The sequence below is a fragment of the Runella zeae DSM 19591 genome (assembly GCF_000423565.1).
GTDB classification, from domain to species: Bacteria; Bacteroidota; Bacteroidia; order Cytophagales; family Spirosomataceae; genus Runella; species Runella zeae.
Genome location: NZ_KE384040.1, coordinates 73,668 through 189,010, shown reverse-complemented (window position 1 = coordinate 189,010; position 115,343 = coordinate 73,668). Strand labels below are relative to the sequence as shown.

Genomic DNA, 115,343 nt, shown 5'->3' with positions numbered 1-115,343 from the left:
ACCATCAACTACAAAGTAAACACTCGAATGGCCCTTAGGGCAGGGGCGATTTGGACGCATCACTCTTATGATTTGTTTAAAGAAGCATGGGAAAGCGACACCCAAAAATTAGAACGCTTCATCCAATCAAAAGGACAAACCGCTACTATTCAGGCTTTTGCGCAGGCAAATTATAGATTATCAGAAAAACTAACGGCCAATCTAGGCGTTCATACCCTAGCCCTTTTGCTCAATCAAAGCCGCTCGATAGAGCCACGAGCTTCGCTCAAATGGGACTTAGCGGCTGGTCAATCTATCGCATTTGGGTATGGCATACACAGCAAAATGCACCCGATTGGACTGTATTTTTATTCAAATGGCGATGCCGAAACGGGCGTCAATTACCCTAATCGTAACATTGATTTTACCAAAGCGCAGCACTTTGTTCTTTCTTACGACCGCCTCCTCAATGAGTACACGCGTATCAAAATCGAGACCTACTATCAATCGCTGTATGGAGTACCGGTCAGTGCCGATGCCCGCAATTCGTTTTCGTTGCTCAATTCGATGGATGCCTTCGAAACTAAACCCTTGGTCAACAAAGGAAAAGGACGTAACTACGGGTTGGAGTTTACGTTGGAGCGTTTCCTGCAAAACAACTTTTATTATCTCTTCAGTGGCTCAATCTTCCGCTCGCAGTACAGCGGCTCGGATGAAATATGGCGCAGTACTCGTTTTGACGTAGGTTCGGCGGCCAATTTCCTCATTGGCAAAGAGTGGCTCGTAGGTCGCCAGAAAAACAATGTGCTGGGTATCAACGGCAAACTGACTTATATCGGTGGTTTTAGGGATACGCCTATTGATTTAGCAGCTTCGCGCCAAAAAGGCCAAACCGTGTACCTCGAAAACCAAATGTACGAAGAGACTTTAAACGCCTATTTCCGCTCAGACATACGGATAAGTTGGAAACGCAACAAAAACGGTTTTACGGGCACATTATCGCTTGATATTCAGAATGTAACCAACCGCGAAAACATCTTTGGGCGATACTACGACGACAATATCAAAGATATTCGCATTGCTTATCAATTGCCCCTCATTCCAGTACTCAATTACCGCATCGAATTCTAATTTTTTTGCTTCCTCCGCCTTCCAAAGAAGTCATCCCGACCTTCTGATTTGTATTTGAGTAGGGACAAACGCTCAAATGTAAACAGAAGGTCTTTTTATGCTTATCATAGTAGTTGTGGTAGTTGTCTTTTTTACAAATGGCCTTCGATTTTCTCTTCCGTCAAGTTTATGTTTGACTTCTCCGAAGTCATTTGTTTTTGGTAGGGACTTATGAGCTACAAACCTTGCACCTCTCCGAGGCAGAATATGAGAATGCTATTGTGGAGGAATAGTTTCACAGAAGCTTAACTTTTCTAGTATTATGTTTTCAGCTTCACAGCAAGGACTTAAGAGAAGTCAAACCTAAATCTTTTTGAGTATAAATCTTAAGCTTCTATCTGGCGCATCCTATAGGCGAGCTATTACACTCTCCAATCTTTGGGATGACTTATGCTTTTTGTTTTATTTCTTTTTTCTCAAAAATCAGATGGCATTTGCTGGCGCGTACGGGTTATATTATTGACCAAACCATATTCCGACACCAGTCGAAACTGGATAATAGTTTTGCTTTGAGAGGGAATCAATATCAACAAGAAAAGAATACTCCGTAAATATTCTTCTCCTAAACAAGAACTTACTATCTTTGATAGTGGTCAAACTGAAAATTAAATACCCCATACATATTATTAGGATAAGCTAAAAATAGAAGGCTAAAATCTTAATTAAACAATATAAGTCATTACGTAATTACCAAAAACAATATGATTGACATCACCAATGACAAAGCTGAGATTATAAGCTTTCTAAGCACAACAATAAAGAAAATACGAAATAACTTCGGCAACCCGAAATCTATTAGTTTTTATTGTAAACCTTCAGAAGGTGCATTTACAATAAGTTTTAACATAAAGTCTGAAATCAAGGAAAAATATACTAATTCAATTGAATTTGAATACAAGGATATTGAATTTCTGTTCATGAAACATTGGAAAAAGGAATGTGAACAAGAAAAATCACAATGGAAATATTTTGAGGAAGATGGAATTTTTGAGGCGTCGGGACCACAAAAGCTCTACAACATTAACAGGTATTTATCTCATGTTTTTTGGACGATTATTAGGGAGTCAACCAGAGAAATAAACCTACCAACTACCTTGCTTTCCTTTGAATTTGAGGAACTAAATCACATTATTTTACATTCAAATCTTGAAAAGTTTGGAAGAATTATCACAAAGCTCTTTAGGGATGAAATTTTCAAACATTACCTAGAAGAGCGCACGCAGTACACAAATCCTGATTTCATCCAATCTATACAGCAAAATTCACCCTATATGTATGAAACATATATAGCACACAAGTCTTATTTTTACTCCAGCTTGACGAATGATCAAATTGAAAATTTAGATAAAATTATTCTCGGGATTATTGATTCTATTGCCTTCAATGTAATGAGAGGTTTGGACGAAAATGATGATGTAGAATCAGGGATTTCCTTAATCGTTGACAATAGGGATGTCAGACAACTACCATTGATAGGGAATGGGAATCTTTCAGGTGAATACCTCGATTGGGTAGAGAGATTTAGCAAATATGGTGGGTTTAAGTCATAAAAATTACTAAATTTTTATAAAGAGAGGTAAATAAATGAGAGCGTTGCTTTTGTAACGTTGAGGTTATACTTCATTGTAAAAACAAATCAGGAACCCACATAAAATGGTTCGAAAAGTATAAGAAATAACGTAATTGTTTAGGCAACCTGTAAAAAAAACAAACAATTGACAATCAATTAGTTATCATTTATATTGTTAACCAATTGTGTAAAAAATGTCGCATTTTTTTGAATTTTCGAGGTTCCCTTAAGTCACAAATTATACTATTCTAACTGGAAAACGGCCTTTAAATTGTACTTTTTAAGTAAAAAGAGTACCTAAACAGTTACAAATTAATTATACATTTGCATTGCTATAGAAAGAGAATAATAATATATCAACCTTTGATCTACATAACTTCTACTTATCCCTCAAATGACAATAAAAGAAGCGATTTTAAAAAGTTTAGACGACCTAAATAAGCTGGCAAATTCAATTGAAATTTGTACGCATATTCTTGAAAATAGCTATTATGAATTTACTGGAAAAACGCCCGCCGCTACGATTTCGGCCCAATTGGGCGACTTTATCCGCAATGAAGACACCAGAGTAAAACGTATTAAGCAGCCTAACGGTACTTATTATTATTACTTGACAAAAAACGAACAAAATATTGGGATTGATATTTTGAGTGGTGATACCGAAGTAACCCCAACAAAGCCAACCAAAGCCAACAAGTTACAGACCTACGAAGAACGAGATTTACATAAACTTCTGAGTAGTTATCTCAAAAATACGGATACTTATTCAAAGACTATCTTTCACGAACAATCAAACGGAAAAGACAGTAATCAGATTTGGACGCATCCCGATATGGTCGGGATTAAGTTCTTGAATTTGCAGACGAAAGCAAGTCAAAATCTTTTAAAATCTATCAATCGAGTCGATACTTTTAAGCTCAGTTCTTATGAACTTAAAAAAGAAATCAATAGCGATAGCGAACTGAAGAAGGCATTTTTTCAGGCAGTTTCAAATTCGAGTTGGGCAAATTACGGCTATTTAGTAGCATTTGAGTTTCGCGACAGCTTAAACGAAGAAATGGCGCGGCTTAATCAGTCTTTTGGAATTGGGATTATTAAATTAAACGCCAACCCTTATCAAAGTAAAGTGCTTTATCCGTCTGTTTTTCGGGAGTTGGACTTTAAGACAATCGACAAACTTTGTAAGATAAACAAAGACTTTGAAAGGTTTATCGAACAAACCGAGAAGCTAATGACTGCTAGTGAAAAATACGTGGCAGGAGCAGAAAAAGAATTGGAAGAATTTTGTGACAGCTACTTTAAGAATGACTCAGAAGTTGACAATTATTGCCGCGAAAAACATATTCCCACCAACGAAGAATAACCTCCCCACTGTCTACCACCCTTTACTATTAACTCCTTTGCGGTGAATAGCCCTCCTAAACACCGCAAATTTGCGGCGAATAAGTCGTATATTTACCGCAAACTAGTTTTAGGCAATGGCAAAGTACATCTATGAACATAAAAATTGGACGAATTTTTCTTGGAATGATAAAGCCATAAATGTCATATTTGGTGAGGTTCGCCTGATGCAAGGCAAAATCATTGGGCAAATGAATGCTTTGGGATTTTCTGCCAAAGAAGAAGCTACCCTTACCGCATTAACTTTAGACGTAGTAAAATCTTCTGAAATCGAAGGCGAATTGCTTAACTACGACCAAGTACGTTCATCCATAGCTAGGCGTTTAGGTATCAATACCGCAGGACTTGTACCAAGCAATCGCCATATAGAAGGGGTAGTAGAAATGATGCTTGATGCTACCCAACGACATACTTTGCCCTTAACCGAAAAACGTTTGTTGGGCTGGCATGCTGCACTTTTCCCTACCGGCTACAGTGGGCCTTATAAGATTGAAGTAGGGCAATATAGAACAGGTGAGATGCAAGTAGTTTCGGGGGCAATGGGCAAAGAAAAAATACATTATGAAGCCTTAAAGCCTGAACTTGTAAAGATAGAAATGGATAAGTTCTTAGAGTGGTACAATACCAAAGATAATCTTGATCTGGTACTAAAAGCAGCTATCGCTCACTTTTGGTTTATTATTATCCATCCTTTTGATGACGGAAATGGCCGAATTGGAAGAGCTATAACAGATATGTTGCTTGCCCGCGCAGAAGGTAGCGGCGAGCGTTTTTACAGTATGTCGAGTCAAATTTTAATAGAACGAAAACAATATTACGAAGTATTGCAAAATGTGCAACATAGCACAGGAGATATTACCAAATGGCTCGAATGGTTTTTAAATTGCTTGAAAAATGCGATGCTCGCTACCGAAACCACCACTCAAGCAATACTACATAAAGCTGAATTTTGGAAACGACACAAACATACGTCTATCAATGAAAGGCAGCGACTAATGTTAAACAAACTTTTTGATGGTTTTGAAGGGAAACTACAAACTTCAAAATGGGCTAAAATTACTAAAACCTCAACCGATACCGCTTTAAGAGATATAAAAGATTTGATAGAAAAAGGTATTTTGCAGCAAACAAATGAAGGCGGTCGAAGTATAAATTATGAATTAGCCGACCAATAAACTCACACCTCTGTCTATCATGAAAACAATGCTTTTTGCACTCTTGATACTGTTGTTTACTCCCTGCCATGCCCAACAACAAATTTATTGAAAATGCAGTATTACCTTTATAGAGTTATCTAGTGCTTTCATGAGCAACGCGTAAACCCACCCACCTACCACTCTATTTTCACCCAATTTTCTCCAGATTTGTTTGCACTGGTATTTTTTTATTTATCTTTGTCGCTAAGATACTTTTGTACTAAGATATATTATGAAAATTAATAAGATCATAGAAGTAAGGAAAATCAGCCAACAATACGCTTACACCTCTCTGCAACTGCACGAAACCATTGCACGGAATGCTGGTTTTGTTGGAACAGACCATAAATACCTAGGTTTTTTTCTGCAAAAAGGTAGTCTAACCGCAGGCGAACTCGCCAAACTGACGGGGCTTACTACGGGAGCCGTGACAGGGCTTATTGATAGATTTGAAAAAAAAGAACTTGTAAAACGAGAATTTGACAAGAATGATAGACGAAAGGTGATGATTGTACCAGACGCTCAAAAAATCACTGCCTTACTCGAACCATTGTATAAAGAATTCCAACAACAAACTGAAAATCTGATTGCGAGCTTTTCCGAACAAGAAATCGAAGTCATTGCCTCTTACTTGAGTAAAAGCATGGAACTGATGAAAGAGACAAAAAACAAGTTTAATCCATAACCCCGAAAGACCATGATAAACAAGCAAGAACTTACCCATGATGATAAACTTCCAGTATATTATCATGGTACAAAAGCCGATCTAAAGCAAGGCGATTTGATTGAAGTGGGGTTTCATTCCAATTATGGAAAAAGAAACAAAGCAAAGTATATTTATCTCACCGCCACTTTGGAAGCCGCTATTTGGGGTGCCGAACTGGCCGTAGGTGAAGGACGGGAGAGGATTTATATCGTAGAACCTACTGGCTCTATTGAAGATGACCCTAATCTGACCGATAAAAAATTTCCGGGAAACCCTACTAAATCTTATCGCTCATTGAGTCCTTTTAAAGTAATAGGCGAAATAACAGAATGGCAAGGCCACACCACTGAGCAACTCAACGCCATGAAGCAAAGCCTCCAAAGGCTTAAAGAACAGGGCATCGAAGCCATTGAAGATTAGGAAATCGGTACATTTTTCGGTCGTCTTTGTCAACAATTGCTTAACACAACCAATCAATTTTTTTCATGCTACCCACCGAAAAAATAATACATTTTCTGCAACAAAAAGTAGAAGTAACTACCGAGGAAGCAGCGGTTTTTGGGGAAGCTTTTCAGGCTAAGATACTCCGCAAAAAACAACTGGTAATTCAACCAACGTTTACGGCAAAGTATCGCTATTATGTAGTAAAGGGAGCACTTCGTTCGTTTATTATAGATCAAAAGGGCGAAGAAAATACCATTGCGCTTGCTATCGAAGACTGGTGGATTACAGATTACAACAGCTATATCTATCAGCAGCCTGCCACGTTGTTTGTGGAGGCTATCTCCAACAGTACCGTGCTACAACTGAGCTACGAAAACGAACAAAAACTTAAAGCTGCCAATCCAAAATTTGAGACCTTCTTTAGAATCATTGCCGAGCGGGGCCTTGCCTCCCAACAACGCCGATTGATTGCTAATCTCACCCAATCGGCCGAAGAACGCTACGAAAACTTTGCAAAACTATACCCTCAATTTGTCAACGAAATACCACAGTATATTATCGCTTCCTATCTCGGCATGTCTACCGAATTTCTCTCTAAAATTCGTAATCATAAACTCAACCGCAAAAGTTGAACTACTTCAACTTTATTTCTTAAGCTAGTTCATTTTTTAGCCGCTATGTAAGACCGACTTTTGCTTTATCAAAAAGGTGTTATAGAAATACACCTTGTATTAAACTTCTAATTATAAGCAATATGGAACGCGTCATCTGGATTATATTAGCTTTTGTAGCGGGGGCATTTTTACCTATGCAAGCGGGCATGAACAACAAATTAGCAAAAACAGGCGGGAGTCCTGTTCATGCTTCTATGATTTCATTTGCCATTGGAGTTTTGGCATTAGTGGCTTACATATTCTTAACCTCTCAAAATATATCCTGGAAAGGCATCAAAGAGGCTCCTACCTACGCATGGGCGGGTGGTGTTTTGGGGGCTTTTTATGTGACTGTGATTGTATTAGCTTTTCCCAAAATTGGCCCTGGTCTGACTTTCGGATTAGTAGTGACAGGGCAATTGTTGATATCAATGCTTATGGAGCATTTTCAAATCATGGGTGCACAACCACAATCTATCAGTGTAGGAAGAATCATAGGTCTAGTGCTGATTGTGGGAGGAGTAATCATGATGAAGAAGTTTTGAAGCTGATAATTTTCGATTTGTTGATTCAGGGCATCAAGTCGCATTGGGACTCACTTGGGATTGCTTCCCTCCTTTCACTATGGGTAAGTTGGCCGACTAATTTGTATCTTTAGGCGTCACTTTCTACTGCCTCAGCTTTTTTACGACTATGAACAAAGACCTGATTTTGCGAGAAAAACTAGCGCTTCAAAGAACAATCCTGTCCAATCAGACTACTTTTTTAGCCTTCTTACGGACTTCTATGTATTTCTTAGTTGCGGGCCTGACTATCAACAATCTGCTAGAAGTATCTTATGGGCTTGTGATAGAATACGTCTTTATTTTCATCTCTTTTATCCTTTTTGTAGTGGGGGTATTCAATTACCGAACCCAACACAAAAAAATCTTAGACAGCGAAAAGCACATTGGGGATTATAAAGATGAATATAGCAAACACTAGCCTAAAACATTCTTGTGAGTATATCTTCGATTATATAAAGGCTCTCTGTTGTAAAGTTCAAAGAAATGCTTTTTGAACTCAAAAAGCCTATTGAAATCCTACCACGTAAAAGGGCATTTTTAATCTTTAGAATTTTTTTGGGCAAAAAATTGCGTAGTCAAATAACTACATATAAATTTGTAGTCAAATGACTACACAATGAATCTACGACGTGATGTTTTTCAAGCCATAGCCGACCCTACCCGAAGGGCTATCCTTCTGCTAGTGGCTACCCAATCCATGACAGCAGGTGCTATCGCAGCCAATTTTGATACTGCTCGCCCGACCGTGTCGAAACACTTACAAATCCTGACCGAATGCGAACTCCTCCAACAACAACAAAACGGTCGCGAAATTTACTATCACATCAATGCCAAGAAAATGAAAGAAGTCGCTGACTTTATTGAGCCGTTTCGCCAAATGTGGGATGAGCGTTTCAACAAACTCGAAGCCATTATGCAAGCCTACAAAACAAAAGAATAGAGGGCAAACTCTTTTTCAATTAGCTTATTTTCACCATGATACACAAAACAAAAATACAGGCCGAAGACGGCAAACAGGAGCTGACAATCACGCGGGAATTTGAACTTCCTGTCGAGCTGCTTTTCAAAGCATATGTGGAGCCAGAAATCGTAGCACAGTGGATGGGGACGAAGGTCTTAAAACTCGAAAGCAAAGTGCACGGCAGCTACCAATTCGAAACGAGTAATCCGCAAGGAAATGTAGTATTTCGTTCCAATGGCGTCATTCATGAGTTTGTGATGAATCAAAAAATCACCCGCACCTTTGAAATGGAAAATACGCCTTTTGCTCCTCAGCTTGAGTTTTTGGAGTTTGAAGCTCTCTCCCCTACTACCAGCAAACTCACCATGCATATAATCTACAAGTCGGTGGCGCTTCGCGATCAGATGTTACAACTGCCTTTTGCCCAAGGACTTAATATGGCTCACAACCGATTACAATCTATCCTCAATCCCGTCAAATAAAACCTTATGACAAAGCGAAATAAAATCATCTATTGGGTAGCTACCTTGTGGCTTGCCTTGGGAATGCTATCTAGCGGCATCGTCCAACTCATTCATCTAGACGAAGAAGCCAAGCTTTTTGAGCATTTGGGTTATCCGCTTTACTTCCTGACAATCCTTGGAATTTGGAAAATTTTGGGAGTGACGGCGGTACTTATTCCCCAATTCCCTCTTCTGAAAGAATGGACTTATGCGGGCTTTTTCTTTGCCATGTCGGGAGCGGTGATTTCGCATATTGCCGTAGGCGACGCCCTTCTCGAAAGTTTTGGACCTCTATTATTGATAATTCTGACGGTCGTATCGTGGTATTTTAGACCCGCTGACAGAAAAATAATTTCCTTAAATCAATAAAAACATTTTCCCATGAACAACAAAAACTTACCCCAAGAACGGCGCGAAGAGCTATTTGGTATCTTGAAAACTCGTTTTGAGAAAAACATGAATCGTCATCAAGGCATCGAATGGGACAAAATACGAGTCAAACTAGAAGCGAATCCAGAAAAACTCTGGTCGCTCAACGAAATGGAAGAAACTGAAGGCGAGCCCGATGTAGTAGGCTATGATGCTCATACCGACGAATACATTTTTTTTGATTGCTCAGCCGAAAGTCCCAAAGGTCGTCGCAGCCTCTGCTACGACCGTGAAGCACTGGAAGCAAGAAAAGAATACAAACCTGCCGATAGTGCTATCGACATGGCCACGGATATGGGCATTGAGCTTTTGACAGAAGACCAATATCGAGTATTGCAAAGCTTAGGTAAATTTGATACCAAAACCTCAAGTTGGCTGCTCACTCCACCCGATATGAGAAAACTCGGCGGAGCTATTTTTGGAGATTTTCGATTTGGACGGGTTTTTGTTTATCACAATGGCGTCCAATCTTACTATAGCGCTAGAGGATTTAGAGGAGCATTGCGGGTATGAGAAACTAAGAAAAAATGTGAAACTTATTGGTAAAGTGGTAGTGTTATAGGGAAGGTAGAGCCTAGGCTCTACTTTGTAACAACAGCCATTTAAAACCAATTTTCATGAAATACTTCCTGTTTTTAGTCACTTTGTTGGCATCTTTCTATGGTCAAGCTCAAAGCGAGCCTACTTTGTTTGAACCAGAACGCATCTCAAACGGTGGTGTTTTTGGACTCACGATTTCGCCTGATTCACAAATAGCCCTTTGGGTGAGTTCCAATGGCAAACGTGACACACTAAAAATCATGGAATCGCACAAAATCAAAGGACAATGGTCATCCCCAACGGTAGCATCCTTTTCGACCGCCCAAGGCCAATGGAAAGACATTGACCCAATGTTTAGTCCTGATGGCAAAACAGTACTCTTTCAATCTACCCGCACCACAGGTCGTGCTGCCCAAAGAACAGATTTTGATATTTGGGCGGTGACAAGACTTAAAAAAGGTTGGAGCGAACCATATCATCTTGGCAACGTTATCAACAGCGAAGAATCTGAGTCGTATGCTTCAATGGCCAAAAACAAGAATATCTACTTCATGAAAGAAAACGAAGATAAAATAGGCAAATCAGACATCTACGTATCAGAATATAAAAACGGTGCCTATCAAACTCCCAAAAATGTAGGTTTGCCCATAAATACCGCCGCCAGAGAATCCAATCCGTTTGTGAGTCCAGATGAAGATTACCTTATTTATTTTTCATCCGACTCTACAGGTTATGGAGAAGTAGATTTGTTTATTAGTATAAAAAAAGAAGGTAAGTGGACAACTCCCCAAAACTTGGGTCAACCTATCAATTCTAGCATGGCAGAATTTTGTCCTTTTGTTCATCAAAAAGAAAAAAAACTGTACTTCTCTAGGCAACAGAAACAACCCAATAAACTTAAAGAAGATATATATTCGGTAGATTTTGATATTCGGAAATACTTACCTTAACTATTGGTACCTTTAGCTTGGATAAATCAATTTGGCAATTAGCCATTGCAAATCAATAAGTCAAAGCAACCAATACACTAAATCACTGATTATCAACACAAACAACAATATAGTGATTTGCACCAGAGGCATCGTAGCGGTACAAAATCCGCTATGATGCCTTTTTTATTGATGACTTTCGATTTAATGCGGCCTCCTAAAATCTAAATTAACGTGACGAAGGATATTAAGACTTTCAATACAGATGAGTTTATAGGGTCTTTTATGAAGCCGGACCCTAAACTTAAAGAAATAATCAAACAAGATTATGGGCGTTTTTTCATGGTTAACGTACAAGATCTCATCAAAATATCTAAACTTCCCGTGCCTCCCACTCGTGGTCATACTCATATCTTGATTTATCTGACAAGTGGCGTAGCTACCATGCGAATTGGGGCTTATCCCGTCCAAATACATAAAAATGAATGCTTGATAGTAGCAGCGGGACAGGTGTTTAGTTATGACCAATACGAGGTAAACGAAGGTTTTTTGTGTAGTTTCGACGACAGTTTTCTAACGGGCAAAATAGGAAGCAGCGACCTTATTAAAGAGTTTGAATTTTTGACGATTTGGGGTAATCCTATTATCCGGCCTACTCCCCCCGTTGCCAATTATCTACGTCAAACCTTTGAAAGAATCCATGACGAATATGCACAAAATGGATTGAAAAACCCCAACATAATTCAATCTTATTTAATCGCTGCTCTTTGCGATCTAAATACGACTTATCAACCGCTCTCCAACAGTGAAAATAAAAAGGCAGTAGCTTTGGTTAATCATTTCAAAGAATTACTTTACCAATACATTCATACCAAACATCAGGTGACGGACTATGCCTCTATGCTCAATGTAAGTCCTAATCACCTCAATAAAATTATAAAACAAATTACCCAAAAATCTCCTTCTCGGTGGATTGATGAGACTTTGGTGACAGAAGCCAAAGTGTTGCTTTTCCAAACCAGCCATTCTATTAGCGATATTGCGGCTCAACTAGGAATGTATGATGCTTCTTATTTTAGTCGATTATTTAAAAAATACGAAAAATTGACACCTATGCAATATCGAAAAATGATTGAAAAATCCTGATTTTAGGTGTATCTGTCCTACTCTTCACAACCATTTCAGACGACCTTTGCCTAAATTTTAAAAGCAAAGAAATGTACCTTATTTTACTTACTTTACATTCGGTATTCAGATGGTTGGTCTTGCTTGCGCTGCTTGCTTCTATCTATCGAGCGTGGAGTGGCTACTCACACGCTCTCCCTTTTTCCAAAACCGATAATTCGCTGCGGCATTGGACTGCCACTATCGCTCATTTACAATTGACCATAGGACTTATTCTTTATAGCCAAAGTCCTATTATCCAATCATTTTGGAGCAATTCGACAAAAGGGATTCAGTATTGGGAGCTCACTTTTTTTAGCCTGATTCATTCCTTACTCATGATTGGGGCGGTGATATGCGTCACCATTGGGTCGGCCTTGGCAAAGAGAAAACCGACCGACAAAGAAAAGTATCAAACCATACTTATGTGGTTTAGCATTACGCTTTTCATCATTTTTATCGCCATACCTTGGCCCTTTTCTCCCCTTGCCCACCGACCCTATTTTAGATCTTTCTAATCATGTTGACTTATTTCAAAACTCCTATTGGTCGATTACGACTTTTGGCTTTCTTAGAAGGCGTTTCTCTCCTCATATTGGTATTTGTCGCTGTTCCTCTCAAGTATTTTGCTCATTTCCCAGTGATGGTCAAAATCCTTGGCCCTATACACGGTGCTTTGTTTTTGCTTTTTGTTTTCAATACATTCCAAGTGGGCATTGAGCAACAATGGAAATTCAAAGAAATTACTTGGAAGATATTGGTTGGTTGCTTTATTCCTTTTGGCACATTTTATATTGATGCTAAAATCCTTCGTCCACTTTACAGAAAGCAATGAACAGGTTGGTAGAGTCTAACTGACTTCTAACCTTCAACACAAAATCAGGCAGCTTCAAGGAGGCAGTCTGTCTTGATACATTCATCTGTCACCTAATTTATCTAATCCTTAAATTTCAAACCAAAGACTTACCAAGTTTATACTCTTCCGCATCCAAAACTTGGCAAGTCAAACCACCTACAAATCAAAGACTTGCCAAGTTTATAATAGTCATAGCAAGTCTAAAGGGGAATGGTTGTTGGCTTTCCTTTTTGCACCGTGATTGTTTTGGTGTTTTTGCCGTATTTTACGCTGACCGTACCGCCTAGTTTCGATGATACTTGCGCGTGGGTCAACTGCCCGTTTTTCCATTTTATATCCACCACATAACCGCCTCTGGCACAAAGTCCTTTAACCTCGCCGTCTTTCCAAGCCGAGGGTAAGGCGGGCAAAAGTTCGATGTTTCCGTCGTGGCTTTGAACGAGCATTTCGGCCAAACCTGCCGTTGCGCCAAAATTTCCGTCTATTTGAAAAGGTGGGTGAAGATTAAAGAAATTGGGCGCTGATTTTTGTTTCAAAATAATATTGAAGTTTTTCAATCCTTCATCACCGTTTCTTAGCCTTGCCCAAAAATTGGTTACCCAAGCCGCACTCCAACCCGTTTGGCTCGCTCCGCCTCCGTTGGCTAAGCGATATTCCAGCGATTTTTTGGCCGCTTCTACCAATTGTGGCGTTTGAGTGTAATTAAACGCATTGCCAGGATAAAGCGCGTACAAATGTGACATGTGACGGTGTCCTAGCTCCACTTCTTTGTACTCTTTAGCCCACTCCATCACGCGCCCGTCAGAACCAATTTTTACGGGCTGTAGCTTTTTGCGGGCGGCTTTCAACTCTTCTATAAAAGCATCTTTGTCGTTAAGAATCTCAGCGGCACTGATGACGTTTCCAAAAAGCTCGTCAATAATTTCTTGGTCGTGCGCGGGGCCCATACTGATAGAGCCTCGGCTACCATCGGGGGCAACAAAAGCGTTTTCGGGCGAAGACGCAGGCCCCGACACCAGCAGCCCCGACTCACGGTCAACGACCAACCAAGCTTTGTAAAAACGAGCGGCGTTTTTCAACGTGCTATACACCGACTGCAAATAGTTTTTATCCCTCGTAAACGCATAATGCTCCCACAAATGCTGGCAAATCCAGCCACTCGCCCCCGACGTCAATCCCCACGAAGGGTGCTCGCCAGGCGAGGTAAAACCCCAGACGTTCACAATCGGATTTACACTCCAGCCTGGTAACCCAAACTGGACAGAAGCCGATTTGGTGGCGGGTTTTTCGATGTCCTTGATGAACTGCGTCATCGACAAATGCAACTCGCTAAGATTGGTAACTTCCGCAGGCCAATAATTCATCTGAATGTTGATATTGGTGTGGTAATCGCCATTCCAAGGTGTCTGGATTTTGTTGGCCCAAATCCCTTGAAGGTTGGCAGGGAGGGTATTTTCGCGGGTTGATGAAATCAACAAATAGCGACCAAATTGGAAATACAGTTGCGACAAATGATTGTCATTTTCGGTGGTTTTAAGACCCAAAAGTCGCTCATCTGTTGGAACATTATCGGCCGTTTCGCTCAACGTCAACGCTACCCGATTGAAGTACTTTTGGTAGTCGGCAAGATGCTCTTTTTTGGTTTGAACGTAAGGCTGCGCAAACGCCTTTTTCAAATTGGCCGCCGTAATCCCTTGGTAATCTCGCCCTTTGTAAATGGGATAATTGGGCAGGTAATCGGTTGAAGCCGTGAGGTATAAAATCACTTCGTTGGCATTTTTAACCACCAATTTGTTATCCAAAAACGACTGCGTTCCTCCGTTTAACTTGGCTTTGAGCCGCGTCATATACTGCATTCCGTCTGCGCCTTGGCCGTTGTGCAACGCGCCAAACATCCGTAATTCGCCGTCGGCTGCTTCGGTTGTAAACCGCTCAGGACGATTGAGGGAAGCAGTAAAACTAATAGCGCCCGCTTTGTTGGCCGTCAGGCGAACCACCAGCGCATTCAAAGGCCCACTAACAAAATACTCGCGTTTGTAAGTCACGCCGTCTTGGGTATAGCTGACATTGGCAACGGCCTCGTTTAAGTTCAAATCTCGGTAATACGACTGATAATCACCCTGTTTCCCAAAATCCAACCACAAATCGCCCAAGGTTTGAAAGCAGCCAAAAGGCACATTCGCTCCGTTTCCCTGCCCCGAACCCTTGCCATTACAAATTTGGGTTTTGTTGGTCAACGCCGTTGCTTCTTTAAATTTTCCTTCAAAAAGTAAGTTGCGGATTTCATCCAAATACTTGGGTGCTTCAGGATTATCGTTGTCAAATGGGCTACCGCTCCAGAGCGTTTTTTCGTTGAGCTGAACGCGCTCTTTGTTGACATCTCCAAACACCATTGCGCCGATGTTTCCGTTCCCAATCGGCAAAGCTTTGAGCCATTCTTGGTCATCTTTCCAGCCTTCTTTGCTGTCGGGTGTGGTGGCAGAAGCGGGTTGCTTGTACCAAAGCTTCAAAGGTTGTTTTTGGCCATAAACTGTCCCAACGACTGCGAGACATAAACCGATTTTAATAAGTACTTTTAACATAAAAAGCGATATTTAGGGTTTTATTCTAACCGATGTCTTGTACTGAGGCATTACTTCTATGGCGTTGAAAGAAGGCCCTGTTTTCTTGATATTATTGGCTAACTCCACCGAAATGCCTGTTATATTATTATTCCAATCTGCTAAACGCACACTCAGCGGCCCGTATGGAAGGTAATTTTTTAAGCCCAACAACCACGGAGTTCCATTGAAAAGGTGGTCAGTTTTAAGCTTTTCGCCTTGCCACATTTCGGCTTGCCCGCCTCGATAATCTACCTTCACAAACACATCATTGATATAAGCAGGAAAGGCTTCCGCACTACCGATTTCGATGTTATTTGTTGCCAATTTTTTTATGCTTAATGCTGGTTGCTTTTGGGGAACACCTACGGTATAATTGTCCCACACTGTCGATTCAGTCTTCTTCTTAAGTGTTTCGAGCGCTAATGTATTCGCAGGATAAATCTTAAAAACGAAGGTGGGTAGCTTCAACTGCAACAACGCTATTTCATTATTTTTCACTACCATATCAGCTTCTGAAAGCACCAATGCTTGCTTTCCATTTAGGTTTACACGCCACGCATTTTCAGCTTCGGTACGCGTCAAAAACACCAACGTAACCCGCTTTCCTTCCCCATTTTTAAGTTCAATGACACTTGCTTTGGGAGAAGACACAACATCCAAATCACCTTCTTTACGAAATGACCACCCAGCCGACTTCATCTCTTTTATGGTAGTTCTATCTAGTGCAACTTGCGGCTCAACGCCTTTGAGTTTTTGAAAAAATACCATCAAATTCCCCTCGTTTTCGACCTTGGCGAAAGGTTGCGCAAGGGCATATTTTACCAAAATACCGTTAAGATTGAGGTTAAAGGGCAAAATCGGGGATGTTTGTCCTTTCAGCGTAAACTTCGGAAAGTTAATGGTCTCATGAGAGAGTTTTACCTGCAAAGCCACTTGTTTATCGGGCATCGGAACCCGCACTTGGGCATTACAGAAGAATACAAATCCCTGATTGTTTTTGACCCTTCCAATGTACCTCACTTGCTCCGTATTCAATTCATCGTGCAGGGGATTTGGGGCCTCTACGACCTTCATTTGCACCAATTCTTTGCCGAAATCATTGGCAAAATGGTGCAAAATCTTTAAGTATTTATAGGAAGGCCGCAAATAGCCAAATTCGCTGATAGGCGCTTGGAAATCGTAATTTTCGGGGCAACCTGGTTCTTTCAATCCTGGCGATTGAGTACCACCATGAAACATATAATACCCCATCATGTTCATCCCTCGACCGATTTGGTTTTGGAGGTGTGCTTCCACGATGTAGGGTTCTACCACAAAACGGTTGGCGTACGTCACCTGACTCCCGCAGCCTTGTTCGCACATGCCTTTTGGAAAACGCTTGGTATCGTAATACACTTTACCGAGGGCGTCGGTCATAATCCATTGGTCGTTGCCATAGAGAAAATCTTTCGTGGCTTTTCCCCCGCCTTTTTCCCAGCCACGGTAGGGATAGCCACCTTGGAGCGGAATCACCTCTACTTTGGTGTCATCAAAAACCGTATTGGCCGTCACTGACCAATAAACAGGCTCAATTTTGCTGGAAAGCGCCATTTTCTTCAAGGTGGAGATGTGCTCCGCCTGTCCAGAAGCATATTCATTTTCAAGCTGTACTCCAATGATAGGGCCGCCATTTTTGAAGTAAAGACCGCTTGTTTGTTCCCCAATTTGTTGAAAAAACCGAGAAGCCTCCGCTAAATAAGTTGGGTCATTAGAGCGCTTACCTTTCATTGAATTTATCCAATCGGGGTGCCCGCCGTGCAGTTGTTCCCCGTGAGACCACGGGCCAATTCGCAGCCAAACGTAAAGACCATGTTTACTACACAGTTCCACAAACCGCCGCAGGTTACGCCCTTTTTCCCAATCCCATTTACCCTTTTGGGTTTCATGTTCATTCCAGAAAATATAAGTCGCCACAATGCCCAAACCGCCACTTTTCATTTTCAAAAGTGCCGACTCCCAATCTTGGGGATTGACCCGATTGTAGTGAATTTCACCCATCAGTGGATACCACGGCTCGCCATTTTTGACAAAGTACTGATTGTTAACCGCCAACGTATTTCCTGAAGGATTTATGCCTTGCATTGGCAACGCCGTTGGGGTTGTTTTTTCAACCTTTGTCATATCCAATACGGCTAACTCTTGGGCTTGAACTGACGACAAGCCTGCCCAAAAAGTTAACCACAAACCCATTTTTTTTAAAATATTCATCATCGAAATGTGCTTCATTTTTTATTCAACAATCAATAAAAAGCCCTTCGTCGGGGTGATTTCCAAAAAGTCATCTTTGGAGAATGACTGTCCCTGTTGAAAATTTTTAATGGTAGGAATCCTAAATTTTACCTTTGCGGGATCCATTCCAATGGCTTTCCAGTCTATATTCAGCTTTACTTTTACGGTTTCGGGTGCCCATGATGCCACCGAAATAAGAGTTTTACCTTGGTGTACATAAGCCGTAGCCAGCACTTTTTCATGATCCGTTTTTATAGGGCAATTTTCCTCCCAATAGCCGCTCATTTGGGCATGGGCAATGTCGAACTCATCCCAAATTTTCCAAATATCGCGCGGGTCGCAACTGACACCTTCCGTAAACCACGGATAGCGAACCGTCATGCCATAGACCATGCCTCGCCACGGATTACCGCCGCTGTGTAGCATATCGCCCATGTGTCCAAACGGAATACCTGAAACTTCGACCATCCAGTTTTCGGGCGACATTTTATCGTAATTAAAACTCTCGCCAAACCACAATTTATTGAGATACGGAAAGTACTCGGTGTATTGATTGGCAGGGCCTTTTGAAAAACCCGTGTTGGAGTGCAAATCAAGCAAACAACCTGGTTTTACGGCGTTCATCACCTTCCGCATTCGTTTTAGCATGGTACGGTCAAAGGCTACATCGTCGAGGTAAAGCCCGTCAATATCAACGTTTTTGACCAACCATTGAAGGCCATTGATGTAATAATTGTACCATCTCGATTTGCCTCCCGTCCGAATCGCCGCGTCGCATTCTTCGTAACCGTTGATTTTGTTAAACCATTGAACATCATAATGCTCTACCAAATGCTCTCGCAACCACGGGAATCCTCCTCCTTTACCATCGGCAAAAATTTCATCGCCCAAACTCCGCAACGCCCACAGTTCAGGAAGTTGGTTGGTCAATTCTCGAATCGTGTAATAAATCTTGACTTTTAAGCCCTTGCTGTGCCAATAGTCCACAAAGTTTTTCATGCTATCGACCGCAATAAAGGGATAATTAATGTACGGATTAATCGGGTTGGCGTGGTGAACGTTGGTAATCTTGATGCCCGAAGCCAAATCTTTCAACGAAGGCGCAGGCTTATTCCCATCGTGATAATAACGATTGGTAAATTGGTCATAGGTATCTTGTTTTTTGACGGGGGTTAGCAAGAGACGAAACCCAAAGTCAAGGCTTTCTCCTGCTTTCATCGTCCGTTCTCCCGAATAAGTGGTCGCAATGGTTTGATTTCCAGTGCTTGACAAACGAAAACCTCCTTTGTTGCTATTGTACCATGACGACGGAGGCGCTGGATGATACAGATTCAATAGAGGCCCCGTATAGTCAGCCCCCAACATCTCACACTGTAACCCCGCCTTCACAGAACCAATCCAATACGAGTCCTGTGGGCCTTTCCATTTCCATTGGTAATCAGCGGGGCAAAAGCCACCAGGCAGTCCCATGCCCATAAAATAAATCGCATTGGCTTTCTCGACAGGAATCTCTAACCGAACGTCTTTTATGTTGAGGGACATCTGTGTTTTTAAGCGAATATTGTACAGCAATGTTCCATCAAACTCAATGCTTCCGTTGCACAGAAGATTGAATCCGCGAACTTTTCCTTCGGCCACCCACGAGACCACACCCTTATTGTTTTTGGTAAATCGAAGGGAGGAAGGAGTAATTTTTTCCACTCCCGCCTCCGTTTCGACCACAAACACTAAGGGGTTACGTAGCAAGTGTTGTTGATTGACCCTCATCGACTCAGGAAAGCCCGACTCATTGAGCGACACTTCGCCCATGAGGTATGAAATCTTTTTTCCGACTCTTTTCAATGCCGTGTAAGGGGCAACGGGTTGGTCATCAATGCCTAAAGTTGAGTTTAACCAACGCAGTCGAGAATGCCGCCAAGGCTCGCTATCCCCTCGGTCGGGCAGCTGTTGGTTGATTACGTCTATGATGACTTTTATCGTTTGCAGTGCTTCATTTTCGGCCGAGATTGTCACGTCAAATGAATGTTTTCCCAGTTTTTCGGTAGGTGAGATATCCACCCCAAACCAAAGCGGCTGGATTTTTCCTTGGGCTATGTCCACCTTTTTAGAGAACGGATGCCCGTCGGCATCGATGCCTCCCGTGTTGAAACAGGTTACTTTATTGCTCCCTGAAAACGTCACTTTGAGGTTTTTTAGCTCCTTTTTAGCCGCAAAAACGGCAATCTGAAACGCGTAGTATTCGTTGCGGAATGCCTTGCCATTAAACACATTGGAAGATTTTTGCGCCACCCAACGATAGGCTATATTTTCGGTCATTCGAACGGGAAACTTCCTATCTTCGGGAAAAAGTAGGAAATTTTTATTCTCATGCTCAATCAGCGCCGTTCGTTCCGCTTGGGTCGCGCCCACTTCCATCGGATAAAAACTGTCAAAAGCTGTCCGTGATTCTATTTTCAACACGGGGGCTTGCGGAAGCGATTTTGCCTCAAAATCATTGGTCAAAAGTCGATGTTTTTCGACCCACGCTTGGTTGGGTTTGTTTTCAGGGGTTAAATACTTTCCATCCCACCAACCCACGTTCTTTTTTCCCGCAAAAGGCATGTAATACACGTAAAAAACACCTGTGTGGGTCGGTTCAAACACAAACTCACCGCTTTCTTTTTCTATTCTAATCCGATGAATGTTCATGACTTCTTTTCCATTTTCATCGGTGATTAAAAGGCGTTTTTCTTGGGGGTTCGCATCTCTTCGACGCCATTGGATTTTTGTATAAACGGCCTCCGTAGGCTGGGCTACGCTAATGACCACGCGGTGATTTCCATAGTCTTCCTGCCAAGGCGTGGTGGCTACAGCATACGGGTGAATTTGGGCTTGTAATGTTCCAAAAGCGAAACACAAAAAAGTAAAAAAGGGTATGATTGATTTCATGAAGGCGTGGGGTTTATGTATCGGTTTAGTCAACCCTGCCAAGGTTTTGAACCTTGGCAGGGTTATCGTCAGACCTTCTAAATTTTAAAAACTTGGAAGGTCTATTAAGGCTATTACCAACCCATTTTAACGGACGATTTATCCATGTGCGAGCTAGTCAATACAGGTTTCCAGTCGGCGGGAAAAGAATTGTCGGTGAGGGTGACATCTTTGCATGCTTCAATTTTGAATGTAGTTTTATCGGCCGTAAAATCTACCGTTTTTGACGAAATGATTTTGTTGTGGCGAAACACCAATCCATCCACACTTTTAGCTGTCAGCAACGGTGCAACTGAGGTTTTGAAGGTATTATTTTCGATTCGTATGTTTCGATGCACATAAAAACCATTGACTAAATCATGGTTTTCGGGTGCAATTGCAATCACATAACTACCTGGTGTTGAATTATATCCACATTCTTCAAACACATTATTACGAATCACTACATCTTGCACGGGACCTGACTCAAACCAACTCGCGGCATCGTCGGCAATGAGAATGGCGTGCATTCCTGTTTTGTAAAATTGATTATTTTCAATTACTACTTTACGGCGCGTGGTCATCAAAATCCCGCGCGTATTTGTCCGTTCAAAGCGACAATTACGTATCGTCACTTCGGGCGTCCAAGTGAGGTTTTCGATGCACTGCCCCACCGCCACGTTGGCAGCAAAAGGCTTGTCGGTTTCTATTTCCATCTCCCGTTTATTTTTCAAGACGGCGTTTTTAAGTTTGGCATAAGCGATGGGTTGCAGCGTTTTTGGGTTCACAAACGCAATGCTATCTCCTTTAAAAAATGCCTCAAAACCGTACGTTTGGTGGTGCATAAACCGCACCGTGAGTTTGTTAGAACCCGTTTTGGCTACAATCTGCAAATGCGTTCCGTGAACATTGATAGGGTCATCGTGCGCACCTGAAGTGAAACAACTGTCAACCAAGATTTTACCCTTACATCCCGAAAAATGAAAACAGTCGGCAAAGGCACTGACAATCCGCCCCGATTCGAGACGAGGCGCCACGCTGACTTTTCGGATGGTGATATTTTCGGAGAACTGCGATACTACGCCCAATCCGTGCATGTAGTGCAAATTGATGTTGTACAACAACACATTATGACTAAGCGTGATAAATCCACCGCAATTGTCGCGGTAGGTGTCACGAATCGAGAGCCTCTCTCCTGCTTTTAATTTCATTTTGGAAAAATCTCCCGTAAATACAACCTCGCACCGTTGTTTTTCTTCCGCTTTGCTCTCCAAAAACGCCCTAAACGAGCTGTATTTCATGGTTTGGTCGGTTTCATTGAAAACAATGGTGTGGTGATTATTGCTTTTCCAACCTTCTCCGTAAAAACCAAATTTTCCATTTTTGATAAAATAACGCGTGTCAGGATGCAGCTTGGTTTCCACTTTGGTGGGCGATACCGACGTCAGTACCAACTCACTCATGGTAGGCCGTTCGTAGTCAAAAGAGAGGTTGCGAATCGTGATGTTTGAAGACTTAAAAAGGGCAAAAGCTACCATTTTTCCATGCAAGTAAATCTGCGTTCCGTTGCCTTCAATCGTTAGGTTTTTGAACTCTCTCAGCAAAAAAGCGACGTTTTTAACCTTCGACAAAGTGTCATTTTCTGTACTGTTTGAAATATAGATTTCCTGTTTGTAAGCACCATCGGGCCACAAATCCAAACGCCCACCTGGCAATACAAGCGTGGCGTTGGATACTTTTCGGCACTGTTCAATGGCTTTAACGAGTGCAGGGCTAGCGTTTTCGTAGCTGTCGGGTTTGGCTCCAAAGTTGCTTAAAAGTACTCGTTGTTGGGCAATGGTCATCTGGCAGAAGCACAGCAATAAAAATAAGCCGAGACACTTCAATTTAAGGTTATTCATGGGTTTCAGGTAGGATTTTCGTTGTTCCGATGTAGTTATGAAACATCTTCAAATCTTCAGATGCTTTGGTGACAATGGGCTTTTTACAGCCCCAAAAAACATTGTTTTGAATCGTAACACCCGAGGCGCCCGCCACCGAAATGCCGCATTCAGCATTTTCACCTTCTATTAGGTTTCCTTCAATCAGGATGTTTTTATGAATCCCTGCTACGGAAATATCGGGAGCTTTGACATTGATAGCAATGGCCGACGCACCGTCGTTGGTTCCGTCACCGCGCCCGCAACGTAGGATTCTATTGTTGCGCACAATGACATTTTCCGATCCCGCCCCTTCGCGCCAATCTCCCTCGGCACCAATATGAATGGCAGTTCCTGTGCTTTCTTTGAAAGTACAATTTTCAATCAATACATTGCGAGTTTTGACCAACACCGCCCGCGCCAAATGACTACCTACGTACGAATTGACAAACTCCAAACGTGGCAATCGAGTCACATCGATGAGGTAATAATTTTCTAAATCGTCGGGCAAAGGTTTGTGGAGCATAATGGTTGTGTTCCAGTCCTTGGGCTTGGGTTCTGATTGGATAACGGTGTATTTTCCTACCACGGCTAATGTCTTCCGCGAAACGAGTTCGAGCACGTCGCCTTTGTCGGGATAGTCGAGTACCATGGCGTGCGTACCCCACGCTTTCTCTATTTCGATGACGTACTTTTGCGGAGCTAACTTCTTTTTAATCAACTGATAATAGCCGTGTACGTTGGTTGCATCGTCGCCTTGACCTTCAAATGTACAGCCATCAAATCGTATCCTACCTTTGCAAGAAGTAAAGTGCGTAGCGTCGGTATTGGTGGATTGGTACAAGCCCGGACGCGGGACAATGCGCAGGCCATTCATCAAAATATTTTCGGACCGGTGCCCCACAATACCCATACCAGGCTGAGAATGAATCGTGACTTGAGTTAAAATAGTGTTGGTTGATTCGTTGATAAGAATCGCAGGGCGAAAGTGAAACATGTGATTTATCAACGCCACGTGCCCAAGGAGTTTTTGGGGATACGAAGCCCAAATCCGAATCGTTTTGGCGTCAATCAGTTCATTCTTTTTTGGGAAATAAATGCTTTTACCCAAAAGTCGGTTTTTACTCAAATCCCAAAACATCAACCGCAGCATCAGCAGGTTGTTTCTAATCGGAAATTCCTTGGAAAATTGCACATCAAAATAGCCATCCCCTTCATTCACCACCACTCCTTCGCTATGAGGCATGGTTTCGTAATCGATGGTCAACCCTTTAATGGTGAGGTTTTTACAATTTTCTATAGACACAGGTTCCATCCACCCTCTTACGCTCAATTGCGCCCCTGCGGCTTCCACTTCGAGAGAGTTAATTCCCTCAAAATGAATACCTCGGCTGTACGGGTAATACGGCGTAAATACCACATCTTGCGGATTGCGGCCCATTTTGCCATCCAGCACATCATACATGAGCTGAATGGCTTTGGGTTCGCTAATAAGGTACTTCCCTGCGGGAAATACCAGTTTTTTTACCCGATTTGCTTTACAATAATCCACGGCCTTCTGAATAGCTTCGCGGTCATTGAGGGTATCGTCGGGTACGGCGCCAAATCTCGTCACCGACACTTGGCTAAAAATAGTAAAGGTGTGGATAAATAAAACTACAAATAGTATTACGCTTTGTCGGAAAGCCATAAGAAATTAGGTTTAGAGAAACTCAAAAATAACCTTCCAACCTAAACAAGACCTTTTATTTTTACAATAAATAAGTGAAAACTTAATTCGTAAAATTGCCAATCTTCACTACCCAAACGCGGCTATCGCCGTTGGCTGCCGTGATTTTGTACTTACGTGGTTGGGAAAAATCACCTGGCAAACCTGGCTGCGGGGCACCTTCCAAAGGCTCCATGGTAGCAGCAGGCGAAATATTGGTCATCAGTACCAACCGACTTTTGGAGACTTTGGCTTTTTCTTCGGCCGTAAATGCCCCCGACGCCGCAGGTACAGTTACGTTGAAAATCAGCGAATCAAGCGAAGCACCAGCCGTACTTTCTTTCCGCTTAAATTGCTTTTGAGTGAGCGTAAGCGTCACATTCCGCACCATAGGGCTTCCCCCCGACATTACTTTGGAATCTTCAAAGCGATACTCCATAAAAACCTCCGTGATAAGGGCATCCTTAAATTTGGGCAAATTATCTTCCAGTCCATATTTGAGGCAGGAAGACAAGCTCAATGCCATGCCTAGCATAAGCAAATACTTTATTTTATGTATTGTTTGCATTGTCTTTCTCATTTGTTTGTAAAGGTTTACCAGTTAGGATTCTGAGTCATCGCCCCATGACGTACTATTTGCGAATTCTGAATCGGCAACAAGTAACGGCGGGTTTCGTCAAACATACGCTGATCGTTGAGTTGGAAATTAATCACTTCGATGCGGTAGCCTTTGCGCGTTGCGTTGATTTCCATAAACGTCGGTTTCTCCAACAATTCCGCGATTTTAGCCCCAGGAGCAGCCCCTCCGTTGGCATTGCCGCCGTATTTTCCCCAGCGCAGCAAGCTCCAGTAATAGTCTTTTTCTTTGAAAAGCTCCACCCTACGCTCCCGTTTGTAGTCTTTCCAAGCAGCCTCGGCTGTGGTAGCCGTAGAAGGCGGCAAACCACCGTGGCCTTGACGAGTGATGTTGAGCGTGGTTACGGCTTCTGCAATTTTGTTTTGCATCAACAACGCCTCCGCTTTGTTCAAATACACGCGCCCCATGCGGAAAATCACCCAGTGATAATCCACCGGCGTATTGTAAAAAGGCCGTGGAGACACGTTGTAAATTCCTTTGCGGAAATAAGCATTGGTGATTTGGGTACAACAGCCCGAGTTCAGGCTTCCTTTAATCATACGGTTCAGGTTTCCGTTGCGGTTGGTTGTCACCAATTCGCCATACCAAGCCGTTGAATCATAGACGATTGAAGCCGCCAAGCGCTTGTCACGGTTGTTATAAATGATTGCATTGATGCTTCCCGAACCCGTCACTACGGCACTGTCAAGGAAGGGGGATTGTTTTTTGGTTACATTTTTCAAAAACTGCGACGATTGATCCCATTTCACCGCTTTGGAAGGGTCGGCGGCATCAATGACCAAGTATTCGTCAATGATATTTTGGGTGGGTGAATATTTCCCCCAATCCTCAAACACTTTATCCAATTTGAACAATGGCGTAGCGTTCCGCAATTTGAGGTCGTCGTTGTTCACATTGGGGATGGCCTCTTGCATATCTGCAATGTTTGATACCACAGTATTGGACTTATCGCGGTAGGTAGCGAGCAAGATTTCGGGTGAAAATCTAGCTTTTTCGTTAAACATTCCTTCGTAATCAGCTTCTAATGGCTTGCCCGTTGCAATCACGGCATTGGCTGCCTCTATCGCTTTTTGGTAGTAAGTGTTATCGCCTGTATAAGCGGCTGCTTGCAAGGCGGCTTCAGATTTGAGCGCATAAGCCGATGCCTTGGTCGCAATCCCCGCAGGCGAAGAAGCAGGCAAGCCCGCAATCGCGTCATCTATATCCTTCATGATTAGGTTATAGGTTTCGGCGATATTGGTCGTTTGAGGCAAAGCATAGTTTGTTTCGTTTTCGGTCAATACTTTATCCACCCATATTACCCTTCCAAAACGGCGCGCAAGCCAGTAATACGTCATAGCTCTCAAAAACTTCCCGTGCGCTACCAATTCTACTTTATCACCTTCTGCTAAAGCGGCCGACGCATTGGCTTTTTCGATGATGAGATTACAGCTACGGATTTTGCTAAATTGGTTAAAACCGTAGTCGTCATCTCTCGTAATTGACTCTCTTGTAAAGGCGTTTCCATCACTTTGGATAATGTTACTCGTTCTAACTTCGTCCTCAACGGTATTAGTATATAAACCTAACACTGATGAATATACGCCGTTGACAAAAAGCATGGCATTGCTCTTTGAACTCCACACGGCTGTCTCATCAAATTTGTCAAAAGGCCGTGTGTCGTCCAATTGCTTACAGGAGTAAATACAAACACTAAGAACCGTTAGTGCCAAAACTATTTTTGTGATATATCGTTTCATTGCTTTCAGTTGCTTTGAGTTAAAAACCTAGATTCACGGATAAGGCATACACGCGCTGCGACGGATAATCGTAGTTGTTGTTGCTCCCCGTTTCGGGGTCAAGGCCGTATTGTTTGATCTTCGAAAACGTGAGTAAGTTGGTAGCACTCAACGTCACCCTCAGGTCTGAAATGAATTTTAGGTCTTTGGAAAGATAATTTTTAAAGTTGTAACCTACCTGCAAGGCTTTCAAGCGCAAGTAGCCTGCGTTTATCACCCAAAAATCGGACGTAACGGCATTATGGCCCCCGTTGACGGCTGCACCCGAAATCAAGCGCGGGAATTGCGAATTTCCTGCTCCCGGCTCCCAGTGATTTTTGGTTTGAAACTCATAGCGGATGTTGGTTGAATAATTACTCTGGATGACATCTCCCAAATAAATGCTACGTTTGCCGCTCCCTTGCCAAAGCATGTTCATAAACCAGCCTCCGTAGGTTAAATCAGCCGTAAAACCGAACGTCACTCGTGGGAATGCCGACTTTCCTACCCTTCTAAAATCATCACCGTCGATTTTCCCGTCGCCATTAACGTCACGATAAATAATATCGCCAGGGGCAACGGTAGAAGCCATTCGGCGCGGGCTGTTCATAATATCAGTTGAGTTTTGGTACAAGCCCGCCGACAAATAAGCCGTTTGTAAGAACCCAATTTGGTGATACGAAGTCGTATTGGGGTTTTTAAGGGTGGTGCTATCCTCATTGGGGTTTACTTCCCAGAGTTGGTCAAATTTCACAAAATTTGAGCCAAGGGTGTATTTCAATTTACCGATTTTGTCGCTGTATTTGACCGAAAAGTCAAAACCCGCTCTTCTAAATGCCCCGTTTGATTTGCGAGTAGGTAAGGCCGTTCCGAGAGGGTCGGTGTAGCCTACGCCTGATGGAGAAGCCAAATAGCCCGTAGTACGCAGGTAAAAATAATCTAGACTTCCGCTGAGTTTATTTCCCAAGGTTCCAAAATCAAAACCTGTATTGAACGATTGTTGGTCATACCAACTGATGTCGGGGCTTGGAATGCTCGGGGCATTGAGGCTTGGTTGCAACACCCCACCTACTACGTAGCCGCCGCCGGTAGAATAGCCCGGCACATATGCAAAGCTGCTCACGCCCGAATTTTGTCCAACGGAACCATACGATATTCTGGCTTTCAAGAAGTTAATGATGTTTTTTTCAACCAAACTTCCCATAAAGTTTTCGTGAGAAATCAACCACCCCAACGCTGCACCGGGGAAAAATCCTTTTCTTTTTCCCGCCGGAAACAAGTCGCTCCCATCATAGCGAAAGCTTCCTTCAAACAAATATTTTTCTTTGAAATCATAACGAACGCGCCCCAGCCAGCCATTTCTGACGTTTTCAAAAGCCGAACCATTGTTGGTAGCTGTCGCTTGAGGGCCCGCAAAAATTTGGTCAATCCCAAACACATACGAGTTTCGGCCTGTGCTAAAGTTTTCGCTATAGCCATAAGCTTCTTCATAGCCCAGCATGGCAGAGACATTGTGACCGCCAAATTTTCTTTCATAATTTCCAAACCCTTGCAACACATAATTATAGCCCGTAGTAGTCGAAACTCCAAGATTGGGTTGATTTGTACTAGCAGGGGTAGAACTTCCTATGGCATACTGAGGAGCTGTAATATTCCAAGACTTCCCAAAAGCCTGTACCTGACTCAAGTTTCCATTGGCCCGAAATGACAAACCTTCTACGCCTGGCACTTTCCAATCAAAGTTCAGCAAGGCATTAAGATTGCGGTCTTGGTTACGGACATAGCCACTACGAGGGTCGATTTCTACGATTGGGTGGTCGCCTTTGTTGGCGTATTTGGTTTGTTCCAAATCAGCATAAGCTTTGTCGAAAGGAGGGGCATTTTGGATGTGACTCCATACTGCAAAGTAGCCACTTCCATATCCGCTTGCATTGTCGCGGCGAGTTTCGTCAACGCCATAAATGGTCATGCTGGTTTTCAAGCCAATTTTGGCAAAATCCCCCGTTAAGCTCAGTCGATAATTGTATCTTTTCAACCAGTTGGTATTAAATTTATACAAAGTTCCTTGGTTAAAATAACCCAATGAGGCATAATATTTAATTTGCTCATTACCACCGTTTAGCGATAAATTGTGATGCTGTTGCGGCGCAAATTCTTTTAGCACCAGCTTTTGCCAATCGTTGTTTGGAAAGTTGAGTGGGTCGGTTTGGTCGCGGTATTTTTGAACATCACTTTCTGAATATCGACCCTGATTGCCTTCTTTGATATCCACCTGATTTACGAGCGACACCAATTCGTACGAACTGATTTTGCGCGGCAAATAAGTTGGCTGCGACAAGTCATGTCCAAAGTTGTAATTGATAGAAAGCTTTTTGTTACTTCCTCTTTTGGTTGTTACCAAAACCAATCCATTTCCTGCTGCTACCCCATAAATCGCCGTGGCGGGGCCGTCTTTAAGGAAAGAGATGTTTTCAATATCATTAACGGCAAGGGTTTGAAATTGAAATTCGGTAGAAATAATATCATCAATGACGTACACCGGTGTGCCGCCTCCTCTTAGCGAAATAGAGGGTTTTTTGCCCGGCCCGCCGCCGCTGTTGGTAACAATAATCCCCGGAATCCGTCCACCTAGCGTTTCTCCTACTGAAGCTGCTCCGAGATTGGTTATTTTTTCGGCTTCTAAAGTTGAAACAGACGTGATGTTTTTTTCTTTTTTAATAGTACCATAGCCCACCACAATCACCTCTTCCAAGGCTTTGATATCGGCAACGAGCGAAACATTGATGGTGGTTCGGTTATCGACCAAAACCTCTTGAGGCTGATAACCAATAAATGACAAAACCAAAACAGCTTTGCCGTCAGGTACATTGATTTCGTAGGCGCCGTTGCCATTGGTAGTAGTACCACGAGTGGTGCCTTTGATAGTAATGCTTACGCCAGGTAGTTTTTCACCTTTTTCGTCGGTCACTACTCCTTTCACCCCCCAATCCACATTGCCTACTACTTGAAGTTTTGAGGGTTCTTCAATTTCGTACAACAAACCCGTTTTGGGGGTATTTTCTTTTCTTAACACAATCTTCTTACTCACTACTACATACTTAATACTGAGCGGCTTGAGCATCTTGTTAAGTACATTGGAGAGAAGTTCATTTTTTTCGCTCACAGTTACTTTCTGGCTAAGATTCAGGGTACGTGAGTTGTAGGAAAACTTGACATGGGCGGTTTTTTCAATTTCAGACAATGCATTTTCTAAGCTCACATTGTTGAGAACAAGCGTCACTTTTGAGTCAAGCATTTCTTGCCCTTTTGCGGGCGTGGCCATTGCTATTCCCACAAAAACAACAGCAAGTATCATTTGAAACACCGATATTTTCACGATCTGAAAAAGTAGCCGTTGGTGAATAAAACTTTTTTCCATACTTTTGATTGTTAGGTTTAATACTAATAGGACTGGTATTGGCATGACGTTTCCTTTCCTTTGCAGAGGATTCAGGAAAGCTCTAAGCGTTGGAATGTTGCAGCATTTCGACGCTTTTCTTTTTTATTTCTTTTTTTAATACATAGGCAGGGTTTAGGGGGGTTAGTTGCAGCCAGTTGAAATTATTGTAATCTGATTTCCATTCATTTCGTAGCGAGTATCACTTCCCAAACTTTCACATATTATTTTAAGCTTTTCGGGAAGCGGTTCATCGCTGAGCGAAGTAGTCATATAGCAATCTTTTAGCTTTTCTTGCGGGTATTCTATCTTCACCAAATAGGCTTGCTCAATGGTCGTAAATATCTGCTGGACAGGTATATCACGAAACTCAAAGCTCAGTTGTTCAATAGTATTGGTAGAAGCAATAAGCGGTTTGTCTTGGGTAATATCCAAGATTTTTTCAAATGAGAGGTTGTTTCTTACAAACCTTGCAGCTTGATTAGGCAAAAGCATGATTCCTTCTTGGGTATCTGATTGTATTTCTTCATTGGGCATCACTTTTACTTTTCCTGTACGCACTACTACCTCCACATTGGGCTGCGTAGGATAGGCTATCACTCTAAAACTCGTTCCGTATACCTTAGTCACCACTTCATTGGCATAGACATAAAAAGGCTTGCTAGGATTTTTGCTGATTTCAAAAAAGCCTTCTCCTGATAGATACACCTTTCGCTCGTTGCCGCTGAATTCTTTGGGGTAGCTTAGTTTACTTTTGGGCTGTAAGAGTACCGAGCTAGCATCTGCCAAAGTGATAAGTTGAGGTTTGTTAGAATTGTTGGTTTGCTCAATCAACCCTTCAGTGTCTTTCTCTACCAAATCTTTATAAGTAATAACCGTATGAGTGGGGTTTCTTTGCAAAAGAAAATAAGCCGTAGTAGCCGCTCCTATTATCAAAATAGCCGCCGCTGCCCGAAACCAATGGGTCCGCCAAATCGACTTGCGTTCTTGAAAACTACCAATGGTCTGCCAAGTGTCTTGCAGGCTTATTTGAACTTCTTGCTCTGAAAGCTCAGTATCTTCTATTTTCATAGATACAATCCACAACCTCGCCTCTTGTACTAATTTGGCTCTTTCTGGACTCTCTAATGTCCATTCTTCCCAATGGGTGTGGTTTTCCTTAAATCGGACCCATCGCTGGAAAGATTCGTCGGAAAGGAAGTCTTCTACTTTGGTGTATAAATCGCGTGGTTGCATCTGAAAATCAATTTCAAACGCAGAGAGGACAGATAGTTTGTGGAGTACTCACTTATTTTTAAATTTTTTCAAAAAAAATTTACGAAGTGACAAAACTAAACATAAGAAGCAGTGAAATCGTCCCTTTCCATTCTTTGCGAAGGTGCAAAATAGCGCGCTGAAGGAGGTTTTTGACCGATTGATGATTGATGTCCAATATCTCGGCGATTTGCTCAAGCGAAAGTCCTTGGTGATAACGAAGATAGAGGGTTTCTTTTTGACGAGGCGGAAGGGCATTGAGGAGTTGGTTGAGTTGCTGTACTTCCAGCTCCATAGTTTCATCAGTAATGAGCTGATGCTCTATCGAAAACCTAACCGAAAACTCTAAATCTTCCAGAGAGGTGGTTTGGCGAAAAATGCGGTCGCGCTCATAAAGGCGGGCAATACGCTTACGAACACTGGAAAACAAATAGGCTTTTACCACCACATCTTCACTCAGCGAATGACGGTAAAGCCAAATATCCACAAATACATCTTGGACACAATCTTTCACCTTTTCGTGCGAGGGCATCAAGGTTTTTCCATAATTTACCAAGGGACTCAAATACTTTTCGAAAAGCATAGAAAAAGCATTTTGGTCATCAGCTATCAGCTGAGCCCAAAGAATCGAATCACTTATCTTTTCGGTATTTTTGCTTGTGTGGTACACCAACTTAGTTTATTATGGTATTTTGTGACTCAAATATAGTACATTTTCAAGCCACAAAATGACCTGTGTAAGTTTTTATTTATTAATTATATTATTATTCAACCTATACATATTATTAAATTTTAATTTATTCTCTAAAAGAATGCCCTCCCATAATGCCATAACTATTCCCTAGCGGTGAGATTTCCTTTGGCTAATACAACTATTTCTTTATCAGCTTAAAATCTAAAAGCGAACTTTGAGTTGTGAGTGCCTCTGCGTAATTTTAGACTTCTTTCTTAAACAAATATGGCCTTTTTGAAGAACCTCTTTCTCAATACCAAACATATTACTTTATATGGTTTACTCTTAGCTATTTTGGTATTTTTTCTGAAGTGGCTAGAGTGGAAGTTTCTGATTGTCAATCACTCATTGGACATCTACGCAGGGCTCATTGCAGTGTTTTTTACCCTATTAGGGATATGGATAGCTACGCAGCTTGTCAAAGCTAAGGTACAAACTGTAGTTATCGAAAAAAAAGTATATCTAACCCCTGAGATTATCAACGAGGACGAACTCGCAAAACTCAATCTAAGCAATCGCGAATATGAGGTATTACAACTCTTATCTCAAGGAAATAGCAATGCTGAAATTGCCGACCAATTGTGCCTTTCCTTGAGTACCGTCAAAACCCATGTTTCCAACCTCTTTGTAAAAATGGACGTCAAAAGCCGTACGCAAGCCATAGAAAAAGCCAAAAGACTCAATATAGTTGCTTGACCAAACTCCCACTTTAGTACGAAATAACCTTATTTTGATGATTTTGGTACTAAAGTATGAATACTCCTAAGTACGCTAGGTCTAGTTTTGTGACTTAACCAAAACAACAAACCAATGAAAAGAAACGTATGGATTTTTGGCCTAGTGATGGGAAGCATCTTATGTATCAACATGGTCTACATGGTACATCTATGTTATACCAACCCCGATTTTAAAAGCAACGACCTAGTTGGCTATGCCGGAATGGTCGTTATTTTTTCGCTGATTTTTTTTGGCGTAAAAAACCATCGTGACAAACAACTCGACGGATTTATTTCTTTTGGACAAGCCTTCAAAATGGGAATCCTGATTGCCACCATAGCCTCAATCATGTATGTAGTGGTTTGGCTGTTTTATTATTATTTATTTGTGCCGGACTATCTCGAAAAATACATTCTCCTCGTTTTGAAAGAAACACCCGCCGCCGACTTACCAGCCAAAACCAAAGAAATGGAGAATTTCAAAGAAATGTACAAAAACCCACTTTTTGTCGTTCTCATTACGTTTTCGGAAGTGTTTCCAGTAGGCTTGGTAGTATCGCTTATCAGTGCATTTTTTCTGAAAAGAAACAACAAAACAGCAGTAAGTCAAGAGTAATCATCCTCTTCGGAGGCATCTCCTAGCACCATATTTCCCACAGCATGTTCAAACACTTTTTTGTTTTTTTCAATTTGGTATTTTGTCTTTTTTTGAATGGTCAAGAAGTCACATCTCCTAAACCAAAGTTTAATTTTGACTTTGAGCTGCTAAAAAAAGAGGCTCCTGTCGGCTGGACCGAATACGGCAGTTCTAATTATACCCTCAGCTTAGATACTCTTTGCGTCAAAAATGGAAGATATGCTGCTTGTATCGAATACAAAACTGGAGAAACAGATTATAAAGCGTGGGGGTTTATCATCCCCCACAGCTACCTTGGCCGCACAATCACCCTTAGTGGCTATATTAAAACAGAAAATATTGCTGAAGGATTTGCAGGCTTATGGCTAAGAATCGACCCTGAAGTAGGCTATATAGATATGAGCCCGCAAAAAATCATGGGAACGAGTGATTGGACAAAATATGAGATAAAACTTAGCCTTAATCCTTCAAAAACAACCCAAATTCTAGTAGGTGGGATGTTGGTAGGGAAAGGAAAAATGTGGTTTGATGATTTAAGAATAAACATCGACGGCAAAGAAATAGAAAATCTGTCTCCATTTTTTCAAAAAGAATACCCTGCTCATAAAGACAGAACTTTTGATGAAGAATCACAGTTGAAACATCTCCCAACTGACAAAACAACCATCGAAAACCTCAAAGTACTGGGACTAATCTGGGGGTTTTTAAAATATTACCATCCCAGCGTAGCCCAAGGAAAATACAACTGGGACTATGAGCTTTTTAGAATTTTGCCTAGGCTACTGAATACCACTACTTCCACGCAAAGAGACAGTGTTTTGGTCAAATGGATTGATACTTTAGGGAACATTAGTACCAAAAAAGCCAAAAGCCCCAAGGCTTCTTTACTTAAAATATCCCCTGATTTAGATTGGATTAAAGAATACAACTTATCAACAGCATTGTCTTCTTCACTTTCCAAAATACAACATGCACATAGGTCTAATCGTCATTATTATGTAGAGCTACACTCCAATACAAGCCACCCCAATTTTAAAAATGAAAGTCCTTACGAAAACATGAGCTATCCCGACGTAGGATTTAGGCTTTTGTCGCTGTATAGATATTGGAATATCATTCAGTACTATTTCCCTTACAAAAACCTCATCCAAGAAGATTGGAAAAACGTACTTGAAGAGTTTATTCCCAAATTTATCAATGCCAACAACAACGCCGAATACACACTTACTACTTTAGAACTTATTGGTAGGGTTGGGGATACTCACGCCACTATTTTGGGAAACAACCGCGCTCTTAACCATTTCTTTGGAAATAATTACGCTCCTTTAGAAGTAACTTTCGTCGAAAACAAGCCCATTATTACGGGATTTTATCCAACAAAACCCCAAACAGAACACCAAGTGGTTATCGGAGATGTAATCACTCACGTCAACGATAAACCTATTGAGGATATCATTTTACAAAAATCAAAGTACACTCCTGCTTCCAATACCCCTACCCAATTGAGAGATATTGCCCAAAACTTATTAAGAAGCAATGACTCAATCATTCATTTTAGAATCCTACGAAACAAAATCCCAATAGATGTAAAAACAAAATTATTTGCTTTGAAAAACATACAGATATCTAGTAAGTATTATCCCAAAGATACCTGTTTTAAATATGTAGATAAAGGAATCGCTTACCTCAACAATAGTACCCTCAAAAAGGGATATTTACCAAGATTGATACAAGAAATCAAAAACTCAAAAGGGCTCATCATTGACAACCGAAATTATCCAACCGACTTTGTGTTAGACGATTTGTGCAATTTTTTAATGCCCACCAAACGCCCCTTTGTCAAGTTTACTAGTGGTAATATCCTTACTCCTGGGCTTTTTACTTTTAGCAAACCCGTCTCAGTCGGAAAGAAAAATAAAGATTTTTATAAAGGCAAAGTGGTGATTTTGATTAATGAATTATCGCAAAGTTCGTCCGAATTTCATGCGATGGCTTATCGAGTAGCCCCAATGCTCTCGTCCTTGGTTCCACCACTGCTGCTGCCGATGGCAATGTATCAAAGTTTTTTTTACCAGGTGGAATAAGCACATGGATAAGCGGAATTGGGGTATATTATCCTGACGGAAAAGAAACGCAAAGAATCGGTATCTTACCAGATATAATCCTTAGGCCTACCATCGAAGGAATCAAAGAAGGGCGAGATGAAATCATTGAAAAAGCCATTGAAATCATCCATAAAAAATAAAGTCATCTTCCTAAATTTACATCGAAGGAGACTGAAATCTGTCTCCTTCGGTATATTTTTCTATCAAACAGTGGCAATAAAAGGGGCTTTTCGGACAAAGTGGGTATCTGTAAGCTGTAAGATAAGAAAGTCGGCTAAATCGGTTGCGCTGATTTTATCTCCCTCACAATCCTCCAAACTCACCTTGACTTGTCCACGTTGGTCGGTTTGCTCAATCATTGGCAGCCTTACCAACGTCCAATCCACTTCACTATGCACCAGAAGCTCATATTCAAGCTGCTTGTTGGTGGTCGAAATCGGATAATTTTGCTTCATCCATTCGGTAGCAAAAGCTGTTTTAGGGCTTTTCTGGTCAAAAGGGGTATCTACATTCAGACCTGTAGTGAGGATGTAGCGGCCAATATCGTGCTTTTTCATCGCCTCTAGTACATGAGCAGTAGATTCACTAAAGATAGTAGGCTCACTAGGTGGAGCCCCTAATCCCAAAGTACTAATCACCGCTTGACAACCTTGTAACAGCGAATCAATAGAGGAAGCATCGGTCACATTGCCGTTTATAACCTCAACTAGCGAACTATCACTTTGAAAATGCGCTGGATTTCGAAGAAGAATTTTGATTTGAAAACCTCGATAAAGTAGCTCTTGTACAAGGTATTTACCAGATTTGCCTGTACCGCCGATGACGGCAACTTTTATATTTTGTTCCATTGTAGTCTTTATAAAATTTGAGAATCAATATGATTTTTCCCTTGTGCCAAGTGTCCAAGGTAGCTCGTAAAAAGCAAGCAACTTTTTACTGAAGTAGATTCGATATTTTATAAAGAGAGTTTAATAAGGCAAATTTACAGCATTAATCAATATCCTAAACTCTTCATGAAATCATTTATCACTTTGGGATTGTTTTTGATGAGCTTTTCGCTCTACGCCCAAGATTTTCCGGTCATCAAACATTACGACCAACAGCACCTTTACCGCGTAGCGTTACCGCTGGGTGGTATCGGTACGGGTACTGTTTCCATTTCGGGCAAAGGGGAACTCAAAGATTGGGAAATCATGAATCGCCCTGCCAAAGGCTTCAGTGGTGGACAAATGGGCAATGGCGTTCCTTTTTTCTCCATTTTTATCAAAGAATCCAATGGCAAAACCCACACCAAAGGTCTCATGGGGCCGCTCGACCCCGTGGATTACCAAGACAAAGAAGGCCGCCCCGTCGACAATCACGGTATTCCTCGTTTCAGAAATGTTTCTTTTGATGCGTCCTATCCCTTCGGCAGGGTCAATCTCTCTGACCCCTCGCTCCCCGTAGAAGTAACGCTAACGGCTTACAATCCACTCATCCCAACCGATGCTGATGCAAGTGGGATGCCTTTGGCGGTACTCAATTATGCTGTTCACAATACGAGCAACCAACCTATCACGGTAGCAGTATGTGGTTTGATGCGAAATTTTATCGGCAATGATGGCTCCAAAACCCGCATGGATTGGAAGGGTGATCTGATTCCGATTGGGTCACGCTACAATCAAAACACGTTCCGCAAAACAGGGCAGGTCCAAGGAATCTTTATGTACTCAGATAGTGTCAAAAAAACAACCGAACAATGGGGTACAATGGCGCTAGTGACAACGGCGAGAGAGGGAGTGAGCTACCGCCGCAGTTCGCGTTTAAATGACTGGGAAAATGCACTTTTAGACTTTTGGGATGATTTCAGTGCCGACGGCGAGCTCACCGACAAAACCACGCTTGTCGACAACGACCCTCAGGCTTCTTTGGCAGTAAAAATCCAAATTCCAGCCCATCAAACCCGCGTTATTCCATTTTATATCACTTGGCATTTTCCCAATCGTTTTGCTTGGTCGGCCGAAAACGTGGGCAATTACTACGCTACCCAATACGCCGATGCTTGGGAAGTAGCCGAAAAAGCCGCCATGCAATTGCCCATTTTGGAACAAAAAACGCTTGAATTTGTGCGTGCTTTTGCCAAAAGTAATTTACCCGAAGTAGTCAAAGAATCAGCCTTATTCAACCTCAGCACCCTACGCTCGCAAACGGTATTTCGGGTCAAAGACGGCACTATGATGGGCTGGGAAGGCTGCATGGACAATTATGGTTCTTGCCAAGGCTCCTGCACACACGTATGGAACTATGAACAAGCGACGGGATTTTTGTTTGGAAAATTGGCCCAAACCATGCGCAAAACGGAGTTTGGCCTTGCCACCGACGAAACGGGTTTTATGAGTTTTAGAGTAGGATTGCCTTTGGCCACCAAAGCTCAGTCTTACAAAGCCGCCGCCGCCGATGGTCAGATGGGAACTATCATGCGGATGTATCGCGACTGGCAATTGTCGGGAGATTTGCAGCTTCTTAAAGAGTTGTATCCTTCCGTCAAGCGTTCTTTAGAATTTGCTTGGCTTAAAGGTGGCTGGGACGGTGACAAAGACGGCGTCATGGAAGGTGTACAACACAACACCATGGACGTAGAATACTATGGCCCCAATCCTCAGATGCAAATATGGTACTTGGGCGCACTACGGGCAATGGAAGAAATGGCCAAAGCAATGGGCGAGCCTATCTTTGCGGCAGAATGTCGTCGGTTGTTTGAACAAGGACGCCGCTTTGCCGATGAAAAACTTTTCAATGGCGAGTATTACGAACAAATCATACAAACTGCCTCCCGTAAAGAAGATATTTTGATGGCTACCGTAGCAAGTGGCCGTGCTTATACCAACGACCCGCCTTATCAGCTGGGCAAAGGATGTTTGGTAGATCAGTTGATTGGGCAATACATGGCGCATGTATATGGGCTCGGCTATCTGGTAAACCCGCAAAACGTCCAGAAAACCTTGCAGAGTATCATGAAGTATAATTATCGCCCTACGATGCTCAACCATTTCAACAATATGCGCTCCTATGCACTGGGCGACGAGGCGGCGTTGCTGATGGCAAGTTATCCACGCGGAGGTCGGCCTACTATTCCCTTTCCTTATTTTTCAGAAGTAATGACAGGATTTGAATACACCGCCGCTATCGGGATGCTTTACGAAGGACAAACCGAAACGGGCTTGACTTGTATCAAAAATATCCGAGACCGCTACGACGGCCAAAAACGCAGCCCCTTTGATGAAGCCGAATGCGGCCACCACTACGCCCGCGCCATGACAAGCTGGGGGGCGGTATTGGCACTCACAGGTTTTCAGTATTCGGGGGTAAAAAAATCGATGGCTTTTACGCCCAAAGTAGGTTCTTATTTTTGGTCAAATGGCTACGCTTATGGAGAAGTCCAATTTACAAAAGCAGGAAATGGATGGCAAACAAAACTGACTGTACTCAACGGCAGTCTTCCTTTGGAAAATCTGTCATTGGGCAAAAATGCCAAAAACTTTGCCGCAGGTCATACCCTAAAAGAAAAGCAATCTATCACTATCTCTTTACCTTGACCTTAACGGCGGCGGTATACAGAACGCCGCCGTCTCAAAACCTATATCGCAGTTGTAGACTCACGTTGTAGCCGATGATAGGATAATCAGGAAAAATAAAAGAGCCTAATTTGACCCCTGCGATAAAGTGCTTTGTAAGGTTGGTATAAGCTTCTACCGCTAGGGGAAAACCTACATCAGTATTGGACACTTCGTATAAATAACTTACACTTCGGTCGTTTAGAATCTCTTCTACCCTGCCCATAGTCACCAGCCCTACACCAGCACCTGCTTGCACTGTCAGCCAATTTTTAGAAAAAAACTTATACTTCAACAGAAAATTACTTTGCAATTCTGACCCTTGATTGATAGGTATTCCCCCCAAAGTTCTTCTAGAGCCTTCTAAGCGATAGGTGTATTTGGCTCGAATGATACCCGCCGAAAGCGCCCACTTATTGTTAGGGAGATGATATTCAAATTCCCCATTGAAATAATAAGCTGGCTCTACTGGCTTCAACGAAGGAGTAGCATAGAAACCCATTCCTAAGATAATATCAAATTGTTGGGCGTGGGTTTTAGCTATTCCTAATACACAAATCATTGAAAGAAATAATGAGCAATTTTTCATAGTAGTCTGATTTTTGGTAAACATTACACAATCGTTCGTTCTATTTATTCCCGCAAATATTAGAAAAATATCATTGGCCTATTTTTTATAGGCAAAAAGATACGATTTTTTTCAAGTCTGTCTCTTTTCAAAAATTATCTTCCAAAGGGTATTTCTCTAGCGGCTTTCACTTTAATAAACAAACCCCCGATACTGAAATATCCTCCAAACCCCTAAACTTTTCATGGATTCATTTTACATCAATCGTCGCCGTTTTTTGCAAGGAACTGCCGCTTCTCTCGCCCTTACCGCTTTTGGGGCGCAAGGTATGGATATCATTCACCCTGCCAAAACCCTCCGCGTGGGGCTTATTGGTACGGGTTGGTATGGTAAAAGTGACTTATTTCGCCTTATTCAGGTAGCCCCTGTAGAGGTGGTTGCACTTTGTGATGTTGACAAAAATCAGCTTTCGGCAGCGGCTACGCTCGTTAGCAAACGCCAAAAATCAGGTAAAGTCCCTCGCCAGTATGGTGATTATCAAAAAATGCTCGCCGAAAATGAAATGGATATTGTACTCATCGGCACGCCCGACCATTGGCACGCTCTTCAGACCATCGACGCCGTGAAGGCTGGCGCCCACGTATATGTCCAAAAACCCATCAGCGTAGATGTAATGGAAGGTGAAGCAATGGTCGCCGCTGCTCGTAAATACAAGCGTGTAGTACAAGTAGGAACCCAACGCAAAAGCACCCCTCACTTAATCGAAGCCAAAAAGAATATCGTTGATGCAGGTCTTTTGGGTAAAATCTCGCACGTAGAAATGTGCTGTTATTATCATATGCGCAACAACGGCAACCCACCTGTACAAGCTGTGCCTGATTTTTTGGACTACGAAATGTGGACGGGTCCCGCTCCGCTCCGTCCTTATGATGGTCTTCCTCATATCCGTTGGTGGCGTACCTTCATGGAATACGGCAATGGCATCATGGGTGATATGTGTATTCACATGTTTGATACGGTTCGTTGGATGCTCCAACTAGGCTGGCCCAAACGTATTAGTTCTACGGGTGGTATTTATGTACAAAAAGAAGGAAAATCCAATATTGCCGATACTCAATCGGCCATTTTTGAGTATGATGGTCTAAACTGCGTATGGCAACACCGCTCTTGGGGTACGCCCAACAACCCCGACTATCCGTGGTCGTTTACATTGTATGGAGATAAAGGGACCCTTTGGGGCAGTACCATGGCCTATGATTTTATTCCACAGGGAAAAGGCGAACGTATTCACAAAGATGTAGTTTTTGAAAAAGAAAAATACCCCGAAGACTTAACCGAAGAACGCATTGAGCTCAACGCTGCTCCTGCTACACGACTTCATATGTTGGATTTCTTAGCAGCTATCGAAAACAATAGCCGCCCGGTAGCTGATATTGAAGAAGGCCACATCTCAACGGCAAGTTGTATTTTGGCCAATATTTCTATGCAGATTGGCCGACCTCTTGTGTATGACCCCAAAACCCGTAGTATCGTTGGCGATCGCGAAGCCAATGGTCTTCTCCAACGACCTTATCGCCAAGGGTGGACGCACCCAAACCCCGATAAGGTTTAAAACTTTCAGGTCATTTGCTAGACTTTCCAAGTTTTTGAAGCTTGGAAAGTCTTTTCATTTCTTATGCTTTCCCTAGTCGATAGAAAAGCACTTTGGGCGAAGATTTTAGGTTTGCACAAACATTCATAATACGTTGTCGTGTAATATCAGCCAAAGTAACATAACCCGCCTGATAAGCATCGCTATCTATTGGGCAAGGGGCGGCGATTTGCACTAATAAAAAAATTCGACGTCGGCCGTCTTCTTCGTTGAGCTGCAATACAGCCTGAGCCGTTGAACCAGAGCCAGCAAAAAAGTCTAAAATTACATCGCCCTCTCCACAACCCGCCGCGAGAATAAGGTTTTTGAGGACTTCAATATTTTTGGGGAAGTCAAAAAGCCCCTGTACCTCCTTTTCATCTTTCGAAATCAACAAATCTGTCCAGTTGGTAGTGCGTAAAATACCATCTGAAGGAGGAATCCAATTTTCGACGCCCTTATTTTTGCCTTTTCCGTTGGGATTGCGGCGAATAAAGAGCAGCTTACGACCCGTCTGCTCCCAATACGCTTCCAACGACATCTTGTGGGCATATTCGGTGAGGTATTTTTGATAATTGGCCACGGCTTCCAAGCCTTTTTCTTGACTCCATTTCCATTGGCCTGTTTCGGGCGTAAAACCTAGAATATCGTATCTCATCGTAGGCCTATCAGCATCATTCCAAAACCCCTTCCAGTAACCCGTCGTTTGACGTATTTCGTTGGAAGCTCGATAAACAGGCTGAAACGTAAAAGCATCCGATTTGGCATAACAAAGTATATGTTCAAAACCCACATTAAACGAACGCAAGCCTTTGGCCATAAACTGCCGATTCAGGTTTTTGTCGTGGCGACGCGCGATGAAAGTATTACGAAAGTTTTTTTCACCGAATATCTCATCCATCAAAAGTTTCAAATTCGCGTACTCGTTTTCGTCAATACTCACAAAGATTACGCCATCTTCCCGCAAAAGATTTTTGGCCAATACCAGTCGAGGATACATCATCGACAGCCACGCCGAATGTCCGTGTCCTGTTTTGGAAAAATTGTCGGCATACACAAAATCATTGCTTCCCGTGTTGTAAGGTGGGTCAATGTATATCATTTTGACCTTACCTGAGTGGGTAGATTGCAGCACCCGTAAAGCTTCTAAATTTTCACCTTCTATGAATGCGGAGCTTGACATTAGCTCCTCATTATCAACCACAAGCGTTTTTTTGTTATACAAACAAGTCGAAGCCAGCTGTTTAATTTGAGCACGGGCGGCAGCTTTGCCTGCCCAATTAAGTTCGTAGTGTTCGGGCGATTGGTCGTCCATACTTTCATTTTTGCTTTAGCTGCAAAAATAGTAGAAAGCTCCAATTATCGCAGCACCATCACTTTGCCACGTTGTTCATTAAAATCGGCTTCCTTACCCAATCGAAGTAAATAAGTATACTCACCAGACGCTACTTTAGTACCATTGAAAGTACCATCCCAAGGATTTTTGTAACCCTCTTTTTCATAGAATATCACTTCACCCCATCGGTTATAAACTGTTACCTCGGCATTAGGATATTTATCTATGTTTTTGATTTCCCAAACATCATTAATTTGATCATTGTTAGGGCTAAAGGCGTCAGGAGGATACACAACCTGAAACACAAGAACGCGTATCGAATCTACCGAGCTACAATCATTCTGGTCTTTGACCGTCAATTTATATACAAGAGTTTGTTCAGGAGTAGCTACAGGTCGCTGCACTTTAGCATCATTTAAATTAGTAGGGGGTAGCCATTCGTAGCTAACGTTTCCAGTGGCAGTCACGAGGGCGGGCAGTACTACCGCCGAGCCTATTCCCACGGAGATATTATCAGTAAGATTGATTTCGGGTAAACTATATATCTGAACAATCGTTGTTTTTTTATGAATACATTCTCCTTCTGTTTTTACTTCATATACCACAGTATGCCTTCCAGCTCCAGCGACTTCCACATCAAACTCTTGATTTTCAATACCTTTTCCTGAAAACACTCCTCCTAATGGCACAGCTTTAAGAGGAATTTTCAGGACAGTATTCAAACAAAATGGCGCAATAGAGTCTATCACCATATCTACAACAACAGGAGGAAATACCCTAAAAGTATCGGAAATAGCATCACACCCATCTTTGAAAAATCGAACTTGATATACCCCAGCTTCCTTTACATAATGATTGTTTTTGTTGTTTACCATCACTTGTCCCGCTCGCAGCCATTCGTTTGAAAATCCTGTCTGAGTTTGCGTGATTAAATTGATTGAATCACTCATGCACAGTATTTTTTTGGAGGCACTTAAGGTAGGTTTATTGGGAGTAGGGAGAAAAATTACTACGGCAGTATCTTTGGTCGTACATACAAAATCAGGAGAGGTCACTGACACCACATACCGCCCCTCCTGAGTCACCGAGAGGGTGTTTTGAGATGAAGCTGTGAGTAATTGTCCATTGCCAGCCCAATTGTATTGATAAGTAGGATTATTTGTAGCTTGAAGTACACCCCGCCCTCCTTTACACAATTTTAGGGAGTCGGTTACTACCGCAAGAGGGCCGTTTGCTTTTACTACATTTACTATCTGCGAGACCGTATCTATGGAACATTGATTGGAAAAACTAGCCGAAACTTGATAGCTACCAGCCTCAGAGACTGTGATTCGGTTGTTTTTTTGATTTAAAAGATTGTTACCATTACGAATCCACTGATAAGAGATATTGGGCTGTGAATTAAAAGTAAGCTCTACGGTTTCTCCTTCACAAATTTCTACAGTAGCCGCCGGGGTAGATAGGTTGGAACCCTTAAATACAGTAGGAACAGGCGGAGGCGTATTCATACAATCAATCACTTTCAATTGAAAATCTCTTCTGACTGCGCCAATTTTTACGCCATTACGATATTCCTCGACCAATATAGCAAAAGCATAACGCCCTAATTGTGTTGCCTTTACAGTAAGCAATCCTGTAGTAACATTGATAGCCAAAGGGGGATTTCCTTCAATGACATTGTTGAGGCTCACATTACTCGCCCATAAAACTGGCGGAAAAGGAGCCCTCGAAGTTGCCGCCGAACCGTTCGTGGAAGCATCTGTGGTAAATCCCTGTAAAGGAGTAACGAGCGAATACCGAAGTTCATCCCCATCGGCATCAGTAGCTTTCATACTCATAGCAAAAGGTTTGTTGACACAGATATAATCGCCATTTGGGAATCCAAAGACAGGTGAAGAATTTTTAAAAAATTGCCCATTTTGGCTAATCGCCGGAAATTCTAGCATAAAAACCATACCTACAAATTTTCCTTGATTGGCTAAATTATCAACCCCGTCGGTCCGGCAACATCTTTCCCATACCCCATAATAGCCCTCCAAATCATTATACAAATTGGGATTGAGCGCAATATCCAAACTGTATTGCAGGGCTTGAGTTTGGAGTCCTCCACTCCCTGCACAGGCTACATTTTGATAAACAATCGGAGTATTAGTGGCTTGAGGCAATACAAAAGTCCCCATTAATAAATTGTCTTTCCGTCTCCGCAAAAAGATAGTTACAGATTGGTCATTGTTACCACTTTGAAGAGTACTTGCATCCGCATATACATTCAACACCAATCGGTAACTGCCTTGTGTGGGCAGGGCTACCATACTGAAATCCCCGCCAAAAATATGGGAAGCTTCGCTATGAAAACTTAACAATATCAAGAGGATAATCAATAAACGACACCTCCCAAAGGCTGTCCTCCCAAAGTAAAAGATGTGGGTTATCATAACGAAGCAAAAAGATTAAGTTTATCATAACAGAGTAAAAAAACTGAACTTATCAAATTGTCGAAAACACAACCAAAACTACAATACAACTACCTCAACACCAACACCTTACCCCTAAAAATCCCAAATTCTTTTGCGTGTGGATTAATCACATACGTATATTGACCTGAAGCTACTGCCCCCCCCCCATAAGTGCCATCCCAAGGCATTTGATACCCTTTAGTTTGATGAAAAATAGCTTCACCCCAACGATTGTAAATGGTTACTTCTGCCTCAGGGAAAATTTGGATGTTTTTGATTTCCCAAGTATCATTGACTCCGTCTTTGTTGGGCGTAAATACATCAGGAATAAAAATTAAATCAACTACCTCCAATACTACGTTTATCGACGCCCGCGCGATACAACCATTAGCAGCAGTTACAGTTAGGGTATAGCTTGTATTTTCTGAAATATTGACCCTAGGGCTAGCAATAGTAGCACTGCTCAAGCCCTGTGGAGGGCTCCATTGATAAGTAAACGGACTCGCGCCCTCAATGGTAGGTGTAAGCTCTGTATCGTCATTTTCACCCACCACCATTTGAGAGGGTAAAGTCACTTCGGGCGTAGGCCTTACCTCCAATGCTTGGGTTTGTACTCCCCGGCATCCATTTGAAGATATTACCGTATAAGTAACGGCATGACTCCCCACACCTACCTGCGATACTCTGACCCTGTTTCCGTCTACTCCTTGCCCCCCAAATTGCCCGCCAGCAGGAGAAGCAGTAAGATTTACGACCAATGTATCATTATAACATACGGGAGCAATAGTTCCAAAAGTAACCACTGGCGGCAATTCGGCTGTAAGTGCAATATCATTTGAAGTAGCCGAACAATTCCCCGCAAATATCCTTACCTGATATATCCCTGCTTGATTTGTGTAGAAATTGGGTCGAGTTTCAGCAATTATTTGCCCATCACGTCGCCATTCTATGTTATAGCCACTTGGGGCATTAAGCCTAAGTTGCGAAGAATCTCCTACACAAAAAATATTTTTTGAAGCCGTAATCGTCGGAGAAGAAGGGGGAGTATTAAAAACTACCGCTATACTATCTTTGACACCACACACCAACGTAGCATTTCGAGCTTCTACGCGATACATTCCAGGTTGTGTTGTTCGCAACTCACTCCCAGTGACTCCTGTTAGTAATGCCCCATTGCGGTACCATCGATACTCATTTTGGGTAGGAGAACTCGTTTGTAACAAGGCAGTATCTCCATTACAGATTCGAGTAGTATCTGATGATCCAAGACTAATCTGCGGAGCTTGTCCCTCATTTACTTTAAAAATCTCTGATGTTAAAGTAAAATTACATACACCTTGCGTAGCGATTTGAACACGATAGTTTCCAGCCTTAGTTACTTGTATAGATGAAGTATTGGTGCTACCGATATTCGCTCCTTCTAACTGCCATTGGTAGGTAGTATTAGGAATCATTGCTGTGGCTAAGCTTACCGTCTCACCCCTACAAATTTGCAAGCCACTTTCGCCATTGCTGGAGGTTACAAGGGGTACATTAGGGCTTTGGATAGATTGTATGCGCAATGTATCTGATTGGCTACAATTTCCCAAACTAGCTCTTACTTGATATAGCCCTCCGACTTTAGCGTAAAATGAGAAAGAAGTAAAGGGTAAGATTTGTCCATCTCTCCGCCACTCCAACGTATAGCCGGCGATTGAATTGACCGACAACAACACCGAATCTTCTCCACAAATAACTGATTTCGATGCTCTTAGATTTAAAGCTGTGGGGGATACTCTCAAAGCTATGACTACGCTATCTTTCAATAAACAATTAGACAAAGCATCTCCAACTTCGGCTCTATATACACCTGGGGCGCTTGCATTGAGACGATTGGTTTGTTCGCCACTGATAAGCGTATTATTCAAATACCATCGATGAGTAGTAGTGGTTAAATTCGTTTCTAACCTAGTGACATCACCACTGCATATCTCTACAGTCCCAGAGGGTGCTATAGTAAGGGGGCTAGTGGTGACAGTGTTTACTTTAAAAATAGGAGAAGATGCCTCTGGACTACAAGCAGTTTTTACCTTTACTTGATACTCCCCTGCTTGACTAACACTCAAAGTACGACTAGTAGCATTGGGGACAATAGCTCCGTTTTTATACCATTGATAGGTCGCATTCGCAATCAAAGGAGCTGTCAATGTTTTACTTTCATTGTTACAAAGAGTAGTTTCTCCTGTAATACCATCAACAGTGATAGCAGGAGGTGTAGGATTATTTATGTCACAGTCTCTTACTACCAGCTGATAATCTCTTCTGATCTCCCCTATTTTCTCACCATTTCGGTATTCTTCTACTAGCACCGCAAACACAAAGCTCCCCACTTTATCACTTTGCCCCGTCATCTGCCCCGTCGCAGCATTTATGCGAAGTCCTTGAGGGCTATTGAGAGGATTGGCCGCACTGTAGCCTGCAGCCCACCTCACTTCAGGGTAAGTGCTTCGAGATTCCCCCGAACCCACATTGTTGTTAGAGCCTTCTGTAGTATATCCTCTCAAGGGAGCTACAATGGAGTATCGTCTCTCGTCACCATCTGTATCGGTAGCGGAGGCGTCGATTTGAATAGGTTGATTGACACAGGCAAATTGGGCCGCATCGGCACGCGGAAAAGTAGGAGAAGAATTAATAAAAGGTTGGTTATTGCGTATAATAGCAGGAAAATCTACTCTGCCAACCATACCTACATTTTCTCCTGCATCTTGGATATTAATGAGATTTTCCACTCTACAGCATCTTTCCCAAATAATGTAATACCCCATTGGATCATTATACTTAGCAGGATCGAGTCTTACATCAAGGCTATTTACATAACTCCTAACTGTAAACAAATTGCCTACAATTCCATTGCAAGGCGTGGATGCATCTAAAGCTAAAACACCCGATGTTTGCGCTTGTGGCCTTGTTAGATTAAAAGATTCAACTTTCTGATGATCTCTCTTTTTAAATACATGCACTGCTATAGTTGATTCAGGACGAGTTCCACCTGAATAGCTATTGCCTCCCATGACATAAAAAGTCATACTTGCAAAAGTCCTTAACGAAATCCTGTACATATTGGGCGTTGACAAAGCTGTTATTGTCAGTTCGCCACTATTAAGATGATCTGCCCATGCCACTTTATTGCCAAAAGCCACCCATAGCATCAACACCATCAAAAAGCCTCGAAAATTCATAGTTAGCTACAAATGGTAAGGAAAAGATGTATTTTTGGTTAGAATAACACAATGGCAGCTTCTGAAATACCTGTCTCCACAAACCCAATAAGCTGCTTTGCCAAATTAGGAGAATTATAGAAGGCCAGAAATTTTCTTTCCTTAATCAATACCACACGCCTCATGTCTTTAAAGTTTCTGTACGTTGAATAAAAAAATGACTAACCAAAGTTAGTCATTTCTGAGGCGTTTCGAAACAGTTTGTTCCTAAGATTATCAATAATTTTATCAAACGGGCATTTTCAGAAATCCATCCGTGGTAAGGGGCTTACTGTTTGCTCACAAAAATCTTCATTTTCAAATTTGAAATGAGCCGCCATTGCAATCATGGCAGCATTGTCAGTACAATATTCAAAACGTGGAATGTATACCTTCCAGCCTTCTTTGTCACCCAACTCATGCAGCGCCTTCCGCAAACCCGAATTGGCCGATACTCCTCCGGCAATCGCAATTTCTGAAATCCCGGTTTGTTTGGCAGCTTTGCGTAGTTTTTGTAGCAACATTTTAATCAAAGTGTACTGCACACTAGCACAAATATCATTCAGATTTTCTATCACAAAATCAGGATTATGTTTGACTTTTTCCTGTAAAAAATACAGAATTGATGTTTTGATTCCACTAAATGAATAGTTTAAAGCGGGCATTTCGGACACAGGAAATGGGAACGCCAAAGGGTCTCCAAGCTGTGCGTACTTATCCACCAAGGGCCCTCCAGGATAAGGCAAACCCAGAAGTTTGGCGGTTTTGTCAAAAGCCTCCCCCACTGCATCATCTTGGGTTTCGCCAATAATTTCCATATCTAATGCACTGCGTATCAGCACAATTTGAGTATGTCCGCCGCTTACTGTCAAACACAAAAATGGAAAACTCGGGCGAGGTTCCTCAATAAAATGAGCCAACACATGTGCCTGCATATGATGAACTTCGATAAGCGGAATATCCAGCCCCAACGCCAACGCTTTAGCAAAAGAAGCTCCTACCAAAAGCGCCCCCAATAATCCAGGCCCTCTTGTAAAAGCAATGGCATTCAGGTCTTTTTTACTTATTTTTGCATCTTCGAGGGCTTTTTCAACTACCGGCAAGATGTGCTGTTGATGAGCCCGCGAAGCAAGCTCAGGGACTACTCCGCCATATTTTTGGTGAATCACTTGGGTTGCCACAATGTTTGAGCGTATTTGTCCGTTAGAGATAACGGCCGCCGATGTTTCATCACAAGACGATTCAATCGCCAAAATATTTGTCATTTATTGTTATTTTTCGTTTATTGTTAAAAACTTATATATCAAGCAGATAGTTGGCTGATGTTGCACGTTTTACCTACTCTAAAAAAACATAGCTCCATTCTGAACTAAAACCTTCATCGAGGTTTTAAAAGCCAGCAAAAGCGGCCATGAAACGTATCCTTTGGCATATCGCTAATTTTGTCTTTATTTTCTTCGTCACTATCATGATATTGGCGGAGATGATAAGTCTAAGTATGCAATTTCCGGCCATCCAAACCTTGATATTAAACTACATTACGAAGCAATTATCTACCGAATTACAACACCCCACCTCTATAGGACGAGTAAGTATCAAATGGTTTGATGCCGTTTCGCTCGAAAAAGTCAAGATTTTTGACCGCCAAGGACGTCCTATGATTCAAGTTGAGCGCGTTGACGTCAATCATGATTTTTGGGGCTTGATTTTGGGCAAAGATAAAAAGACTTTTGGTACCTATCTCGACGAAGCTACCCTTTATCGCCCAGCGGTATGGTTGGTCAAAAATCCCAAAACGGGTGACTTAAACCTTGACGAATTTATTGCCCGCATTGAAGAGCTCACCGCCAACCCCAATTCCCCTGGCGTCAAAGACCAAAACGTACCTTTTGTTATCAAACAAGTTCACTTGATTGAAGGTTCTTTTCGGTGGGACGACCCGCGCGAAAGAATAATGAAAGGGCAGGCTTTTGATTACAATCATTTTACGCTCCAAAAAATCAATGCAGAAGCTCGCAATTTCTTGGTTTTGGGAGATACCATTGCAACCAATATCCAAAACTTAACAACCCACGACAAGCGTACTCATCTCACTGTCAAAAAATTAGATACTAAACTTTTATATTGCCGTACTAAATTAGAACTAGCGCAACTCAATGCCCATATCGGAAATTCCATTATTAGAAACTACATATCTTTCAATTACGACGCGCCCTCTGCCTTTGGTGATTTTAACGAAAAAGTATTAATGAAAGCGCATCTTGACAGTACACGCGTACGGTCAGAAGATTTGGGTTGGTTTGCAGATTACTTATTTACTTTGGACGAAACTTGGAAAGCCCACGGCGATTTTTTAGGAACGGTCAATGATTTCAAATGGTCAAATGCCGATTTACAATTTGGTAAAAATAGCCGCCTAAAAGGCGACATTGGTTTCAAAGGTGTGACTGAGTTTTATAGTTCTTTAATGAATTTTGACCTCAAAAACTCACGCGTCGACGCTTTTGACCTCTATCAATATTACCCCGAAAAATCTTTTAATGATTTAGTACAGAAATTTGGTATAGTCGATTTTACTGGCACTTATTTGGGCACCGTCGAGCGTTTCAAACTCAAAGGAGATTTTCAAAGTGCGTTAGGGCAAATCAAGGTCAAAGACCTCCAAATGAACCTTGCCCCTTCAATTCCTACTTATACGGCTGATATTTCTGCCCAAAATTTTGAACTAGGAAAAGCCCTTGACGACGAAGAGTTTGCTCAACTTGACATAGAAGGCAAAATCCAAGGAAAAGGATTTACCGTCAAAAATGCCTCACTCAATTTTGACGGACGCTTGCCCAAATTTCACTATAATGACTACGACTATCGCAATGTATACTTGCGAGGCAATATGCAAAATAAGTTTTTTGAAGGGATCATCGTGGTCAATGACTCTAACTTATTAGCAAACGTAGACGGGGTTTTTGACTTTTCTAAAGAAAAATACCTGTATCATGCACGTGGCAAAGTAGAAAGAATCAATCTACAGCCGCTCAATTTTACCAAAGATTCGTTATTGATTCATACTGAGCTAGACGTCAATCTAGAAGGTAATACAATGGACGAGTTAACGGGGCATGCTACGTTTTTGAATAGTTATGCTACGCTCAAAAAACGTAGCTTAGTAGTAGATACGCTGGTGATAAATTCTCATTTAGACGACAAACTTCGCCGCTTGTCTATTTCGTCCGAATTCTTCAATTTTCAATCCGAAGGCGTATTTCAACCTACCAAAGCCGTCAAAGATTTACCCCAACTTTTCAAAGAATATAAAATGTATTTTTTGGGCGACGAGACGGCGCGAGCGCAATACTATGCCCAAAAGAAACTCAAAACCATACTCTCACCACAGCGTTATAGCGTAGATTATTGGTTACGGTTCAAGAAAATGGATCGTTTTTTGGCTTTCCTCTATCCTGATGGCGCGATTTCGAATGGCTCAGTGGTAGAAGGGGTATTTACCATCGACAATACCTCCATTTTCTCCATGACGGGACGATTGGATACCCTCAAAATTGGAAACAATACTTTCTATCAATCAGAAATTGATCTTAACACCTCCAAATTCACCAATAGCCCGGAGGTCTTAGCGTCGGCAATTATTAACTCTGAGAAGCAACAACTTGTAGGCATTGCTCCTACCGAAAAAATGGGCATTGAAGCCGCTTGGGACAACGACCACATCAATTTTAGGAGCAATTTGCGTCAGCAAAAAATGCCAAACCGTGCCACGCTCAACGGAGAATTACGCTTTGTGGGAGATTATTTGTATTTACAATTCAAAAAATCAAAGCTTCGGCTGCTTGAAGAAGATTGGAACTTAGATGCCAACAATCTTATCTCTGTGTATGGCTCAGAGGTTACGTTTAGCAACATCAATCTTAAAACCAAAGACAAAGACCAGCTTCTGTCTCTCAACGGTGATATTTCAAAAGACACCCTTAAAGCACTTGCTTTTGAAACTAAAAACTTTGAATTAGCTACCCTTAATCCAGTCTTGAACACCAACTTGGGAGGGGTAGCCAATGGCGCCATCATGATAAGTGATGTATATCGTACGCCAATTGTAGACTCCAAAACGGAAGTCAAAAACCTTACTTACAACAATTTCCTAATGGGTAATTTAGTAGGTAGAGGCGAATGGGATCCTATCGACAAGCATTTGCATGTAGATGTACATTTGGACAAAGAAGAAAAAAGACTAATCTCGGTAAATGGCACTTATACCCCAGGCTTAACCAACAATGAGCTGAATCTTAGCGCAAATTTTAACGAAACCGATTTGAACTTACTCGAACCCTTTTCGAGGGGATTGGTCTCTAATATTACAGGTAAAGCAGGGGGAATGGTGGCTATCAAAGGCCCTTACAATGCTCCCGTATTGGATGGAGTGATTGATGTCAAAAAAGGGCGCTTAACGTTTGATTACCTCAAGGCGGTTTTGTCCTTTGAAGATAAAGTATACTTTGGTGAAACAGATATTCGAGTCAAAAACCTCCGCCTTACTGACCCTGAAGGCAACACTGCCACTTTGCGCGGCGGCGTATATCACAATAGTTTTACCAAATTTACCTTAGGTTTTGACGCAGATATGCGTAATTTCAAAATCTTGAATACGACCATTCGCGACAATGAGCTCTTCTATGGCAATGCGTACGCTACTGGCAAGGTAGAGGTGTTTGGCCCAATCAACAATTTCAAAATTGATGCTGACCTGACCAGCAATCGAGGTACCAAAATATACATTCCGCTGGATGGTGCAGCTGAAGTAGCTTCCGAAGATTTTGTACAATTTGTATCTTCTACCCCCGATACTACAGCCCAAGCAATAGCCAAAACAAACAAGATTGTCAGCAATGAAGAAGACATCATCAAGATGGATTTGCGCCTCAATATGACACCAGATGCTTATTGCGAAATTCAGTTTGACCGTCAAACTGGCGATGCCATTAAAGCATTTGGAAGTGGACTTATCAACCTCAAAATAGATACCCGTGGCGAATTCAACATGGCAGGTTCTTACGAAATCCAAAACGGAGATTATCTATTTACGTTAAAAAATGTTATCAACAAAAAATTCCAAATCCAAAAAGGAAGCCGAATTTCTTGGACAGGCGACCCTTATGGAGCCACTCTCGACGTAAAAGCAAGCTATATAAGCAATGCCTCCCTTGCACCTTTGTTTCAGACTAGTACTACAAGTACCACTTCCAACCTCAACAATCGCAGTGAGCTCATTTCAAGACGCTACCCAGTAGAGGTTACTATCGCACTGAGCGAGCGAATGCTTTCGCCCCAAATCGCCTACGATTTGAAGTTTAAGGAATACCCAGCAAGTGTGCAATTTGAAATCAATGCCGTAGAAACTCGCCTCAAACGCGACGAGCAATACTTAGCTCAACAAGTCAGCGGAATGCTTTTATTTGGTCAGTTGATATCTAATCAAAACGATTTTTTGACTCAATCTGGCGCTTTAGGACTCAATAGCGCCAGTGAGCTTATCACAAGTCAGCTTAGTAAATGGTTATCGTCCGTAAATGAAAACTTAGAAGTAGGGCTTTCAGGCTTTAATTTTACTGACCCCAATGCCATCAACAATCTTCAGTTGCGCTTTTCGTATCGTTTTTTCAATGACCGATTCCGTATCACACGCGACGGCCGCCTTTCCTATGGACAAAATCAATACGACGCTACCAACCTTCTTTTAGACTGGACTTTGGAATATTGGCTCACGGATGACGGTAGCCAACGCCTACGCATGTATAACCGGAATGTGCAGAATCAGTTTACTTCTACCGCCGGAACTCCCAACGCCGTTTCGTACGGAGCTAGTTATTTGTTTACTCGCAGCTTCAATAGCTTTAGGATATTTGGTCCCAAAGAATCGCGTACCGAAACGTCCCCCAAGACAAACTCGGGCAGACTTACTACTTACAGGACTTCCGTTGAGCCTTCTTCCGACAAGCAGTAGTCACAAATTATGACCGACAAAGCTCAGTATTTTATAACTTGCAGCTTCTATTTACTTTTCAATAAAAAATATCTTATTCGATGAAGCGTTGTTTAACCAAACAATAAACGCTTTATACGTTTTTGATCATCCTCATGACATCTCTCTTTTTCTGGAAAAATTGGCATCCCACCCAACGATTTTTATACCTCACTTTTTTTGGTCTTCTTGTTTTTGGACTCACGTCTCTTTTGTTTTTTCACTACCGAGGCCTCGAAAACACCGTAAGCTGGCAAGTATTAAGCGAACTTGATGACGTAACTGTACAGCTCGATAGTCTCACCGTCAAACAAAATATAGCTTCTGTCTCACCCCAAGATTCTGCTCAATCTCAAATTGCACTCTTAGGAAAAGCATACTTACTCAAAGAGCAATTTGTCCCAGTGCAATCAGATTTGCCAGCTTGGCTCATATGGGGCTACGTTGGTTTGCTACTCGCAGGCGTGGTACTACTTCTCAGCGCATTGTCAGCATTGCCGAGGCGATGGTATATTGGCTCCATGATGGTTTTTATCAGCCTCATAGCATTGTCTCATTTAGAAGTTTTACAGCTTTTTGGTTCCGAAAAATCTCTCGGATTTGGCATCATTGCGGTAGTCTTAGGAGGAGTAAGCTATTATTTTCAGGCTTTCAGGGAAGATATGCCCATGACACAGCGCATTTTTATCTTTTCAGGGATTGTACTTTTGCTTGCGATTGGGTTTCATTATTTTGCTCAGGTACCTCAGGCGGCGTTTACTTTTACGGCCTATTCTTTGCTCCCAATGTCGATAGTAGCGTGTTTGCTTATAGGCTGGGTATCTATCGAAATCATCAGTGGTTTTGTATATGTCACTACCAATTCACGCACAGGATTTGGCAAAAATAGTTTAGTCAATTTTTTATTTTTGACTGGTCTTTTTCTTTGTACACTTCTCTTGCTTTATCTCAAAATCACTCGCCGTACCGACGATAGTCTAGGGTACTTCAGTCCTACTCTTTTGTGCATAGTAAGTATAGTGCTAGGGCTTTGGAACTTACATAAACGTACTGACTCTTTCCTACCTTTCAGAGAAATTGGCGTTTGGTTGTACCTGGGAGTAAGTCTTATTTCGACGGCAGTGCTGGGTTTTGTGGCTTTTACTCACAACAATCCCCTCATCGAAGTTTTTGAAGATGCTATTGTGTATACTCAACTAGCCATCGGATTGGTTTTTACGGCTTATATTGGTCTCAATTTTTGGCCTTTGTTCAAACAAGGCAAAGCCGTTTACAAAGTCATTTACAAACCCATACGATTTCTTCAATCCCAAGCATGGATGATTGGCGGTATGGGTGTAGTGGCTTTATTGTCTTTCAATCGTTTTTATAGTTTTGACCAAGCGCAGGCAGGTTATTATAATACCTTAGGAGACCTTTATACCGCTACCGGCGAATATGTCATTGCCGAACAATATTACCAACTTGCCCTCGAACAAGACTTTCAAAACCACAAATCTGGATTTGCCTTGGCATCTTTGGCCTTACGACAAGGCGATAGAATAAGCGCAGGAGCTTATTTTCAACAAGCTTTGCACAAAGATCCCACCCCTGAAGCTTATGCGGGGCTAAGTCAAGCGTTGTTGAACGAAAACTTGTTTTTTGATGCTGTTTTTAATCTTAGAAAAGGCATCGCCAAGTTTCCTGATAGTGGCGAACTTCAAAATAACCTAGGCTACCTCTATACCCGAACCACGATTGCCGATTCGGCCTATTATTATTATGAGTTAGCCCGCCAAAACGCCCACAATACCAGCGTAGCTGAAACCAACCTTTTGGCATTTTGGGGTAAAGCTCTCAGCTTAGATTCATCCAGAAGCGTACCCAAAGGACTCAGTATTCAGGATTTTAAAGAAACAAAGCTTCTTCAAAATCAATATCCCAGTCTGTCGCATACGGCCAATCGTCTGGCAGTAGCTCAGCTAGTTGGGCAAAAAACCAATGCAAATCCTATTGATAACCTTCACCTCTCTACGGATTCTGCTTTGAGTGTCAACAATTTTGCCTATCTATATAATTTCGTTCAATACACTGGTGATACTAATTTAACGTCCTTTCTGCAAAAATTAGAGAATACTGGCAACAACGGCAATTTTTACAATGAACTACAGCTCGCCAGAGCCTATTCCCAATATAAGCATGACAAAATCGTCGCCTTTGATATTTTGGCGGCTCAAACCGTAGCCGATACTTCAAAAAAAGTAGCACTAGCTCGTCAAACGTTACAGTTTTGGCTTATTAAAGAAAACCTCCAAAAGCCTGTTTTGCTTACTTCGCTCAAAACCGAAAATGAATATTTGGATGCAATACGCCAAGCCCCTTTTGACACACAACTGTTGAAACAAACGCAAGAATACTTCAACAAACTCAACAAGCCCCAAATCCCTTATCAAGCCTTGTTGAACGCTCTGCGTTTTCATCGCGACTCTCCTGCTATTCAAAAATTATATGTCTTACAAGCATTGCACCTACGCCTTACTGACTTTGCCGAGGATGCCATGCGTGACCTGTTTGCGATTACAACTCCTGCCGATTATCAAGAATTTCAGAAAACCTATCACGCTCAGCGCGCACTCATCGAAAAAGAACGTGAAAGTTTTAGGTGAAATCAGTATTTTTACTCATTGGTTTTACTACCCTACAAACCATCCTGTTAACTTAAAAATAACCACTCTTTATGTGGAAAGTTCTAGCCACGGGCTTGGGGATTTTAGCTGTTTTATTCAGTTGTGTATTCACTTATTTTTATTTCAAATACTTACGTTATGAGCAAGATTTCGTAGCCGAATATTTACTTAAAAATCCCAGAAAATGCGCAGTTTATTGGACCAGAAATGATTCCCTACTTGTAGACCACCATTCGAATGCAATGATGACCTTGGGCAGCGTGTCCAAAATTATCATTGCAATTGAGTTTGCTCAACAAGCATCTGCCGGAAAAATAAAGCTTAGTGAACCGATAAACCTGGGAGAGTTAGCAAGATTTTATATAGATGACACAGACGGAGGGGCTCATGGAGCATGGTTAGAGGAAGTAAAAAAAGCGGGGCTTGTCACCAATAGCACGGTTCCGATGATTGAAGTCGCCAAAGGCATGATGAGATATAGTAGCAATGCCAATACGGAGTATTTGATGTGGAGACTTGGCCTCAATAACATCAACGCTAATTTACGAAAATTAGGTTTAACCAACCACCAACCACTCTATCCGTTTGTATCAGCTTTGTATGTATGCTCGGAAGAAAAATCTGCTACGGCTCTCAAAAAAATGCCGATGAAACTGTACCTTGAAAGAGCTAATAAGTATTTTGAATTACTCAAAGTTGATACTACCGTGAAGTCAAAATTCAATCTTGCTCATATCCCGCTATCGGTACAAAAAGAGTGGTCGGATAGACTTCCTAGTGCCACAGCTAAAGAATATGCAAGTGTGATTGAAAAAATTCATAATAGAAAGTATTTTAATATTACTACTCAAAAAACCTTAGTAACTTTGATGGAATGGCCTATGCTCAATCCTCAAAACAAGGCTCAATTTCGGCTCTATGGAGCTAAAGGAGGTGCAACTGCTTTTGTACTCAATTATGTTTTATACGCCACCGACAAACAAGGCAACCGCACCAATCTAGTTGTATTTGCTAATGACTTGGGAGTATTTGAACAAACCCTGTTACAAGCAGAACTTCCCCTGTTTATTCAGCGTATTTTGGATAATAAGGCTGACTCCCAACAAATGAAAATTATTTTAAACAAAATGAAGGATAAGTAAAATCGAATCATCACACAAAAGCAAGTTACCAAAGCAGTCATGAAAATCATCGAAACCTCACATATCGCTAAGCGCTACATCATGGGTAGTGAAGTAATTGAAGCTCTAAAAGACGTTACTATTTCGGTCAACAAAGGCGAATACGTAGCTTTTATGGGCCCGTCAGGTTCTGGAAAATCTACCCTCATGAATATCATCGGATGTCTCGACACTCCCACTTCTGGCCAATATATCCTCAACAGCAAAGACGTAAGTGACATGAGCGAAAACGAGTTGGCAGAAGTTCGAAACAAAGAAATTGGGTTTGTATTCCAGACCTTTAATTTGCTTCCTCGAATGACCTCGCTCGAAAATGTTGCTCTTCCGCTTATTTATGCAGGTTATACCAAATCGCAACGCACCGAAAAAGCCATGCTTGCCCTCAAAAACGTGGGATTGGAACAGCGGGCAGGTCACCGCCCCAATGAGCTATCGGGTGGGCAACGCCAGCGTGTAGCCGTAGCTCGCGCTCTTGTGAACGACCCTAGTATTTTGCTTGCCGATGAGCCCACCGGTAACCTCGATACCAAAACATCTTATGAAATCATGGATCTCTTTGACCAGCTTCATCAAAAAGGCAATACGATCGTAGTGGTCACGCACGAAGACGATATTGCCAAGTATGCACACCGAATCATACGCTTACGCGACGGGCTCGTCGAATCCGACATCATTAATCCTACCCCTACCAAAGTTCAACATCTCACTACGCTTTGAGAAAAACAATATACAGAAACACAAATGCCCTTTGATTATAGGTAATAGTCAAAGGGCATAGTAATAAAATGATACCCTAAAAGGTAATTCCAGGATTTTCTACAATCATTTCTGTTTCGACTGCCAAAGGGGCTATTTTTTTCTTATCTAGCTCAATAGTTTCGACAATACCCCTACGAGCATTGCGAGTACCCGTGATTTGAAAATAAGCTTCCGAAAGCAAAGGCTCTCGCAAGTCACCAAAGGCATAAAAAGGCTGACTCAAAGATTCTTTGACCGTAACACTAGGTACAAAACCTGCCGTATAATCAGACTTTCCCGCCGAGTTAAAAGTTTTTAGGACAATCGGCATCATACCTTGCTGAAATCTCTTCTTGTCGTCTTTGATCACAATCGAGCCTACGTTTTTTCCTACCGTGACATCCCCAATAATAACCACCTCCATGAAAGGCTTGAGGGCATTGATTACAAGTTCGCTTGCCGAAGCCGTACGCCCACTCACAAGCACATATACTCGTTGAAGATTACTACCAACATTTTCGGCCTTGTTTTGAAAATAGTTGATATTAAACTCTTTCCCTTGTTTTTTTTCTAGTTCAGGAGCTACTTTTGAGTTGTATTCATCTTTGGAAAAAACCGTTTTATCCGTCACGCCTTTGGCAATAAAGCTCCCTAAAACGACCGCCGTAGATATATAGCCACCTCCGTTGTATCTCAAATCCAGCACAAATTCGTTGATTCCTGCCGCTTTGAACTTCCCAAATATTCGAGCCATTTTTTGGTCATACAATGGTTGGTCGCTATTGTTGGGTTTTGAGTAAAAGCGATTATAGACCAAATACCCAATTTTTTTATCATTTTTGACATAAACAGTATCAAGCAACATGGGGTCTTCTTGAAGAGGCAGCGCCACTACCGACTTAGTTTGGTCAGTATTTACAAAATTTCCGCTATCAACTTTCCCCAAAGTGTAAACATAATTGGTCCCTTTTTCAAAAAGTTGCCCATAGTTACTGCTGGTTGCGATTTCGCCATCTACGGTGATTTTACTAAAAATATCGCCCCTCTTAATACCACTTTTTTGGGCGGGCGAATCAGGATAAACATACATCACAAAGCCTGCAATGTTGCCGTTATTGTTGTAAAGTGCTATGCGAGCACCGGTCGTTTTCGACTCTCCAAGCAACGACGCCTCCGTACTTTCGGCATTGGTCAGAAAACGCGAAAACCGGTCACCGTCGGGGCGGGCTTGCTTATCAAAAGTATAAAGCAACGAATTGAAGTAATTTTCAGAAGCTAAGGTTTTATTGTCAAGCGCTCCGGTGGGGATTTTATCACGCCAATAGTACCAAAAATCCATATTGACCGCCACAAATTCATTGACAAGAGCGTCGCCTTGCAATACATCTTTCTGTTTGCAAGCACTTAAAATCACTAAAAATCCAAACGCGCTAAAAAGCGCTATTTTTGAAATTAATTTTCGCATATTTGTTGAGAAGGTTTACGACCCGTTTCAAAACGAGTAAAGACCAAATTTATTTCAAATCCCTTTATACCCAAAACTTTACGCCTCATTTTATCAATTACGACAAACTACCCACTAAAATGTTTTCACGCTTTATTATTTTTTTTGGAATATTTTTTCCCACGGTACTTTTTGCCCAATGGCGCCTCCAATCAAGCGGCACCGAATCCAGTTTTAGAGCAATTTCGGCAGTCAATGCCAAAGTGGTATGGGCAAGTGGCTCCCAAGGTACTGTTTTACGAACCACCGACGGCGGTACCACTTGGAATGTTATCCGTGTCAATGGGGCCGAAAAACTAGATTTTAGAGGTATCAAAGCGTTGGATGCCCAAAATGCCATCATCGTCAGCGCTGGACTTGCCGAAGAGGGGCAGGCGAAAATCTACCGCACTACCGACGCTGGCAACAGCTGGCAGCTAGTGTGGGAAACCTCCCAAAAAGGTGTATTCTTGGATGGAATAGCTTTTTGGGATTCCAAAAATGGCGTCATTTTTGGCGACCCTATCGACAATCGCCTCTACCTCCTCAAAACCGCCGATGGTGGAAAAACTTGGGAACGCCTCTCCCCTGCTTCTTTACCTTCCAACCTACCCAATGAAGCCTCCTTTGCCGCTAGCAATTCTACGATGGTAGTGACCGGAAAAAATAATATATGGATAGGCTCGGGCGGTGCCGACCGCGCTCGGGTGTTTTTTTCCCCTGACCGTGGACTGCATTGGCAAGTCACCGATACCCCCATGAAAGCAGATGCTTCTTCGGGCATTTTTGGTTTGCATTTTTGGGATTTGAAAAATGGAATCGCCGTAGGTGGCAATTATAAAGCTGAAAAAGGAGATTTTGAGAACGTAATCATCACCCAAGATGGAGGTAAGACTTGGCAAAAAGCCACTGCTACCACTCCCGCAGGACTGAAAGAAGCAGTAGCGAAGCTTAAAAACGGGTGGCTCGTCACCGTAGGCCCTGCTGGAAGTGCAGTTTCTAAAGATAACGCTCAAACATGGCAACCGCTCACTGATACCCCTAACGGAATGCACGCTATGACCTGCATCGATAACAGCTGCTGGACAATAGGAGCCAAGGGACAAATCGCAAAAATAGATTTTTAAGATACCTTTTAGCTTGAAAAACAAACCAAAGCACTTACATTTGTAGCATTAAAATTTGCATCGGGGTGCCTCCTGGGAGGCTGAGATTATACCCGCGAACCTGAACTGGTTAGGACCAGCGTAGGAAATGCGTCAAACAGAAACTATCATATCACACACATAGCCACATTTCCCTTTTGCGGGGAGATGTGGCTTTTTTTATGTCCAAAACTATGAGCTTTGAACTAGTCAAAAAAGACCTAACCAACTGGCAAAACCGCAAAGAATGGTTTTTTAATCGGGAGTTTACAGATACCTACGAGCAGTGGTACGAAGGCCCCTACAAACGTGCTGAAGTATGGCAAAAGAAGGTGATTGAGCAACTCGTCACAAAAGACAGTCGCGTCAAGACATTGTTAGAATTTGGCTGTGGTACCGCGCGCTTCACGCGTTGGTGGCATCAGATTGGGATTGAGGCTTCGGGCGGCGACATTTCGCCTTTTATGTTGGCACAAGCGGTGCATCTTTTCAAAGGTGATTTGGTCATGGCCGATTCTCATCATATGCCCTTCAAAGACCACACGTTCGACGCCGTAGCTTTTATCACTACTTTCGAATATTACCGCGACCCTGTGAAGGTTATTCGCGAAGCTGCTCGCGTAGGCAAGCATGGTATTGTGTTTGGGATGATGAATCGCAATTCGCCCAAAGTAGCCCGCCGACGTATTCAGCAGGCTTTCGGGAAAAACCCTTTCTACGTAACCGCCACTTTTTATACCCCCAATCATCTCATTTCTATCATCGACGAAGCCCTCAAAGGACGCCAATACAGCATAGAATGGACCTGTACGGGACTTCCTAAGTGGTTTCCATTACAACAATGGAGTGTTCCATATGGTGATTTCTTTGGATTGTACGTCAAACTTTTATAAGACATGGAAGATACAAAAACGGGCAAAATCTCCGACGAAGATTTCAAATCGCAGATTTTCCCCTACTGCGGTGCTACCCGTACCGAAGTAAGAGTGGGGCCTAGTTTTGGTACCGACATCTCCATTATAGATTTACCTAATGGATATGAAATGGCCCTCACCAGCGACCCTCTGTCTTATATTCCCAATTTGGGATTGGAAGAATCGGCTTGGCTATCGGTACATCTCATGGCCAACGACATGGCTACCACTGGCATCGCACCTCAGTACGCGCAGTTTGTCCTCAACCTTCCGTCTTATGTCTCTGCCCATGATTTTGAGGTATATTGGCAATATATCCACTCATTTTGTCAACAAATAGGCGTGGCTATCACAGGCGGGCATACGGGCAGATTTCAGGGGCTAGATTCCACTATTGCCGGAGGCGGCACCATGATTGCTACCGCGCCCAAAGGTCAAATGCTATGTAGCCAATGGGCACAGTCAGGACAAGATATCGTGGTGACGAAACAAGCCGCTTTGGTAGCTACTTCTATTTTGGCGCGGAGTTTTCCCAATACCGTCAAAAACCTGTGTGGACATGAAGTGTATCAGGAAGCTTCTGCCTTGTTTTACCAAACCAGTAGTCTCTCCGAAGCACTTATTGCGGCTCATTTTAATCAACATACCCCAAAAGCAATCACGGCCATGCACGATGTAACGGAAGGCGGGATTTTGGGAGCGATATACGAAATGGCCCTAGCATCGGGCTGTGGCGCTTTGGTAGAAAAAGACAGTTTGCCCCTTGGGACTATTCCTCAGCGTGTGTGTGGGGTTTTCAATATCGACCCTGCCTATTGCGTAGGCGCAGGCAGTATGATTATGGCCGTAGCTCCCAATAGTACTGCCGCACTGCTCAAAACCTTGGAAGAAAATCATATTGCCGCTACTTGTGTAGGAAGATTTGTAGCTCCCTCCGAAGGGGTTCGCATTCAGTCTGCTCAAGGAAGCCACAATATCATTCCACCTGATACCGACCCCTATTGGGCAGCCTTTTTCAACGCACTTAAGCAAGGACTCACATGAATGATTTTAAAAAAATTAGGGGAGGTGTTTATCTCGTCATCGACCCTGCATGGGAACTTTCATTTACGCTGCCGAGACTAGAGCAAGCGCTCAAAGCAGGAATCAGCACCGTACAAATTTGGGATCACTGGCTGCCCGATACTTCTAAAAAGGGATATATCGAGGCTATCACGGCTTTAGCGCATGAGTACGAAGTTCCTGTTTTTATCAACAATCATTGGGAGTTGTTAAAAAATTCTTCCCTTGACGGCGTTCATTTTGATGCACCTCCTCACCAACTATCAGTGATACAAAAAGAACTTGTTAGACCTTTTTTGAAGGGAATTACTTGCGGCAACGACCTATCTACGGTACACTGGGCTACCAAACATGGATTTGATTATGTTTCTTTTTGCTCAATGTTTCCTACTTCTGCCACCGATTCTTGTGAAATTGTCCAGCCCTCTACTGTCATGCAAGCGCGAGCCACTACCCCACTTCCCATTTTTGTGGCTGGTGGCATTAGCTTAGACAATATTGCCTCGCTTCTTCCTTGCGGTATCGATGGCGTGGCGTTGATTTCGGGCATTATGAAATCAGACGACCCATTTACAATCACTGTCCAATTTAAAAATCATTTTCTCAACCATGAAAGCAACCCTCATTCATAAACTTTGCTGTCCGTTTGACAAACAAGACCTCAAACTGACAATCATTACCCAGGATGTCAACCAAAACATCATCGAAGGCTTACTTTCCTGTCCTGCTTGTGCGCGGTATTATCCCATTGTGTACGGCATTCCAATCATGAACCCCGACGAATACCGCGAAAAACAACTTGAAGCACCTATCATGGCGCGGTGGGCAAAACAGCTTGGTACTACCAATACCCCCGAGTAACGCATAAAAAACCCCGGCTGCGTTCAAAACGCAGCCGGGGTTATATCTGAGAATGATTATTTTTTAGGGGATATTTCACCTAAATCAATACTATTTTTATCCTTGTTCCAATACAATCGATACTTTTTGCCCGATTCTACTTTGTATTCTTCACTTGCTTTATCGACCGTACTCACCCTCATATACACTTGGCTATCAGCAAGTTTAAATTCGGCCTTCTTTTTGGTAGGTAAGAAAAACGCCTGCCAATTGATACGGTCGCCGCTTACTTCATAGGCGATTTCATTGCTAAGTTCGTTTTGAATCGAAAAAGGATAACGATCGTTGACAGGGTCGGTAGCAATATCAGCCAAAGCTACTATTTCGACTTTTACCGTCGCTAAGGTTGACTTTTCTTTTTTCTTTACCACAAAATACAATTCTTCTCCTACGCAAGTTTTATCCAACATACCTACTGCACTTTTGGTATCTTCTACTTTGTAGCAGGCCGTTGCTTCTTTGCCAGAATCAAAATCGCTCGCTGCTTTTTTGTCCGTAAAGAAAGCCACATCTACGCTCAATTCGCCATTGGGTTCTGCCAAGTAGGGTCTAAAATCAAAGCCTTCTTTACTCAAAGTATCAGGATTGATCACCCGAAGATTCTTATAAAAAGTATCCCAAGTGTTTACTTTCTCATTTTTATACACCGTAATTCGATAAAAAGCCCCTGCTGTACCTTTGGGAAGCGTGACTTTGATAGGTTTATTTTTTGCCAACAGATTATTGACAGTATTGCTGGTACGAAAAACCACGTACTCTACAATAACCTCTTGGAGTACTTTTTGAGCCACTGCCTGAAAGCTCACCAAAAAAATACTAAACAAACCGAAGAAGAATAGTTTTTTCATAAAAATTTGAAAAGTTGTAAACGCATACACAACGTAAAGATGGTAATTTTATTTTCAAGTGGCCTATCTTTGCATCATGAACTTTTTTCGCGCACTACGTTCCAACTTACCTTTTATCGCACCGTATTGCCTTCTCTTGCTAGTATTGGGCACTTATCAGCTTCTGTATCGACAAGGCATCATTAGTCTAGAAATCAATCGGCATCATAGTTCATGGGCGGATGTATTTTTCAAATATTATACTCACGTAGGGGACGGTATTTTTTGCATCGGAGTAGGTTTTATCATGATGTATTGGTCACGAATCAAAGGGGTTCTAATCATCACTGCTTATGCTATTTCGGGGATATTGGCGCAACTCATCAAAAACTTTGGGTTCCCGAAAGAACCCCGCCCCGCTCAGTATTTTTCGGGAATGATGCAGCATTTACACACTGTTTCGGGGGTAGAACTAAGCCAATGGAATAGTTTTCCGTCAGGACATACCACTTCTGCTTTTGCTTTTTTTGCTCTTATTGCCATTTGGACCAAATCCCCTTTCTTAAAGTTTATGTGCCTTGTGGCGGCGTCGTTGGTAGGGTTTTCGCGAATGTACTTACTCCAACATTTTTTGGTCGATGTATTCGTAGGTTCGATGCTGGGTAGCATCACGGCATTGGGGGTAGCACTTTTTTGGAAACAGCGCATGAATCAAACAAGCTTGTCATGAAAAATCAACAATCTATATTCGAAAAACCTTGGGCAGTCGCGTTGTTAGCTATCGTTTTTTTTGTTCCTTTCTTGGGAAAAGTACATTTATTTGATTGGGACGAAATCAATTTTGCCGAATCGGCGCGCGAAATGCTCATTACGGGCAATTATCTTCGTGTCCAAATCGACTACCAACCTTTTTGGGAAAAACCGCCCTTGTTTATTTGGCTACAGGTTCTTTCTATGAAAACCTTCGGAGTCAACGAATTTGCGGCGCGTTTTCCTAACGCTGTCATTGGTCTCGTCACGCTTTTGACTTTTTATTTTTTAGGCAAACGTCTTTACAATGCCCGCTTTGGCTTCCTATGGGCATTGGCTTATGTAGGTTCTATTACGCCACATTTGTATTTCAAATCGGGTATCATCGACCCTTGGTTCAATTATTTTATGTTTTTGAGCGTCGTTTTGCTTTTTCCTTCCGACAAACCTTTACGTTTTTTTTGGGCGGGTGTCTTTGCAGGATTAGCCGTCTGGACCAAAGGCCCCGTGGGAGTAGGCATACCGACCCTTACGTTGGGAGCCTATTGGGCGTTGAGTTATTTTCAATCAAAATCCCCCTCCCAAGCACCGATTTATTCATTTAAAAACCTTTTTATTTTTGGGCTCACGGCGGGCTTACTTACTTTAGGATGGATGTTGGCTATCATTTGGGAAAGTGGATGGGCTACCTTTGTGGCCTTCTTAGAATACCTGTATCGGCTGGGAGCTACCTCCGAAGCCGACCACGGTCAACCTTTCTATTATCATTTTGTGGTAGTATTGATAGGATGCTTTCCTATTTCGGTGTTGGGTCTTCCATACGTATTGGCGATTTTTGCTCCTTTGGTCAAAAAAATTGGCAAAACCCCTAAAAACCCTCTCCCTCAAGGATTTGCCTTGCTGATGCTATGTTTGTTTTGGGTAGTAATGATTGTATTCTCAATCGTGAAGACCAAAATCGTCCATTATAGCTCCATGACTTACTTCCCGCTATCGTTTTTGGCGGCATTGTGGCTATATCGATGGCTTCAAAACCAAGTTACATGGCCAAAATGGGTGAGTACGTTTTTTCTTGTGGTGGGTTTTGTACTTTCTCTTGCCCTCATGGCCGTGCCGCTGATTGGTATTTATACCGCCTTTTTTACGCCCTACATTGATGACACATTCGTAGTGGGCAATTTACAGGCACCTGTGGAGTGGAAAGGCTATGAGTGGTTTTTTGGCGTAGGTTACTTTTGTATTATTTGTGCGGCACTGTTTCTCAAAAACCAAAACAAACTACTGGCTATCAGGACCGTATTTTTTGCTACAGCGCTTTTAATGTTTATTTATAGCGCCATAGTGGTTCCCAAAATAGAAGGATATACGCAGCAAACTGTCATTGATTTTTATGAATCCAAAAGGGGGCAGGATATTTATGTGTGGCCTATTGGATTTAAGAGTTATGCGCAGTTTTTTTATTTCAAAAAACCTCCCGGTGTGCGCCCCGAAGCAAGTAATGAAGAGTGGCTCATCAATGGCCCCGTAGATAAACCTACTTTTTTGATTTCACGAATCGACCGCGCCGAGCCGTACCGTAGTCATCCCAATCTGGAGCTTATAAAAGAAGAAAATGGGTTTGTGTTTTTCAGAAGAAAACCCGATTATCAAAAAATCTCGGAGTCTTTGAATCCCTGATAAGTGCTTGGCAGGCTTGATGTTTTTTCAGACCTGCCAAGTTTTATTTATTGGTTCAAAACACCTTCTAAATCGGCAGGTGAATAAAATACCGATTTCAAAGTTTTATTGTCGGAAGTGCGATAGACAAGGTACTTGCCATTGTCTTCTTTATAATAACAATCCGTGCCTTTGTCCTGAAAGTGCTTAATGGTGGCTTCGGCTTCTTCGACAGAATTACACGCTTTGCTCATATTGGAGCGCTGCACTTCGTCAAACAAGGCTTTGAATTTATGGCCCAATCCAAATTCCAATACTGCCCCTGAAAGTACATATTGAATATCGGCGAGAGCGTCGGCTACGCCTACGATGTCTTTCTCCAAAATCGCCACTTCCAGCTCCTTCAACTCTTCAGCAATCAGTGCTACTCTGAGTTTGCAGCGGTCTTCTGAAGGGATTTGGGGAGCTTCGAGTATGGGGTGTTTAAAAGTACGGTGAAAATCAGCGACTTGATTGAGGCAATCTAATGGTTCCATTGAATAAATGAGTTGTTGGGATAAAACTATGCCCCAAAACTAACAAAAAACACGGAGAAGCCTCCCCGCTTTTGAGACATCTTAATTGCCCACAGATGGTAAAAACGAAATATCTACCTCATAAATAGCATAATTTTGCGGTTCTACGCGCACTTTGATTTTTTGTCCAAGCGTCAGAAAAGGCGAAGGATTATACCAAATATTGTCGCTCTCATACGTATATACTTTTTGGGAATGAGCATCAAAATACTGAGCCACGATAACCCAAGGACTTTTGCCGCCTATTCTCAAAGAAGCATTGAATCTTACATCTACTACATCGGCAAGGATGGTTTGGCCGCTTTCTTTCAGCTTTTCTTTGTTACGATTTTTTCGCCATATTCCTATCAATCCACCATAGCCAATCCCAGCAAAAATGACCGAAAAAGCGCCAAAAATGACAGGGAACAACCACGAATCGATGCCACTTAGTACCACGTCGTCGGGTTTGTTGGGCATATACCATAGTTTAACTTCTTCGCCAAGGTCATAAGCAGGCGGGCTCGAATAGGTAGAAGAATAATAACGAGCCTCTACGCCTTCGCGAGTGGTGTACACTATCACGGGAGCAGATGAGCCCTTTCGGTTCCGATTAAACCCCTCTACTGTACCGACCGTTTCTACGCCTTTGCGTTTGAGGGTTTGGGTAGAGCTCCAACTTGAATAAGCCACGATACCAAAAATAGTACCCACCAGAGCAAATAAGCCACAAAAGAAAGTCCAAAAATTATTTTTCAACCACATGATTAATAAATGTTTATTGCTGTTTCATTTCCTTACTGGCCTTCAAAAACCACGTAAGTGTCTGTTTTTCAGCAAAGTTATTTAGTATTTCAAATCATGTCGCCACTCACTTATTATTCGGTTGGAGTTAGGGCTTTTCAAAGCTGTTTTCCTACGGTTCATACCGTGATTGCCTACGCTTCACGGTTCACAATCCACGCCTCAAGTTTTTTTCTTTTTTTATTTCTCTTTCTGATTTTACTTTCATCCGCTATAGTTTTTCAGATACAGTTCTTTTTTTGCAACTTTATATATCATATCATTTCACAACTTCCGAATGCCTCTTCGCCCCACCACCATTTTTATATTTTTGTTTAGCTGCTGTAGGTTGTGGAATGTGGGTGCACAATCTTCTGATATTTCTTTTCAACATTTAAGCCCTGAGCAAGGCTTACCGATTCATTATGCCACCGGCATTGTGCAAGACACTTCAGGGTTTATATGGGTAGGTACATTGGCAGGATTGACCCGATACGATGGCACTCGATGTTTGGTATTTGACCACGACCGACAAAACCCTTATTCATTGTCTGATATCATTGTAAGGTCCGTTTTTTTATCCAAAAATGGCACCTTATGGGTGGGAACACAGCATGGATTTAATCGATTTGATTTTAAAACACAGCGTTTTGAAAGATTTCACTTCACTCAATACGGTGAGCGCTCCGACTATATCAGGGCAATTGGGGAAGACAAACGCGGTAAACTTTGGCTCGCTACGGCGCACGGGGTGATTGTTTTTGACCCCAAAACTAAAAAATCTGAACTTCTCAAGCTCCCTACTGACGAGTCTTCCAAGTCATCGGTTTATTCAACTCGCACACTCTTCGTCGACGGCAATACGGTGTGGATTGGGACTGATTTGGGGCTTTATCACTATGATTATGTCGAAAAAACTTTTGAAGTTTTTTGCAAAAGCGACGAATTGGGTAGTATTCCTGACAACTCTGTTTCGGCGCTAGTTAAGCATCCCAAAACAGGGCATATCATTGTAGGTAATCGCAACGGCTCTTTATCAGCACTAAACCCCTACACTGGACATTTTGCACGTATTGGTATTCCTATGCCACAAGCCCGCGAGATTAGTTGTTTGTTTTTTGCAAAAGATGGCAAGCTTTGGATTAGTACGCAAGGAGAGGGAGTGTTTTCGTACAATGAAGCTCAACAAAAATTTCAACAGTATCAAAGTGATATTAGTAATCCCAATAGCCTTAGTTCTAACTATGTGAGGGCTATTTTTCAAGACCACTCGGGAGTGCTGTGGTTTACGACAGCCTATAAAGGCATCAGTCGTTTTCATCCTTCTAACCAGTCGTTTTCGTCACCACTCGATAAAACAGGCTATAAACCAAGCTCTGCTAATGGTGCGGCGATCAACCGAATCGGAATTGATCGCGCCAATAACTTATGGCTCGCAACCGACAATGGAATGCTTTGGGTCAATCAACAAACCAATGCCTATAAGATTTATAAATACGAACCTAAAGACCCTAAAGTCCCAACCGACCATGCCGTCAATTGTGTATGGGTAGACCCCCAGGATGAAGTGTGGTTTGGGACACACGCCCGTTTTCATCACTTGATTCCAAGCACGGGTCAAATGGAAGTCTACGATTTTTTGCCCAACGAAACCATGCCTTCGCCTCCCTCCAATCTTAGCCGAAGAGATTTTGTAGCTGGCAAAAACGTGTATGATGTTTATCCTAGACCTGGCGGTCAGCTGTACATAGGAACCGATGAAGGGCTCAATATTTTTGACCCCAAAACCAAAACATTTGCCAATCGTTTCAATGATGAGCGTATCCGACGCCTGCCTCTCAATCGCTTCAATAGTTTGTATGTAGATAGCAAAAACAACCTTTGGGCAGGCTGCGGCGTAGATGAAGTACTGTGTATTAGTCATGATTTGAAAACCGTAAAAACCTATCGATACCAAGAAGACAATCCCAAAAGCCTACCTGACAACGGCGTCATGTCTTTTGCCGAAGATAGCAAGGGAAATATATGGATGGGCACAGATAATGGGCTCGCTTATTTAGACACAAAAACCCAAGAATTTACTAATTATTTTACCCGAGATGGCTTGGTTAACAACTACGTTTCGGCTTTAGTGATGGTTGGCAATACCCTCTGGATGGGTACTGCCAACGGACTCTGCAAATATGATGCCCTCACCAAACGTTTTGTATCTTTTGGAAGAGCCGACAACCTTAAAGTGCTTTCTATTGAAACCAAGTCTGTTCTCAAAGATTCTCAGGGAAACCTTTATTTTGGGGGGCTGTATGGTTTGGTAAAGTTTCATCCTAAACATGTCAAAACCAACAATTATGTGCCGCCGGTAGTGATTACTTCACTCAAGGTATATGGCAAAGAAAAGCTTTCTACCTTGATTCCAAAATCAGACCGCCCTGTTAGTCTTAGCTATGACGAAAATGACCTCACCATAGAAGCTTCTGCTCTAAGCTACGATCATTCCGAAAACAACCTTTTTACGTTTTGGCTTGAAAATCTCGAAAAACGCTGGAGTCCGCCCAGCCGACAAGCCACCCTCAACTATCTTAATGTACCACCGGGAGAGTATGTTTTGCACGTCAAAGCCGCTAATAATGATGGCCTTTGGAACACTGTTCCTTATCGCCTTTCTATTATTATTTACCCACCTTTTTGGCAGACTTGGTGGTTTCGGGTGTTGTTGGGTATTAGTATCATTGGGGCAGGTATTTATTATTATTTGTGGCGGGTAAAAATGATTGAGCGAGAACACGCCCTCGAAGTAAAATTGTTGGAAGAACAACGTACCCTTCAAAAACAGCTCAATCAGGAACTTACCGAAAAACTAACCTACCAACAAAAATTTGAATTAGCCCAAAAACAGCAGGCCGAAACCGAACGAAAAGCGATATTGCTCGAACGAGAAAAGCTATTGTCGAGGTACCAAAATCTAGTAAATCAACTCAACCCGCACTTTCTCTTCAATAGCTTAGCGGTATTGGATAGCTTGATTTATAAAGATTATAAGCTCGCTTCTAAATACTTACGCCAACTTACAAAAGTGTATCGTTATTTGATCGAAAACGATGACCATGAAGTAGTTAGCCTCGAACAAGAACTGCGTTTTGCCAACGATTTTGTAAGCCTACTACACATGCGGTATGGAGCAGGTTTAAAAATCGAGTTAAACCTTCCCGACGACATTTTAAACAAAAAGGTAGTACCAGTTACGTTTCAAAATCTTATAGAAAATGCTATCAAACATAATACCACTACCTTGGAATCGCCGCTGTGGATTCAAATCAGCGAAAAAGACGGCTATTTAGTGTTTGAAAACAACCTTCAAAAGAGAATAACCGTAACCACATCCAACAAAAAAGGGCTTGGCGATTTTAGAGCTTTGTATAGTTATCTGAGCGACAAACCACTCAAAATACTAGAAACTGAGGATCGGTTTTTGGTCTATGTACCACTTATCGACTAACGGCTTAGTTGTTGGTTTAGCAGACATAACTCAATAAATCAACGACTTAATATTTTTTTGTTTAAGACCTCTCTCCGTCTTTTTAGCTTTGCGAACCTCCTTAAAGAACTATGAATAATATCGAACCCCAACAAAAAAAGCTTATCCAAACCAGCTTTGCTCGGATAGTATCCCGTGCCGAACGCGCCGCTCAACTATTCTATCAACGATTATTTGAGATATTGCCCGAAGCAAAGCCCCTCTTTAAAAGTGATCTCCAAACCCAAGGAATCAAACTTTTTCAGGTTATTAGTTTTGCTGTATGCTCATTAGATAATCTTGATGAGCTTATACCACTCCTTCAGGATTTAGGAAAAAGACATATCAAATATGGCGTTGAGGCTTCACAGTATGCCTCTGTGAGTGAGTCTTTCATGTGGACATTGGAAGAAATCCTGAAAGATGAGTTCACGCCTGATATTCGCCAAGCCTGGGAAGAAGTGTACCAACTGATGTCGAGTGTAATGATAGAAGCGGCCTACTCCAAAACCGATGCCTGAATGAATCGCCGCGCCAAAATACCTATCGCCCCCGGCAAGGCCCGTGAGTATTCTTTCGACATTATCAATTCTGATGTCAAATATCAGAATTTGGTCAGTCAACTCAATCCTCACTTTCTCTTCAATAGCCTCGCTACTTTGGAGAGCCTCATTCATAGTGACCCACGCCTTGCTGTCAAGTTTTTGAGTCAGCTCACGCGGGTGTATCGCTATATACTTTCCACTCGCGAAACACCCCTAGTAGCTTTGGCCGACGAACTGAGCTTTATTAAAGACTATGCCGATTTGTTACAAACACGATTTGGAAAGGGACTCCAAATTCACCTCAAAACTCCTAGCTCTAAAGTGCTTCAGACCCAAATCGTACCCGCAGTTTTACAGATATTAATCGAAAACGCCACCCGTCACAACATCACCGATCCTGACTCTCCGCTCTGCATCAGCATCGAAGTGGTGGGGTATACACTAGTCGTAGAAAACAACCTACAGAAAAAACAAATTTTAGAAGCAAAACGACAAGAAACCCTCCAAAGCTTAGGCAATCTGTATAATTACTTATCGACTGCTCCACTTACTATCGAACAAACCGAAAGTACTTTTAGGGTCATTGTACCGCTTTTGAATAAAGAATCTTAGAACCACTCCCTCAACACCCTAACCATGAAAGTTTTAATTGTTGAAGACGAAATCCTCATCGCCGAACAGCTGCAACGAATGCTGAAGGACATTGCCCCCCAAGTAGAAGTTTTGGATATATTACACAGTGTCAAAACTGCTCGTAGGTGGTTTATGCAAAACGCCGAGCCTGATTTGTTGTTTATGGATATTCAGCTTTCAGACGGTATCAGCTTTGATTTGTTCAACTATTTCGACATCAAATGCCCCATCATATTTGCCACAGCCTACGACGAATACGCCATCAAAGCATTTAAGGTAAACGGCATTGATTATTTACTAAAACCCATTGATGAAGAGGATCTTATCCGCGCTTTAGAGAAATTTAAAGCTCTCCAAAAAAACGCCACTATTTCCAATGAGCTGTTACAATCGCTGGTCAATCACCCTTCGCACCAAAATAGAATCTATAAAGAAAAACTCATCGTGCAGCACCGAAATGCGTCGTTGCCGATTATGCTCAACGATATCGATGTGTTTTATCTTGACCAAGTAATTTATGTAGTAACCCACGACGGGCAAAAATACGTAGCGGAGCAAAATACGCTCGACGAAATCGAAGATATTCTCAATCCTTTGGAGTTTTTCAGGGCAGGGCGTCGTCAAATCATCAATCAACGTGCCATAGAAAGCTATAAAGGCGATACTTCTGGAAAGCTGTATGTAAAACTAAAAAATCAGCATGTGCCTGAAGTAGAAATAAGCCGCGAAAAAGCCCCGGTTTTTAAACGTTGGATTGATCGCTAGGAGTACCCTAAACTCAGGCGCTAACTGCGTTGTTTGACTATGATTCGCTTCTTACAGAGCTTGCACCTGAGGGGTAAACGCAGGCAGTGCTTTGAGCGCTAACTGCGTTATTTGCTGCGTTGTTTGACTATGATTCCCTTCTTGCAGGGCGTGCGCACGAAACGGAAACGCAGTCAGCGCTTTGAGCGCTAACTGCGTTGTTTGACTATGATTCGCTTCTTACAGAGCTTGCGCCTGAGGTATTGGAGCGGACAGAGGCCGTACCACGATAGCGCACATTGCTAGCGCCGCTTGCTTCTACGTCGAGTTTGCCATTGACACTTACGCGAATACTGCTCGCACCTGATACATCCAAAATCGCTTCTTTCACCGGAAAATCATACGCTCTCAACGAAGTAGCACCCGAAATATCACCTTCTAAACGTTGCGCCGACCCTACCAATGTGATAGTAGAGGCTCCCGAAACATCCATGATGATTTTTTGGGCTTTTACCTGAATATCAGACTTAGAGGCTCCCGAAATATCCAAATCGAGGGTTCCTAAATCATTGAAACCCGATACCTTTGAATTGGTAGCACCTGAGAGGTCAAGGCCTTTGAGAGTAGGCATCGAAATCGTAACGGTTACTTTTTTGCGGTTACGGTTCCAATTGAAGGAATCTTTGTAGCGAATCCGAAGTTTATCGCCTACTACCGCCGATTCCAAATCGTCGAGATCTTCGCGACGGCCTTCGAGTTTGACGGAATAGTTGCCTTTGGTGACGATGATTTCAAAGGCGCTTCCAAGCGATAAGCGTTCAAATCCCTTGTGATTTAAAGTACGCGAAGTACGCTCGTCATCTTGGCCATGGTTGGCATTTTCGGAAGAAAAAGAGCAAGCAAACAGCATAAAAATACTCGCAAAGACCACAGAAGAGAATCGGATAAAAGGACTAGTTTTCATGGTTTTTATATCAGTTGTAGTTTTGTTTTTCTAAAAGATGTTATTTCGATACGATATGTTGCATATCAATAATGTTTTCTTTTCGTTCCAAATATTCATTGCTTAAAACTATTTGACTTACATACTTTAGGTCGGGAATTTTCTCCCTCAAAAAACAGCTTAAGAAAAGTTATTATTAGGTATACTAAGTTTGCGCTTTCTTCATTACACCATTTTAGAAGTCAACTCTTTCGTTTCAATCAGCCTTACTTTCTTTATATACTTCTATATACTTACCTAAAATAAAGACTACAAAAAACTGTTATGTTCCAAATACATTCTAGTTACATTTGCGTCCGACAGAAGTAGCGAGGTGTAGTCCCTTTTTCCCAAAACCAGATTTTCATCTCCCCTTTATTTCGTTTTTTATTTATTAACCTATTTATCAATCCCTTAAATTATCACCAATGAACCGTAGAATCTTCCTACAACAAACCGCTAGCATGAGTGCATTGGCACTGCTCGGCATTCAGGCGCAAGCCAATCCCAACGCTAAGTCGGTAGGGCTACAGCTTTATACACTTCGCAACGACATCCAGAAAGAAGGCATTGAAAAAGTATTGGCCGAAGTAGCCAAACTAGGATACAAAAAAGTAGAAAACTTTGGGTATGGACAAGGGAAGTTTTTTGGAAAAACCCCTACCGAATACCTCAAAATCTTAAAAGACAATGGCTTAGAAGCAATCAGTGGGCATTATCTTACAGGTAGAAGCAAAGCCATGGGCAATGCAGATGGACTCATCAGAAACTGGGAAAAAGTAGTAGATGATGCCGCAGCTATTGGACAAAAATACGCCGTGATTGCCTATTTGTTTGACGACGAGCGCAAACCCGAAGATTATAAACAACTCATAGATCAACTCAACAAAGGCCAAGAAGTCGTAAAAAAAGCAGGACTAGAATTTGGCTACCACAACCATGACTTTGAGTTTACCCAAAAAGTAGATGGTCAGAAACCCTATGATTTGTTATTGAAAAATACCAATATCCTCATGGAGATTGATTTGTATTGGGTAGCCAAAGCCAACGAACAGGCCGTTGAATATTTTAATAATTATCCTGGGCGCTTCCCACTTTGGCACCTCAAAGACATGGCCAATACCCCCGAAAAAGAATTTGCCGAAGTAGGATTAGGCAGTATTGACTTCGGGGCGTTGTTTAAACACGCCAAGAAAGCAGGGCTTAAACATTATTTCGTAGAACAAGACGTGTGCAAACGCCCTCCCCTCGAAAGTGTCAAGATAAGCATGGAGAATATCCAAAAAGCAAAATGGGGATAAAAGCAAAGGGGGCTTTTCAAGCCCCCTTTTATCAACTTTATAGCTACTTTTAGGTGAGAATGAGATGATAAAAACCCTGTTTATATTCATAGGAAGCCACCTTGCCTTTGCCTTGGTATTTTACCTTAAAGCCATGATTTTCCAATAAATAGAGGGCATCTCGCAGCGTCATTCCTTTCAAATTTGGGAGCTTATTGGGGTCAGCATCACGATTTTCCCATTTCACGCCTTCACTCGCTTTTCTGGCTTCCACCCACCCGTCTACATTGACTGGCGATTCTATGTCCATTTCTTCCGAAATAATCCTTAAGTCTTCGGCATGACCTGCTCGCAGCTGACGCGACATTTCGGAAGTTTTATTTTTTTTGTTGGTCAAAGGCGGATGCATCGTAATATCGTATCCAATAATCCGGTCGGCCACTTCTTTGAAAACTGGAGCGGCCACACTTCCTGCATACAATTGTTCCATACTAAATCCACGCGGACTATCCACCATTACTAGGCAAGTATACCTAGGGGCATTGGCCGGGAAATACCCTATAAAGGAGGTATTATAAAGCCCTGGCACATAGCGACCATTTACGAGCTTTTGGGCAGTGCCTGTCTTACCCGCAATTTTGCAGTTTGGGTTTCGGATATTGGTAGCCGTACCTCGCTCCACTACCCCTTCCAAGATAAGTCTTGCTTTGCGCAGCGAATTTTCAGAAGCTATTTTTTCGGCACTTTTGGTGGGCAAAATCTCCTGAATAATCTCATCGGCCTGCTTTATTTGTTTCACTAAAATTGGCTTTACCCAATAGCCATCATTGGCGATAGCATTGTAAAAAGCCAACATCTGCAAGGGTGTCACTTCAGATTCATATCCATAACTCATGTAAGTCAATGAAGTTTTGCTCCACAACTTATCAGAAGGAGTGCGTACCTTTGGAGTCGGCTCGCCTAGCATCTGAATTTGAGTGCTTTCTCGTAAATGAAAGCGCTTGAGGTAACCTAAGTATTTGGCAGGATTGGCATAAAAATAATCTTTCATTATCAAGTGTACTCCCACGTTGGAGGATTTTTCAAACACTTGTTGAGCCGTAATACTCCCATGACCGGTTCGTTTGGTATCTCGGATAGTAGCAGTGCTATATTTGACTACTCCATCACCTGTATGGTATACTTTCTGTAACGGCAACCCTTCCTCAAATCCCGCTAGCATAGTAGCCAACTTAAAAGTAGACCCTGGATTGGCACGTCCTGCCAAGGCATGATTGTAGGTTTCGCGGTAAGTCGAATCGCCGTATCTGGAAAGATTCGCAATGGCTCTGATTTCGCCCGTCTGTACCTCCATCACGATTACACAACCGTGCGAAGCTTTATAGCGTTGAAGGGTATTTCGGAGGGCGGTCTCGGCAATGTCCTGAAAATTAACGTCTAGCGTAGTATGCAAATCATAGCCGTTGATAGGTTGCAAGCCCGCATCATCTTCGTTGGGCATGAAAGTTTGGTCGTCTAGCACTCTAAAAAGACCTACTCCCGGCGCTCCAGCAAGTTTTTTGTCAAAGCTCGCTTCGATACCCACTAGCCCCCGTCTAGTACCTCTATCCAGATACCCAATGGTACGCTCTGCTAGAGAGCCAAAAGGATTATATCTTTCATAAGAAATCGTAAGCTTACCTCCTTTGCTACGTCCTGTAGAAGCAAATCTCCTGAAAAACGGCCATCCATTCCAAGAAACGGGTTCGCGCTTACCTTCTTTGGTGATACGATAGCTTTTGAAGGTTTGGTTGAGAATGATGTCGTATTCGCGGTAAGTAATTTTACGCTTGATCAAACGGATATTTCGATTGCCCTTTCTAGCATTTTTTTCATACTCATGCCGCGCAAAAACCAATTCGCGCCGATATTCCTCTTTACTTTTTTGCTTAAAAGTACTCGCAAAAAGAGTAGCCAACGAATCTACTCTGGTATAGAAGTAGGTACTATCTGCAACCGAAGGGTCGATAGATACTTCAAAATAGGGCAAAGAAGTAGCAATCAAGCTACCATCATTGGAGTAGATATTGCCTCTCATGGCCGGAATGGTATCAATCCTGACCGTCTTTGACATATAATCTATCCAAGGTTTGCCTTTATAAAGAGCATAATGTTGGATATAAAATATCCGATAAATCACAAAAATCCCTAGTGCTATCAGGCCCGCCGTAATGAGCCATGAGCGCTGCAAAATATCGTCTCTGATGTTTTTAGGTCTCTTTATCATGGGTTAAGGCAGTTAAATGTTTATAATCTCTAAGGGTTTTTGACCTCAATTCTCTGCGGAGTAATGCGGCTTTCTTTGAGACCAAGCTTTTCGACTTTGGGGGCTAGTTCTGACTGTTTTCCCATTTTCATATAATTTGCTTTCAAAATGGTGTAAGCAGCACGAAGGTTATTGACTTCTTCATTGGCTTTGCGCATGTGTCGCATTTGGCGCTCAGCATTGATACGACAAAATATAACCACTAACCCCAATCCTAGTAAAAATAGAGCGCGGTCTAAATAATGAACCGGAAATTCTTTACCGCCAATCAGTTTCTCCACATTAAACCACTGACCTACCCAAGTCAGTACCTTGCTATTGTTAGCACTCGTCTTACGGGGTTTCTTTTGCGCATTTAATACGTTGACAGCCATTTGCTTGAGTGTTTAAAAAAGGGTTAGAGTAATGTTTATTTAAAATTTATAATTTTTCGGCAATCCGCAGTTTAGCACTTCGCGCCCGTGGGTTTTGGGCAATCTCCTCTGGTGAGGCTTCGAGGGGTTTACGAGTGATGGATTGAAGCGGTTTGAGGTCATTTCCAAAGAGATCTTTTTCCACTTCTCCATAAAACTTTCCTTTTCCGATAAAATTTTTCACCAGTCGGTCTTCCAAAGAATGATAAGACATCACTACCAATCTTCCTGAAGGTTTGAGGACTTCGGCAGCTTGGGTCAAAAATTCTTGCAAAGCTCCCATTTCATCGTTTACCTCTATGCGCAATGCCTGAAATACCTGGGCAAAATATTTGTTTTCTTTACCACGAGGAGCATAGCGCTGTAAGCTTTGCTTTAGATCATTGACCGTTTCGATGGGCTGATTGGCTCTTGCTGCCACGATAGCTGCCGCTGCGGTTTTGGCGTTTTGTAGCTCCCCATACATACCCAATATCCGATGTAGCTCTTCTGCCGAATACGTATTTACCAATTCGCGAGCACTCAGCCCACCACGCGGATTCATGCGCATATCAAGTTGCGCATCAAATCGCGTCGAAAAACCGCGCTCGGGCGTATCAAACTGATGCGACGAAACCCCCAAATCTCCCAAAATCCCATCTACTTGCCTTAGCCCGTACAAACGGAGGTATTTTTGAAGCAATCGAAAATTGGCATCCACAAACGTAAGACGCTTATCATCAATAGCCTGCGCATTGAGCTTAGCATCTGGGTCTTGATCAAAACCAAACAGGCGCCCCTTATCACCAAGGCGAGATAAAATGGCCTTTGAGTGGCCTCCCCCCCCAAAAGTGACATCCACATAGATACCTTCTGGATGAATATTCAATCCATCTACACAGGCGTCCAATAATACCGGATTATGATACATTTTTTAGATTAATATTACTCTGTCAATTTCAAACAACGCCTCGCCTTACGGCTTGGGGCGCGCAAAAATAACGAACTTGACGAGACAAGGGGTAGTATTCGTCAAATTAACGACGAACGGACAATTGATTGTATTTTCAAAGGGGATAACGACAGTATATTCTCGTATGACAAAGATAGAAATTTCGTCTCAACTCTAAGATAGGTATTTTTTTCTTTTTGAGGGAAAATTTTAAAACTACTTCAAAAAGAAAGACTTATAAGAACCGTTTCTTATCAAAGAATTATCCCGAAGGTTGGAAAGCGTAGGAACAACTAACATATAGTCGCTAGAATCAGAAGCTCAAAATTTGTTATCAAAAAGATTTTTGTTTGACTTCTCCGAAGTCCTTGTTGCGAAGCTAAAAACCTCATCCTACAAAGATTAAGCTTCTCCCAACCTTCTCTTCCTCAGCGGCATTTTCACATTCTGCCTCGGAGAGGCACAACATTTGTAGTTAACACGTCCCCACCCAAAACAAACGACTTCGGAGAAGTCAAAACAATAGCTTAAGGAAAAAATTTTTGTAAAAAGATAGCTATCATACACATAAAAAAAACCTTCTGTTTGTATTTGGGAGCGCATCTCCACTCAAACACAAATCAGAAGGTTTTTTAGGAATCATCCCATTTGGCAATGACTCATAGGAGGGGATTACAAGTTAAAACCGAAATTTTTATTCTTCTCCCACTATTTTGAATACTGCACCGATCATTGATTCATCCACTCGCAGCTGACACGCCAAACGACTACAGGAAGTAGCCGCAGGAAGGGTATCTAGAATATCCAATTCGGCATCATTGACGGGCGGAAGATTGTCTCCGCCGTTGAGTACTTCTACGTGACAAGTAGCGCACAAAGCCATACCTCCGCACGTAGCCAAGATGTGGTATTCGGAAGCCTTGAGGACTTCCATGAGATTTAGCCCGATTCCTTCGGGGATTTCGAGGTCTTGCCGCTGACCTACTCTATCTTCTACGGTAAATTGTATCATGATTAAAAAGCATTAACACCGTTGACGGTGGTATATTTGAAACTAAGGTGCTGATTGGGGTATACGTACTTGAAAGCACTTTGGCACATCATCGCTGCTTCGTGAAATCCCGTCAAAATCAATTTGAGTTTTCCGGGATAAGTATTGATATCACCAATAGCATAGATACGTTCGACGTTGGTAGAGTAATCGAAGGTATCAACCTCAATAGCCGATTTACTAATATTGAGTCCCCAATCTGCAATAGGCCCTAGCTTAGGGCTGAGTCCAAAAAGTGGAATAAAATAATCTGAACGAATCGCTCGCTGGGCCTTGTCTTTGCCTACTACGATTACCTCCTTCAAGTGGCCATTGCCCTGTAAACTCACTACGTTGGATTGCAAAATCAAGTTAATCTTGCCTTTTCCGGCCAATTCAAACACCTTTTCGGCCGAGTCGGGAGCACCTCTAAAAGTATCACTTCTATGAATAAGGGTCGTAGTCTTAGCTACCTCCGACAAGTAAGCTGTCCAGTCTAAGGCAGAGTCACCTCCCCCCGCCAACACAATATGTTTGTCTCTAAATAATTCAGGGTTTTTAACCATATACGCGACACCTTTCCCCTCAAAAGTCTCCAAGTCAGCGATTTCGGGCTTACGCGGCTCAAAACAACCTAGCCCCCCTGCAATCACCACTACTTTGGTATGTACCAAGGTGCCATCAGAAGTTTTGACAATCAGAGATTGATCTTCTTGACGCTCGATTGCCTCTACTCTTTCACCCAAAGTAAAACTGGGCTTAAAAGGAGCTATTTGAGCCATTAGGTTATCAATCAGTTCTTGTGCCTTGATAGTAGGATACCCTGGAATATCATAAATAGGTTTTTGGGGATAAATCTCAGAAAGCTGCCCTCCTACCTGTGGCAACGCGTCGATTAAGTGGCAACGCATCTTGAGAAGCCCCGCTTCAAAAACACTAAATAGCCCAACAGGACCAGCACCTATGATACAAATATCAGTTAAAATCATAACTATTAGTAATTTTCAATGAATAAGAAATTAAAGGTAGAAAGCCTGACAAAAGTGCTTATTTGTGACTTTCAATCATTTCATGGCAACAAATGTAGCCCAAGGGCATATCAAGCGCCAATCATAAAATCTTATCTATGATTACTTTTAGTTATGAAAAACAGAAACAAGAGGCATTATTTCTTTATTTTTCCGTCAAATACCGACATGATTTTGAAACCGTCTACTTCAATTGAATAGAGTTCTTTTTCATAAGGAAAAGGGCTAGGGGCATAACGGTATTCTGTAATAAAATAGTCACACTCCAATTCCGAAGCCTTCTTTTGCTTTCTTTCTTCGGGAGTGATATGCTCACAGTGAATTCTTTTCTTAGCGCTTTCACTCAGCATCATCTGATTGAGATAGCCAGGCTTTAAGTTAGCAATGACCTCAAGATGAGGTCGATTGTCGTGCGCGGCGATATATTCCAACGCTTGCCGGTACGACAGTCCCCAATAATCTCTCTCAAAATGAGAAGCAATCGGCTTAGGAGCTAAGGTATTAAAATAGACATTTTGATAGGGATGGTTTTGGTACATCCACCAACCAATATATAGAATATAAAAAGAAGTGACTACTATCAGAGAAGTTTTTAGCCATCTCGATAGGGAGATTTCATCAGTAAGATAAACGAGCCCTCTCATCGCTACCAACATAAAAGCACCATAGGCAAAGTACAACTGCCGCCAACCGTCGTAGAGTACCGAATGCAGAAGTGCTACTGCCACAAAAGGGCCTACACTTAGCCCTAAAAAAGTAATAGCTTCCCGATGAAGCCCTATGTTGCGAATGTCTTTTAGGGTATTTTGAATGATACGAAAACCGCCCACCACCCAGAGTAATAAATAAACAATCGGGGTAGTGATTAGTACATATACCATGGCATAATAACGGGGCAGTTGGGGCGCAGGAGTGCTTTTTCCCAAAAATAACACAGGAAAAGTAAAGCGAAATTTGCTCATATTTTGCAAGACTTGTCCAAAATGAGCGATGGGGTTTTCCCATAAATAAGGCCACAATGCCACCGTAAAAACCACTACGAGTCCTAGCTGAATCGCTCCTAGGCGCAAGATTGGGCGACGTAAAGAAGGAATTTGTACCCCGTCTATGACCAGCCAACCCATAGCAACTACTGGCAAAATCAGCCCAGTGGGGCGCATGTTGATAGAGACCGCCGTAAAAAACGCCAACCAAACCCCATCCCAGAACCGACGATACCGCACAAACTCTATCAGAAAATAAGTAGCAATCATAAAGAAAGCCAAACACACTACATCTTTTCCATTGTAGAATGATTCGGCAAAAATACGCGGTGTCAGTATCAAAAAAGTAGTACCAACAAGCGCAACGTAGGTATTTTTGAGCCAGCGATAAGCCGTCAAGAAGAAGAAAAAAACACCCACAAAAAAGACCAAAAAAGTACAAAAATGCCTAAAATAGAAAAGAGCTTGGCTTTTATTGTCAGTATTGAGGCGAAGAGCTTTTTCGGCCAAGAGCAGTGGCAACTCAAACACTACCCCATAATCTTTGTCGCGGTATTGGTGTAGCTTAGGAATGTTGTTTGAAGCATCGGCTTTTATTCCTGCCAATTCGGTAAGGTACTGCGCCGATACGACAGCATTGCCACGATTGACAAGCTCATCAAACGAAATACCATAGTCTCGAAAAGACAACAGCCCTACTAAAAAATAACCTAGAAAAAATACGACAACCGCCCATTTGTCAACCCTTTTGGGAATACTCATCAGTTAGTATCAAGAATTAGAGTTTGGCACGAATTTGAGCGGCGATTTCGGCAAGTTCCCCTTGGCTCATTTTGAGTTTATTGTTGAAGTTCATGTCGGCCATGCTATTGAGTGGAATCAAATGCACATGCACATGCGGCACTTCCAATCCCACCACCGCTACGCCGATACGCTTACAAGGAATTGCTTTTTCGACGGCTGCCGCCACTTGTTTCGAAAACTTCATCAGTCCTTCGTATAGCTCATCCTCCAGATCAAAAATATAATCAACCTCTTTTTTTGTAATGACCAAGGTATGTCCAGGCGCACAAGGGAAAACATCTAAAAACGCTAGGAATTCGTCGGTTTCGGCAATTTTGTGAGAAGGGATTTCACCATCGACGATACGGCTGAATATAGAAGGCATAAGAATTAGTAAAAGAATGTTAGCAATGAAATTAGTGGTGGCAATTTACGAACTTTCCTCAGTCAGCCAAAGTAAGTGCCTCAACAAAACCCACTTCCCGCAAATTTGTATAAATCTAAGTTTGGTTTTCCGATGCAAAACCTCTAATTTTGCGCTCTGATTTTCAGAATGGTACCATAATTTGTGCGTATATGCCTAATTCTGAGGCAAAACCGCCCGCCTTATCACCACAATTTAAGCAATTTAGACTTAACAGATTCAATAACAATCACAAAAACCATGGCACGTGATTTAAAATTCACAAGAAACATTGGGATTGCTGCTCACATTGATGCTGGTAAAACCACCACAACGGAGCGGATTCTTTATTACGCAGGGGTAAGCCACAAAATCGGAGAAGTGCACGATGGTGCAGCAACGATGGACTGGATGGCGCAAGAGCAAGAACGCGGTATCACTATTACATCTGCCGCTACAACAGTAGATTGGAAATGGAGAGATAACAAGTACCATATCAACATCATTGATACTCCAGGTCACGTTGACTTTACGGTAGAAGTAAACCGTTCACTCCGCGTATTAGATGGTCTTGTGTTTTTGTTTAGTGCAGTAGACGGGGTGGAGCCTCAATCTGAAACTAACTGGCGTTTGGCCAACAACTATAACGTAGCTCGTTTAGGATTCGTCAACAAAATGGACCGCTCTGGTGCTGACTTCTTGAACGTATGCAAGCAAGTTAAAGAAATGCTCGGTAGCTATGCTGTACCTTTGCAATTGCCTATTGGTGCAGAAGACCAATTCAAAGGGGTGGTTGACTTGATCAACAACCGTGGTATGATTTGGAACGAGCATGACAAAGGCATGACTTACGAAATCGTACCTATCCCTGACGATATGAAGGAAGAAGCAGCCGAATGGCGCGAAAAACTCCTCGAAGCAGTGGCAGAATACGACGAGTCGTTGATGGAAAAATACTTCGAAGATCCAGATTCAATCACCGAAGACGAAATCTTGACTGCCTTGCGTGCCGCTACGATCGATATGAAAATCGTACCAATGCTTTGTGGTTCTTCTTTCAAAAACAAAGGTGTACAAACCATGCTTGACTACGTGATGGCGCTATTGCCTTCACCAGTCGACAAAGAAAGCATCAAAGGAACCAACCCTAATACAGGAGAAGAAATCGCTCGTAAACCAAGCGTAGATGAGCCTTTCTCTGCTCTAGCGTTCAAAATCGCTACTGACCCTTACGTAGGTCGTTTGTGTTTTATTCGTGCTTATTCTGGCGTACTAGAAGCAGGTTCTTATATTTTGAACAACCGTTCAGAAAACAAAGAGCGGATTTCGCGTATCTTCCAAATGCACGCCAATAAGCAAAATGCCATTGAGCGTTTGGAAGCGGGAGACATCGGAGCGGTAGTAGGTTTTAAAGATATTAAAACCGGTGATACCCTTTCTGATGAGAAAAACCCAATCATTCTTGAATCAATGGTATTCCCTGATCCAGTAATCGGGTACGCGATTGAACCTAAGAAAACTGCTGACCAAGACAACTTCTCTAAGGCAATCGGTAAACTTATCGAAGAAGATCCTACCCTCCAAGTAGAATCTAACGAAGAGACAGGTCAGACTATCATCAAAGGAATGGGTGAGCTTCACTTAGAAATCATCATCGACCGTATGCGTCGTGAGTTCAAAGTGGAAGTAAACCAAGGTGCGCCACAAGTAGCTTACAAAGAAGCTATTACCAAAAACGTTGAGCACCGTGAAGTTTATAAGAAACAAACGGGTGGTCGTGGTAAATTTGCCGATATCGTATTTGAACTCGGGCCACGTGACGATCACGAACAAGGTCAAGAGCCTAAAAAAGGTCTTCAGTTTGTAAATGAAGTAGTAGGTGGTGCTATTCCTCGCGAATTTATCCAACCTGTACAAAAAGGCTTCGAAGCAGCGATGTCCAACGGGCCTTTGGCAGGATACCAATTGGAAAGCATGAAAGTGCGTTTGTTCCACGGTTCTTACCACGATGTTGACTCCGATTCACTTTCTTTCGAATTGGCCGCGAAATTGGGCTTCAAAGAAGCTGCTCGTCAAGCCGGTCCGAAATTGTTGGAGCCTATCATGGCGGTTGAAGTTTTAACCCCTGAAGAGTACACCGGTCCTATCACAGGTGACCTAAACCGTCGTCGTGGTATCATGAAAGGTATGGACTCACGCGCGGGTGCCCAAGTTATCAAAGCTGATGTACCTTTGTCGGAGTTGTTTGGTTATGTAACCGACCTTCGTACGATGTCGTCAGGTCGTGCTACTGCCAACTTGACTTTCTCTCACTACGAATTCTTGCCAAACAACTTGGCCGAAGCCGTAATTGCAAAGTCAAAAGGTTAGTCCCTGATAAACCGTCCCTTTTGGGATTAAAATAAATAGCTTCTCTTTGGGAGAGGAGCTATTTCCCTTCGGAGTAAATGGCTCTTTCGACGGGAAAAATAATACAATTAGAGCCAGCAAAAATTACAATGAACCAAAAAATTCGTATCAAATTGAAGTCATTTGACCACAACTTGGTGGACAAATCGGCTGACCGCATCGTGAAGGCGGTGAAATCAACAGGTGCTGTCGTAAGCGGCCCTATTCCATTGCCTACTGAGAAGCAAATCTACACGGTGTTGCGTTCACCCCACGTGAACAAAAAATCGCGTGAGCAATTCCAACTTTGCACCTACAAGCGTCTGATTGATATTCATTCGTCAAGCGCCAAAACCGTAGATGCTTTGATGAAACTTGAATTGCCTAGTGGTGTTGATGTCGAAATTAAAGTTTAATGACTAAGGTTTCCAATTCAAAAAGCCGGCTCTGCAAAGAGTCGGCTTTTGTTGTTTTTGGAGGAAATTACTTCTCAGCTACCGTAGTTCTCTTTTAATTTTCTCATTAATAGCCTTACTCCCTGCCGTGTATCGTCATTGAACGCATTGGTAAAAATGATGTAAGCTATGTTGTTTATCCTGTCAATGTGAACTAGGGTGTAATACGTTCCTACCGTCCCTGAGTGGGTGGAAAGCTCTTTGTTGTTTTCGTAGATATTGTACCAACCCATCGAATAGTTGGGAATGCCTTTGTGAAGAAAACGGTACGTTTCAGCTTTCAAATAATTGTTGCGCCCCGCAAGACCTTCTAAATTTAACTGTATAAACCTGATGTAATCCCGCAGGTTGAGGTTGATGTCTCCAGCAGGTTCGGTAAAATCTAAATGAAAATCGGCCGTTGAGGGGACAGGCGTCAGCCTCCCATTTTCAGTGCGGTGCCCCCACGTATCTTTATGCTTTTGATTTTCGGGCCAAGACAACTGTACGTTTATTTTTAGGTCTTTATTAAATACTTTCTCAACCAATTGTTCCCAGCTCATGTTTGTTGCTCTTTCCACCATCAAGGTGGCTAACGTATAGCCTGCATTGGAATAGACGAAGGGGGTCGTTTCGTCCAATTTTACCGCTTCCACCGTCAGCACAAATCGTCCAAACTGTTTTCTTTTTTCTTGATTTGTCCCTTTAAAATCAGGAATTTCAGGGTCATTTTCTCCCTGAAAAGGCTGGATACCAGCTTTGTGAGACAATAAGTCTTGCAGCGTCATGGATAGATACTCGGGCTTGCTTCCCTTCCGCCATTCGGGAAAAACGTCAAAAAACTTACTCGTCCATTTTAAACGCCCTTTTTCTACATAGCTCGCAATGATGAAGGCAGTCATTGCTTTGGTATTAGAACCAATATGAAACCTATCATTGAGGGTAGCCGTGTCGGGAAGCTCGGTGGAATGTTTGCCTAGGGCTGCGATTTCTAACGTGGTTTTACTAGTGACAACCGCATAACTAATTTCGGGAATATGATATACTTTTCGTAAGGAGTCGGCAAACGAAACTGTTTTTTGTCCGATACAAAAAAGCGAACAAAATAAAAGTGAGGTAGTGAAGAAGAATTTCATTTTGAAGAATGAAAAAAGAGGGTGTATTTATTGTTTATTCTTAAACAACTTACTTCCAAACATTCGGGTATCGAACAAGCTGCTAGTGTAGTCGAGTAATTTTTGGTTGCCGTATTGACCGTGGCCGGGCACAACCACCTTCACATGAGGATAGGCGTTTTTGATTTTTTCCACCGTATTTGACCAATCTGCAACGTTGGCATCTCCCAAATATCCTTTGCTCGCTTTGTTTTCCTTGATTAAACACCCTCCAAATAATACGTCTTCGCTCGGAAAATACCCCACCACATTGTCTTTGGTGTGGCCTTCTCCAAAAAACTTCGCCACTACTTTTTCGGCGCCTACTTTTAAGACCAGCGAATCTTGAAAGCTATTTTTGGGGAGTACGTAGTTATTCACTTTCGCGAGTTCAATCGTCCTCACGTAGGCATACGAAGGAATTTGATGTTCGTCAAACGCTTTTAGCCCCCCTGCGCTATCGTCGTGGAAATGAGTAGGAATCACGGCTTTGATTTGGCATCTTAGTCCCTCGTTTACCCATTTTATCAACTCTTGTGAGGTTTTATCGTTGGTGGGAGTATCAAAAATGATGACTTCGTCCGCATTGCGGACAATCAGGCCATTGCAAGGAACATTGCCAAAATCATTGGTTTGTTTGAAGGAAGTGTGCTCAAAGGTATTTTCGGTTATTTGGGTGATAACCAAGCTGCTGGATTTATACACTTCTTTGGGCTTAAATCTTTTTCCTTTTTGAGCCATACACATCGAGGCAGGCAGAAGGAAACTTAACAGTAGAAGTGCTTTGAAGGCGGTTTTCATGGCGTATTGGATTGTTTGTACTATAACTCTTAGACGTTGATTTGATTGTGTTTTTGTCAAAAAAAACGCACCAATTAAGCCCTAACTTGCATGTTTCATTTTGAGCGTTATGTCACCAATATTGTAGCAGTAAACGGAAGCAGGGATAAACGATAAACAAAGCTCATCTATCATTTTTACCCCTGTTTGGTCAATCGAAGTTACCAACGCTTTTTTGAAGAAATTGGCTTTACAAAACTGAATCAAGCTTTTTAGTTCTTGGGGGCGTTCAAAATAACGATTACTCCATTTTATTTCGACTCCCCACACAGGTTTGTATTTTTTGTCATCGACCAACACTAAGTCCACCTCACCCTCCGTCTTACCTTCTCTCCAATGAGCGTAAGTCAAGTCAAGCTTCTCACGGTGCATCCACTGCGCTAATACGGCGGTCTCCACCATATTGCCCATTTCTTGGTCAGTTTCAGAAATAGGTGAAAATAGCGCCGTTCTCAACGAAGGATTGGTTAAATAGACCTTAAAACTTGTCACTCTTTGTAGTCGTTTTGCATTGACATCCACCTTGTTGAGCACTTTGGCAAGAAAGGCCGCTTCAAGGTATTCCAAGTATTTTTTAAGTGTATCTTTCTGTATGCCACTTTCTTTACTCATCCTTTCGTACGAAAATTCATTCCCCGTGTTATAGGCAATGTAAGTAAAAAAACGGTTTAGTTCTTGTACATCTTTGATACCGTACAGACTTGGTAAGTCTCGCAACAGTACTTTATCTACAATGTCGTTTTTCACGTACCTTCCCATATCACTTTGTATTTTTTCGGACAAAACTACTTCAGGGTAGCCTCCAAAATTCAAATAATGGACAAACTCTCTATTGAGCACCTTTATATCATGTGTAAGGCAATAAGGCACTTGATTTTCACCATACACAACATGGCCATCATACATAAGATGGTTCATTTTTTTTAGATGAATATACTCTTGAAAAGTGAGGGGTGGCAGCATAAAATCGGTAAATCGGCCTGCTCCACTCTCGGTACTGTGCCATTTTAGGGCAGCTGCTGCCGACCCTGATACAATAAATTTGGTCGCGGGAAACGAATCAACCAATACTTTCAAATGGCGTTCCCAATCTTTGAGGTATTGGATTTCGTCAAAGAAAACATAGCAGCCGTCCAGGTTGCTTAGGTGAAGCGATTTTTTACAAAGGTCTAAAATATCTTCTAGGCTTATATGTAGGTAAATAGGGTTGTCTATGCCTACGAAGAAGATTTTTTGTGGATTCACTTCCTCACTCAGTAGTTGCTGTATGCTATGAAATAACATAACAGTTTTCCCTACCCGCCTCGGTCCCATAAGTACCAAAGCTCTACGTACATTTTTTTCGACTACATACGGGTAAAAAAGAGTAAAGTATAGCCGTTTTGCCATGGAACTGTACACTTCTGGTATTCTTTTGTTGATCCACCAAGGGTTTTCGTATCGTAGCCGCTCTACTATTTTTTCGGTAGGAATAAGGCTATAATTCTGCATATTTTTTCTTATTTCAACAAAAATAACACAAATAAGCAGAACCCAAACTACTTATTTTTTCTTTTTGTTAAAAACAGCCTCATTATTCCCTATTTTTCTATCTAATGCACCATGATCAAAATAGGTCATAACACAAAACGAGCATGACTCCGAAGACCCATGCTCGTTTGTAAGGTATGACCCTAGCTGTTTACTTAAACCCAAATAAAAACGGGAATAAGAAAGTAACAATGAGGGTCCAGAGGCTGTAAATAGGCAAATAAATCGCAATTGTTTTGCCCACGTCGACGAGGGTAGCTTTCTGAGTGAGTACTTTCGAAAGTTGTATCATGACGAGTAGCAAATTCACTAAAATAAGTAAGTTTCCGCCCAATACCGCCGTTCGGTTAGGAGTAATTCCCCATTCTGAGATTCGGAACAAAATGGCTGATAAAGCTACCCCGTTGACCACAATAGTGAGCATAGCCAACAGAAACAATACCCACACTTGAGCGCGATTATGGAACGTTTTGGAGGTTTCGGCAACCGAAAAGAAAATGAGCGCCATCACCCCAATCAGCAGTGCATTAAATACCATCAAAAACTCGCGGTTGTTGTAGGGGTCTTTGCCCGAATAAACAATAGCACCGAGGTATACTGTCAGCATCACCAGTACCAACGGACTGAAAATTTTGGCAATGACAGGCGATACTTTACCTACCAGTTGTGGGTTGGTTTGGGTGAGGTAGGTACCTACCAACGGCGCTGCTGCAAGACCAAAAACACCGATATTTTCAAAATAAAATTTACCGATGTCGAGATTTATCAACGAAAAAAGGCCGACGGTAATCGCACTTAAAATTCCTCCCGAAATAACAATCAGCGTGGTCATGACGACCAAATCCCCGTTGTATTTGAGGTATCCCAATCGTTTTTCGGAGTTGTTGGAACTGCCCACAAAAGCAAATCCAAGAATAGACCACAAAAGCAACACAAGGTGAATGCAGGATAGCGTCAGGGTATCGCTTGTGGGGTTGTTAGGGAGGCTGTTAATAAAGATAGCTCCTATTAAGAATACCCCCGCAAGCATTGCTACTGTCTTTGTCGAAACCTTATTTTTCCAGGCAAAATAGGCCGTTAGGAGCGGAAAAATGATAAAGCCAATGTTGCGAGTGTAGAAAAACTCTTCGTTAAGCTGGGTAAAGGCGGGAATTTTGGCAATGACGCCCGCCACCAACGAAGCTCCTACCACCAAGGCTAGATCTTGGCCAGTGCCCCATTGAATATCGTCGCTATCATAATTCAAACGCTCATGCCAAACGTCGGCGGCCGTATTCCCTTTGAGTTCGGGATAAACGGAACTAAAGGCTCGTTTGAAAACCGCTTTGTTGGAACGGTACAGCTTTTCGAGTTGCGAAGGCTCGTTGATATGAGCCGTGATTAGGTCTTTCATGAGGGTAACGGCTCCAGATTTAGTTCCACAAAGTACCATCCAATCCCAATACAATGCCAAGCCACAAAGAAATGACATAACCAATCACACTTATTACAAGCGCGCCAACATATTTCCACCCGTGCTTTGGTGCCACCAAACTCACCAAATAAGTACAAGCACCGCCCAATGCTCCCACAAAAGGAGTCAACAAAAGTGGACGCAGCATCCACCAGCTTCCCCATTCAGGTCTAGGGTTTTTGACGCCAAAGACAAAAAGCGAAATAACGACCAAGGCAATAGCTGCCCCAATCAATGCGCGTTTAAGAAAAGATGCAGGTTCAAACGGCTGGATGAAAAACGTGTTGGTAGGTGCCATGATAAGTGAGTTTTGATTGGTTTAAAAAATGAGGGTGACTAATACTACAAAAGTACTTTGTATTGCAAAGTAAATACTCTTATAAAGTATAATCCAAACAAAACCTCAAAATTATTTTTGAAGGCTTTGCATATTCAGACTTTCCAAGTTTTGTACTCGCACTTATCAAAAACTTGGAAAGCCTCATTCAGAAGGATTTGCATTTTCAGAATTTCCAAGTTTTGTACTCGCACTTATCAAAAAATTGGAAAGTCTCATTCAGAAGGATTTACATTTTTAGACTTTCCAAGTTTTGTACTCGCACTTATCAAAAACTTGGAAAGCCTCATTCAGAAGGATTTGCATTTTCAGAATTTCCAAGTTTTGTACTCGCACTTATCAAAAACTTGGAAAGTCTGTCCTAGCGTTAGAGGTTTTTCTTTGGTTTTTGGAACAAATAGCTCTCCTCTTTTGGCAAAAAGCGCTCAAGCCAAGGAGCCTCAGCGAGGGTAAAACTTTTAGCATGGGTTTTGAGGGAATCAAACGAGGTAGTATGTTGGCGAATGAGAATTTCGCGACTAGCCAAAGGCTCGCCCAAATGACTATCGCTGAAATTGTAAGAGGTACAAATGCAACTCAGCGTATCTGCATGCATCCAATCCCGGTTTTCGCCCCAAATTCCACAATTAAAATGCCGATAGCCTACAGGATTTTTGTAACCACTACCGTTTTGATAAACATTCACAAAAAAATGAAGCTGCGGGGAAGTCCCTCCAATAAACTCAGTCCATCCGTCAAACTCTAGGGCTTTCCAGTAGCGTTTTAGCGCTAAAAAACCGTTTTTGTCCACCGAAATTTGCCACGCGATGCGATTAAAAGTATAGCCGTCGTTTTTACCACGGGCTTCGTAGTTACGATTATAACTGTACCAATTGCCGAGCATGCCTTTGGCCAGCGTCGAAGTATCGGCTATAGAGCGGATTACTTTCCCGCCCGTATCTTCCTGTCTCCAAAACAAAGCCGCTCCCAGCGCCCCCATGAGTCCTATTAAAATGATAAGGGCTGCTATTTTTCCTCGTTTTTGCTTTTGATAAAGAATACGATTTTCCCTTAAAAGCTTTTGTAAATCGGTATTAAGGGTCAAAAGTTCATTTTCTAAATGAGAAGTCTCCGGCGCCGATTTCCCAAGGTTTGTTCGGATAGAATTTCCATCAAAACCATGACTTTGGCGATAGTCGTCGAGAGTCGCATAGCCAAGGGTTCGGACAAGCGCCAACATAAAATGATCGGTAGTACCAATGTACGTCTTGGCTGATTTGAGAAGGTCATCGTGACGGTCACGGAAGGTACTTCCACCGAATTTATAGGTTTCGGGGCCAATGCCTTTTTCGTGAAGCTCAAGGCTTTTTTGATAAGTAGCATGTCCCACAAAGATAGGCAATTGCCTTTTTTGTTGTTTTTCGTAATTGCTGTTTTTAGACCAACTGGCATTGCCCAACACCTGATTCATTGAATGAGGGGGCGTCCGAAAATCGGTGTAAGGAAGCCCTAATTCTTCTCGAAAATAGAGTTCCAGAATTTGATTCCACAGTTTCTCAAACAACGGGCGAGCTACTTCAATATTCATGTTTTTTTTACTTCTGTTAAAACCAAATCTTGACAAGACAATAGGCTGTTGACTAGCAACTGCAAGTTATCTTTTTTTTAGAAAAATAGAATGTAACCTCTCTGTAACCACCTCTCACTTAGCAATCAGCCAGTTGTTATCCTTGACTTTAAGGCTCAAAAATCTCCAATTTTCGATAAATAAATTAACAGACCAAAAGGGACTTCTTAAGTTTAAATCCATAAAAAACTTAGAAAGTCTAACTCAATTTACAAATAACAAAACCAGACAACCTTAATCTTTATCAAAATGGAATTTCAACTTTCAAACCCTGCGCTTTGGGAAAAAATAAGCAATTTTCAATTAGACGACTCGCCAGAAGCTGCTGTTCAGTTTTCGGACAAGCTCGCCAAAGAGGAAAAATGGGAGGGCGATTTTGCCAAACGTGCCATCGCCGAATACAAAAAGTTTTTATACCTCTGTCTCACCATGCCCCAAGGTGCCTCGCCTTCGGATACAATCGATAAAGTTTGGCATTTGCACTTGACCTATACGGTGAGCTACTGGCAAAAACTCTGCGGCGAAATACTCCAAAAACCTCTTCACCACTACCCCAATAAAGGAGGGAATGAAGAAAACCTCCGCCATCAACAATGGTACGCCGATACGTTGGTATCCTACGTCAAAGAATTTCAAGAGATTCCCCCCGCCGACTATTGGCCCTTGCCTTCTGGACTAGATTTAGAAATTTATCTTTCGCCTAATTCGCTCTTTCGCAAACCTACTTGGCAAATTCCTTCTCTGTGGCAAAAAAAGCCGTATTGGCCTATTGGGGCTCTGGCGCTGAGTATTTTGTCGCTATTTATGTTTTCATTGTCTGGCCCCTACTTTTTGTTAGCATATATGCTTTTGATAGCTTGGGCATGTTGGGGAGCTTATCTTAAGGTTAATTTTAGGAAAACAATTTTACAAACGGCTACCCAACAGCTCCACCCCTATCACTTTGCAGCGGTGTTTAAAGATACCGAAACTTTGTTTTTAACGCTTGTCACGGATTTTGCCGAAAAGGGCTGGCTCCAATACCAAACGGGCGATAAGTTTGTTTGTGATAAACGTATTCACCAGCCGATGATGTATTCGCTACAAGCCTACGACCAAAACGACATCTCTGTCAGTCTTCTTCGTGATAGTTTGTTTTCTTTTGCAAAAACCATTTCCAAAGCCACCCTTTCTCTCAAACAAACACTTACACAAGGTGTATGGGTCAACATTTTTCAGTGGATGGTCTTATTAATCGGTATCGGTAGGGTTTTTCAAGGAATTTTGAATGCCCGTCCAGTTATTTTCTTATTGCTGTTGCTTGTATTATATGTGCTGGTTTGGGTAATCTTAAGTCAGCCATCAGTGATTGATAAAGATACCCAAAATTCGTATCAAACTTCGGAATGGAGCTACCACATCAGTACCGCCGCTCTGACATTGATGCTCTTCAATACCACTTATACATTTGCCGATGGCCCCACACTCCCGCACTTATTTCACAAACCCCATGCTTCGGGCGATGGTGCAGAATGGTGGGGGGCAAGTTTTACTTCTAATGCTGCTAGTGATTCGGGAGCCGCTAGCTGTGGAAGTGGAGGATGTAGCTCGGGAGGATGTGGTGGCTGTGGGGGATGCGGTGGTAGCTAATGCTCCTATTCTATTTCTGATTGCGTATAAAAAGGTTTTTAGGTGTATCTTCGCAAGAAACCTTTTTCGCTAACATTACTATTCATTGGATGAAATCTGTCGCTTTTTTATTGCTCATTTTTGCTCAAGTTGCCCTTGCCCAAAACCAATCAATCCAAGCACTTGACCAAGAAGTCAGTTCTGTGATTGAAAAATACATTGCCGATAAAAAAATCCCTGGAGCGGTAGTCACTATCAAAAAAGGCGACAAAGTACTCCTTCAAAAAGCCTATGGCTATGCCCAACTTAAAGAGTTTGACGGCTCTATTTCGGAACACCCCGAACGGATGACCGTCAATCATTTGTTTGATATTGCATCATTGACAAAGGTAGTAGGCACTACTACGGCTATCATGAAGCTCCACGACCAAGGCAAACTCAATATAGAAGCCCCAGTAGCGCGATATATAACAGGTTTTGATGAAGGCGACAAAGCAAAAATCACCCTCCGCCACCTACTGACGCATACGTCGGGCATATACGAATGGTATCCGTTGTATTATTTTTCAAACAAACGAGCGGATACGTATGCTTTTATCAAACAGCTTCCTTTGAAATATCCCGTAGGCGAAGGACGGCACTATTCGGATTTGGGGTTTACCCTCTTGGGCGAAATCATCGAGAAGGTTTCGGAAAAAACCTTGGATGCTTACCTAAAAACCGAAATTTTTGCCCCTCTTCGCATGACCCACACCACCTACAATCCTGACAAAACTGCCAACCTTATTGCCGCAACTTCGATGGGAAACCCTTACGAAAAACGCATGATAGAAGACTCAACGCTTGGGTTTGTGGTAAAAGGACTAGACCCTAAAAGCTGGAATGGATGGCGTCAATACCTCCTCAAAGGTGAAGTAAATGATGGCAACGCCTGGTACGCCAACGAGGGCATTTCGGGGGCGGCAGGTCTTTTCTCCCCCATGGACGACCTCCAAAAACTAGTTGATATGCTCAAAAATAAAGGCATCGTGAGAGGTAAAAAGTTTATTTCTTCCAAAACCGTGTCGCTATTTTTAACACAAGACAATTTTAAGAATGGCCTAGGTTGGATGATGGATCCTCAAAGTGCCTTGATGCGAAATGCTCCCGCAGGCACTTTTGGTCATACGGGCTTTACGGGAACGAGCATTGTGGTAGTTCCTACTCAAAAGCTTTCGGTAATTCTGCTCATCAATCGCCAAAATATGGGTTTACAACCCACCAAAGATTATTTCAATCCCAATCCCATCAGGGAGGCAGTGTTTAAAGCGGCCCTTCAATTCAATTAGATGATAATACAACAGGCAAGATGCCTGTACTACAAAAGATTAGCGAGGTGAATGGAATCTTAGTGCTTTTTATGGCTCCAACCTAACATTGGAGCTAATAAGAACTAACTTCTACTTCCGCTTTTCCTTAATATCTCTCAACAAATCCTGCATTTCTTTTAATTTGGTGGTGTTTATGGTAGCAAGGTTGTTGGTTTCTCCTAAGTCTTTCGACAAATCATATAATTGTGGCTCAGGATTATTGCCAAGCTCAGTGTTGGTTTGAATGCTCATTTTAGGGCCTTTGCTGGGTTCGATATATTTCCAATTGTCTTTCAGAAGCGAAAAAGTACCTGCGTGTTCGATAATAAAATCACGCCCTTTTTTGTCTTTCCCCAACAAAGTCGCTAGTTGATTGCGCGTATCGGGTGCCGTAGTAGCATCAAAAGACTGCCCTGTAAATGCCGCAAATGAAGCCAACAAATCTACTTGACTTACTGCCGCGCTCGACACTCCTGACTTCACTTGTCCTGGCCAGCGTACGATAAACGGCACACGCGTACCTGCGTCGAAAGCACTGTATTTTCCGCCGCGCAAAGGGCCAGCAGGAGTGTGTCCATTCAGAAGCTCCACAGCTTGGTCTTGGTAGCCATCATCCACCACGGGGCCATTGTCGCTTGAGAAAATAACAATGGTATTTTTGGATAAATTAAGTCTATCCAATGCTTTCATTACTTCTCCTACCGTCCAATCAAGCTGCACAATTACATCGCCTCGTGGTCCCATGCCGCTTTTACCCACAAATCGCTGATGCGGTACACGAGGCACGTGGATGTCTTGGGTAGAAAAATAAAGGAAAAAGGACTCAGCTTTGTTTTTTTCGATAAACTCTACGGCTTTACTTGTAAAAATATCCGCCATATCTTCATCTTTCCAACGCGCCGATTTACCTCCTGTCATGTATCCAATGCGCCCAATACCATTGATAATCGTAAAATCATGACCATGCGAATGTTTCATTTTCAACAATTCGGGATTGGCACGCCCCGTGGGTTCGTTGCCGATTGGCTCTTTAAAACTCACTTGGATAGGGTCACTAGGATCTAGGTTTACCACTCGCCTATTTTCGACATAGACACACGGCACGCGGTCGCCGGTAGCGGCCATGATGTAAGAGTAATCAAATCCAATATCCAAAGGACTTGGTTTGATGTCGCCATTCCAATTGGGGCCACCTTGAGGGCCTAAGCCCAAATGCCATTTTCCTACCACACCCGTTTTATAACCCGCTTGCTGAAATACCAGCGGTAATGTACTACGACCGGGTAAAATCAAAGCAGCCGCATCGCCCGTAGCGACACCCGTACCGGGTTTGCGCCAGGCGTATTCGCCCGTGAGCATAGAATAACGCGAAGGCGTACAAGTAGCTGAACTCGTATGAGCATTGGTAAAACGAAGCCCTGCTTTGGCAAGCTTGTCAATATTGGGGGTTGACACCTTTTTTGCGCCATAGCATCCTACATCTCCATAACCTAGGTCGTCGGCATAAATGATGACTACATTGGGACGAGTAGGTTGAGCGAAAACGGAAGACGCGAAAAAGAAAATCAGTAAAGGGAAATAAAGGTATTTGGTCATGGTTTGGAAGTAGATACGAAAAGTAAAAATAAGAAAGTCTTCCTACAAACCTATGCTTCATCCTAAAAACTGCCTTGATTGACCCGATTTTCAACCGTTCTTGTACTCCTCCATGACCCTCTAATAAATTCTTACCTACCTTTACGCTATGTTTTCAAGGGTTTTTATAACTTTCCACTGATTTTTAATTCAAATCATTCGCTATGGCAGACGAACCTCAAAAAAATAAAGTAAGTGGCTGGCTCCGCAACCTAGCGGGCGTGTTTGTGGTGCTAGATGAATCTAAAGAAGAAGAGAAAAAAACTCCTTCTCCAGCTTCCTCTCCCACCACCCCTCCTCCTGTAAGTCCACCTTCGGTTTCTACTCTACCTGATACTCATTCATCTACAGAATTTGTAGACGAATTAAGAAACCGATTCAAAAAAATATTAGAGGATAAAAATCAACCAGGGTTTGATTTTTATGAGTTTTCAATGATGCTATTGCGCACGAGCAGCAGCCCTACTTTAGAGCATTTCAAAACAGCCTATGAAGGTGCTAAGTTATTGAATCCTAATTGCAATCAACAATTTTTGCTAGACTCTGCCAATTTTTACAAGACTGAGCTTCAAAAAGCTTTTGAGGCAACTGTCAGCGCGGGTGAGCAAAAGAAAACAGCGCTCAACGCAGAAAAAGACATCGAACAAAAACAATTGAACAATGAAGTAGCCAATATTGAGCAACAATTAGCCAAACTGAAACAAGAAATTAGCAATTTGGAAAAAATACAGGCCGAAAAATTGGCAACTCTCAACGGAATAGACGGTAAGTTTACGGACAAGTTCGTTGAAATAGAACAAAAAATCCAAGCTACTATCGCCGCCAAAGAAGGCGTAGCGAGTGAGATTACTTTGATTGAAAACGGTATCAAACAATATCTCGCAAACTAAAATAACTGCGTCAAAACACGTTTGAAAATGCCCCCTAGGGGCTACATATCGGTAAATCATAAACCAAACCAAACATCAAAAATGCCCCGTAGGGGCTACATATCGGTAAACCGCATTACAAATCATTATTTTATTCATTAACCAAAAACGACTATGAATCTAACTGGAGCAGGAAAAATCGCTTTGATTTTGCTCATCGCAGGGGCACTCGGAGCAGGATATTATTTCTTTGGGCCCGACCATGAAAAAGGCGGTACCGAAACTACCGCTACTTCCCCAAACACGGAGGCCACGACTTCAGAATCTGTGGCTTCTGACGACAATACCGCAAGCAGCGAATCGTCGTCGTCTTCCTCTACTGCGGCCTCCGACAATACCTCATTTTCGTACACCGCCCCCGAGCCGGTAGATGGGACTCTCAAAGGAGTGGTAGAATTGGGAGCAAGTGGTTTCAATTCATTCGTGGTCAATGTTGACAAAGATAAAAATTGGAAACTCGAAAAAGCGGAATTTGGCAATAGCATGGTTATCGAAAACATGGCCTCTGACTATGACATCCGCGTTGGCCTCAAAAAGTACATTAGTGGCATGATTGACCACGGTGTAAGCGGCAAAAACATCCATTTTGTGGTGAGCTCAGGGGCATTGAAAGCTGATATTACTCAAAAAATCATCCGAGTATTGAAAGATATGGGCTACATGGTCAATACCGTTACACCTGAACAAGAAGGAACACTGGGCTTGAAAGCGGCTTTACCTGCCAAATATTACGATAGCGGATTTTTTACGGACATCGGTTCTGGCAACACCAAAATCGCTTGGACTACTGCTGGAGGGGGTGTCAAAAGCTTAGAAGCTTCGGGCGCTAAATATTACGAAAAAGGAACAGCCGACGACACGGTGTATGAAGAAGTAGGCGCCAAGGCCAAACAAGTCCCCACTTCCAAAAGAGATATTTGCTTTATCATCGGGGGTGTGCCTTATGATTTAGCAAAAGAAATCCGTAATGGAAAAGAAAGATATACCGTTTTGAAAGCTCCTACTGCTTACAAACTCGACAAAGCAAAAGCAAAAGCAGGGGGAAATATTTACAAAGCTATTGCCGACGCTACAGGTTGTAAAACCTTCGTTTTTGATTGGGATGCCAATTTTACCATCGGATTTTTGTTAGGTTTGAAATAATTTTTTTGAAATAAGCTTTCAGCCGGAGAAGGATATAACTTCTCCGGTTGAAAGCTTATTTGTTAGTATCATTACTATTGAGCTATCACCGAGCAGGTTTCAACTCAGTATGATCTAGTAGCTACTTGCGCCGACCTTCTACGCGTAAAACTAGCCCAGCCTACCGATGGTATTTCTTTTTTACCTACCTTGTTGCAAAAAGGCGTACAGCATTCTTTATTTTGAATTTCCCGAAAATGGAGGACAGTTAGCGGTCAGAATTGGGAATTGGAAGGGAGTTAAACGCAATCCGAAAACCGCTGTAAAGCGCGAACACCGCCCCTCTCACATCCAAGATTGGGAGTTTGTTGACCCTAAATTTGAAGTAAAAAAATAACGTTTCCCCCCAACTATCATGAGAAAAACCCTTCTTCTACTGATCGGATTAGGTTCATTAATAGCCGTTTCTGCCTTTCGATTTTTGTCGCTCGAAAAAGCACCCAAAGCTACCCCGCCCAATGTCATTTTGATTTTTATGGACGACCTCGGCTATGGCGATTTGAGCTGTTATGGAGCTTTACAATACCGCACCCCTCACCTCGACAAGCTAGCCGCCGAAGGGGTTCGTTTTACCAATTTTTTGGCCGCCCAAGCCGTATGCAGTGCTTCGCGCGCGGCCTTACTTACAGGCTGCTACCCCAATCGGGTCGGTATTTCGGGAGCTTTATTTCCTCATGCCAAAGTAGGGCTTAACCCCGAAGAAACGACTATCGCCGAAGTACTGAAATCCAAAGGCTACGCCACGGCGATGTTTGGCAAGTGGCACTTGGGCGATAAACCTGCCTTCTTGCCCAATAAACAAGGCTTTGACGAATACGTGGGTCTACCCTATTCCAATGATATGTGGCCGGTACATTATGACGGGCAGCCTATTTCCAATGCCAGCGACAATCGCAAAAAGAGCTTCCCACTGTTACCTCTTTTGCATAATTTAGATACATTACAAGAAATCAAAACCCTTGACGACCAAGCCAAGCTTACGGGTATCTACACCGAAAATGCCGTCAATTTTATCAAAAAACATAAGAAAGAACCCTTTTTCATCTATCTCCCTCACTCTATGCCGCACGTGCCGATTGCGGCTTCGGCCAAGTTTAAAGGCAAAAGCCAACAAGGTACTTATGGTGATGTATTGATGGAAATTGACTGGTCGGTAGGAGAAATCATGAAGGCCCTCAAAGAAACAGGCCTCGACAAAAATACCATTGTCATCTTTACGAGCGACAACGGCCCTTGGCTCAACTACGGCAATCATGCCGGCTCGTCGGGTGGCTTGCGGGAAGGCAAAGGCAACAGCTTCGAAGGCGGACAGCGAGTGCCTTGTATTGTGCGTTGGAAAGGAATAACGCCCGAAGGAGTCGTTTGCAACAAACTTGCTTCGACGATTGACTTATTACCCACGATTGCCCACATCACTGACGCCAAACTCCCCGAAAAGAAAATCGACGGAGTCAATATCTTTTCGCTCCTTAAAGGTGACCTCTCAGCCACCCCTCGGAAGTATTTTTATTATTACTATCGTCGAAACAACCTCGAAGCAGTGCGTCGTGATGACTGGAAACTCGTGCTGCCTCACGAAGGACGTACCTATGAAGGTCAGCTTCCGGGCAATGACGGTTTTCCGGGCAAAGCCCCCGAAAATCATCCATTTCCATTAGCCCTTTATGACCTTCGCCGTGACCCCGCCGAACGATATGATGTAAAGGAGCTTTATCCCGAGATTTTGGCCGAGCTCCAAAAAGTAGCCGAAGAAGCCCGCGAGGATTTGGGAGATGACCTCACCAAACGCGTTGGCAAAAATGTACGCCCCAGTGGAAAAGCAGAGTAGCGTATCACTCCACTATCATTTTCTTTTCTACTTTCTGCGATTGATTGGTTTCTAATCGATAAATATACAAACCTGCGGGCAGGGTTTTGGCATCAAAATCTACTACGTGCCACCCTGCCCCATACTTACCTTCCACCACTTTTCCAATTTCTCGTCCTGCTTGGGTGTATATCTTCAAACTCACAGAAGCAGCCGACGGTAAGCCAAATTTGATTTGGGTAGTTTGGCTAAAAGGATTAGGAAAATTCATCAATTCCACCTCCTGAGGCACCGACACAGAGGTCGAAAGTACAGGCTGAATTTCTATTTTGATAGCTTCCGAAAAGTTGATACATCCCCGCTGACTTGTTACCTGAACGCGGTAAGTACCCGATTCGGCAGCTTCATAAGTTGTTTGAGTCGCATTTGCAATATTTACATTTTCTTTCTGCCATTGATAAGTCACTGCCTCCGAAGTAGAGGCGGTAAGTTTTACTTTTTGGGGCGAAAAAACCGTCGTATTGCCATCCGCTACCACCGTTGGGCGCACTGGCAAAGGCAAACTTTCTATCTTTTTTTCATCCGAGCGCGGGCTATTACAGCCTTTGGTATCTTGTGCCACCACTGCATAACCACCTGCTTTCGACACTACTAAGGTGTTGGTTTTCTGGTCAGGTATCACTGTACCGTCCACGTACCAAACATAACTTGCTGCGGTGGTTTCTACTTTCAGCGTTGTGCTACGCCCTTCACAAAATGAGAAATTATTATCCGAAATCAAAACGGGTCTAGGCAACACTTGATCGCACGAAAAATTGGTATTGAGGGCGGCCTTCAAAGTAGCCTTCCCACGGGTAGCTACCAAAAATGGTTTGCCCATATAGGTAGACAATCCCTCTCTTACCGCTACTTGGGATTTGGCTTCGGCACGTTTAGCCATAAAATCAAAATAGGCCATTTCTTCTTCCCTGAGAAGGGCTTCAGAAAGTACAATCGTGGCAATCGTAAACTCTTTGGGGCTTTGGCTCGACCGGGGGCTTCTCTCTCCTACAATCCGAATCAAATCTGAAAACGAAAAGATATTGAACGCTGATTTTGGGTACATACTCTCAGTAGGAAACGTAGTTTGGTCTTTGAAAATAATAGCCAACGAACTCACCTCATCCGTTGGAATCAGCCCCATCAGATACATTTCCCAATCGTTGAAATAAGGCGGAAAATTGGCGCTATCGTCCACGAGTTTGAAGGAGTTTCCTTCTTCCACAAATTTTTTACTAAAACTCCCTCCAGCTCCATTTGCTCCTCCAATGCTGAATCCCATCACGCCCGTCGCCAAATTAGAAAGGGGCCAATGCGGAATACCTTCTTTCAAAAAAGAATTACTGAAATAATTAATCCACTGATGCCCTATCTCGTGATTGTAGCCATTGCTAGCAGCATCAAAAAAAGAAGGAACAGGAAAGAAATTGAAACCCAGCAATTTCCCCTTGCTGCCATAACTAGCACTGTTATTAACAAGAGGCATTCCTAAGCCTTGAATGGCATTGGATACGTAACTGTGATAACGATTCCCAATATAACCTGGCACTAACACCACATTGATAAAATCAAAATTGTCGCCGTGATATTTGTAGAATCCTTGGGCGATTTGCCGTACATCGAAAGTATTGGAAGAGGTAGAAGGTACTACCATGTTAAAGACATAATCCGAAAACTGCGTTGAATTGTCTATCTTGACGGTACGCACCAGAGGCATCTCAGGAGTAAGTACCATCAAAATCAAATTGAGTTGAGCTACTTGAGCGCCATTTTCTGAAACTTTCAGATAGCCTAAAAAAGATTGCCAACCCGTAGAAGGGGGGGCGATGCGAGCCGAATAAATGCCGTCATTACCAGTCTTATCTCCTTCTAAGCCTTTGTCGTTCAAGACAATGAGTGACTTATCGGCCAATTCTATTTTTACCTCCGAAGGCTGTCCTTCAATAGTACTCTCAAACAAAATAGGAGCCGTAGATGACTGATTGACTACGCTAGGAGTAAAACGTGTACCTTTCAATGCCACCGTAGCAGACGTATCCCAAGTAGTAGCTAGGGCGTCTACATCCCCAAAACACGCCACTTCGGGAATCGCCTGCGCAAAACTTTCATGGATAAACAATACCAACAGAATGACTAAAAGACGAAACATGATATAAGAGAGGATTAGGGCAAAGAAAAATAATGTTTGATTTTCAGAACTGTCACAAAATGAGGAAACAAGCTGCGGCCTCCACTACATTCCCAAATTTGCACATTTACCATAGCACCTACAAAAGACTTGCCAAATTTTAAATACCCCACCATTTTAAACGTTGGCAGGTACGAACGTTGGCAGGGTTATGAATAGTAATATAACCAAACCCTGCCAACGTTTTTGGGAACATCGCAAACCAACCCTGCCAACGTTGGGAACGTTGGCAGGGGTACGAACGTTGGCAGGGTTAACCGCAAAATGATTAGATTTGTAATTGTGTATTTCCTCTTAATCTGATAACATGAAAAAAAATTGGCCTTATTTAGCGGTAGGCGTGGGTATTGTGACGATTATCGCTGCCGTTGTATATTATCAATTCCAACAAAAAAAGCCTCAACAAGCGGCTTTTGCGCCAGATTCTAGTGTTTATTCTACCCAAAACTACACCAACCTCGTTTTAGACAGTACTATCCTTATTGATTTTTACCGACTCCATTTGGTAGCCGACAGCATCCAAAAAGACGTCAGTGAATTTTACCGAAGAAGAAACTACCAGTACGCTTGGTTTAGTGAAAATAAGCTTACAAATGCCGCCCTCAACTTCAATCAGCAACGCGAAGCCTTCATCAGCGATTTTGCGGATAGTAGTCTTTATAGCCGTCAAATAGATACCTTGTTGTTGGAAGCACATACCAAAGGGAGTCAATTTTTGAAACGCCCCCAAGATGCTCAAACCTTGGAATTGCTACTGACAACGGCATTTTTCAAATATACTGACAAGGCATTTACGGGAAGTGTCAGAGACCCGCTTGACTTAGAATGGTTTATTCCACGCAAGAAAAAAGACTACCAAGCGCTGTTAGACACATTGGTTTCGGCCAAAGGAAACCCAATGCGCGAGCCGGTCAATCGATATTATGTATTACTCAAAAACAAACTACAATATTACCGAAGTTTGGAGAAAAAAGGCGGATGGCCCACCTTCGACTTTCCCAAAAAATCGCTGCAAGTCAATGATGAAGATTCGTCTTTGATTGCTCTCAAACAAACGCTCGTGATGTGGGGAGACATGAGCGAAACCGACAGCAGCGCCCTTTTTACCGACTCGCTCACGGTAGGACTCAAACGCTTCCAACATCGATTGGGGCTTGTCGAAAACGGCAAAATCGACGCGAATACGGCCCGAGAACTCAACCGCCCTATTAGTTTTCGTATCCGACAAATCATGCTCAACATGGAGCGTTTGCGGTGGGTTCCTGCCGAAATGGAACCCAATATGCTACTGGTCAACATTCCTGAATTCAAACTTCATGTGTTTGAAAATGGCAAACAAATTTGGATGGCAAACGTAGTCGTGGGCAAAGAAGCTACCAAAACGAGTATTTTCCGGGGCAATTTGTCGTATGTAGTACTCAATCCTTATTGGGTCGTGACCAACAACATCATCAACAACGAAATCTTGCCCAAACTCAAACGGAATCCTGGCTACCTAGCCCGCAACAACATGGAGGTAGTATCTGGCAATAAAGTAGTTGACCCCTACTCTGTCAAATGGAGCTCTTATACCAAAAATGTTCCTTTTACGATTCGACAAAAACCCGGCCCGGGCAATTCGTTGGGCAAAGTCAAGTTTTTGTTTCCCAATAGTTATAGCATTTATCTTCACGACACTCCTTCCAAAAGCCTTTTTGGGGAGTCGAGTCGCGCGTTTAGTCACGGGTGCATTCGTGTATCTACGCCCGAAAAATTGGCTTTGCACGTTTTAAAAAATGACCCTGCATGGAACGAAGAAAAGCTTGAGAGTGTTTGGAAAACTCAGAAGGAAAAATGGATTACGGTACGTCCCGCGCTTCCTGTTTACATCGTATATTTCACGGCATGGGTAGACCAGACAGGTCAGCTCAATTTCCGTAACGATTTGTACGGTTTGGACAAAGCCCTCGAACAAGAGATTTTTGGCGAGTATATTGCCTCCAAATCTTGATACGAGGAGCCCAAAACCCCACTTCTGAGGCTATTTGTTTTATTCAACCACTATTTTGCATCATACATGTCAGCTATCGCTTGCGGCGTAGATTTCGGCACGTCGAACTCTACTATTGCCTTTTATCAAGACGAAACCCTCACTTTGGTTCCGGTCGAAAAACACCACACTACCATTCCAAGTGCTATTTTTTTTGAACGCATCGACAACACCCCTCACTATGGACGCGAGGCTGTTAACCTCTTTTTGGAGCGTCACAAAGGGCGCTTTATGCGCAGTTTGAAGCGGGTATTGGGCACGTCGGCGATGAAACAAGGCACATTGGTCAACGGAAGTCCGATGAATTTTAACAAAATTATTGGGCAATTTGTCAAATATCTCAAAGACAAAGCCGAACTCACCGCCCAGCAGGAAATCGATAGCGTCATCATGGGGCGACCCGTTTTTTTTATTGACAACGACCCTGTAGGTAACAAAAACGCCCAAGAAGAATTACGAACTATCGCCCAAAATGTGGGCTTCAAAAACATCAATTTTCAATTTGAGCCCATTGCCGCCGCCTTTGCCCACGAAGTAAACGTAAGCGGCGAAAAGCTTGCAATCGTGGCGGATATTGGTGGGGGTACTTCCGATTTTACGGTCATTAGGCTTTCCCAAAAATACCTCACTAAGCCCGACCGCTCAAGTGATATTTTAGCCAACACGGGTGTACGCATCGGTGGCAATGATTTTGACAAAGATTTGAGCCTTCATGCTTTTATGCCCGAACTAGGCTACCGCACTACTTACGGCGACAAAAACCTGCCTATTCCGCTCAAATACTATTTTGATTTGTCAGAATGGAGCAAAATCAACACCCTTTACACGCCTAAAAATCTCATGCAAATTCGGCAGTATTTGGGACAATCGCACGACAAACCGCGCCTTTCCAAACTCCTCAATGTAATCGAACAAGAAAGCGGGCATATTTTGCTGGGAGCCGTGGAAGATGCCAAAATCGCCTTAACCGATGCGCCGTCGTACGTCGCGCCTTTGGATTTTATTGAGCAAGATTTTGTAATTAACACCACCAAAATGATGTTTGAAGAAGCGATTGAGCAAGAAATTGTAAAAATGGCCACTTCAGCAAGCGAGTGCGTAAAAGAAGCCGGAATCACCCCCGATGCTATCGATCTTATCATTCTCACGGGTGGCTCTACTGAGATTCCGGCCGTACAAGCGAAGTTTAGAGAATTGTTTCCCAATGCGGCTGTTTCCGACGAAAACAAACTCGACAGCGTCGGCGTAGGACTGGCTTATGATAGCAAGAGAAGGTATCTTTGAGTTATTGAATCAGAAAATTTTTACTGATATATTTACTTGTTTTGCATCGGAGACGTAGCACCATTTTTGACCCAAATGATAGTTTGGGTCAAGTGATTGCTCTTACCGCTATCCTGCATTTACAAAAGCACGCTAATCCATAACACCTTAATGCCATCACTTTTTCTACACCCTCAATCTCATGAAAACTTCAACACTTTTTATCATTCTATGCTTGTTTATAATTAGCTGTAATAAAAACTCGGACCTAGATTCACCGCCCACCAAAGCTGAGTTAAATATAAAAAGCAGCAATTTTATCTTAAAAGACAATGTCTCAGCTAATGAAGATTGTGATAATATATCGTTGACGATAGGCGATGTAAACGGGAGTAAATTTGACTACAATCTGGCTCTCAATTTTTCAAAAAAAGGTGACATCAATACTGTCACATTAATAGACATAAAAGACAAAAGTAAAAATTACAAATCACCTCTATTCAATCCTAAAAAAAGCTTCAAATTAGACTCTTTCAAGTACGATAGTTTAAGCAACATTGTATCCTTTCATTTTGAAGGGACGGTTTTCTTACCCTATACCAACGACTCTCTTTCGGTCAAAGGGTATGTCAACAACATAGATATAAAACAACGCAGATGTTCTGATATTCAAACCAAAATCAACGGCGTCTTATACCCATTAGAAGGCACAGATAGAAATATATACACCTCATTTTCAACGATAGTATCGTCGTCCGAAGCGTATCATTATAGTTTTTATACCAACGACGGCTTAAGATTTCTTCTCAAAACCAATGCAGCTTTATCTTCCTTCGCAGCTGGAAAATACGCCTTTGATAGCGAAGGCCTCGATAAAATAAATATATCATTAGAAGAATACAAGGGACTTTCAGATAAGAACTATTTTTTTCAATACAAACCCAATGAATGGAAGTCTTTTCAAACAAAAGGAGAATTAGAAATCAAGAATCAAATCACAAGCGATGGCGTAAAAATCACAACAGGTAATTTAAAAATAAGCATTTATAACAATCAAAATATTTTTGCAAATATCGACAACGCAAGTTTTATTATCTCTTCTTATTTTTAATATGATTGTTTACGTTCTTGATTTGCGTCGGAGACGCAGTACCATTTTTGACCCAAATGATAGTTTGGGTCAAGTGATTTTCTTCAAAACCTCCTGACGAAAAGATGAGTAGTTGGATAGCTTAAATTTCCATTAGTCGCTTTACATTTTCCTGATAGGTAGTACCTGATTCGAGTTTGGAGTTTTTCGAATCGTTCATCACTACCAAATACTTCCCACTAAAATACCTTTCTAGTTCCCTGATTCTTAACGAATTTACTATAGTCGAACGGCTGATTCTGATAAAATCGACGGGGAGTTTTTCTTCCAAACCACTGATAGTATGATTCATGAGGTATTGCTTGCTATCGATGGTATTGAGCAATACGTATTTGTCGTCGGCCTGAAAAAAACTAATCTCGCTCAGAGGAACAAAGAGAATTTTATCACCGCTTTTGACCGAAATTGAATGCATTTCTTTCTTGGGGCTAATTTGTCCAATCAACTCCAGAAGTCTTTCTTTGGTCAGCGATAGCTCTTGCGTGGGTTGGAGCATTTTGAGCTTATCGATGGTTTTGAAAAGGCGCTCTTTTTCCACGGGTTTGAGCAAATAATCAATCGATTTTTCCTCAAATGCCTTGATGGCGTATTGGTCATAAGCCGTCACAAACACCACCAAAGGCATATAGGTCAGTTTTGATAACATTTCAAAACCCGTCATGAGGGGCATTTCAATGTCCAAAAAAATCAGGTCGGGCTGTAAAGTCTCTATTTTTTGAATGCCTTCAGGGCCATTGAGCGCTTCGCCCACAATCTCTATCACCTCCTCAAAAGAAGCTAACAATCGCTTCAAACGCCCCAAAGCAATTTGTTCGTCGTCAATCAATAGTGTTTTGTACATGATAAAAAAATCAAAAATTTCAACTAATTATTATTTCAACTCCACCCACTCATGTTGTTTTGGAATGCTGATAATCACCATTTTGTAAGCATTGTTTTGCACTTGGAGAGAGGCTTTCTGGCCATAAATCAGGTTTAATTTATCACGAATACTCCGCAAACCATAGCCCCCACTTATATCTTCTTTGAAAGCGGGGCCATTGTCATGAATTCTAAACTGAATTGTGTCGGTTTGGTCTTCAATGATGATTTCTATTTCACCATTTTTTAGCAAATTCGAAATACCGTGTTTGATGGCATTTTCGACCAGTGGTTGCAGCAAAAAACGCGGAATTTTAAAATCCAACAACTCAGGCGCTACTTTGATAGAAAAAGAGAGACGATTGCCAAACCTCATTTGTTCAATCGCCAAATACGAACGCACTACTTCCAATTCTTCGGCTATCAAATGATAATGACCTTCGTTTCGCCCCGTTGTATGCCGAAACAATTTTGAAAGCTGAATGGTCATTTCTTCGGCTTTGTCGGGGTCTTGGTGTACCAAGCCTGCGATGCTATTCAGGGAATTGTACAAAAAATGCGGGTTGATACGCGCTTCCAAGGCATTGAGTTGGGCTTTGGTTTTGAGCTTTTCTAGGTTTAGCAATTGGTATTCTTGCTCGGAGATTTTGCGCGTAAAATGACGAGATTTTTGCCAAAAATAAAAATAAAGAGATACCGCAAACAAGGGAATCGAAGCAAAAAACAACGAATTTCGGTCGGAGTAAGTATTCCAAACGTTGTAATCAAGCATACGCCAATAATGCACCCAAAACAATTCATTGTCAGGAAGATATAAATAAATAATCCATTGTAAAAAATGCGCCAAACGTACAAAACCCACCGTCATGATGATAAGAATCAAATACTTTTTCCAATCGGAATGGTATTTTCGTTCTACTTTTTTGATGAATACATTGACCGCCACAAAGCACCCCACCGATGAGGTAATATTGAGTAAAAACAAGGCTGTATTTTGAGCATTTTCGGGAGAATCAGTTTTCATCAATTCCAACGAAAAATAAAACACACTACTGAAACCATACACAAAAAGTGCCATTACAAAAAACGAGTACATAAAGGGCAAAACCGTCGTCCAGAATCGATTTTTGAAAGGGATTGGCGCGTCTTCTTCTCGTACTTCGTTTTCGGTATACGTCGTTTCTGCCTCGGTGGCTCTAGAAGATGCCTCCGCCTCATAAGGCTTAATAGCAATCACTCCTCCCCGCGTTTTGAGGGTTACGTTGGCCCCCCCTCCATTGAGTTGTCCATTGATATATCGATTTTTTTTGACACCATTAAAATTAGGCAAAAAAGGCATTTTTACGCGCGACCCTTTGACATTGAGCTGTAGGCCCTGCTGCAAGGGCAAGTCGATATTGATATTTCCGCTATTGGCTTCAAGCCATAAATACTCATCAATGGCTTTGATACTCACTCTCATATTTCCCCCTTTAGTGGAAGCGCCTATATTGCCTTGAATTTCCTCAAAAGCGATATTACCACCCGAAGTATAGCATTTCAAATCGCCCTTGCAGTGCGATGCTTTGATGTTTCCTCCCCACGTATCTGTATATATTTTGGCTTCACAGTGCCGAATATGGATATTGCCACCTTTGGTACTGACTTTGATTTCACCTTTGCACTGCTCAATCTTAATATTACCGCCAAAAGTCGAAACATCGGCTTTGGCATCACAGGAGAGGAAATGTATGTTTCCGCCGGTGGTGCGGCCTTTTAGTTCACCTTCTACATTGTCTAGCTTGATATGCCCGCCCATTGTATTGAATTGATGACGTCCTTTCAGAGATTTAAGAAAAATATCACCGCCAAATGAGTTATAAACCTGCGTAGAAATGTTAGTTGGCAAATAAACCCGAAAAGACACTTTAGGGAAGTTGAGCCAGTTTGTCAAACTTCTATAATTGGGTCGGGAACGAACATGGAGGGTATTGTCGGCCTGCGAAATCGACACTGTTTCTTCGTCCCACTCCCATTCGGCGAGGGGCTCTTCTATCAAAAAAACGGTACTCCAACGACGAATCGTCACGAAGATTTCTATGTGTATTTCTTCTTTGTCCCACCCAATCAACTCGATAGGGCCCGCAAAAGAATCTAATCGAAAATAGCGAAGGTTTTCACCCCCAAAATGGTAGGTTTTGGTAGGAGACCAACTTCCTTGGGTAAGAGGGGTATTCATGGCTTTACTGAGGCTGTTAGGTAGAGTATCAAGATAGTTTCAAAAATCAATGTAAAAGGAATAATAGAGACATTTTTTAGCCACAAAACAACAGGCCATTTGGAAGCCATAGCATCTACAATATGATTGTTTTTCAAGTATTCTAAAAGCCCAGCTTCAATCCCTGCATGAATACTAAAATTAAAAAGAGCAGCTATCATCAGAAAAAGGGTAAAATTGACCAAGAGCGCTATTTTATTGGCCGATATCTTCTTTTTAAATTGAGTCCATGTTTGTTTCCAATCGGATTTTTTCACGCTAAAAATAGCCACTACTCTCCAAAGTCCTATTTTCAAAGAGCCATTTCCAATGACCAAAATCACTAATCCTAGCCGTGCTCCTTCTACTACAAACTCTAGTCCCCAAAAACCTATTGACGAAATCGCTCCCCAGCCTCCTTCTTGAATCCCTCGTCCAAAGGCTGCAATTAAACACAGTAAGAGCACTTTTAGCCCGTGACGGCTAATGAACTGTCGGGTTTTCTGAAGTATTTCTACCAAACCAATTTGAACGGTGATGCCCTCCATTGTATCTTTTTTTAAATGATAGATACAAAGCTATACCACGCCCCTCGCATCCTAGAGAAGATTCGGACAAACTATTATAAAATCGGCGTGAGTTAATTAATTTTAGGTATTAGTAAAAAGAAAATCAGGCAAGACTCATAAGCGTATTACTTATGAGTCCTGCCTGACACTTAAACTTATGCTTATGCTTATGCTTATGCTTCTACTTTAACTTTACTGCCAACGGAACACTATTGCCGACCATGCCAGTGGTACGCATGTAGTGCCCGTAGCGAAGCTCAAAAGTATTCCAATGTTTGATACCCCACAATCCCCCCGGTGGCGCTAAACGTACGCCCGCCCCTATAAAGTGGCTTGTGAAAGCTGATATGTCATAATCGCTCGTGTAATAAGCGTCGGTTTTGGAGTGTTGCCCGTAAGGTTTGAAATAACGGACTGCCGACTGATTACTAAACCGATAAAAAGGACTTACCGAGACAAAAGGCGTGATTTTGTAAGAAGCCTCTAAATTGACGGTATGAGCTTTCATCCCCCAGTCGTCGGCATAAAACCGATAAAATCCTCTCAAAATCAAGCGGTCGCCCATGAAATAGCTTAGCCTTCCGCCAATGGGCAATTTGAACCTCGTGCCGGGTAGCTTCTCTACCGTGTGCGAGCCATCGGTAAAATAAACGCGATGATAAGGCGTACTCAACAGTCCCTCCTGAAAAGCTGGCTCAACCGTAATCAAAACTTGAAGGCGCTTATTGATGATTTGAGATAATGACAAAGCAAGATTGTACGAATTACGGGGTTTATAAGCCACGGGGTCGCGGTCGCCTTCTGCCGCCGACCCATAGCCCGACGGTCGAAGTTCAGCCGGCAAAATCGCCGTCCATGTATCAAAAAATGCCCCCGCTTTTAGACTAAACTCACGATTGTTGTCGCGAGAAGCTTTGGTAAAATTGAAGTTGATTCCGTTGGAATGATAGTCATATTCAGTAGAATAGGCATAGCTGATTCCGTGAGTAGTATGCGTAGCGTCGTTTTTCATGCTCCATGATAGCGACGGATAAATATGCGTATCACTCCGCGAAGCCGACGAAAGGGTCAAGGGGTCGATGTTGTCGGAAGAAGCCGAGGTATAATGATCGATATTGAAATCGGCGACGATACTATGTTGGCGACTTTTCCGATCAATAAACGACATTTTCAAATCAATAGAATTGGCAAAATCACTGAGTTTTTCGGTGCCTATCCCCCCCGTCACTGCCGAGTTGTTACCGTCTTGGCCGTAGTAGCTAGTTACCAGATTTACCTCTTCGAGCTTGAGTTTACGTTTTTCATAATTTTCTTTTTCGGCGGAAGTAGTTTGGGCATACGCCCCCCTAAATAGGCTCATCAGTAGCCCTACTGTGATGATGATTTTTTTCATTAGAATACGAAAATTTCGATTTTGAGAAAGCCACCACTTCGGCAGCTTTATGGTTAGTTACATCCACAGCCTCCACCGCTTTTGCCTCCATTGGCACCCGAAGCTCCTTCGCGGTACAAATAAAAACTCTGTTTAAATTTTTCTGACTTCCGAGCCGACAGTTCCATTTCAGAGTCATTGATACGACTTTTCTGGTATTCTTTTACCGAAACGCACGAGGTCATGCTTCCCACCAATAGGGTGAAAAAGAGACCATATTTCCATTTTTTTTTCATAGGTGTTTACCAATATATAGCCCCTACGGGGCATTTATGTGGGGTGTCGTTATAATTCTTTACCGATATGTAGCCCCTATGGGGCATTTATGGGGGGTTATTGGGTTGATGTGTTTCTTCTAACGATATGTAGCCCCTATGGGGCATTTATGTGGGTTATTGGGTTAATGTGTCTTTTCTACCGATATGTAGCCCCTACGGGGCATTTATGGGGGTGTCGTT

Annotated in this window: 90 protein-coding genes and 1 riboswitch (1 of these 91 only partly in view); of the genes, 49 read left to right on the top strand and 41 right to left on the bottom strand. The window is 42.3% G+C overall.

Features of this window, described 5'->3' with window-relative positions; genetic code table 11:
- The 17 genes from G563_RS0126750 to G563_RS0126660 all read left to right on the top strand — a co-directional run.
- Positions 1 to 1,110: the 3' end of a TonB-dependent receptor gene (locus G563_RS0126750; RefSeq protein WP_028668037.1), read on the top strand. The gene continues 1,260 nt to the left of window position 1, outside the view; the window shows 1,110 of its 2,370 coding nt (coding positions 1,261-2,370); its start codon lies beyond the left edge, outside the window; it ends in the stop codon at positions 1,108 to 1,110.
- Positions 1,111 to 1,850: 740 nt separating this feature from the next.
- Positions 1,851 to 2,699 (top strand): hypothetical protein, encoded by an 849-nt coding sequence (locus tag G563_RS0126740; RefSeq protein WP_028668036.1) that lies wholly within the window; start codon positions 1,851 to 1,853, stop codon positions 2,697 to 2,699.
- Positions 2,700 to 3,113: 414 nt separating this feature from the next.
- Entirely contained in the window at positions 3,114 to 4,082 is a 969-nt protein-coding gene (locus G563_RS0126735) for a hypothetical protein (protein ID WP_028668035.1), read from the top strand.
- Between the two features lie 115 nt (positions 4,083 to 4,197).
- Positions 4,198 to 5,295 (top strand): Fic family protein, encoded by a 1,098-nt coding sequence (locus G563_RS0126730; RefSeq protein WP_028668034.1) that lies wholly within the window; start codon positions 4,198 to 4,200, stop codon positions 5,293 to 5,295.
- Between the two features lie 253 nt (positions 5,296 to 5,548).
- Entirely contained in the window at positions 5,549 to 6,001 is a 453-nt protein-coding gene (locus tag G563_RS0126725) for a MarR family winged helix-turn-helix transcriptional regulator (RefSeq protein ID WP_028668033.1), read from the top strand.
- Positions 6,002 to 6,013: 12 nt separating this feature from the next.
- Positions 6,014 to 6,442 carry an NAD(+)--rifampin ADP-ribosyltransferase gene (gene arr / locus G563_RS0126720; protein WP_028668032.1) on the top strand — a complete coding sequence of 143 codons (429 nt, stop codon included), beginning with the start codon at positions 6,014 to 6,016 and terminating at the stop codon, positions 6,440 to 6,442.
- 65 nt (positions 6,443 to 6,507) lie between these two features.
- The gene (locus G563_RS0126715) at positions 6,508 to 7,098 is read left to right on the top strand and encodes a Crp/Fnr family transcriptional regulator (RefSeq protein ID WP_028668031.1); all 591 of its coding nucleotides are present in this window, start codon (positions 6,508 to 6,510) and stop codon (positions 7,096 to 7,098) included.
- A 122-nt stretch (positions 7,099 to 7,220) separates the two neighbouring features.
- On the top strand, positions 7,221 to 7,664 hold the full coding sequence (locus tag G563_RS0126710; RefSeq protein ID WP_028668030.1) for a DMT family transporter: 444 nt from the start codon (positions 7,221 to 7,223) through the stop codon (positions 7,662 to 7,664).
- Positions 7,665 to 7,812: 148 nt separating this feature from the next.
- Complete coding sequence (locus G563_RS0126705) at positions 7,813 to 8,103, top strand: DUF202 domain-containing protein (RefSeq protein ID WP_028668029.1); 291 nt, start codon at positions 7,813 to 7,815, stop codon at positions 8,101 to 8,103.
- Between the two features lie 198 nt (positions 8,104 to 8,301).
- Positions 8,302 to 8,625 carry an ArsR/SmtB family transcription factor gene (locus tag G563_RS0126695; protein ID WP_028668028.1) on the top strand — a complete coding sequence of 108 codons (324 nt, stop codon included), beginning with the start codon at positions 8,302 to 8,304 and terminating at the stop codon, positions 8,623 to 8,625.
- 35 nt (positions 8,626 to 8,660) lie between these two features.
- The gene (locus G563_RS0126690) at positions 8,661 to 9,128 is read left to right on the top strand and encodes an SRPBCC family protein (RefSeq protein WP_028668027.1); all 468 of its coding nucleotides are present in this window, start codon (positions 8,661 to 8,663) and stop codon (positions 9,126 to 9,128) included.
- A 6-nt stretch (positions 9,129 to 9,134) separates the two neighbouring features.
- Positions 9,135 to 9,518: a DoxX family protein gene (locus G563_RS0126685; RefSeq protein ID WP_028668026.1), complete on the top strand. Its 384-nt coding sequence runs from the start codon at positions 9,135 to 9,137 to the stop codon at positions 9,516 to 9,518.
- Positions 9,519 to 9,530: 12 nt separating this feature from the next.
- Positions 9,531 to 10,091: a DUF4256 domain-containing protein gene (locus tag G563_RS0126680; protein WP_028668025.1), complete on the top strand. Its 561-nt coding sequence runs from the start codon at positions 9,531 to 9,533 to the stop codon at positions 10,089 to 10,091.
- 104 nt (positions 10,092 to 10,195) lie between these two features.
- Positions 10,196 to 11,068, top strand: a complete 873-nt coding sequence (locus tag G563_RS35985; protein WP_051211231.1) for a TolB-like translocation protein — start codon at positions 10,196 to 10,198, stop codon at positions 11,066 to 11,068.
- A gap of 213 nt (positions 11,069 to 11,281) precedes the next feature.
- Positions 11,282 to 12,193, top strand: a complete 912-nt coding sequence (locus G563_RS0126670; protein WP_157585632.1) for a helix-turn-helix domain-containing protein — start codon at positions 11,282 to 11,284, stop codon at positions 12,191 to 12,193.
- Positions 12,194 to 12,264: 71 nt separating this feature from the next.
- A complete protein-coding gene (locus G563_RS0126665) occupies positions 12,265 to 12,729 on the top strand; it encodes a hypothetical protein (protein WP_028668023.1) in 465 nt (154 codons plus the stop codon).
- Positions 12,730 to 12,731: 2 nt separating this feature from the next.
- The gene (locus G563_RS0126660) at positions 12,732 to 13,046 is read left to right on the top strand and encodes a DUF3817 domain-containing protein (RefSeq protein WP_028668022.1); all 315 of its coding nucleotides are present in this window, start codon (positions 12,732 to 12,734) and stop codon (positions 13,044 to 13,046) included.
- A 221-nt stretch (positions 13,047 to 13,267) separates the two neighbouring features.
- Here the strand turns inward: G563_RS0126660 and G563_RS0126655 are convergent, their stop codons facing one another.
- From G563_RS0126655 to G563_RS0126610, 10 genes are all read right to left on the bottom strand, one after another.
- Positions 13,268 to 15,649 (bottom strand): glycoside hydrolase family 95 protein, encoded by a 2,382-nt coding sequence (locus tag G563_RS0126655; protein ID WP_028668021.1) that lies wholly within the window; start codon positions 15,647 to 15,649, stop codon positions 13,268 to 13,270.
- A gap of 12 nt (positions 15,650 to 15,661) precedes the next feature.
- Positions 15,662 to 17,899, bottom strand: coding sequence for a beta-galactosidase (locus tag G563_RS0126650; protein WP_169579815.1), 2,238 nt, complete (start codon positions 17,897 to 17,899; stop codon positions 15,662 to 15,664).
- Positions 17,900 to 17,938: 39 nt separating this feature from the next.
- A complete protein-coding gene (locus G563_RS0126645) occupies positions 17,939 to 20,866 on the bottom strand; it encodes a glycoside hydrolase domain-containing protein (RefSeq protein ID WP_028668019.1) in 2,928 nt (975 codons plus the stop codon).
- 113 nt (positions 20,867 to 20,979) lie between these two features.
- Positions 20,980 to 22,785: a right-handed parallel beta-helix repeat-containing protein gene (locus tag G563_RS35980; protein WP_084650989.1), complete on the bottom strand. Its 1,806-nt coding sequence runs from the start codon at positions 22,783 to 22,785 to the stop codon at positions 20,980 to 20,982.
- Entirely contained in the window at positions 22,778 to 24,493 is a 1,716-nt protein-coding gene (locus tag G563_RS0126635; protein ID WP_028668018.1) for a right-handed parallel beta-helix repeat-containing protein, read from the bottom strand. Before G563_RS0126635 ends, G563_RS35980 begins: the two co-directional genes overlap by 8 nt.
- A gap of 82 nt (positions 24,494 to 24,575) precedes the next feature.
- On the bottom strand, positions 24,576 to 25,079 hold the full coding sequence (locus G563_RS0126630; RefSeq protein ID WP_157585630.1) for a DUF5018-related domain-containing protein: 504 nt from the start codon (positions 25,077 to 25,079) through the stop codon (positions 24,576 to 24,578).
- 26 nt (positions 25,080 to 25,105) lie between these two features.
- Positions 25,106 to 26,887 (bottom strand): RagB/SusD family nutrient uptake outer membrane protein, encoded by a 1,782-nt coding sequence (locus tag G563_RS0126625; protein WP_028668016.1) that lies wholly within the window; start codon positions 26,885 to 26,887, stop codon positions 25,106 to 25,108.
- Between the two features lie 19 nt (positions 26,888 to 26,906).
- Positions 26,907 to 30,323, bottom strand: coding sequence for a SusC/RagA family TonB-linked outer membrane protein (locus G563_RS0126620; protein WP_051211226.1), 3,417 nt, complete (start codon positions 30,321 to 30,323; stop codon positions 26,907 to 26,909).
- Positions 30,324 to 30,485: 162 nt separating this feature from the next.
- On the bottom strand, positions 30,486 to 31,577 hold the full coding sequence (locus G563_RS0126615; protein ID WP_028668014.1) for a FecR family protein: 1,092 nt from the start codon (positions 31,575 to 31,577) through the stop codon (positions 30,486 to 30,488).
- A 79-nt stretch (positions 31,578 to 31,656) separates the two neighbouring features.
- Positions 31,657 to 32,265, bottom strand: a complete 609-nt coding sequence (locus tag G563_RS0126610) for an RNA polymerase sigma factor (RefSeq protein WP_051211240.1) — start codon at positions 32,263 to 32,265, stop codon at positions 31,657 to 31,659.
- 288 nt (positions 32,266 to 32,553) lie between these two features.
- Here G563_RS0126610 and G563_RS0126605 point away from each other — a divergent pair, with 288 nt between their 5' ends.
- The 3 genes from G563_RS0126605 to G563_RS35975 all read left to right on the top strand — a co-directional run bounded on the left by G563_RS0126605 (position 32,554) and on the right by G563_RS35975 (position 35,765).
- The gene (locus G563_RS0126605) at positions 32,554 to 33,024 is read left to right on the top strand and encodes a response regulator transcription factor (RefSeq protein ID WP_028668012.1); all 471 of its coding nucleotides are present in this window, start codon (positions 32,554 to 32,556) and stop codon (positions 33,022 to 33,024) included.
- Positions 33,025 to 33,138: 114 nt separating this feature from the next.
- A complete protein-coding gene (locus G563_RS0126600) occupies positions 33,139 to 33,660 on the top strand; it encodes a DUF4199 domain-containing protein (RefSeq protein WP_028668011.1) in 522 nt (173 codons plus the stop codon).
- A 44-nt stretch (positions 33,661 to 33,704) separates the two neighbouring features.
- Positions 33,705 to 35,765: a S41 family peptidase gene (locus tag G563_RS35975; RefSeq protein ID WP_157585628.1), complete on the top strand. Its 2,061-nt coding sequence runs from the start codon at positions 33,705 to 33,707 to the stop codon at positions 35,763 to 35,765.
- Positions 35,766 to 35,989: 224 nt separating this feature from the next.
- Here the strand turns inward: G563_RS35975 and G563_RS0126590 are convergent, their stop codons facing one another.
- A complete protein-coding gene (locus tag G563_RS0126590; RefSeq protein WP_028668010.1) occupies positions 35,990 to 36,634 on the bottom strand; it encodes an NAD(P)-dependent oxidoreductase in 645 nt (214 codons plus the stop codon).
- Positions 36,635 to 36,799: 165 nt separating this feature from the next.
- Here G563_RS0126590 and G563_RS0126585 point away from each other — a divergent pair, with 165 nt between their 5' ends.
- Positions 36,800 to 39,361, top strand: coding sequence for a GH116 family glycosyl-hydrolase (locus tag G563_RS0126585; protein ID WP_028668009.1), 2,562 nt, complete (start codon positions 36,800 to 36,802; stop codon positions 39,359 to 39,361).
- 34 nt (positions 39,362 to 39,395) lie between these two features.
- Here G563_RS0126585 and G563_RS0126580 read toward each other — a convergent pair whose 3' ends face one another.
- The gene (locus tag G563_RS0126580; RefSeq protein WP_157585626.1) at positions 39,396 to 39,968 is read right to left on the bottom strand and encodes a hypothetical protein; all 573 of its coding nucleotides are present in this window, start codon (positions 39,966 to 39,968) and stop codon (positions 39,396 to 39,398) included.
- Positions 39,969 to 40,191: 223 nt separating this feature from the next.
- Here G563_RS0126580 and G563_RS0126575 point away from each other — a divergent pair, with 223 nt between their 5' ends.
- Positions 40,192 to 41,559 (top strand): Gfo/Idh/MocA family oxidoreductase, encoded by a 1,368-nt coding sequence (locus tag G563_RS0126575; RefSeq protein ID WP_028668007.1) that lies wholly within the window; start codon positions 40,192 to 40,194, stop codon positions 41,557 to 41,559.
- A 61-nt stretch (positions 41,560 to 41,620) separates the two neighbouring features.
- Here G563_RS0126575 and G563_RS0126570 read toward each other — a convergent pair whose 3' ends face one another.
- The 4 genes from G563_RS0126570 to tsaD form a co-directional block, all read right to left on the bottom strand.
- The gene (locus G563_RS0126570; RefSeq protein ID WP_028668006.1) at positions 41,621 to 42,892 is read right to left on the bottom strand and encodes a site-specific DNA-methyltransferase; all 1,272 of its coding nucleotides are present in this window, start codon (positions 42,890 to 42,892) and stop codon (positions 41,621 to 41,623) included.
- A gap of 44 nt (positions 42,893 to 42,936) precedes the next feature.
- Positions 42,937 to 45,348: a T9SS type B sorting domain-containing protein gene (locus tag G563_RS0126565; protein WP_084650988.1), complete on the bottom strand. Its 2,412-nt coding sequence runs from the start codon at positions 45,346 to 45,348 to the stop codon at positions 42,937 to 42,939.
- 89 nt (positions 45,349 to 45,437) lie between these two features.
- Positions 45,438 to 48,587: a T9SS type B sorting domain-containing protein gene (locus tag G563_RS0126560; RefSeq protein ID WP_028668004.1), complete on the bottom strand. Its 3,150-nt coding sequence runs from the start codon at positions 48,585 to 48,587 to the stop codon at positions 45,438 to 45,440.
- A gap of 281 nt (positions 48,588 to 48,868) precedes the next feature.
- Positions 48,869 to 49,870: a tRNA (adenosine(37)-N6)-threonylcarbamoyltransferase complex transferase subunit TsaD gene (gene tsaD / locus G563_RS0126550; RefSeq protein WP_028668003.1), complete on the bottom strand. Its 1,002-nt coding sequence runs from the start codon at positions 49,868 to 49,870 to the stop codon at positions 48,869 to 48,871.
- 146 nt (positions 49,871 to 50,016) lie between these two features.
- Here tsaD and G563_RS35970 point away from each other — a divergent pair, with 146 nt between their 5' ends.
- From G563_RS35970 to G563_RS0126530, 4 genes are all read left to right on the top strand, one after another.
- Positions 50,017 to 54,615, top strand: coding sequence for a translocation/assembly module TamB domain-containing protein (locus G563_RS35970; protein ID WP_063828445.1), 4,599 nt, complete (start codon positions 50,017 to 50,019; stop codon positions 54,613 to 54,615).
- 134 nt (positions 54,616 to 54,749) lie between these two features.
- A complete protein-coding gene (locus tag G563_RS0126540) occupies positions 54,750 to 57,278 on the top strand; it encodes a tetratricopeptide repeat protein (RefSeq protein WP_028668002.1) in 2,529 nt (842 codons plus the stop codon).
- 71 nt (positions 57,279 to 57,349) lie between these two features.
- Positions 57,350 to 58,441 (top strand): serine hydrolase, encoded by a 1,092-nt coding sequence (locus G563_RS35965; protein WP_051211223.1) that lies wholly within the window; start codon positions 57,350 to 57,352, stop codon positions 58,439 to 58,441.
- A gap of 39 nt (positions 58,442 to 58,480) precedes the next feature.
- The gene (locus G563_RS0126530) at positions 58,481 to 59,197 is read left to right on the top strand and encodes an ABC transporter ATP-binding protein (RefSeq protein ID WP_028668001.1); all 717 of its coding nucleotides are present in this window, start codon (positions 58,481 to 58,483) and stop codon (positions 59,195 to 59,197) included.
- Positions 59,198 to 59,273: 76 nt separating this feature from the next.
- Here G563_RS0126530 and G563_RS35960 read toward each other — a convergent pair whose 3' ends face one another.
- Positions 59,274 to 60,683: a S41 family peptidase gene (locus G563_RS35960; RefSeq protein WP_051211222.1), complete on the bottom strand. Its 1,410-nt coding sequence runs from the start codon at positions 60,681 to 60,683 to the stop codon at positions 59,274 to 59,276.
- Here G563_RS35960 and G563_RS0126520 point away from each other — a divergent pair.
- The 5 genes from G563_RS0126520 (at position 60,665) to G563_RS0126500 (ending at position 64,683) form a co-directional block, all read left to right on the top strand.
- Entirely contained in the window at positions 60,665 to 61,828 is a 1,164-nt protein-coding gene (locus tag G563_RS0126520) for a WD40/YVTN/BNR-like repeat-containing protein (protein WP_229598575.1), read from the top strand. The genes G563_RS35960 and G563_RS0126520 overlap by 19 nt on opposite strands.
- Before the next feature lie 51 nt (positions 61,829 to 61,879).
- Positions 61,880 to 61,972, top strand: a riboswitch (TPP riboswitch).
- A 68-nt stretch (positions 61,973 to 62,040) separates the two neighbouring features.
- The gene (locus tag G563_RS0126515; protein ID WP_157585625.1) at positions 62,041 to 62,739 is read left to right on the top strand and encodes a class I SAM-dependent methyltransferase; all 699 of its coding nucleotides are present in this window, start codon (positions 62,041 to 62,043) and stop codon (positions 62,737 to 62,739) included.
- Between the two features lie 3 nt (positions 62,740 to 62,742).
- A complete protein-coding gene (locus tag G563_RS0126510; protein ID WP_028667998.1) occupies positions 62,743 to 63,804 on the top strand; it encodes an AIR synthase family protein in 1,062 nt (353 codons plus the stop codon).
- Positions 63,801 to 64,454 carry a thiamine phosphate synthase gene (locus G563_RS35955; RefSeq protein ID WP_063828444.1) on the top strand — a complete coding sequence of 218 codons (654 nt, stop codon included), beginning with the start codon at positions 63,801 to 63,803 and terminating at the stop codon, positions 64,452 to 64,454. The genes G563_RS0126510 and G563_RS35955 overlap by 4 nt, the downstream gene beginning before the upstream one ends.
- Positions 64,432 to 64,683 (top strand): Trm112 family protein, encoded by a 252-nt coding sequence (locus G563_RS0126500; protein WP_028667997.1) that lies wholly within the window; start codon positions 64,432 to 64,434, stop codon positions 64,681 to 64,683. The genes G563_RS35955 and G563_RS0126500 overlap by 23 nt, the downstream gene beginning before the upstream one ends.
- Positions 64,684 to 64,739: 56 nt before the next feature.
- Here G563_RS0126500 and G563_RS0126495 read toward each other — a convergent pair whose 3' ends face one another.
- Positions 64,740 to 65,570: a hypothetical protein gene (locus tag G563_RS0126495; RefSeq protein ID WP_028667996.1), complete on the bottom strand. Its 831-nt coding sequence runs from the start codon at positions 65,568 to 65,570 to the stop codon at positions 64,740 to 64,742.
- A gap of 76 nt (positions 65,571 to 65,646) precedes the next feature.
- On the opposite strand from G563_RS0126495, the gene G563_RS0126490 reads away from it, so the two are divergent.
- Together G563_RS0126490 and G563_RS0126485 are read left to right on the top strand one after the other, a co-directional pair.
- Positions 65,647 to 66,279 (top strand): phosphatase PAP2 family protein, encoded by a 633-nt coding sequence (locus G563_RS0126490; protein WP_028667995.1) that lies wholly within the window; start codon positions 65,647 to 65,649, stop codon positions 66,277 to 66,279.
- Positions 66,276 to 67,976, top strand: coding sequence for an ArnT family glycosyltransferase (locus G563_RS0126485; RefSeq protein WP_028667994.1), 1,701 nt, complete (start codon positions 66,276 to 66,278; stop codon positions 67,974 to 67,976). Before G563_RS0126490 ends, G563_RS0126485 begins: the two co-directional genes overlap by 4 nt.
- A 47-nt stretch (positions 67,977 to 68,023) precedes the next feature.
- Here G563_RS0126485 and G563_RS0126480 read toward each other — a convergent pair whose 3' ends face one another.
- Both G563_RS0126480 and G563_RS0126475 read right to left on the bottom strand, forming a co-directional pair.
- The gene (locus G563_RS0126480) at positions 68,024 to 68,491 is read right to left on the bottom strand and encodes a pyrophosphohydrolase domain-containing protein (RefSeq protein WP_028667993.1); all 468 of its coding nucleotides are present in this window, start codon (positions 68,489 to 68,491) and stop codon (positions 68,024 to 68,026) included.
- An 81-nt stretch (positions 68,492 to 68,572) separates the two neighbouring features.
- The gene (locus G563_RS0126475) at positions 68,573 to 69,274 is read right to left on the bottom strand and encodes a DUF3592 domain-containing protein (protein ID WP_028667992.1); all 702 of its coding nucleotides are present in this window, start codon (positions 69,272 to 69,274) and stop codon (positions 68,573 to 68,575) included.
- Positions 69,275 to 69,590: 316 nt separating this feature from the next.
- Between G563_RS0126475 and G563_RS0126470 the strand changes: the two genes are divergently transcribed.
- The 4 genes from G563_RS0126470 to G563_RS0126455 all read left to right on the top strand — a co-directional run bounded on the left by G563_RS0126470 (position 69,591) and on the right by G563_RS0126455 (position 74,749).
- Positions 69,591 to 72,788: a ligand-binding sensor domain-containing protein gene (locus G563_RS0126470; RefSeq protein WP_028667991.1), complete on the top strand. Its 3,198-nt coding sequence runs from the start codon at positions 69,591 to 69,593 to the stop codon at positions 72,786 to 72,788.
- Between the two features lie 110 nt (positions 72,789 to 72,898).
- Complete coding sequence (locus G563_RS0126465) at positions 72,899 to 73,327, top strand: globin family protein (protein ID WP_037328280.1); 429 nt, start codon at positions 72,899 to 72,901, stop codon at positions 73,325 to 73,327.
- Positions 73,328 to 73,963, top strand: coding sequence for a sensor histidine kinase (locus tag G563_RS35950; protein WP_051211221.1), 636 nt, complete (start codon positions 73,328 to 73,330; stop codon positions 73,961 to 73,963). It begins immediately after the preceding gene.
- Positions 73,964 to 73,987: 24 nt separating this feature from the next.
- Positions 73,988 to 74,749 carry a LytR/AlgR family response regulator transcription factor gene (locus tag G563_RS0126455; protein ID WP_028667989.1) on the top strand — a complete coding sequence of 254 codons (762 nt, stop codon included), beginning with the start codon at positions 73,988 to 73,990 and terminating at the stop codon, positions 74,747 to 74,749.
- A gap of 205 nt (positions 74,750 to 74,954) precedes the next feature.
- Here the strand turns inward: G563_RS0126455 and G563_RS0126450 are convergent, their stop codons facing one another.
- Entirely contained in the window at positions 74,955 to 75,692 is a 738-nt protein-coding gene (locus G563_RS0126450; RefSeq protein ID WP_028667988.1) for a head GIN domain-containing protein, read from the bottom strand.
- A gap of 446 nt (positions 75,693 to 76,138) precedes the next feature.
- Here G563_RS0126450 and G563_RS0126445 point away from each other — a divergent pair, with 446 nt between their 5' ends.
- Positions 76,139 to 77,011 carry a sugar phosphate isomerase/epimerase family protein gene (locus G563_RS0126445; RefSeq protein ID WP_028667987.1) on the top strand — a complete coding sequence of 291 codons (873 nt, stop codon included), beginning with the start codon at positions 76,139 to 76,141 and terminating at the stop codon, positions 77,009 to 77,011.
- A gap of 49 nt (positions 77,012 to 77,060) precedes the next feature.
- Here G563_RS0126445 and G563_RS0126440 read toward each other — a convergent pair whose 3' ends face one another.
- The 7 genes from G563_RS0126440 to G563_RS0126410 form a co-directional block, all read right to left on the bottom strand.
- Positions 77,061 to 79,256, bottom strand: a complete 2,196-nt coding sequence (locus G563_RS0126440; RefSeq protein ID WP_028667986.1) for a penicillin-binding transpeptidase domain-containing protein — start codon at positions 79,254 to 79,256, stop codon at positions 77,061 to 77,063.
- Between the two features lie 29 nt (positions 79,257 to 79,285).
- Positions 79,286 to 79,669 carry an FtsL-like putative cell division protein gene (locus tag G563_RS0126435; RefSeq protein ID WP_028667985.1) on the bottom strand — a complete coding sequence of 128 codons (384 nt, stop codon included), beginning with the start codon at positions 79,667 to 79,669 and terminating at the stop codon, positions 79,286 to 79,288.
- A 46-nt stretch (positions 79,670 to 79,715) separates the two neighbouring features.
- Positions 79,716 to 80,618: a 16S rRNA (cytosine(1402)-N(4))-methyltransferase RsmH gene (gene rsmH, locus G563_RS0126430; RefSeq protein WP_028667984.1), complete on the bottom strand. Its 903-nt coding sequence runs from the start codon at positions 80,616 to 80,618 to the stop codon at positions 79,716 to 79,718.
- 715 nt (positions 80,619 to 81,333) lie between these two features.
- Positions 81,334 to 81,651 carry a 2Fe-2S iron-sulfur cluster-binding protein gene (locus tag G563_RS0126425; protein WP_028667983.1) on the bottom strand — a complete coding sequence of 106 codons (318 nt, stop codon included), beginning with the start codon at positions 81,649 to 81,651 and terminating at the stop codon, positions 81,334 to 81,336.
- 2 nt (positions 81,652 to 81,653) lie between these two features.
- Positions 81,654 to 82,658 (bottom strand): NAD(P)/FAD-dependent oxidoreductase, encoded by a 1,005-nt coding sequence (locus tag G563_RS0126420; RefSeq protein WP_028667982.1) that lies wholly within the window; start codon positions 82,656 to 82,658, stop codon positions 81,654 to 81,656.
- Between the two features lie 176 nt (positions 82,659 to 82,834).
- The gene (locus G563_RS0126415; protein WP_028667981.1) at positions 82,835 to 84,442 is read right to left on the bottom strand and encodes an ArnT family glycosyltransferase; all 1,608 of its coding nucleotides are present in this window, start codon (positions 84,440 to 84,442) and stop codon (positions 82,835 to 82,837) included.
- Positions 84,443 to 84,458: 16 nt separating this feature from the next.
- On the bottom strand, positions 84,459 to 84,848 hold the full coding sequence (locus G563_RS0126410) for an HIT family protein (RefSeq protein ID WP_028667980.1): 390 nt from the start codon (positions 84,846 to 84,848) through the stop codon (positions 84,459 to 84,461).
- Between the two features lie 279 nt (positions 84,849 to 85,127).
- Between G563_RS0126410 and fusA the strand changes: the two genes are divergently transcribed.
- Entirely contained in the window at positions 85,128 to 87,236 is a 2,109-nt protein-coding gene (fusA, locus tag G563_RS0126405) for an elongation factor G (protein WP_028667979.1), read from the top strand.
- Positions 87,237 to 87,364: 128 nt separating this feature from the next.
- Complete coding sequence (gene rpsJ, locus G563_RS0126400; RefSeq protein WP_028522456.1) at positions 87,365 to 87,670, top strand: 30S ribosomal protein S10; 306 nt, start codon at positions 87,365 to 87,367, stop codon at positions 87,668 to 87,670.
- 74 nt (positions 87,671 to 87,744) lie between these two features.
- Here the strand turns inward: rpsJ and G563_RS0126395 are convergent, their stop codons facing one another.
- From G563_RS0126395 to G563_RS0126370, 6 genes are all read right to left on the bottom strand, one after another.
- On the bottom strand, positions 87,745 to 88,824 hold the full coding sequence (locus tag G563_RS0126395; RefSeq protein ID WP_028667978.1) for a serine hydrolase domain-containing protein: 1,080 nt from the start codon (positions 88,822 to 88,824) through the stop codon (positions 87,745 to 87,747).
- Positions 88,825 to 88,851: 27 nt separating this feature from the next.
- Positions 88,852 to 89,643 (bottom strand): subclass B1 metallo-beta-lactamase, encoded by a 792-nt coding sequence (gene bla, locus G563_RS0126390; protein ID WP_028667977.1) that lies wholly within the window; start codon positions 89,641 to 89,643, stop codon positions 88,852 to 88,854.
- Between the two features lie 81 nt (positions 89,644 to 89,724).
- Positions 89,725 to 91,173: an ATP-binding protein gene (locus G563_RS0126385; RefSeq protein ID WP_028667976.1), complete on the bottom strand. Its 1,449-nt coding sequence runs from the start codon at positions 91,171 to 91,173 to the stop codon at positions 89,725 to 89,727.
- 190 nt (positions 91,174 to 91,363) lie between these two features.
- A complete protein-coding gene (locus tag G563_RS0126380; RefSeq protein ID WP_310586569.1) occupies positions 91,364 to 92,683 on the bottom strand; it encodes a hypothetical protein in 1,320 nt (439 codons plus the stop codon).
- A complete protein-coding gene (locus G563_RS0126375; RefSeq protein ID WP_028667974.1) occupies positions 92,625 to 92,963 on the bottom strand; it encodes a hypothetical protein in 339 nt (112 codons plus the stop codon). The genes G563_RS0126380 and G563_RS0126375 overlap by 59 nt, the downstream gene beginning before the upstream one ends.
- A gap of 406 nt (positions 92,964 to 93,369) precedes the next feature.
- Positions 93,370 to 94,569 carry a hypothetical protein gene (locus G563_RS0126370; RefSeq protein WP_028667973.1) on the bottom strand — a complete coding sequence of 400 codons (1,200 nt, stop codon included), beginning with the start codon at positions 94,567 to 94,569 and terminating at the stop codon, positions 93,370 to 93,372.
- A gap of 288 nt (positions 94,570 to 94,857) precedes the next feature.
- Here G563_RS0126370 and G563_RS37280 point away from each other — a divergent pair, with 288 nt between their 5' ends.
- Together G563_RS37280 and G563_RS37275 are read left to right on the top strand one after the other, a co-directional pair.
- Positions 94,858 to 96,237, top strand: a complete 1,380-nt coding sequence (locus G563_RS37280) for a glycine-rich domain-containing protein (RefSeq protein ID WP_028667972.1) — start codon at positions 94,858 to 94,860, stop codon at positions 96,235 to 96,237.
- An 89-nt stretch (positions 96,238 to 96,326) separates the two neighbouring features.
- A complete protein-coding gene (locus tag G563_RS37275; RefSeq protein WP_051211220.1) occupies positions 96,327 to 97,544 on the top strand; it encodes a serine hydrolase domain-containing protein in 1,218 nt (405 codons plus the stop codon).
- A gap of 111 nt (positions 97,545 to 97,655) precedes the next feature.
- Here G563_RS37275 and G563_RS0126355 read toward each other — a convergent pair whose 3' ends face one another.
- Complete coding sequence (locus tag G563_RS0126355) at positions 97,656 to 99,161, bottom strand: sulfatase family protein (RefSeq protein ID WP_028667971.1); 1,506 nt, start codon at positions 99,159 to 99,161, stop codon at positions 97,656 to 97,658.
- 203 nt (positions 99,162 to 99,364) lie between these two features.
- Between G563_RS0126355 and G563_RS0126350 the strand changes: the two genes are divergently transcribed.
- The 4 genes from G563_RS0126350 (at position 99,365) to G563_RS0126335 (ending at position 103,139) form a co-directional block, all read left to right on the top strand.
- The gene (locus G563_RS0126350) at positions 99,365 to 100,090 is read left to right on the top strand and encodes a hypothetical protein (protein WP_028667970.1); all 726 of its coding nucleotides are present in this window, start codon (positions 99,365 to 99,367) and stop codon (positions 100,088 to 100,090) included.
- A gap of 153 nt (positions 100,091 to 100,243) precedes the next feature.
- Positions 100,244 to 101,272 carry a hypothetical protein gene (locus tag G563_RS0126345; protein WP_028667969.1) on the top strand — a complete coding sequence of 343 codons (1,029 nt, stop codon included), beginning with the start codon at positions 100,244 to 100,246 and terminating at the stop codon, positions 101,270 to 101,272.
- A 166-nt stretch (positions 101,273 to 101,438) separates the two neighbouring features.
- Positions 101,439 to 101,648, top strand: a complete 210-nt coding sequence (locus G563_RS0126340) for a hypothetical protein (RefSeq protein ID WP_028667968.1) — start codon at positions 101,439 to 101,441, stop codon at positions 101,646 to 101,648.
- 18 nt (positions 101,649 to 101,666) lie between these two features.
- A complete protein-coding gene (locus G563_RS0126335; RefSeq protein WP_037328278.1) occupies positions 101,667 to 103,139 on the top strand; it encodes a sulfatase family protein in 1,473 nt (490 codons plus the stop codon).
- A gap of 4 nt (positions 103,140 to 103,143) precedes the next feature.
- Here the strand turns inward: G563_RS0126335 and G563_RS0126330 are convergent, their stop codons facing one another.
- On the bottom strand, positions 103,144 to 105,306 hold the full coding sequence (locus G563_RS0126330) for a T9SS type A sorting domain-containing protein (RefSeq protein ID WP_028667966.1): 2,163 nt from the start codon (positions 105,304 to 105,306) through the stop codon (positions 103,144 to 103,146).
- A 346-nt stretch (positions 105,307 to 105,652) separates the two neighbouring features.
- On the opposite strand from G563_RS0126330, the gene G563_RS0126320 reads away from it, so the two are divergent.
- The 3 genes from G563_RS0126320 to G563_RS0126310 all read left to right on the top strand — a co-directional run bounded on the left by G563_RS0126320 (position 105,653) and on the right by G563_RS0126310 (position 109,748).
- Positions 105,653 to 107,335, top strand: a complete 1,683-nt coding sequence (locus G563_RS0126320) for a L,D-transpeptidase family protein (protein WP_028667965.1) — start codon at positions 105,653 to 105,655, stop codon at positions 107,333 to 107,335.
- A 66-nt stretch (positions 107,336 to 107,401) separates the two neighbouring features.
- Positions 107,402 to 108,658, top strand: coding sequence for an Hsp70 family protein (locus G563_RS0126315; RefSeq protein WP_028667964.1), 1,257 nt, complete (start codon positions 107,402 to 107,404; stop codon positions 108,656 to 108,658).
- Between the two features lie 181 nt (positions 108,659 to 108,839).
- A complete protein-coding gene (locus G563_RS0126310; RefSeq protein WP_028667963.1) occupies positions 108,840 to 109,748 on the top strand; it encodes a hypothetical protein in 909 nt (302 codons plus the stop codon).
- A 121-nt stretch (positions 109,749 to 109,869) separates the two neighbouring features.
- Here G563_RS0126310 and G563_RS0126305 read toward each other — a convergent pair whose 3' ends face one another.
- From G563_RS0126305 to G563_RS0126285, 5 genes are all read right to left on the bottom strand, one after another.
- A complete protein-coding gene (locus tag G563_RS0126305; RefSeq protein WP_028667962.1) occupies positions 109,870 to 110,628 on the bottom strand; it encodes a LytR/AlgR family response regulator transcription factor in 759 nt (252 codons plus the stop codon).
- 30 nt (positions 110,629 to 110,658) lie between these two features.
- The gene (locus G563_RS37270; protein WP_051211219.1) at positions 110,659 to 112,866 is read right to left on the bottom strand and encodes a histidine kinase; all 2,208 of its coding nucleotides are present in this window, start codon (positions 112,864 to 112,866) and stop codon (positions 110,659 to 110,661) included.
- Positions 112,863 to 113,432, bottom strand: coding sequence for a hypothetical protein (locus tag G563_RS0126295; RefSeq protein ID WP_028667961.1), 570 nt, complete (start codon positions 113,430 to 113,432; stop codon positions 112,863 to 112,865). The genes G563_RS37270 and G563_RS0126295 overlap by 4 nt, the downstream gene beginning before the upstream one ends.
- Before the next feature lie 202 nt (positions 113,433 to 113,634).
- A complete protein-coding gene (locus G563_RS0126290) occupies positions 113,635 to 114,846 on the bottom strand; it encodes a DUF3570 domain-containing protein (protein ID WP_028667960.1) in 1,212 nt (403 codons plus the stop codon).
- Between the two features lie 53 nt (positions 114,847 to 114,899).
- Positions 114,900 to 115,121 carry a DUF4266 domain-containing protein gene (locus G563_RS0126285; protein WP_028667959.1) on the bottom strand — a complete coding sequence of 74 codons (222 nt, stop codon included), beginning with the start codon at positions 115,119 to 115,121 and terminating at the stop codon, positions 114,900 to 114,902.
- Positions 115,122 to 115,343: the final 222 nt, after the last annotated feature.

What these genes read in the sequence shown, in the direction of transcription:
- G563_RS0126740 (WP_028668036.1), top strand. Translation starts at nt 1,851, where the DNA reads ATGATTGACATCACCAATGACAAAGCTGAGATTATAAGCTTTCTAAGC.
- G563_RS0126735 (WP_028668035.1), top strand. Translation starts at nt 3,114, where the DNA reads ATGACAATAAAAGAAGCGATTTTAAAAAGTTTAGACGACCTAAATAAG.
- G563_RS0126730 (WP_028668034.1), top strand. Translation starts at nt 4,198, where the DNA reads ATGGCAAAGTACATCTATGAACATAAAAATTGGACGAATTTTTCTTGG.
- G563_RS0126725 (WP_028668033.1), top strand. Translation starts at nt 5,549, where the DNA reads ATGAAAATTAATAAGATCATAGAAGTAAGGAAAATCAGCCAACAATAC.
- arr (WP_028668032.1), top strand. Translation starts at nt 6,014, where the DNA reads ATGATAAACAAGCAAGAACTTACCCATGATGATAAACTTCCAGTATAT.
- G563_RS0126715 (WP_028668031.1), top strand. Translation starts at nt 6,508, where the DNA reads ATGCTACCCACCGAAAAAATAATACATTTTCTGCAACAAAAAGTAGAA.
- G563_RS0126710 (WP_028668030.1), top strand. Translation starts at nt 7,221, where the DNA reads ATGGAACGCGTCATCTGGATTATATTAGCTTTTGTAGCGGGGGCATTT.
- G563_RS0126705 (WP_028668029.1), top strand. Translation starts at nt 7,813, where the DNA reads ATGAACAAAGACCTGATTTTGCGAGAAAAACTAGCGCTTCAAAGAACA.
- G563_RS0126695 (WP_028668028.1), top strand. Translation starts at nt 8,302, where the DNA reads ATGAATCTACGACGTGATGTTTTTCAAGCCATAGCCGACCCTACCCGA.
- G563_RS0126690 (WP_028668027.1), top strand. Translation starts at nt 8,661, where the DNA reads ATGATACACAAAACAAAAATACAGGCCGAAGACGGCAAACAGGAGCTG.
- G563_RS0126685 (WP_028668026.1), top strand. Translation starts at nt 9,135, where the DNA reads ATGACAAAGCGAAATAAAATCATCTATTGGGTAGCTACCTTGTGGCTT.
- G563_RS0126680 (WP_028668025.1), top strand. Translation starts at nt 9,531, where the DNA reads ATGAACAACAAAAACTTACCCCAAGAACGGCGCGAAGAGCTATTTGGT.
- G563_RS35985 (WP_051211231.1), top strand. Translation starts at nt 10,196, where the DNA reads ATGAAATACTTCCTGTTTTTAGTCACTTTGTTGGCATCTTTCTATGGT.
- G563_RS0126665 (WP_028668023.1), top strand. Translation starts at nt 12,265, where the DNA reads ATGTACCTTATTTTACTTACTTTACATTCGGTATTCAGATGGTTGGTC.
- G563_RS0126660 (WP_028668022.1), top strand. Translation starts at nt 12,732, where the DNA reads ATGTTGACTTATTTCAAAACTCCTATTGGTCGATTACGACTTTTGGCT.
- G563_RS0126655 (WP_028668021.1), bottom strand. Translation starts at nt 15,649, where the DNA reads ATGTTAAAAGTACTTATTAAAATCGGTTTATGTCTCGCAGTCGTTGGG.
- G563_RS0126650 (WP_169579815.1), bottom strand. Translation starts at nt 17,899, where the DNA reads ATGGGTTTGTGGTTAACTTTTTGGGCAGGCTTGTCGTCAGTTCAAGCC.
- G563_RS0126645 (WP_028668019.1), bottom strand. Translation starts at nt 20,866, where the DNA reads ATGAAATCAATCATACCCTTTTTTACTTTTTTGTGTTTCGCTTTTGGA.
- G563_RS35980 (WP_084650989.1), bottom strand. Translation starts at nt 22,785, where the DNA reads ATGAATAACCTTAAATTGAAGTGTCTCGGCTTATTTTTATTGCTGTGC.
- G563_RS0126635 (WP_028668018.1), bottom strand. Translation starts at nt 24,493, where the DNA reads ATGGCTTTCCGACAAAGCGTAATACTATTTGTAGTTTTATTTATCCAC.
- G563_RS0126630 (WP_157585630.1), bottom strand. Translation starts at nt 25,079, where the DNA reads ATGCAAACAATACATAAAATAAAGTATTTGCTTATGCTAGGCATGGCA.
- G563_RS0126625 (WP_028668016.1), bottom strand. Translation starts at nt 26,887, where the DNA reads ATGAAACGATATATCACAAAAATAGTTTTGGCACTAACGGTTCTTAGT.
- G563_RS0126620 (WP_051211226.1), bottom strand. Translation starts at nt 30,323, where the DNA reads ATGGAAAAAAGTTTTATTCACCAACGGCTACTTTTTCAGATCGTGAAA.
- G563_RS0126615 (WP_028668014.1), bottom strand. Translation starts at nt 31,577, where the DNA reads ATGCAACCACGCGATTTATACACCAAAGTAGAAGACTTCCTTTCCGAC.
- G563_RS0126605 (WP_028668012.1), top strand. Translation starts at nt 32,554, where the DNA reads ATGGCCTTTTTGAAGAACCTCTTTCTCAATACCAAACATATTACTTTA.
- G563_RS0126600 (WP_028668011.1), top strand. Translation starts at nt 33,139, where the DNA reads ATGAAAAGAAACGTATGGATTTTTGGCCTAGTGATGGGAAGCATCTTA.
- G563_RS35975 (WP_157585628.1), top strand. Translation starts at nt 33,705, where the DNA reads ATGTTCAAACACTTTTTTGTTTTTTTCAATTTGGTATTTTGTCTTTTT.
- G563_RS0126590 (WP_028668010.1), bottom strand. Translation starts at nt 36,634, where the DNA reads ATGGAACAAAATATAAAAGTTGCCGTCATCGGCGGTACAGGCAAATCT.
- G563_RS0126585 (WP_028668009.1), top strand. Translation starts at nt 36,800, where the DNA reads ATGAAATCATTTATCACTTTGGGATTGTTTTTGATGAGCTTTTCGCTC.
- G563_RS0126580 (WP_157585626.1), bottom strand. Translation starts at nt 39,968, where the DNA reads ATGAAAAATTGCTCATTATTTCTTTCAATGATTTGTGTATTAGGAATA.
- G563_RS0126575 (WP_028668007.1), top strand. Translation starts at nt 40,192, where the DNA reads ATGGATTCATTTTACATCAATCGTCGCCGTTTTTTGCAAGGAACTGCC.
- G563_RS0126570 (WP_028668006.1), bottom strand. Translation starts at nt 42,892, where the DNA reads ATGGACGACCAATCGCCCGAACACTACGAACTTAATTGGGCAGGCAAA.
- G563_RS0126565 (WP_084650988.1), bottom strand. Translation starts at nt 45,348, where the DNA reads ATGATAACCCACATCTTTTACTTTGGGAGGACAGCCTTTGGGAGGTGT.
- G563_RS0126560 (WP_028668004.1), bottom strand. Translation starts at nt 48,587, where the DNA reads ATGAATTTTCGAGGCTTTTTGATGGTGTTGATGCTATGGGTGGCTTTT.
- tsaD (WP_028668003.1), bottom strand. Translation starts at nt 49,870, where the DNA reads ATGACAAATATTTTGGCGATTGAATCGTCTTGTGATGAAACATCGGCG.
- G563_RS35970 (WP_063828445.1), top strand. Translation starts at nt 50,017, where the DNA reads ATGAAACGTATCCTTTGGCATATCGCTAATTTTGTCTTTATTTTCTTC.
- G563_RS0126540 (WP_028668002.1), top strand. Translation starts at nt 54,750, where the DNA reads ATGACATCTCTCTTTTTCTGGAAAAATTGGCATCCCACCCAACGATTT.
- G563_RS35965 (WP_051211223.1), top strand. Translation starts at nt 57,350, where the DNA reads ATGTGGAAAGTTCTAGCCACGGGCTTGGGGATTTTAGCTGTTTTATTC.
- G563_RS0126530 (WP_028668001.1), top strand. Translation starts at nt 58,481, where the DNA reads ATGAAAATCATCGAAACCTCACATATCGCTAAGCGCTACATCATGGGT.
- G563_RS35960 (WP_051211222.1), bottom strand. Translation starts at nt 60,683, where the DNA reads ATGCGAAAATTAATTTCAAAAATAGCGCTTTTTAGCGCGTTTGGATTT.
- G563_RS0126515 (WP_157585625.1), top strand. Translation starts at nt 62,041, where the DNA reads ATGAGCTTTGAACTAGTCAAAAAAGACCTAACCAACTGGCAAAACCGC.
- G563_RS0126510 (WP_028667998.1), top strand. Translation starts at nt 62,743, where the DNA reads ATGGAAGATACAAAAACGGGCAAAATCTCCGACGAAGATTTCAAATCG.
- G563_RS35955 (WP_063828444.1), top strand. Translation starts at nt 63,801, where the DNA reads ATGAATGATTTTAAAAAAATTAGGGGAGGTGTTTATCTCGTCATCGAC.
- G563_RS0126500 (WP_028667997.1), top strand. Translation starts at nt 64,432, where the DNA reads ATGAAAGCAACCCTCATTCATAAACTTTGCTGTCCGTTTGACAAACAA.
- G563_RS0126495 (WP_028667996.1), bottom strand. Translation starts at nt 65,570, where the DNA reads ATGAAAAAACTATTCTTCTTCGGTTTGTTTAGTATTTTTTTGGTGAGC.
- G563_RS0126490 (WP_028667995.1), top strand. Translation starts at nt 65,647, where the DNA reads ATGAACTTTTTTCGCGCACTACGTTCCAACTTACCTTTTATCGCACCG.
- G563_RS0126485 (WP_028667994.1), top strand. Translation starts at nt 66,276, where the DNA reads ATGAAAAATCAACAATCTATATTCGAAAAACCTTGGGCAGTCGCGTTG.
- G563_RS0126480 (WP_028667993.1), bottom strand. Translation starts at nt 68,491, where the DNA reads ATGGAACCATTAGATTGCCTCAATCAAGTCGCTGATTTTCACCGTACT.
- G563_RS0126475 (WP_028667992.1), bottom strand. Translation starts at nt 69,274, where the DNA reads ATGTGGTTGAAAAATAATTTTTGGACTTTCTTTTGTGGCTTATTTGCT.
- G563_RS0126470 (WP_028667991.1), top strand. Translation starts at nt 69,591, where the DNA reads ATGCCTCTTCGCCCCACCACCATTTTTATATTTTTGTTTAGCTGCTGT.
- G563_RS0126465 (WP_037328280.1), top strand. Translation starts at nt 72,899, where the DNA reads ATGAATAATATCGAACCCCAACAAAAAAAGCTTATCCAAACCAGCTTT.
- G563_RS35950 (WP_051211221.1), top strand. Translation starts at nt 73,328, where the DNA reads ATGAATCGCCGCGCCAAAATACCTATCGCCCCCGGCAAGGCCCGTGAG.
- G563_RS0126455 (WP_028667989.1), top strand. Translation starts at nt 73,988, where the DNA reads ATGAAAGTTTTAATTGTTGAAGACGAAATCCTCATCGCCGAACAGCTG.
- G563_RS0126450 (WP_028667988.1), bottom strand. Translation starts at nt 75,692, where the DNA reads ATGAAAACTAGTCCTTTTATCCGATTCTCTTCTGTGGTCTTTGCGAGT.
- G563_RS0126445 (WP_028667987.1), top strand. Translation starts at nt 76,139, where the DNA reads ATGAACCGTAGAATCTTCCTACAACAAACCGCTAGCATGAGTGCATTG.
- G563_RS0126440 (WP_028667986.1), bottom strand. Translation starts at nt 79,256, where the DNA reads ATGATAAAGAGACCTAAAAACATCAGAGACGATATTTTGCAGCGCTCA.
- G563_RS0126435 (WP_028667985.1), bottom strand. Translation starts at nt 79,669, where the DNA reads ATGGCTGTCAACGTATTAAATGCGCAAAAGAAACCCCGTAAGACGAGT.
- rsmH (WP_028667984.1), bottom strand. Translation starts at nt 80,618, where the DNA reads ATGTATCATAATCCGGTATTATTGGACGCCTGTGTAGATGGATTGAAT.
- G563_RS0126425 (WP_028667983.1), bottom strand. Translation starts at nt 81,651, where the DNA reads ATGATACAATTTACCGTAGAAGATAGAGTAGGTCAGCGGCAAGACCTC.
- G563_RS0126420 (WP_028667982.1), bottom strand. Translation starts at nt 82,658, where the DNA reads ATGATTTTAACTGATATTTGTATCATAGGTGCTGGTCCTGTTGGGCTA.
- G563_RS0126415 (WP_028667981.1), bottom strand. Translation starts at nt 84,442, where the DNA reads ATGAGTATTCCCAAAAGGGTTGACAAATGGGCGGTTGTCGTATTTTTT.
- G563_RS0126410 (WP_028667980.1), bottom strand. Translation starts at nt 84,848, where the DNA reads ATGCCTTCTATATTCAGCCGTATCGTCGATGGTGAAATCCCTTCTCAC.
- fusA (WP_028667979.1), top strand. Translation starts at nt 85,128, where the DNA reads ATGGCACGTGATTTAAAATTCACAAGAAACATTGGGATTGCTGCTCAC.
- rpsJ (WP_028522456.1), top strand. Translation starts at nt 87,365, where the DNA reads ATGAACCAAAAAATTCGTATCAAATTGAAGTCATTTGACCACAACTTG.
- G563_RS0126395 (WP_028667978.1), bottom strand. Translation starts at nt 88,824, where the DNA reads ATGAAATTCTTCTTCACTACCTCACTTTTATTTTGTTCGCTTTTTTGT.
- bla (WP_028667977.1), bottom strand. Translation starts at nt 89,643, where the DNA reads ATGAAAACCGCCTTCAAAGCACTTCTACTGTTAAGTTTCCTTCTGCCT.
- G563_RS0126385 (WP_028667976.1), bottom strand. Translation starts at nt 91,173, where the DNA reads ATGCAGAATTATAGCCTTATTCCTACCGAAAAAATAGTAGAGCGGCTA.
- G563_RS0126380 (WP_310586569.1), bottom strand. Translation starts at nt 92,683, where the DNA reads ATGTCATTTCTTTGTGGCTTGGCATTGTATTGGGATTGGATGGTACTT.
- G563_RS0126375 (WP_028667974.1), bottom strand. Translation starts at nt 92,963, where the DNA reads ATGGCACCTACCAACACGTTTTTCATCCAGCCGTTTGAACCTGCATCT.
- G563_RS0126370 (WP_028667973.1), bottom strand. Translation starts at nt 94,569, where the DNA reads ATGAATATTGAAGTAGCTCGCCCGTTGTTTGAGAAACTGTGGAATCAA.
- G563_RS37280 (WP_028667972.1), top strand. Translation starts at nt 94,858, where the DNA reads ATGGAATTTCAACTTTCAAACCCTGCGCTTTGGGAAAAAATAAGCAAT.
- G563_RS37275 (WP_051211220.1), top strand. Translation starts at nt 96,327, where the DNA reads ATGAAATCTGTCGCTTTTTTATTGCTCATTTTTGCTCAAGTTGCCCTT.
- G563_RS0126355 (WP_028667971.1), bottom strand. Translation starts at nt 99,161, where the DNA reads ATGACCAAATACCTTTATTTCCCTTTACTGATTTTCTTTTTCGCGTCT.
- G563_RS0126350 (WP_028667970.1), top strand. Translation starts at nt 99,365, where the DNA reads ATGGCAGACGAACCTCAAAAAAATAAAGTAAGTGGCTGGCTCCGCAAC.
- G563_RS0126345 (WP_028667969.1), top strand. Translation starts at nt 100,244, where the DNA reads ATGAATCTAACTGGAGCAGGAAAAATCGCTTTGATTTTGCTCATCGCA.
- G563_RS0126340 (WP_028667968.1), top strand. Translation starts at nt 101,439, where the DNA reads ATGGTATTTCTTTTTTACCTACCTTGTTGCAAAAAGGCGTACAGCATT.
- G563_RS0126335 (WP_037328278.1), top strand. Translation starts at nt 101,667, where the DNA reads ATGAGAAAAACCCTTCTTCTACTGATCGGATTAGGTTCATTAATAGCC.
- G563_RS0126330 (WP_028667966.1), bottom strand. Translation starts at nt 105,306, where the DNA reads ATGTTTCGTCTTTTAGTCATTCTGTTGGTATTGTTTATCCATGAAAGT.
- G563_RS0126320 (WP_028667965.1), top strand. Translation starts at nt 105,653, where the DNA reads ATGAAAAAAAATTGGCCTTATTTAGCGGTAGGCGTGGGTATTGTGACG.
- G563_RS0126315 (WP_028667964.1), top strand. Translation starts at nt 107,402, where the DNA reads ATGTCAGCTATCGCTTGCGGCGTAGATTTCGGCACGTCGAACTCTACT.
- G563_RS0126310 (WP_028667963.1), top strand. Translation starts at nt 108,840, where the DNA reads ATGAAAACTTCAACACTTTTTATCATTCTATGCTTGTTTATAATTAGC.
- G563_RS0126305 (WP_028667962.1), bottom strand. Translation starts at nt 110,628, where the DNA reads ATGTACAAAACACTATTGATTGACGACGAACAAATTGCTTTGGGGCGT.
- G563_RS37270 (WP_051211219.1), bottom strand. Translation starts at nt 112,866, where the DNA reads ATGAATACCCCTCTTACCCAAGGAAGTTGGTCTCCTACCAAAACCTAC.
- G563_RS0126295 (WP_028667961.1), bottom strand. Translation starts at nt 113,432, where the DNA reads ATGGAGGGCATCACCGTTCAAATTGGTTTGGTAGAAATACTTCAGAAA.
- G563_RS0126290 (WP_028667960.1), bottom strand. Translation starts at nt 114,846, where the DNA reads ATGAAAAAAATCATCATCACAGTAGGGCTACTGATGAGCCTATTTAGG.
- G563_RS0126285 (WP_028667959.1), bottom strand. Translation starts at nt 115,121, where the DNA reads ATGAAAAAAAAATGGAAATATGGTCTCTTTTTCACCCTATTGGTGGGA.